The sequence below is a fragment of the Nostoc sp. genome (genome assembly GCF_036917375.1).
Lineage (GTDB): Bacteria > Cyanobacteriota > Cyanobacteriia > Cyanobacteriales > Nostocaceae > Nostoc.
Window position 1 is genome coordinate 1 of record NZ_JBALDN010000118.1, and the last position, 103,460, is coordinate 103,460.

Here is a 103,460-nt window from a genome sequence, read left to right on the forward strand (position 1 = left end):
TTGCAGTGTGCTATTGTCGAGGGATTTCATTTGCAATTCTTCCTCATCCTCTGGCACTTCTTGACGTTGCAGTGTGCTATTGTCGAGGGATTTCATTTGCAATTCTTCCTCATCCTCTGGCACTTCTTGACGTTGCAGTGTGCTATTGTCGAGGGATTTCAGGGATTTCATTTGCAATTCTTCCTCATCCTCTGGCACTTCTTGACGTTGCAGTGTGCTATTGTCGAGGGATTTCATCTGCAATTCTTCTTCATCCTCTGGCACTTCTTGACGTTGCAATGTGCTATTGTCGAGGGATTTCATCTGCAATTCTTCTTCATCCTCTGGCACTTCTTGACGTTGCACCAAAGGAGTGATGGAATTCGCTAGAGGTTTCATCTGCAATTCTTCTGAATCTGGCAATGCAACTCGATGGATGGACTGGTGATTTACAGGTTGCGCCATTCTTTGCATTACTTGCTGTGCAACGCTATCAGCTTCCTGTTCGTATTTGTCTCCAGGCTGGCTAATTGAGAGTTTTGCTTGGGTACGCAGAGGTATACGACTGATATCGTGAGTAACTGGTTTATGGAGTGGTTGTATTTCAGGAATTGCTTGGCGTGAAATTGCCGACGACTTCAAACCAAAGCCAGGTATCGGTTGTTTCAGGGATGGAATTGAGAAGCCTGTAGTAGTTTTTTTCTGCCGACTGACATGTTCTCTCATTTTCTTCTCCAGATGCCCAAGCAGTAGCTAGATCAATAATTTTACTGTTAATAATATCTAGAGTACTGCGATGGCACTCATAACACAATTTATCGAAAGTCTAAGTTTTTGGGAAGTTGATTCTATGGTATCGGGCGATGCCTGCGGTGGGCTACGCCTACGCGCTTCAAGAGGTGTAGGGTGAGCAAATTCTGATAATTTGACAATTTTATGTCCATTTACTCAATTTATTTAAAAGAGATGCGATCGCCCGCACGTTTTTGCACTCTACAAGATTGGCGATCGTATTTTATCAACAATTATACATGGGCGATGTCTACGACGGGCTTTGCCTACGCAATACTATTCAGACAGTCGCTATTACAATAAAGGCGATACCTGCGGTGGTCACTAAGCTTCTTGCCTTGAGCGAAGCCGAAAGGTGTCGAGGTGCGGGCTGCGCCTACGCCCTAAAATGTTAAGTAAATCAGAAAACGTTAACAATGCCAGCTAAAGATAAATTTCATGCTGTGGTTAGAATTGCTTTAGAAAAACAGCAGTGGAAGATAACCGATGATCCTCTGCGACTGGAAGTTGGCGGAACTAAGTTTGAAATAGATTTAGGAGCAGAGCAACTGTTAGCGGCAGAGCGAGGTGAAGAAAAAATTGCAGTTGAGATTAAAACGTTCCTGAGTGATTCACCATTGACAGATTATCATGCTGCTTTAGGACAGTTTTTAAATTATCGGCTTGCCTTAGAAATCAGCGATTCAAATCGCATTCTCTATTTGGCAGTTCCTATAAGTGTTTATGAAGCTTTTTTCAAACGGGAATTTGCCCAAATATCTGTAGAGAGATATCAGATTAAACAAATTATTTATGACCCAATTCAAGAGGTAATTGTACAATGGATACCCTAGAATCTTATCGCCATATAATTCAGTCTTTGTTGACGACTTATGCTGCTATCCCAATAGCGAATGGTCAGATTGATTGTTACACTGTTTTTGATACAAAACAAGACCATTACATGGTTATGAATGTGGGATGGGATGGTCATCGGCGAGTCTATGGTTGTGTTTTACATTTGGATATTAAACAGGGAAAAATTTCGATTGAGCAGAATATGACGGAAATGAGAGTGGCTCAAGAACTTGTAGAGCGAGGGATTCCAAAAGATGATATTGTTCTAGGATTTCAATCTCCTGAAATGCGGGAATATACGGGCTATGGAATTTTTTAACGACAATATCGCGATCGCATTCACCACACAATGCACCAAAGTCTAAATTGTCCGAAAATCTATCCTATGCGATCGCCTCTCGCTGAAATTGTCCAAGCGTTGGCTCGTGGCGATCGCACTTGTAACACAATTGATCGAAAGTATAAATTTTCAAGAACCCAATTCTATGGTATCGGGCGATCGCACTTGTAACACAATTGCTCAAAAATCTGAATCCAGGCAAAAACTAAGTTCGACTTTTGGCTACTTTTGATTCTGATGCACTACCTTTAGCCTGGATTTAGGGAGAGTTTTTTTATTTATGGACTCAAAACAGCAACCAAATTTTTTCACCTTCGATGGAGATGTTGGCGGGACTGCTGGCTACGCTGGGGTTTCGGCGGCATCTGATGCAAGCATGGCGGCTAAAACGGCAAGTAAATATCTCAACGATTCACGGCTGATGAACCAGCTTACAGAACACGTGTATAAACTTTTGCTAGAAGATTTGCGATCGCAGCGCGAAAGGCTAGGTAATTATAATTCCCAAAGGTGGTTGTGATGGCTACAGGCGCTAATAATGGCAACATTACTCATGAATTAAATTATGTCACTACTAATCGTTTCTATGTAGAAATAGACAGTTCTATTGCTGCATCTTTCGCTGAATGTTCAGGATTAAGTATTCAAATTAAAAAAAATATTTTTCAGGAAGGTGGCGTTAACGACCAACAAAGAATTTATTTAGGTCATACAGAATTTGCAGATATAACACTTAAACGTGGAGTTACCGATCATCCAGGTTTTTGGAACTGGATGAATGCAGTTTTTGATGAAAAAAAGAAAACAGCTCGACGCAATGTCAATATTCTAATTTTCAATCAAGCCGGTGAAACAATGATGAGTTGGACTTTGATTGGTGCTATTCCTATAACCTGGAAAACACCTGCACTCCAAGCAGATGGTAAGGCGGTTGCCATTGAAGAATTGACTTTAGCTTATGAAGGCTTACAAGTTGCAAGGTCTACAGGAGGAGGCACCTCTGTACAACGGAATCAAAAAAGTGGATATTTCGTTTCTAGCTAAGTGGCTATTTTTAAACGATAACTATGCAAATTATTCAATCTCCACTAGGAAACAATATTCATCCCCTTGGCGTAATATCATCTTTATCTCTTCCTGATAGAATGGTATTGAGAAAACAGTCTCATTCTCTGCATTCACAAAGTAATTTTCTTAGCCCCATACAAACTAAACTACCTTTAGTTACATCCTCTAAATTTTTATTATCTGGTGAACATGAACCATCGATACAACCATTAATAGGTTGGGATAGTTGGGATAATCAAGATATAAATAGTGATTTAGCATTACTTGAATCTGATTCTTTCGATTCAATAGTTATACCTGACAACAGCCATTTTAATAATAGTGAACTAGTAAAAGACACTATTCCAGTGATACTGCCAAATCGGATTGATAAAAAAACTAATGATGATACCTCGCAACGACTAAATACTAAAAGTAAATCTAAATCAAAAAAAATAAAGAAATCTCAAAAGCCACTTGAGAAGAAATCCAAACCCAAATCTAAAAAAGCAGTGAAATCATCTGTGGCTAAGAATATTGTTGAAAGCAATGCTACTATTAATGGTAATGAAGATAGCTTATTAGCATCAGATGAGCCTCTGTCTGTTGAGGCTAATTTGGAAATACCTACATTGCAGCTGGATAATGCTGTAGTTGATAATTCTCTAGCTTTGCCGTCAGCACTTACCTCACCCGATCTTGATGATGCACCTACTTTACTCCATCCTTTGGCAAATGATGAAAATACTATAGGGGCGAATATTGCTGTACCTAATTCTAAGTCTTCAGTTGCAAAAAGCCCTATTGCAATACAACAAGAATTTGATTCTAGTATTTCAAGTGAGCCTCTAGCAAGTATACCTGTTCAGTTGACATCTACCTCAGCCAATATTGAAGATACACCTAGTTTATTCAGAAATGATAAGAATGAACCGTTAGTAATTTCAGAGTCACAGTCTGGTATGGTGGTTAATCTCTCAGATGTCTCAGCCAATCTGACTTCACTGCAACGTGACAGCTATGTTGAGAGTACTAATAGCGAGTTTACAGAAAGTCAGCCCATTTTAGTACCACCTGAGATTGTTGAAACACCAACAATTATCGCCACACAACCTGAAATAGGTGAAACTGCGATCGCGCCACTTTTCGCCACATCGCCAGAGATTTCTGAAATACCGACAATTAGCGCCATATCGCCTGAAATAGGTGAAACTGCGATCGCACCACTTTTCGCCACATTACCTGAAATTTCTGAAACACCAATAATTACTCCTACATCGCCTGAGATAGGTGAAACTGCGATCGCACCACTTTTCGCCACATCGCCAGAGATTTCTAAAATACCGACAATTAGCGCCATATCGCCTGAAATAGGTGAAACTGCGATCGCACCACTTTTCGCCACATCGCCAGAGATTTCTAAAATACCGACAATTAGCGCCATATCGCCTGAAATAGGTGAAACTGCGATCGCACCACTTTTCGCTACATCGCCTGAGATTGCTGAAACACCAATAATTACCGCCACATCACCTGAGATTGCTGAAACTACGATCGCACCACTTCTCGCTACATCGCCTGAGATTGCTGAAACACCAATAATTACCGCTACATCATCTGAGATTGGTGAAACACCAACAATTACCGCTACATCATCTGAAATTGCTGAAACACCAATAATTACCGCCACATCATCAGAGATTGCTGAAACACCAACAATTACTGCTACATCATCAGAGATTGCTGAAACACCAACAATTACTGCTATATCACCTGAAATTGCTGAAACTGCGATCGCACCACTTACCGCCACATCACCTGAGATTTCTGAAACACCAATAATTACTCCTACATCGCTTGAGAATTTTGAAACTGCGATCGCACCACTTACCGCCACATCGCCTGAGATTGCTGAAACACCAACAACTACAGCTACATCACCTGAGATTTCTGAAACACCAATAATTACTGCTACATCGCTTGAGAATTTTGAAACTGCGATCGCACCACTTACCGCCACATCACCTGAAATTGCTGAAACACCAATAATTACTGCGACATCGCCTGAGATTGGTGAAACTGCGAGTATTTTCAGGAAAATTATTGACAATGAACCAACAGTAGAATCAGAATTTACCTCTGCGGTAACAAATCCTGAAATACCAACCTTTGTTGATACCTTAAATAATCCAACCTCTCTACAAAATGAGGTAAGTACACCACCTCATTTTGAGCAAGATGCGATCGCAGAAAATTTGCCAGCACCTAAAGGTTATGCTACTGGTGGTCATGTAACAGATTCCCCCGTTGAAAATCGTCAGCAGATTGCACCCTCGGATACTGTACCAGCAATGCTGACGCCTGGAGAGTTTGTGATTAATACCAGGGATGCACAGAAGAATTTACCTTTACTACATCACATTAACGCTGGTGGGACACCGCACGATATTATCCTTCCAAGTTTACAGACATCCAATGCTCAAGAACCAGAAGAAACAACCTCTCCAGAAACCCCGACTAAAGTCGATTCTTTTCCAGATACTTCATTACAACTAAAAACTACTGAGACTCACTCCCCTCATGTATCCAATTCCTTAATTCCTTCTTCCTTGGGGTTGGATATGGGAAAACAGAAGCTTTCTATTCTAAATTCTTCACAGCTTAATCCTCTTCAAAATGAAACAATTCATGTAGATGAAGCTTCACCTCAATACTCATCACCTCCCCTGATTTTCCGAAAAGCAAATTCCACCACTAATACATCTTCCCAATGGTCAAATACACCTTCTCAATGGTCAAGTGTGGAAGATTTACTAAATGGAAATGATGATGAATTCACTAGCTTTAATTTTAATGATGAAGAATCTAATAGCCCAAACTATGAATTTTCTCATGCTTCAGAATCACCACAAGTTTTTGCCAAACACCTTCCTTTAGCTAGAGGCTTTGCTGATAGTGGAGAAGTTACTCCAGCCGACATATCTAGAGAAATAGCACCAGTAACTGAGACTATAGAGAGCGCATCCTTATTTTCTCAAGAAGATGATAAAGATGATACAGCCGATCTTGAAGCTCTAGCTCGTGAAGTTTATAGCAGATTACGACAACGGATAGAAATTGAGCGAGAACGTCATGGTGGTTCCTCTGGTAGATTACCTTGGTAAATTTGTATTCAAGAATTAATTTTTGGAGAAATACTCAAATGGCAAGTCCGGCAATTATTGTTATTCAAAAACGTCAACCGCAACTTGAGAAAGCCAAACTTGTAGCTTATAACGGTGAAGCGCCAGATATTGAATTAATGTTTAATCCTACAGATATTAGTTTCTCTCGGACTGTTAAGTGGGAAAGTAAGGATGGTAATAGAGGAACTACTCTACTTCCAAAAGTCAACTTTTCTGGCGTTGAACCTTACAAATTCACACTCAAACAATTACTTTATGATACTTATGAAACAAAAGATTCGGTGATGACAAAATATATAGATAAAATTAAGAAAGGTGTAGAAACTATAAGCAAAGCAACTGATAAACGACCACCTGTTTATATATTTACATGGGGAAATGAATATTTTTATTGTGTAATCACGAGTTTAACTTACACTTTAAATATGTTTTTGAGTGATGGTACACCAGTCAGGGCACTGGTAGATATAGCCTTGCAAGAAGTAGATAAGAATAACCTTCCTGGAGGACGTGAATCTGCTTCTAAAGGCAATGCTCGTGCGGGAGATCAAAAAGGACAAACACTGAGTAAGACAAAATAAGTAATACCAATTTGAAAAAAGAATGCAACAAATAGACCATTTGTAGAGACGCGATTCATCGCGTCTTTAGCCAAGGATGTGTTGCAATCATTAATTAAATAAATAGGTATAAAGTGAAAAATTAGTATTTACTTTCTGATTAAAAGCTGCTCCGAACATTTCATAAGTTATAAAGTAAATAATTATGCCTGCAAAAAAAAGCCTTTATTTAAGCGAACCTAAAATACAGATAGATGGAAAACAGGCTTCTCCTGAATTAATGAAGGATTTGTTGCAAATCACAATTGAAGAAAGCCTTCATTTACCAGCAATGTTTACGCTAGTGATCCATAATAGCTATATTCCCGCATCTGATCGGCCAGAAAACAAAGCTTGGCGACATGAGCCTTTATTTAAAATTGGGAAAAAAGTGAAGTTAGGTTTTACTTCGAGTACGACTCTAGATAATAACTTTCAAGAGGAGGTAGGAGAATTCCTCATTGAAGGCGAAATTACAGCGATGGAAGTTAACTTCAATGAAAAATCTGAAGCTGATATCATTGTTCGTGGTTATGATATTTCTCATCGTTTGCACAGAGGCCGTTATAATCGTTCTTTTTTAAATAAAACTGATAGCGATATAGTCAAACAAATAGTTCAAGAAGTAGGCATAAAACTTGGCAATATAGAGGCAACTGGTGAAGTTCATAAGTATGTCTTCCAAGAAAATCAAACTAATATGGAATTTTTGCGAGAAAGGGCTGCTCGCATTGGTTTTGAGTTATTTATTACAGAGGAAAAACTTAATTTTTGCAAACCAAAAACTCAGGGAGCATTATCACTCAAATGGCTAGTTGATATTAATAAATTTAGTACCCGCGTTACCAGTGCTGAACAGATAAGTTCTGTAGAAGTACGCGCCTGGGACTATACCCAGAAACAATTGATTAGTGGAACAGCCAAGAAAGAAAAGCAAATAACCGAGACAGGTAATCAGCTAGGAAGTAGTACTAGTAATGCATTTTCTAATCTTAAGTCTCCCAAAATGATTGTTGTAGATAAACCTGTTGCCAGTAAAAAACAAGCAGATACAATGGCTCAGGCTTTGTGTGATGAACTAGGAGGAGAATTTGTTTACGCAGATGCCAAAGCAGAAGGGAATCCTGAGATTCGTCCGGGACGGGTTATTAGTCTTGAGGGTATGGGCGATCGCTATAGTGGTAAGTATTATGTTACAGAAACCCGCCATTTTTTCAGTCAGCGCGTTTATGAAACTTATTTCAGCGTGCGGGGACTACGTTCTGGTAGCTTATTCACAACTCTATCTCCAGAAAAACGTCTCCAGCCATCTGAGACTTTATTAGTAGGAATTGTCACTGATAACAAAGACCCAGAGGCATGGGGTAGGGTGAAAGTTAAGTTTCCCACGCTCACAGAAGAACATACAAGTGACTGGGCGAGAGTTGTAGCTGTGGGAGCAGGTCAAAATAGAGGTTTTGACTGTTTACCAGAGGTAAACGATGAAGTTTTAGTAGGTTTTGAACATGGCGATATCCACCGTCCTTACGTAATTGGCGGGGTATGGAATGGCAAGGATGCACCACCGGAAAAGGTAAGGGATTCAGTTACAAGTGGTGTAAGATTACGCACCATTAAAACCCGTGTAGGTCATACTCTACAGTTTGTTGAAGAAGATAAAGGAACTAGCAAAAAAGGTATTCGTGTAGAAACTGAATACGGTCACAAAATATATCTTAATGACAGTCAAAGGTGTATAGAGATTGAAACCAAAGGCGGTCATAGAATCAAAATGGACGATATGGCTAAATCTGTTTCAGTGGAGTCAAAAGGTAATCTGTCATTAGATGCTGTTGGAAATATAGACATTTCAGCCAACGGTACGATTACAGTTAAAGGTGCATTGATTCGACTTAATTAATTCGTAATACTTCGACTACGCTCAGTACAAGTTCGTAATTCGTAATTTTCGGGAAAACAGGTAATTAAAAACACAATAGGAGGTTGTGATGGGTAGACCAGCAGCAAGAATTACCGACAATGTGGCGCATCCCTTACCCCCAGTTTTAACAGGAGGGCCGGGGAGTCCCAATGTGTTGATTGGGTCTTTACCTGCGTGGCGGGGCGTACTTGCCGCCGCAGTACCAGGTTTGCAGTCTGCTAAAACAGCTTCTGATACAGCTATCCAAGTGGCTGAGGCTGCTACCCTAGCGGCGGCTGGTACACCAGGGGCACCTGCTGCCTTAGCTGCCGAACAAACTACAAAGGCAACATCATCTGCTACTATGGGTAGTGCGATCGCTGCTGCTGCTGCTGGTGCTGATATTCATAATTGCGCCACACCCTTGCCTGTCCCTCCCCACGGTCCTGGGGTTGTGATTGACGGTAGTCAGACAGTGCTGATTAACAATCTGCCAGCCTCTCGCATGGGCGACACCGTTTTAGAAGCATTGGGGCCACCGAATAAAATTATCAAAGGTAATCCCACTGTTTTGATTGGCGGTTGATTGAAGAGGCAGGGGGCAGGGGAATACTGCGCCTTACGAATATCAAAGACTCGTTCACGAATATCAAAGACTCGTCTGCGAGTATTAAAGACTCGTCCGCGAATATTAAAGACTCGTCCGCGAATATCAAAGACTCATTCACGAATATCAAAGACTCGTCCGCGAATATCAAAGACTCATTCACGAATATCAAAGACTCATTCACGAATATCAAAGGCTCGTCCGCGAGTATTAAAGACTCGTCCGCGAATATCAAAGACTCGTCCGCGAGTATTAAAGACTCGTTCACGAATATCAAAGACTCGTCCGCGAATATCAAAGACTTGTCCGCGAGTATTAAAGACTCGTTCACGAATATCAAAGACTCGTCTATGAATCTTAATTTATACCAAATTACAGTTACAAATCATTCTCCCTTCGCCCCCTGCCCCTCTGCCCCCCTGCCCTGCCCCTTCATCCTCGACCTTTGGCGAATAGGCTTAAACCTTCTGTGCCGATATCTTTGAAGATATCCATGTAACAGCTGTCTAAGTGCCAGATATGGTTTACGGTCGTCAACAAGCCTATTTGGGAACAGGTTGGGCTTATCCACTGCATTTAAGTGTGCAAGGTGGGATACAACTTAGCCGTGAAGATCAAAAAGTTAAAGAATCTATTTGGATTATCCTCCGCACGGGAGTAGGTGAACGGGTTTATCGACCTACCTTTGGTTCGCGCTTATCGGAACTGGCGTTTGCACCTTTAAATAGCGATACCTTACTGCGAATCCGCCTTTATGTCTTGGAAGCTTTAGAAGTTTGGGAACCACGCATTACTATCGATGAAGTTATCACCGATCCCGATCCAGTGCGTGGCAGAGTGGACATCATCATCAATTATCGACTTAAAGACGGGCCCGATATTTATAGTTTTGTTTATCCTTATTATTTGGTGTCAGCTGGGGAGGAAGCGTGATACGAATTAAAAATTAAAAATTGAAAATTAAGAAAGCTCAATTTCATCTGGGTTTCCAGGCTTGCATCTGTCACATTCTTTTTTAAAATTGGTATGAACTTTGATTTTTTACCGAAATTACCTTCTTCCAACTTAGACGATCGCGCCTTTGATGATTTGGTGCAAGAATGTATCATGCGTATTCCTCGCTACTGTCCAGAATGGACAGACCACAACCTCAGCGACCCAGGAATTACGCTCATTGAGTTATTTGCTTGGTTAACTGACCAGATGTTGCTCAGATTCAACCAAGTACCCCGAAAAAATTATGTTGCTTTTTTAGAATTACTAGGTATTCGTCTCCAGCCTCCCGCCCCAGCCCGCACGGAATTAACTTTTTATTTAAGCGCTGCACTACCTGAAGCCTACACGATTCCCGCAGGATTAGAAGCTTCAACTATTCGCACTGAGACAACAGAAGCAATTACCTTCAGCACAGATTCTCCTCTAATTATCGGCAAACCTCGCATCCAACATTTCTTAACTGCCCAAACTACCGAAGATATTCCCCAATCTCTGCGCGAAAGAGTTACAACTTCCTGGACTCGTCAATCTAACGGTTACTGGACAGGTAATGAACAACCGATATTTGAAGAGGAACCCCAGCCTGGTAACTGCTTTTATTTAGCAATTAATTCTGACGATCCTTTAGACGCTAATGTTTTAGAAATTATTTTCCAAGGGGCTGCGGCTACTCCTGCTGGGATTAACCCCAATCAACCACCCCGGAGATGGGAAGCTTGGGATGGGGAAAATTGGCAATCAGTTTTATTACAAGAATCAGATGATAAAACTCGCGGCTTCAGTTTTTACGAAATCGCCCAAGAAGGTGAAAACCCCTCTCAAGGTGCAGAGGTACGTCTGCATTTACCTCAAATTTGGCCTGTGGCCAATTTTACCTCTTACCGAGGTCGCTGGTTACGCTGTAGCTTTGTAAGCACAGAAGCCAATGAAACTGGTTACAATCGTCCACCACGAATTATTGGTTTAGCAGTGCGTTCAATTGGCGGTACTGTTAGGGCTAGTCATAGTACGCTGATTCAAGATGAGCGATTGGGAATTAGTGATGGTACACCCGGTCAAAGTTTCCAGTTACAAACAGCACCAATTTTAGAACGCCGAGAAAATGAGTATATTTTAGTTACTCCTGCTGGTGGTTTGCCGCAAAAGTGGACTGAGGTGAGAGATTTTGCTGATTCTGGGCCGCATAACTTTCATTACACCATCGATTCCATCACTGGTACAATCCAATTTGGGCCGCTGATTCGGGAACCGAGCCAACTTAAACAGCAAACACAGGTGCGATCGCGAATTCAGCAACCATCACTGGATGACACATCTGTACAAGTTCTAGAAAATAACCAGTCTGAACACCAATATGGGGCGATTCCTCCCCGTGGTGCAGAGATTAAAATGGTTACTTATCGTACAGGCGGTGGTAGAGAAGGCAATGTTCAAACTGGGGCAATCCAGTTTTTGAAGTCTGCATATCCATATATTACTAGTGTGGTCAATCGTGTACCAGCAATCAATGGAGCAGATGCCGAGTCACTGGAACAGGCGGTGATGAAGGCTCCCCGCATCCTCCGCACGCGCGATCGCGCCGTCACTGCTGAAGATTTTGAAGTTTTAACTCAACAGGCGGGTGCAGGTGCGATCGCCCGCGTCCGGTGTTTGCCAGCAAATTCTCGGAGACAAGCTGGTATAGTTAGTTTGCTGGTAGTTCCTTATGCAAATACAGATGCGATCGCCCAAGGCAATGGCATGACACCAGAAGATTTTGCTCTCAGTAATGCCCTGCAAGAGCAAATTTTGAGTTACTTAGATGAAAGACGCTTATTAGGGGTACAAGTAGAATTACAAGAGCCAAATTACGTAGGTGTTTCTGTACAGACAGAAATTGCTTTGGAGCCAGCATACAACAATCCTTTTGCCAGCGAAGAAATTCGCCGGAATTTAAGGCGATCGCTGTATAAATATTTAAATCCCTTAACTGGAGGAATCGACGGCAAAGGTTGGCCATTTGGGCGACCAGTTTATACATCAGATATTGTCGCATTACTGCAACAAACCCCAGGCGTGCGTCATTTAGGCCCGGTTTTGCTGTTTCCCATCCGCAAGCAAGGAGAAAATTGGCGACGACAACCATCACCAGAACAATTGATCGATCCGGGATCGGAAGGTTTGATATGTTCTTGGGCTGATACAAATCTGCGTTCCAATCACGACATCCAAATCATTAATCGCTGATTTGTCATTTGTCATTGGTCATTGATCATTAATTATCTATCCTCCTCTGCTCCTCTGCTCCCCTGCCCCCTGCCTCTTCTTACCCCCAATCTCCAATCAATACTATGGTTCAAAGTCGCTCTAGTCCAGCTGTAAGCATTCAATTAACGCCAATGCAAATTCCCGAAGCTTTACCTGTGGCAGGTTTAGCATTTGCAAATGCAGAAAACATCGATGTAGCTGGACGTAGTTTGCTTTTGCATCCTGGACATCCCAGCGAGATGATTGTGCAAGTACAAAACTTAGAACAACGTCCTTTGCGGGTAAGCTTAAGCGTTGAAGGAAATTTCCCGTCGCAGTGGTGTCAGATTGGCACAGAAGGCAGTGAAATACCGCCTCATGGACAAATGGATGCTGTTCTCTACTTCTCAATTCCCGACACATTTTTTGAAGACCAAGAAGCGATTTCCCCTGGAAAAAAAGACAAACTAACACTCAATTTTCGCAGTCTAATTACTTTACATATAGACCCAGGCACGGACAACGAACAAATCGAGAGAAGCGAGTATTTCGATTTATACATCCGTCCCTACACTGCCTACATGGAATTCTTGCCAATTTTGTATCGGGAAGTGGACTTTATTGGTCGCTTCATGAAAATATTTGAGCAAGCTTTTCAACCAATAGTTAATAGTTACAACGTCATGTGGGCAAACCTCGATCCCTTGACAGCACCGCAAGCATTACTACCTTTTATGGCTCATTGGGTTGCTTGGCAAGTAGATTCTGTTTGGGATCTCCAGCAACAACGGCGTTTAATTCGCCGAGCCGTAGAACTTTATCGCTGGCGAGGAACTCGTAAAGGATTGCGTCTTTACTTGCATCTTTATACTGGTTTACCGCTAGACGAACACTTACCGAATGAAGCTGATAAACATATTAGTATTACAGAACCTTTTGGCCCAAGTTTTATTATCGGAGATGCACAATTAGGAAATGCAGTTTTAGCAGGCGGACAACCATATCATTTTATAGTGCGTTTGCGTTCAAATATTTCTAGTGGCATCATCAACGAACAACTTATTGAAAGAATCATAGAACAAGAAAAACCTGCTTTTTGCACCTATGAATTATCTATCGAAAATCCCTCTAATTAAATAATTCTTAATGATGCTCCTGCATCGCTACCGCTACGCTAACGTAATTCGTAATTCGTAAGTTAAGTAAAATTAAACAGACTTTTAATCCAAAATCTAAAATCCAAAATCCAAAATCGCTATGTCCCATCCTTTCCCACCTCCACCAATTAAATCCTTGGAACGCCTGCAAGCCGCAGACGGGTTACTAATTAATGCAGAGCGTTGGCGCACAGCTCATGAATATCACCGTAATCGGCAAAATGCTCAATATCAAAGTTTAAATCAACCAGGAATTGTCTGCGGTTTAGGCGTGCGAGATGTGACCGCCCCAAGCCAAGTTGAAGCTAGATATCGAGATGGACGTTGGGTACAAATTCAACCTGGGATTGCAATTGATTTAGCAGGTAATCTAATTGTTGTACCAACTTCTTATGATTTTCCCATCGATTTAGAAGTAGTAAGTTCTGAACCCCTCATGATCTACTTAGTAGTTAGCTATGTAGACCCTGATGAATTGCGGCGCGGACAGCAAAGAGATATTGTTCAAGAAACTTATCGAATTGACCAAATAAACTCTACACCAGCTAGTTCAGAAATAGAAATATGTCGAATACTCCTACAACCAGGACATACTGACATTACCCAACCTGCGGATGCTTTTTTCCCTGGATATAATAATATTGATTTGCGTTATCGTCGTCAGGCACAAATGCGTCCTCAAGCACTTGTATGTATGGCGCAGGCGACTCATAGCGATCCTGAATGTGCGCGTAATTTTTTCAGCCTTTCATATTTATTACAAGCAGTAGAACCGCTATACCCAAGTTTGCGGGGGGCTGATGAACCAGGCCAGGTTTCTTTAGGAGAAAATATCCAAGACTATGACATTCTTTATCTCACAGGTGGACAAGCAATTTCTTTAAATAGTCTCGAATTTGAATCCCTGAGAAATTACTTAAATTTAGGTGGTGTGCTTTTTGTTGATGCACCAACAAATGCTAATGCTTTGATTGAGAGTACTCAAGCCTTAGCACAACAGTTAGAGAGTCCTTTAAGACCTTTAGAAGAATTGCAACGGAGTCATCCTTTAAGGACAAAACCTTTCTTATTTGCTGCCTTGCCAATGGTTAATCAACAGCAGATTAAACTGTTAATCGGTGGAGGAATTATTTTAGCAATTGGAGATTTAGCAACTGCTTGGGGGCTTGATAGAGATTTGAGTTTACCCAGATTGACCATTCGGACAGCTCAAGAATTAGGAATTAATATTCTTCACTATGCTTGGAAGCGGCGACAGTTAATTGGGTTGCAACAGGAAGATAATTCAGGGCAGTGGTGAAAGCCAAGTTAGTAAGTTGGATATTGCTGTTCAAACCCAAGACTCTAAAGCGAAAGGGCGAACCTGGTGAATACGTTGGAAATCATTGTCCGTTGAGACTACTGTGAGGTTGTAGTGAATTGCAGTAGCTGCTATCCAAAGGTCGTTATCCCCAAAGCCCAGAGTCTGTATGTTGAATTTTCGTCGCTCGGCTTTCTCTTTAGGGCCAAATGCGTTGACAAGTGTGCCTTTGAGATCGCCATAAATGTCTGAGATTGGTAGATTAATAGGGTAAAGGTCGATAGTGTTTAAAAAAGCCTTAATCCGTTCGAGGTTGGCGGCTTTTTGTTCAGATTTGGCTGCCATATAAAGTAGTTCCCCACAGACAATGACGCTGGTGCCAACGCCCGTTTCGCTATGGGCTTGTAGCTGTTGGATGAGATTGGGTTCACCGAAGATGATGCGACTACAGTGATTAGTGTCAAGCAGATACATCAGAATTCAGCCTGCGAGCGGGTGTCATAAACAGACTGGAGACATTTTTCAAAATTATCACCTTGCCAGGTACCAGCAAATTTCAGCAAATCTTTAGCTTTGGAGCCACGCAGTATTGGTTCCCCGTCTTGGATAATGGCACTTGCTGGTTTAATACCAGAGCTATTTTTTCTGGTTTTGAGATATTCGAGATAGTCGAGAGTTTCCTCTAGAATCGATTCTGGAGCCGTTTCGATCGCAGCAATGAGTTGTTCCTTAATAGTGGTCATGGGGGCACTGGAAGATTGATTGTGGATATCTTGATTCTGCATCATTTCTCACCATTATTTCTGAAACCAAAGATAGTGATACCTGCGGTGGTAATAAAGCTTGGGTTGCCCTAAGCTTTGTCGTACCCCTACTGCCAACATTTTTGAGCAATTTCCACACTACAATATCAAGTTGGAATTATTGAGTTTGGTTGTTTGCGATCGCACCATTATTTTTGTCGTGTTCGAGTTCTCTCATTAGAGAATCAAAACCACTAGTATTGTTTCCACTTTGGGCAAATAAAGACCGAATTTTATTGATTATCGCACTCATGCTATTGGAGAAAAACCGACCGAGATTATTAACAAAGTTTTTCAGCTTTTCAAATATCGAAACCTCTACAGTAGAGTATTTATTGACAATTGGATATACAATTTTTCCTTTTTCTGTTTGATAGTATTCTTGTTCAGGCATCAACATTGATGTGAGTGGTTGCACCTGTTTTGCCATATCAGCTTCGGTTCGTTTATTGCTGAGGAATAAAACATCATAAATTTTTCCATTCCAGCTAGCCCAATAATGGTTTTGGAAAAACCATCGTTTCCCGTCATCACAATTAGGCTTTTTACCTTGGTATGGGGTAGCCCCAGCTTCACTCAAAAAAGGTTTAGCGATACTTTCAATTGTGATTTTTTCAATGCCAAAATATTCTTCTGCAACTTTTTTAAAAGCACGGGCTAATGTCTGACAATCTCCTTCTGGAGAGCCTTTTAAGAGCGTTTCTGGACTCTTGCTCACCATTGTGTATTGAAATTGGATATTTCCAAAGTTTTTGAAAAGTTGTTCTAGTATTTTATCTTGTGGCAATGTGTCATCTATACCATTGACTAGTGTTTTGGCTAGTGAATATTCTTGTAAAAATTTTTGTTTTTTATCTGCTGAGTTATTTACTGCTAATATTTCTTCAGACTTTGCTTGTTCGTTCTTATTAGCTGGTATCGTCTGCTGTGCATCCTGGTTTTGCAGAGGAGATCGATTAATTTGGTTGACTACAGAAGTAGCGACACTATCCGCCTCTTGCTCATATCGATCTCCTGATTGACCAATAGTCAGTTTTGGCTGTATTTCTCCTATTGAAAGGCTATCAGCACGTTTTATCGCCATTTTGCTCAAGTTATGACCAAACTGCGAAGAATGTTCCTTTCCTTGCTGCAAAGATTCATTCATCTTTGTTTGTAATACAGTGAGTCGCTCTTGTCCCTCTGGCGTGATAGTGCCATGCTTGGCTTGTATTTGGAGTTTCGTTGCCTCAAACTGATATTGTTGAAATTTCTGATTTTCTACCTTTGCCTGTACTATAGGCTTGTTGGAGCCAAGTTGAGAGTGAGTAGTGAATAAATACGATTGCAACTGACTTTGCTCTGACGAATAAGCGGATGAGTCAGCTTTTTTGTGGATTTGTAGCCGTTCTTTCATCGCTAGTTTCAAAAGTCAATAGTGGGTAATCTATATATTATGTCACTGAAATATCCCCGACAACTTTTACGAAGGCGGGGATATCATTGTTTACGAATGAATTAGAATTACTTTTCTACCGAATTAAGAACGCCGTACATTTAAGCAACACCATTCTTTGCGTTTCCACAGGGTAGCGACAACCCAGCCATTTTCTTCTAAAGCGTCAGCAACAGCTTTAGATTGTTCTAGTAAAATCCCACTGAAAATTGCCCAAGTTTCAGGTTTAGCGATCGCACTCATTTCTGGAATCAATTCAATAATCACATGAGCCAAAATATTGCAGACAATACCATCCACTGGGCTTTCAATTAGTTTTTTCAAAACGTCTACACTTCCTTGTGCAGGTAGTAAACGTTCTGGGCTAATGTCATTCAGCGCACCATTACTGATGGTTGATTGCACCGCCAAAGGGTCAGTATCCACTGCATAGACTTTCTCAGCACCCAATAACAGCGCCCCAATGGAAAGGATACCAGAACCACAGCCAATATCCGCAATTACCAGATGTTCGTGTTTGCCACTATTACCTACAAAGGACTGCGGAACACCACTTAGACGCATTTCTAGAGATTCCAAACATAGCTGGGTAGTTGCATGGTTGCCCGTACCAAATGCTACACCAGGATCGAGGCGAATTACTAACCGTTCCGTTGTTTCTGGTAATGGTAGCCAAGCGGGGTTAATTAGGAAGCGATCGCCTATTTCTTGCGGATGCCAATATTGTTTCCAGCTAGTCGCCCAATCTTCCTCATCAATTAACTGCCATTGCAAGGAAGGAGATGAAACTCCTACACAGAGTGCATCTTGACGCAGCCACAATGACAGCGCTGCCAAATCTAAAAGCTGTGTTTGAATTGTCGGCAGATAAGCCCTGACTAAAGATGAATTTCCTTTGTTTTCACTAGCTGTACCACGACAGCCAAAATCTTCCAGTCGCCAAAAGATCGATTCTTCTAGGTCTGGCTCACATAAAATCTGTATTTCCCACCAGGTGTTTGCCATCTTTTAGTGCTGAGTGCTGAGTGCTGAGTGCTGAGTTTGAGGGAGTTAGAAGTGCTGAGTTAGGAGTTAGGAGTTGTCTTTCTGGTTTTTTACTTTTAACTCCTAACTTTTCTTGACTCAGCACTCGTTACTCAGCACTCAGCACTCATAGTGTTACTGTATATGCGTCCCGAATACCAGGGACTTTTGTAATCTCATCCAAAATGCCTTCTGGTAAAGGGTCATCTATACTCAGAGCCATGACGGCATCACCACGGACGATTTTACGACCTACTTGCATACTGGCAATATTCACATTAAAACTGCCGAGTAGGGAGCCAAGTTTGCCGATAATCCCCGGCATATCGCGGTGGAGGGTAAACAACATATATTTGCTGGGTGGAACGTTAATCGGGAAACCGTCAACGTCAGTAAGGTGGATTTCCCGCTCACCCAACAAAGCACCTGTGACAGAATGAGTACCTAAAGTACCCGTGGCTTCAAGATGCAATGTGCCGGCATAATCTCGAATCGAAGCATCGCGGGTTTCAATTACCCGAATTCCGCGTTCTTTGGCTTCTATGCTGGCATTTACGTAATTTACTCGTTCCCGCAAAGCTTGGTAAAGTAGTCCTTTGAGGGCAGCGACGATTAAAGGCTGACTTTTGTTGGTTGCGAGTTCCCCTTGGAGTCGAATATTGAGTACTTCTACCCTTCCACCAGCTAGTTGTCCCACTAGATTACCTAGAGTTTCTGCTAGTTGCATATAGGGTTTGAGTTCTTCCAACACATCGGGGCCGAGTCCGGGAATGTTGACGGCTGAACGTGCTGGTAGTCCTAAAAGGACATCACGAATTTGTTCGGCAACATCAATGGCCACGTTCACTTGAGCTTCCGTGGTAGAGGCTCCCAAGTGAGGAGTGAGGATGATTTCTTTACCTAGCGATCGCAACTCAGATTCACCCAAAGGTTCTGACTCGAACACATCCAAGGCTGCACCGCCGATTTTACCCGCTTTTAGAGCTGCTGCTAAAGCTACCTCATCAATGATCCCACCACGAGCGCAGTTGATAATCCGGGCTGTGGGTTTCATCTTTGCCAAAGTTGTGGCATTGATTAAATGGGTAGTTTCTGGGGTTTTTGGAATGTGTAGGGTGATATAGTCTGCTTGCTGGAAGAGTAAATCTAGCTCCACCAACTGACAGCCAAGTTGTTCGGCTCGTTCTGTAGAAATAAATGGGTCATAAGCTAGGAGTTTCATCCCCATTGTCTTAGCTACCGCAGCAACATGGGAGCCAATTTTACCCAAACCGACAACGCCGAGAGTTTTTTTGTAGACTTCCGCACCGACAAAGCTATTGCGATCCCACGCACCGCGTTTCACCGAAGCATTAGCATCGGGGATGTGACGAGATAAAGCCAAAATCATTGCTAGCGCGTGTTCGGCGGCGGCAATTGTGTTTCCCTCTGGAGAATTTACTACCACAATTCCCCGGCGTGTGGCAGCAGGAACATCCACATTATCCACACCCACACCAGCACGACCAATGATTTTTAGCTGGGTGCCGGCATCAATGATTTCTTGAGTGACACGCGTACCAGAACGAATCATCAGCGCGTCATACTCACCAATAATTGCGATCAGTTCTGCTGGTTTTAGACCTAGTTTGACATCAACGGTAGCAACCTGCGAAAGAATGTCAATTCCAGCTTGGTCAATCGAATCAGAGACAAGAACCTTAGACATGATTACTTCATTTAAAGCTACAGGTTTTGCTGCACAAGACTTTTTAGTTTAGTCTTTATCCGTCACAATTCAGCAAAAATTATTCGTTTGAATATCAACTTAACCTTTACATACACTACGTGCTGATAGTATCGAAGCGTGAATTGCTCCCGATGGGCACTGCCTCCTAAGTTTTTGAACATGAGTTAGCTGTTTGCACCACCCTGTCGCTAAATATAAAGCATGAATAGCACTAAGCACCGATATATTTATTAATAGTTAAGAGTTACCAAAATTTTATCGGCTGAAGCAACTTCCTTGGTGGAGTATAAACGCTTGTATGCTCGACTAGGATGCAACTTTAGCTAAGGCAATGCTATACACAACCAGGAAAAGAGCTAGTAACTAATATATCTGTCGAATTTCGTCTCTTTCTCAGTACCACAAGTGGTATCCCTTAGTTAAAGCAAAATATTGCAACTTTTATCCCAAACAGGCGTTTAAATTTACCAAGCGATCGGCTTTTGATTTGTTCGTATCGCATATTACCAGAGTTAGCTTTTTGGTCAAACGCCCATCTTACCATAAAATATTTTTTCAATAGTCTAAGAAAGTCGTGAAAGCTTTCTGGTAAGTTTGATGTTCTTTTGAAGATGAATAAAGCTCAATTAACTAAAATTATTTTTTAAGTCATTCAATCATATTGAAGTTAAAACTAAAAATATTTACTTGCAAAAGCTTGAAAGCAAAAAGTATCGTATCTATCTTTAGAAATAGTAAATCTGACTTTTTTATTCCTAAAGATTAAACTTAATCAAGACAGATGTAGATAAAAATATGTAAATAATCTTGTATAATTTTTTCAGTAAGGTTAGCCATAAACAAAAAAAACTAAATAAAATAACAAATGCCTAGACTAGTAGGACAACGCTCTAATACTGGAGCAAATATCACCAGCTTAATCATCCTGCTTGCCATATTTGGTGCACTTTCCGAATATTTTGGTGTGATTGATATAGTTCCCGGTTTTGGACGAGAGGGACGATATTTTCAGCTGAAGTTTCAGGCGACTAACGAACAAATGATTCCAAAACCAAATCAATAAAAATACCAGGGATATATATAATGCTTAAAGGTAGTGATATTATCGATAAAGTGGTCGTCACCTACGACACAGGTAAGAAAATTGTCCGAATTATAGATTTAATTTTTGACCGGGAACGCAATCAACTTTTGGGTTTTCTAGTTGCAGAGAAGGGATTGTTTCGAGACGCAAAAGTGATTCCCCTACAAGAGGTACAAGCCATCGGGTCAGATGCGATCGTAGTTAAGTCGAAAAAATCTGTTGTGAGGGCACATCGTGTCCCTGTAATTAAAGAGATTCTGCACCAGAATATCGTGTTGAAAAAAAAGAGAATTCTCACTACAGAAGGACTCGACCTCGGTGGATTAGTCGATTTGTTCTTTGATGAGCATAGTGGAATGGTGGAAGGATACGAAGTTTCTGGCGGTGTATTTGCTGATGCTTATTCGGGGCGATCGTTCGTTCCTGCTAGCGAAACACTGAAAATTGGTGATGATGTTGCCTTTGTACCTCCAGAAACTGCTCAACTGATGGAAGAACAGGTTGGTGGTATCCGAGGAGCCGTTCAGGCAACTGGAGATAGATTGCAGGACTCGGCCCAGACTACCAACCGCAGACTACAAACAGCAGCTCAAACTGTGAATGAGCAACTGCAAAGCTCGGTAGAGAAAGTGAACCGCGGGCTACAGTCAGCAAGCCAGAATGCAGGCGAGCAATTTCAAGCCGCAACTGATGCTACTAGCAGCAAACTACAAGATTTCAATCGAGATGCAACTGCCTCCCTAACAAACAATTTGGTCGATCCTGCCGAACAAAAGGTATATGTGATTGGCAAGTGCCTCGAGCGGGATGTGCTGACTCCAGATGGGAATGTACTACTACTAAAGGGTCAAGAAGTCACCCTAGTCAATGCAGAAGCGGCCGATCGCCTGGGTATCCTTGATGAACTCTATCGAGCCACGGGTGGCAGTCTGACTGCCAACATCAGCCGCAATTTACAAGCAGCAACAGAATCTGTTGGCAATCGAATTGGCAACGTAACTCAGAGCAGCGCCGCTAGTCTGCGTCACTCAGTTGATTCCTTCACAGCAAATGTAAATGTAGCGATCCAGCAGGCAAGAGGGCGCAGAGTCTTGCGAACAGTGCGCACTGACGATGGCTTAATTATTGCGGCATCTGGGCAGATTGTGACAGAATACCTTCTCGATCGCGCTCAGACTTACGCTAAAGAAATAGAATTGCTGAACGCTGTCGGTCTGAATCTGGCAACCGCAGTCCGTTCTACCGCAAGTGACAGATGGTTAGAAAACAAAGTTCAACTGGACGATCGAGTAAGCATCGCTCAAGAGAATCTCAACACTTTCTGGCAAGCCTTGAAAGCGAAGGCAGAAAAGTTACAAGGACGCAGCAGACGGGCAATGAAAAATCAACGGATTGAACAAGCATTGGGTCGTCCAGTTACCCGTGTTATTCTCGACCCAGAAGACAACGTGTTACTGAATGTAGGTGAATTGATTACACATCGCGCCGTTAGTCAAGCTGAAACAAGTGGAGTTCTGAATATCTTACTAAGTTCGGTCTATAGCAAGGAGCCGCAAATCTCTGACAAAGAGTTACGTGCTTCAGAACATGGAACGGCAGCCTTAGTACATCATGGTAATGGGCGATCGCAACTTGAATCCAAATCGATCTTGTGACTTTGCCCATAAAATAACCAAAAAGGTCAAGATGGTTATTTATCGTGTGCGAGCAAGTTAGGTAGAACAAAAATATGCGCTAACGACTGATTCCTGCGATCGCAATAAAATTTCTACCTTATTCAATGCCTCATAATCACATACATTTTCCTGTGATAGAGATTGCGATCGCAGAAATGGACATATTTTAGGGCAACTGCTCAAACTCAAATACATAAATAATTTTGGGCTTAATGTACGTTCCGGTTCCAATGCTATTCATGGGCGTTAATGTACATCATCGAACAGCCCATCGTAGACATTGCTAGCCCAGAAATCGCTATAATTCTGGTGAGCCAAATAGAGCCAAATATCCTTTGAGTTTTGGGGAAACCAGCCATGTTAGAGTACAACTTACCAAAGTACTTGCCCTCAGCCGAGGAACTACCAGACTCAGATGAAACGCCTGTGGATAATGAACTACAAGAATTGATACCAGGCTTGTTAAAGGCGATCTTGCTGATGCTTTGGTCAGAGCGCATGGACTGGTTATTTGCGATAGATATGGGTATTTATTATCACCCTGATAAACCGCCAATTGTGCCAGATGGGTTTTTGAGCTTAGGAGTAGAGCGGTTTTATGATGAGGAACTGCGTCCTAGTTATGTGCTGTGGGATGAAAACGTTGTACCGATTTTCGTCCTAGAAGTAGTTTCCCAAAATTATCGCAAGGAATACACTACTAAATTGGATGAATATGAGGCTTTAGGTGTACTTTATTACGTGATTTATTCCTCTCGCCGCCGCCGCAAACCGCATTTAGAAGTACATAAGTTAGTTAATGGTAAGTATGAATTGCAAGAGGGAAACCCCGTCTGGCTACCAGAAATTGGCTTGGGAATTGGTTGCGAAAGGGGAAATTATTGCGGTGTAACGCGAGAATGGATGTATTGGTATGATGAGCAAGGACAACGGTATCTCACGCCCGCAGAACAAGTAAAACAAGAAACACTGCGCGCTCAACAAGAAGCACAACGCGCTCAACAAGAAGCGCAACGCGCTCAACAAGAAGCACAACGCGCTCAACAAGAAGCACAACGCGCTCAACAAGAAGCACAACGCGCTCAAAAAGAAGCACAACGCGCTCAACAAGCAGAACTTCGGGTGCAACAATTGACGGAACAATTAAGAGCGCTGGGAATAGATCCAGATAATTTGGATTAACTGAAATATTTTGCAATATTTTCAACAAGACTGAAAATCAGGTTTTTCATTCAGATTTATGCATTTTCCATAAATCAAGATTTGCTATTAGAAGCTGTCAGTAAAAAACTATTGCTTTTTAGGAATAACGTTCCTGATTCCACTTTTAGAGCCAACAGTATCACCTTTGTAACGAGGGATAATATGAATACTGGCGTGCATAATATTTTGACCTGCGGCTCGATTGATATTCATTCCTACATTAAAGCCATCAGGTTCAAATTCTGCTTTGAGAATTTCTTGCACTTTGTTCGCCATAAACCAGCAAGCAGATTGCTCTTTAAATGGTAGATCAAAATAACTGCCAACATGACGTTTGGGAATAATCAAAATATGTCCTTTACTTATAGGATAGCCATCAAAAATAGCATAAGCAGTTGCTGATTCAGTTAATAGTTTGAGATTTTTATGGGGATTACAGAATATACAATAATTAGATGAATTTCGCTGATGATTATAGTGAACGTACTCATATAACTCACGATACTCATCTAAACAAACTGAAGTAAAGGGCAGTTTGACAATACATTGATAAGTAGGTTTTTTGTGAATATAATGTTCTCTAAATCCTGTTTTTTTGATATCCCTTCTTACAGCATAATAAGCTTTGCCTCCTGGTTTTAATAAATGCGATACTTCCATAAGAACGTTAGTTTGTTCTTCAGTAAACAAAACATTTAAAACATAAAAGCAAATTATTGTATCAAATTTAGTATCAGGATATTCTGGAAAATAATAAGGGTCATACCCTGTAATATCACAGCCTTTTTGGCGCAGTATTTTAACATCATTACCAAGACCACAACCAAAATCTAGTATTTTGCCTTGGAGAAGGTTTTGATTTAATAAAAACTGTCCCGGAAATGATAGATAATTTCTTTCGATCGCAGTAAGATGGCTAAATTGATTTTTTTGCTGTTTCATGGAATTTTTGGTGCTGATGTCCCAAAATTATTCTTCCCAGCATTTGTTTAGGTTATACGATGTCTACAATGGTCACTAAGCGTAAGCCGAAGGGAGTCGAACCATACCGTACCACTTCGTGGAAGCAAGCTACGCGCAGCGTCTGTCTGCGACACGCTGCGCGAACGTAGAGAAGTGCGGGGTACGCCTACGCATCAGGGTCAATACCTAGCTCACGTAATTTAGCTGCTAATATATCAGCACGCTGGCGTTCCTGTTCAGCACGTTGGCTTTCCTGTTCAGCACGTTGGCGTTCCTGTTCAGCACGCTGGCGTTCTTGTTGGGCTTGTTCGCTACTCCACAACAGTAAATTTCCTTCTGTATCCCACCACCGCAGCCAATTCATGGTTTGACATAATCTTTCACCTTGCCAAATTCCGAGAAATAACTTTAACTCAGGAATCCAAAAGCGTCCATTACTATCTGCTTGCTGCAAGGTATATTGTCCATTTTGCAAGCAGCGTATTTCTATGCTTGGTTCGTAAGGGTCGTAGGTTACGTAGGTTGGAACTTGGAGAATCTTTTCGTAATAATAGAGTTTACCGTAGGGTGGAGTTGAACGGACTGATAGTTCTCCACCTTCTGTATCTGAGAGAAATTCCATCACTACAGCCACAGCAGCGCCTTCTAAATTCGGGGTGTAGCTGCGACGAACTACATTTGTTCCCACAGACTGCACTTGAGGAACATAAAACCAGTCTGGTGCTTTAACGACAATTTTTTTGTTGACTGTGGCTACAAGTCCAAAGTTAGAGCCTATCAGCATTTGAGGTTGGATGCGTCCTGTGCTTCCCAAAGCATCGGTAAGCGCAGCAGCGATCGCAGGTTGTTGAATATTTTCCACTGGATCGTCGGGTAAAATGAAGTCGGCTGGAAGTGCTTCCCAAGTAACTATTGGTTCTTTTTGGATGGGGTTAACTTGTAGAACCATAAAATTACTCCTAATATCCATGCACAGTATATTAGTTATTTTTAACAAATCTTCAGCCAGCATCGCTTTTAAGCTAAAAACCCACAAATCTGGAAACATTTCTCTGACAGGTGTATATACTCGTAGTCAAGCACTTAGCAGGCGTGAGTATGATAGTTGAGTGGTTCACTCTCTGGATAGGTCAAAAAGCGGTTGGATTTCTCGTCAAAACTATTATCAGCGAAGAATTTTTCAAAGATTTAGTCAAGGACTACGCTAAAGATTTTTTCAAAAATATCTTTAATAATGCTGTAACCGTACCGTTTAAGCAAGAACCGCTTCAGAAAGCTGTAGTCATGGCGCTGACAGAATTTTTGCAAGCGATGCAGCAACAGTTAAAGGTTCGTTGCAGACTTTCGGAAGCTGAAATTCTAACTTACGCTGAAGATATCAATAAATTTATCCGTGATAAATCGGTTAAAGAAATTATTGGTCAAGCTTTTGACATTAAATGTGATTCTCTAGATTTTAAAATACTAGCAGATAGTTGGAAAAGACTTCAAATCGAACCTCTACCGCCTAAATTTAACTGGCAAACAATTACAGAGCAGTATCTCATACAAGTCCAAGATATTCTTTCGGATTCAGAAGAGTTACGCTATATTTTGGAACTTCAAAAATTATCTAGTATTGATAAAAGTTTAAAAGAAAACGCTGATATCCCCAAGGATTTTAATTTACCGCAATATTTAGAAACTATTCGTGAACGCTACGGCAATCTGAAGTTAGATAGTTTAGAAACTACATCCCGCGAACATCCGGTAAACTTATGGCAAATGTTTATCCCGCAAAATGTGCGGCAAGTTTATCAGGTTTTACCAGAACTGCCTAAAGAATATCTTCGCAGGCTACAAGAAAGTAACCAATTAGATACGGAATTTGCAATAGAAAAGTTTCAAGAAGAAACAGAACGTTATCAACGCAATTATTTTGAACAGCCAATCCGTTCAGTATTAGATGTTATCCGAGATAAACAACGTAAGAATTATTTAGTTATTTTAGGCGATCCTGGTTCTGGTAAGTCTACATTGTTGCAATATCTAGCGTTGGATTGGGTAGAAAAAACTCTCGAACAGAATGATTTTAATCTGCCAATTCCTTTACTGATTGAATTACGCAATTATATGCGCGATCGCGATGCGGGTAATTGTAATGATTTTCTCCAATTTTACCATAATAGTCCCAATTGTTTTTATCACCTCAATCAGCATAAATTGCATGAGCAGTTAAAGGCTGGTAACGCTTTAGTCATGTTTGATGGTTTAGATGAAATCTTTGAATCGGCGAAGCGGGAGGAAGTAATTACCTGTATTCATCGCTTCACTAATGAATATCCCGATGTGCAGGTAATTGTCACTTCTCGGATTATCGGCTATAAGCAGCAACAATTGCGAGATGCAGAGTTTCGCCACTTTATGTTGCAAGATTTAGAGCCAGGACAGATTCAAGATTTTATTGAGCGTTGGCATGATAAAACTTTTACTCAAGCTGAAGAAAGAGATAAAAATATCAAACGAGAGCGTCTACAAAGAGTAATTAATGAATCAAAAGCAATTGCTGAACTAGCACAAAATCCTCTGCTGTTAACCATGATGGCAATTCTCAATCTCAAGCGAGAATTACCTAGAGATAGAAGTGAACTGTATAAAGATGCTTCAGAGGTTCTGCTGCATAATTGGGACGACGGACGCAATTTAAAGCCAGATGAACGTCTGGACATTATTGATTATAAAGATAAACAGGCAATGTTGCGTCAAGTTGCTTATCAAATGCAAACCAGTGAAAAAGGTTTAGCTGGCAACATTATCTATGCGGATGATTTAGAAGCAATCTTCACTAAATATCTGCAAAGCATACCAGTGAGTGATGCCAGAGATAAAGCCAGACGGTTGATGAAACAACTGCGCGATCGCAACTTTATTTTATGTTTTTTGGGTGCAGATTACTATGCCTTTGTGCATCGGACTTTTTTAGAATATTTCTGTGCTTGGGAGTTTGTCTGGCAGTTTGAGAAGGAACGCAGTATTACAATTGAGTATCTCAAAGCTGAAGTTTTTGGCAAACACTGGCAAGATGAAACTTGGCATGAAGTATTGCTATTAATTGCGGGAATGATTGAGCCAAAATTTGTTGGTGAAATTCTTGATTACTTAATGGTGCAAGATGGCGAAGAGGAAAAGTTCATCAACCTGTTTTTAGCGGCTAAGTGTCTTGCAGAAGTGAGAAATCGCTCGGTAATTGCGTCAGTGGCTAATAAATTACTTAACAAGCTAAAAGACTTAACTAAATATGACCTCTGTTACTATTACTCTTTCTTTGATAATGAAGAAACTAAGCTAATTCAGGAAGTTCGCACTCAAGCAGTTGCAACAGTTGCTACAATTTGGAAAGATAACAGCGATACCTTACACTGGCTCAAAGACCGCGCCACTGCTGATAATGACGAATATGTGCGAGGTGCAATCATCCAAGCATTAGCCAACAATTTCAAAGATGATCCCGACACCCGCTCGATTATCAAAGATCGCGCCACTGCTGATAATCAAAGATATGTGCGACGTACAGCCATCCAAGTATTAGCCAGCAATTTCAAAGATGACCCAGACACCCGCTCGTTTCTTAAAGACCGTGCCACTGCTGATAGTCAATGGGATGTGCGACATGCAGCTATCCAAGGATTAGCCAGCAATTTCAAAGATGATCTCGACACTCACTCGTTTCTCAAAGACTGCGCTAGCGCTGATAATGAATGGGATGTAAGACGTGCAACTATCCAAGGATTAGCCAGCAATTTCAAAGATGACCCGAATACCCGCTCGATTATCAAAGACTTCGCTACTGCTGATGAATCTGAGTATGTACGAAGTGCAGCCATTCAAGCATTAGCCAGCAATTTCCCAGATGAGCCGGATACCCGCTCGATTATCAAAGGACGTGTCACTGCTGATGAATCTGGGTATGTGCGAGGTGCGGCCATCCAAGAATTAGCTAGCAATTTTAAAGATGATCCAGATACCTGCTCGATTCTTAAAGACCTCGCCACTGCTGATAAATCTGGGGATGTGCGAGGTGCAGCCATCCAAGGATTAGCTAGCAATTTCAAAGATGATCCAGACACCTACTCGATTCTTAAAGACCTCGCCACTGCTGATAATGAAGAAAATCTACGACGTGGAGCCATTCAAGCATTAGTTAGCAATTTTAAAGATGACCCAGACACCTGCTCGATTATCAAAGACCGTGCTACTGCTGATAATGATAGGGATGTGCGACGTGCAGCCATCCAAGCATTAGCCAGCAATTTCAAAGATGACCCAGACACCTGCTCGTTTCTCAAAGACCGTGCTACTGCTTATGAATCTGGGTATGTGCGAGGTGCAGCCATCCAAGCATTAGCCAGCAATTTCAAAGACGACCAAGATACCTGCTCGTTTCTCAAAGAACTCGCTACTGCTTATGAATCTGGGTATGTGCGAGTTGCAGCCATCAAAGCATTAGCCAAACACTTCAGATATCAGCCCGATTTGTTTGAAATTTACTACAACTGCGTTGTCAATGACCCCTTTGAGCGTAAGGACAACTATGAAACTAACCCTCAGAGTGTTGCACTGGAGATAATTATCAAGCAATTTCCTCAATATCCCCAGATTTTAGCACTGTTGCGCGACAAAGCAGAGAATGACCCAGATTGGCAAGTGAGAAACTTTGCTCAACAGAAGTTGGCAGAATTAGAGAAGTAAAAAAGTCTCAAAAATATGAACAACACAGAAATTCGTCAACAAATCAACCAATATTATGAAATATACAATCGTTATTCAGTGGTCTGATGAAGATGAGTGTTTTGTTGTGAGTCTTCCTGAATGGGGATTTTGTCATACTCACGGAGATACTTACGAAGAAGCTTTCAAAAATGCTCAAGAAGTTTTAGAAATGCTAATTGAATCATCTTTAGCTGACGGTCAACTTCTACCAGAGCCAAAAACACTAGAACAGTCGTTGAAATAATTCGTAATACTCGCCAAAGGCGAGAAGCAAGCTACGTAATTCGTAATTTGTCAAATTAGAGAAGCATACGGCGATGCCTTCACGATAGGCATCGCGGATTTTAGATTTAATCTAATCTAAAATCCCAAATCGAGTTACCGATTCACCGCCGCTGCTTCTCTTGCTGCTGCTGCTTGGTCTGGGTGGATACCCAAACGGGTGAGATTAATGCGACCTTTGTTATCAATTTCGCGCACTTTGATAATCACTTCGTCGCCCACCGCTACTTCATCCTCTACTTTGCCAACGCGGTAGTCAGCTAGTTGAGATATGTGAATCATGCCTTCTTTTCCTGGCAAAAATTCCACAAATGCACCTATCGGGATAATCCGAGTAATGCGTCCTGCATAGACATCCCCTTCGTGCAACTTGCGGGTCATGCCTTGGATGATGTTTCTGGCTCTCTTGGCCTTGTTCTCATCCACAGCGGAAATTGTCACGGTGCCATCATCTTCGATGTCAATTTTTGCACCAGTTTCCTCTGTGATACCCTTAATAGTCTTGCCTCCAGGCCCGATGACCAAACCAATCATGTCTGAATCAATCTTGATTGTTAACAGACGTGGAGCATAAGGTGAGGTTTCAGTCCGTGGTGTGTCAATGCAGGCGAGCATTTTCTCCAGAATGTGCAACCGGGCTGCTTTTGCTTGGTGGACGGCTTGGGCTATAACTTCCAAAGACAAACCGGAGATTTTCATATCCATTTGCAAGGCGGTAATCCCGGTATCCGTCCCGGCAACTTTGAAGTCCATGTCGCCCAAAAAGTCTTCAATACCTTGGATGTCGGTCAGGACTCGTACTTCGTCCCCTTCCTTAATCAGACCCATTGCCGCGCCACTAACGGGTTTGAGAATTGGTACACCAGCATCCATCAGGGCGAGGGTGGAACCGCAGACTGAACCCATTGAGGTGGAACCATTGGAAGAAAGTACTTCCGATACGATGCGAATCACGTAGGGAAATTGTTCTTTGGACGGTAACACAGGTATTATCGCTCGTTCTGCCAATGCTCCGTGACCAATTTCGCGCCTTCCTGGGGCCCGCATTGGCTTGGTTTCACCGACTGAGAAGGGGGGGAAGTTGTAATGATGCAGGTAACGCTTGTGCTGATCTAACTGCATGTCATCGTTGAGGTTTTGAGCATCCCCAGGTGTACCCAGAGTACAAGTTGATAATACCTGAGTTAGTTCCCGGTTAAATAAACCGCTGCCGTGGACTCGCTTTGGTAAGACATCAACTAAACAAGAAACCTGACGCACTTGATCGAGTTTACGACCATCAACGCGGACGTTATCTTCGATGATTTGTCGCCGCATGAAGTGTTTGGTAATATCTTTAAAAGTGTTACCAAGTGCCTTCTTATTTGCAGTTGCGGCAACTCGAATCGGGTCTTCTTCTGGCAGTTCGGTAATCGTCGCGGCAATTTCATCCTTGACGACATCTAAAGCGGCATCGCGTTCGGGTTTGGTGAAACTAAATTGAGACAGGATTTTCTTAATTTCGCCGCTAGCGCGATCGCGGATATAATTTTCTAGCGTTTGGTCTACTTCTGGTGGTGCTTCTTGCACTATTACTAGACCAAGTTCGGCAATTAAATCTTGCTGCGCTTTGATTAAATCCCTCACTGCTTCATAACCAAAGTCAATCGCCTCAAGAATATCTCGCTCTGGCAACTGATTGGCTCCCGCTTCCACCATGATTACGCCATGTGGTGAACCTGCTACTACCAGATCCAAGTCTCCAGCTTCGGTTTCTGCATAAGTGGGGTTAATAATGAAATCATCTCCCACTAAACCAACCCGCACTGCTGCCATTGGCCCATTAAAAGGAATCTGGGCAATTAGGGTAGCAATGGAAGCGCCTGTAACTGCTAACACATCGGGTGGAACTAACTCGTCCATCGACAGCGTTAAGGCAATAATTTGCAAGTCATCCCGCAACCATGAAGGGAACAAGGGACGCATGGGACGGTCTATTAGACGGCTGGTGAGAATTGTTTTTTCTGGTGGACGACCTTCGCGCCGCATGATCCCGCCGGGAATCCTACCAGCGGCATATAGCCTTTCTTCATAATCTACAGTAAGGGGAAGAAAATCAATGCCTTCTCTGGCTTGCGATCGCGTAGCCGTCACTAAAACGGATGTGTCCCCTGATTCTATCAAAACCGACCCACCAGCCTGGGGAGCTAATAGGCCTACTTTCAGTCGAATATCCCTGCCATCGAAGGATATTGACTTATCAACTTCTGCCATTCAGTTTTTTTTCCTTCTCTTTCGCTATTCTCTTTCTGTGGCAATCCTAACATTTATGCCCTATGGCTGACTTCTAGTACATACAAAGATAGACAAGTCGTTTAACGCAAAGTGTGATACAAGATTAGCGCGTCTACTACCTGCCCATTCTCTAGCTTTACCGCACCCGGAATTCGCCCAATAATCTCAAATCCTAATGACTGCCAAAGTGTAATTGAAGGTATATTAGTCTCAAAGACCAAATTAAACATCACTGCTTCGTAGCCCAGGTTTGCTGCTATCGAAAGCATAGCCTCTCCCATAAACCGTCCTAAACCCTGACTGCGTAACCCAGGTTGTACAATAAAACCAGCGTTGCAAATATGGCTACACCGACCGGGAAAGTTTGGCTTTAAATAAAACGCCCCTAATATTTCTTTTGGCTTGTGTGTAGGATCTACAATAGATGTCCTGACAACAAAGGCATCCTTGCTTAACCAGTAAGCTGAAAATTCTGTAGGAGATAGAGGTTGCTTTTGGGGATAAGTTTTACCTTCAAGAATTACAACATTGAGTAACGATCTGACAACCTCTTGTTCTTGAGGATGCATATAGTCCAGTTCCACTAACATCCCGTTTTTTAAGACTTTAATTAGGGGAAAATTCATTATTAACAATGTTTATATGGAATATTTACTTAAATATTTATTATATAAGAAGCTTGGGCAATAAATGTTTTTAAAAAGATGTAAAAAGTAGAAGAATTGCGATTTTAATTATTGAGTTTCAGAAAAATATAAGTAGTTAGCAAATGGCGATTTTACACTGTAATTGGTTACTAAAAAATCAAAATGGTTGTTTATTTATTTGGGGGGAAACTTGGCGATCGCCACGAGTAAATTTCGAGTCTAATGGATCTGGAAATATCCCTGTACATCCATTGGCAATGACATCAGTTGAGTTGAGTGAGTGGTTGCGTTCCCAGAACATGGCAATTACCAACTTCATTCAAAAACCCCAAGTTGCGATCGCTACTACTGGGCGAGCCTCCAAAGGAGGAGCTACGCTAACGCGCAAAGCCGCCAGTGCGCCTGAGATCAGTTTGCCAACGCACTCTCAAATCATTGCACTACCAACTTATATCCCAGAAGGTAGTAATAAAGAAACAACAGCGATTTTCCCCGTGCATTCTGCCAGCTTGGGGGAAAATACAGACTCCCCACAATATTTGCAACCGTGGCGAGTTGAAGGTTTTTGTCTCAACGCCAGCGAAGCTGTAAAATTTCTCGCCGCGATTCCCCTAAATGCTGCTAAAGGGGAAGATGCTTTTTTGGGTGGAGATTTACGCTTTTGGTCGCAGGTTGCCCGTTGGAGTTTAGATTTAATCTCCCGGTGTAAGTTTTTACCAACAATCGAGCGAGAATCAGATGGTGCATTTGCTGCTAAATGGCGAGTACTTCTAGACAGTGCAGTAGATGGAACCCGCCTAGAAAAATTTTCTGGGAATATACCGTTGGTTTGTCGCACTTATCAAGAAGAAGTAGGGACTAAGGAGGAGTTTTCCCAATCCCGACTTTATGTAGACTTTCCCACAGAACCTCAAGAATTACTTTTGGGATTTCTCAACAGTACGATAGATGCCCAAGTGCGAGAAATGATGGGTTCTCAACCTCCAATTGAAGCTAAGGCGATTGCATCTTTACCGTCTGGGGTGCGACAGTGGTTGCAAGCCTTAACTAGTGCATCTGGTATCAATGCAGATGCAATTGAAGTGGAACGATTGGAAGCGGCATTGAAGGCTTGGACTATGCCGCTACAATACCAATTAACTCTTAAAAGTCTATTTCGTACCTGTTTTCAACTGCGTTCTCCAGAGTCTGGCGAAACAGATTGGACATTGGCGTATTTTTTGCAAGCGGCTGATAATCCAGAGTTTTTAGTCGATGCAGCAACTATTTGGAACAATCCAGTTGAAAAATTGGTTTATGAAAATCGGACAATTGACCAACCACAGGAAACATTTTTGCGAGGTTTGGGGGTAGCTTCCCGATTATATCCAGCGATCGCACCCAGCTTTGAAACCGAATATCCCCAATCTTCTCGTATTACCCCCATTCAAGCTTATGAGTTTATCAAAGCTGTAGCCTGGAGGTTGGAAGACAGTGGTTTGGGAGTAATTTTGCCTCCCAGTTTAGCGAATCGTGAAGGATGGGCAAATCGTTTGGGTTTGAAAATTACTGCTGAAACTCCAAAGACAAAGCAAGGACGTTTAGGATTGCAGAGTCTACTAAATTTCCAATGGCAATTGGCAATTGGCGGACAGACTATTTCCAAAGCCGAGTTTGATAAACTTGTGGCTTTAAATAGTCCGCTAGTGGAAATTAACGGTGAGTGGGTGGAATTGCGGCCCCAGGACATCAAAACAGCCCAAACTTTTTTTACCACTCGCAAAGACCAAATGGCGCTTTCTTTGGAAGATGCCTTGCGTTTCAGTACAGGGGATACTCAAGTCATTGAAAAGTTACCAGTGGTCAGCTTTGACGCATCTGGGGCATTGCAAGAGTTGATTGGGGCGTTAACAAATAATCAAGCGATCGCACCTTTGCCCACACCAGCAGCCTTTAAAGGACAGTTGCGGCCTTATCAAGAACGTGGTGCTGCTTGGCTATCCTTCTTGGAACGTTGGGGCTTAGGCGCGTGTCTCGCCGACGACATGGGACTCGGTAAATGCGTAGCCAATGATACTCTAGTAAATGTAAATGGACTGTTACACACAGCCGAGACAATCTGGACAACTCATACTGGAGAAACAGAGTTTGATGGTGAAGGATTTTGGGCTAACCCCACAAAGCAATTACTAGTTAATTCCATAAATGAAAAAACTGGCAAAATTGTCCAGGCTAATGTCAGACGGTTGTATCGGCAGCAAGTCCGCGAGAAATTACGAAAAATTACCTTAGAAGACGGTAATAGTATCACTATCACTCATCGTCACAAGCTGCTAACAAGTAAAGGTTGGACAAATAACTTACAGGTGAGTGATTACGTTTGTGTCCCAGGTAAAATGCTCTGGAATGGAGAATCACAAGACCCTGATTTAGTCAAGTTTCTTGCTTGGCAGATTGCCGAAGGGCATGAACTACCCCATGTGGGAAGAGTCACAATATCTCAAAAAGATACTAGAGTATTAGAGGATTTACTCCAGATTTGCCAACGCATTCAAAACCGCTATAACCTCAAAATTAACAGCCCTAATATCTCTACCTTCCCTAACAGAGTTCCTTCTCTTCGAGTTAACAGCCAAGCCTATCGGCAATTCTTAGAAGCCAAGGGTTATGTTTGGGGCAAACTATCAGCAGAAAAATCTATTCCGTCCTTCATTATGCAGGCAGACTTGGATAGTGTGCGGATATTTTTACAAAACTATTTTGATGCTGAGTCTGCTGTTCTTTTTAATATGCGGAGTATTGAGATTTCTACAGCTTCAGCTTTACTAATTCAGCAGCTTTCTGCACTGTTGCGCCGTTTCGGCATTTGGTTGCGAATATCGCCCAAACTTAAGTGTGCCACTAATGGAACTCGCACTTTCCGCACCTACTATATTGGTGTAATTGGAGGGAATTCGGCTCGCAGATTTATCCAAGAAATTGGTTTTAATAACTCAGAAAAACAGAGCAAACTAGAACGAATTTGTCAACTGGTCAGCAACACAAATATTGAAGGAATTCCTGCTTCTGATATAGTTGCTCAAACACTAATAGCAACAGGACTCCCATTGCGGCATTTTGGGATGCACAACACTGTTTACATTAATGGTTCACAGCAATTTTCTAGAGATAGTTTACAGCGAGTAATAGCTGGGATGAGCCGCATGATTAGTGGAGAAGCCCAAGAAGAATATCAGCTACTAAAACCTTCCAAGTGGACAACTCAAACGTTGTCAGCATATAGCAAACTAGATGTAGAAAAGTTGAGATTAACAAGACAGTCTTTGCAATGTCTTATCGACCAAGAGGTATTTTATTGCCGAATAGAATCAATAGAAGAAGTAGATTATGATGGATGGGTTTATGACTTTGAAGTTAGCGAATATCATAATTTTGTAGCTAACAATATTATTTGCCATAACACTGTCCAATTCATTGCTTTCCTGCTACATCTCAAAGAACAAGATGTACTAGAAAATCCAACACTATTGGTTTGTCCAACTTCGGTTTTAGGTAACTGGGAAAGGGAAGTCAATAAATTTGCACCAAGCCTGAAAATTTTGCAATACCACGGTGACAAACGCCCAAAAGGAAAAGCATTTTTAGAAGCCGTAAAGAAACACGATTTAATCGTTACCAGCTACTCACTGCTCCATCGAGATATCAAGTCATTGCAAAGTGTCTCTTGGCAGATAATTGTTTTAGATGAAGCCCAGAATGTGAAAAATCCAGAGGCGAAGCAGTCAAAAGCAGTGCGGGAACTAGAAGCGACATTTCGGATTGCGTTGACGGGGACACCAGTAGAAAATAGGCTGCAAGAACTATGGTCTATTTTAGATTTTCTCAATCCTGGGTATTTAGGCAATAAGCAATTTTTCCAGAGGCGGTTTGCCATGCCAATAGAAAAGTATGGTGATACGGCTTCTTTGACTCAGTTACGTTCATTAGTGCAACCATTTATACTGCGGCGATTGAAAAGCGATCGCGACATCATTCAAGACTTGCCAGATAAGCAAGAAATGACCGTATTTTGCGGTTTAACTGGCGAACAAGCTGCACTTTATCAACAAATTGTCGAACAATCTTTAGTCGAGATTGAATCTGCTGAAGGATTGCAACGTCGGGGGATGATTTTAGCTTTATTAATCAAACTCAAACAAATCTGCAATCACCCAGCCCAATATTTGAAAGAAGCGACATTAGAACAACATAATTCAGCTAAACTTCTGCGGCTAGAAGAAATGTTAGAAGAAGTTTTAGCAGAAGGCGACAGAGCTTTAATCTTCACACAATTTGCTGAGTGGGGTAAATTACTTAAACCCTATTTAGAAAAACAGCTAGGGCGAGAAATATTCTTTTTATATGGCAGCACCAGTAAAAAACAACGTGAGGAAATGATCGACCGTTTCCAACACGATCCTCAAGGGCCACCGATTATGATTCTTTCTCTGAAAGCGGGTGGAGTAGGATTGAATTTAACACGAGCAAATCATGTATTCCACTTTGATAGATGGTGGAACCCAGCCGTGGAAAATCAAGCCACAGATAGAGTATTTCGGATTGGTCAAACCCGGAATGTGCAAGTACATAAATTTGTCTGCACAGGCACTTTAGAAGAAAAAATTCATGACATGATTGAAAGTAAGAAACAACTAGCTGAACAAGTTGTAGGTGCTGGTGAAGAATGGTTGACAGAACTGGATACAGACCAACTTCGTAATTTACTAATACTCGATCGCAGTGCAGTAATTGACGAAGATGCAGAATAATTTCGTAGTCAGGACCAAAGTCCTTAATTTGAGCGCTTTAGCGCTCACTACGAACCTCATAAAATTAATTAGACAGACTACTAATTTTTTCAATTGATTATGACTAATTACACATTACAAGCAAGTCGAGAATGGTGGTCACAACAATGGCTAGATTTGTTAGACTCTTATCGGTTTAAAAAGCGTTTAGAACGTGCGAGAAATTATGCTCGTCAAGGAAATGTTCTCAGCATCGAATTTAAAGGTGCAAAAGTATTAGCTAGGGTTCAAGGTAGCGAAGTAGAACCCTATAAAGTTTCCCTCTCCCTTGAACCATTTACCGATGAACAGTGGGGTTATGTAATTGAAACCATGTCCCAAAGGGCAATTTTTGCTGCCAAGCTACTAGCAGGAGAAATGCCACAAAATATAGAAGAAGTCTTCACGGCTAATGGTCTTTCGATATTTCCATTTACCCTTGGTGATGTCCATAGTAAATGCTCTTGTCCTGATAAAGCAAATCCCTGTAAACACATTGGTGCTATATACTATCAGTTAGGCGATCGCTTCAGTGAAGACCCCTTTGTACTATTTCAATTGCGCGGACGTACCAAAGAGCAAATTATCAGCGATTTGCGTAAACTACGTAGTGCCAAGATTGAACCCAATACTACAGAAATGCTTGATGTTCAACAGTCAATTACTAATAACAAATACTCTGTAAAAATTGACTCTTTCTGGCAATACAATGAGCCACTAGAGTCATCCTTGGTAGTTATTGTGCCCTCCAGCAGCGAGACGATATTAGATGTATTGGGAGCGATTCCACTAGCAAAGGAAGAGGAAAATACAGTAAATTCAACTTCGAGTGATGTGGTAATGAAATATTTGAATACCGTTTACAGAGATGTAAGTCAGAAGGCTGTTTTAGCAGCAATGAATGTAGGAGGAAATTGAGAATAATTCGTAATTCGTAATTCGTAATTATGAATTAAATTGACTGTAATATTCTTGCCTTAAAACTCTATTCTTATATGAGTAGAGTATTTAGCAATTCTGACTTCTGATTCATTGTCCAAACTCAAGCCTAGCCTGTTCTACCAAATCAGCAGTCACAACATCTTGGCCTGCTTCACGAGCCAGCTGTTCAATTCTGGATTTAGCTTGAGAGCGGACAAAAAAGGGAATATTTTGTAACTTTTCCTTAGCTTCAGATGTCCATCGCAAAGCATCAATAAAATTGGAATCGTTCATAGATTAGTTACCTTGGCAAGTCTGCTCACTTTAATTAATAGATTACTAATTTTCCTATAAAAAAAGCCCTTGCTTTTACGCAAGAGCCTTTAAATTAATAGTCAGTGATGAAATAAACTTTACAACCTAATCTAGGTCGTCCATGAACATCACTGGCTCAGTATCACGGTTAATTCCTTTCTCAAAACCACCAGCCGCAGCCCGTGCGCGACCAGCGTGCCACAAGTGACCAACTAGGAAGAAGAATGCTAGTACGAAGTGAGAAGTTGCCAACCAAGCGCGAGGAGATACGTAGTTGAAGGAGTTAATTTCGGTAGCCACACCACCTACGGAGTTCAAAGAACCCAAAGGAGCGTGGGTCATGTATTCAGCAGCGCGACGAGCTTGCCAAGGCTGAATATCATTCTTGATTTTTTCCAAATCAAGACCGTTGGGACCACGTAAAGGCTCCAACCAAGGGCCGCGGAAATCCCAGAAGCGCATGGTTTCACCACCAAAGATGATTTCACCAGTTGGAGAGCGCATCAGGTATTTACCTAGACCAGTAGGACCTTGGGCGGAACCGACGTTAGCACCCAAGCGTTGGTCACGAATCAAGAAGGTCAAAGCCTGAGCTTGAGAAGCTTCTGGACCAGTAGGGCCAAAAAATTCGCTTGGATAAACGGTGTTGTTGAACCAAACAAAGATTGAGGCAATAAAGCCCATCAGCGAAAGAGCGCCCAAGCTGTAAGAGAGGTAAGCCTCACCAGACCAGATGGATGCACGACGTGACCAAGCAAAAGGCTTGGTAAGAATGTGGAAAATACCACCAGAAATTAAGATAAAGGCGACCCAAATGTGACCACCAACCACATCTTCTAAGTTATTGACGCTGATAATCCAGCCTTCGCCACCAAAGGGAGACTTGATTACATAACCGAAAATAACTGCTGGGTTCAATGTCGGATTAGTAATAATCCGAACATCACCACCACCTGGTGCCCAGGTGTCATACAACCCACCAAAGAACATTGCCTTTAGCACTAACAGCAGTGCACCGATTCCCAAAATAATCAGGTGGAACCCGATGATGTTGGTCATCTTGTTCTTGTCTTTCCAGTCGTAACCAAAGAAAGCAGAGTATTCTTCTAAGGTTTCTGGACCACGAACGGCATGATAGATGCCGCCAAAGCCAAGGACGGCTGAGGAAATTAGGTGGAGTACACCGACAACAAAGTAAGGGAAGGTGTCGATGACTTCACCACCAGCACCAACACCCCAGCCCTGAGTGGCAAGGTGAGGTAACAGGATCAAGCCCTGTTCGTACATAGGCTTTTCAGGAATGAAGTGAGCGACTTCAAACAAAGTCATCGCTCCAGCCCAGAATACAATCAAACCAGCGTGGGCAACGTGAGCACCCAGCAGTTTACCAGATAGGTTGATTAAACGTGCGTTACCAGACCACCAGGCAAACCCAGTGGATTCTTGGTCGCGTCCAGCGCCGCCTAAGATATTTGGTCTATTAGAGAGCGTTACCACGTGGTAATACCTCCTCAGGGAATACAAATTGTTCGTGGGGTTGATCTTGAGGAGCCATCCAAGCGCGGATACCCTCGTTTAGCAAAATGTTTTTGGTATAGAAGGTTTCAAACTCAGGGTCTTCCGCCGCCCGTAATTCTTGGGAAACGAAATCATAAGCCCGCAGGTTGAGTGCTAAACCGACGATGCCGACGGCACTCATCCACAAGCCTGTGACTGGCACGAACAACATAAAGAAGTGCAACCAGCGTTTGTTTGAGAAAGCAATACCGAAAATCTGTGACCAGAAACGGTTTGCCGTCACCATTGAGTAGGTTTCTTCCGACTGGGTTGGGTTGAAGGCGCGGAAGGTGTTAGCACCATCACCATCTTCAAACAAGGTGTTTTCTACTGTCGCACCGTGAATGGCGCACAATAAAGCACCACCCAATACACCCGCAACACCCATCATGTGGAAGGGGTTGAGTGTCCAGTTGTGGAACCCTTGCAGGAATAGCAGGAATCGGAAAATTGCCGCAACGCCAAAGCTGGGTGCAAAGAACCAGCTTGATTGTCCCAAGGGGTACATCAGGAATACGCTGACGAATACTGCAATGGGAGCAGAGAAGGCGAGGGCGTTGTAAGGACGTATCCCTACTAGACGCGCAATTTCAAATTGCCGCAACATGAAGCCGATTAAACCGAAGGCTCCGTGTAGGGCAACAAATGGCCACAACCCACCCAGTTGGAACCAACGGGTGAGGTCGCCTTGGGCTTCTGGTCCCCACAACAGCAATAGGGAATGTCCCATGCTGTCGGCGGGGGTGGATACTGCCACTGTCAGGAAGTTACAGCCTTCTAGGTAAGAGGAGGCTAATCCGTGGGTGTACCAAGAGGTGACGAAGGTGGTGCCGGTCAGCCAACCGCCTAGTGCTAGGAAGGCGCAGGGGAATAATAATATCCCTGACCAACCTACGAATACGAAGCGATCGCGCTTGAGCCAGTCGTCTAGAACGTCAAACCACCCTCTACTAGGGGCGCGTCCAACTGCGATGGTCATCGGACTAAAATCCTCTTTTTTTACTAAAATTGCAACGTTTCTAAGGCATTACGGAAAGCCAATGTAACCGACTGCCGTGAGGAATTAACGTTTTTTTTGACAATCTCAACTGCTTTTAAGTAACTGAGATTCTGAGAGCTTACTGACTAGTTAAGTCATTATTTCTCAGGGTTATGACATTACACGTACCATCGGCTAGTAATCTAGCTTGTAGTAACTTAATGATTCTTAACTTATCACACTACTCAGGGTTTTTGCCTGATACGCAAAAGGAAATGAGCTATGAAACACGAACCTTATAAATAATATGAATATCAGAAATTTTACAATTTGACACAACTTTTCTCAGAAATCTAAAAAAATTTAATACAGATAGAGGTAGGTAGATAACTCCTTTCAAGAGGTCAAAAAGAGGCAGGGAGAGGGTAGCAGGGAATAAGGGGGGCTGAAGGACAGGGAGAAAGAATTTTAATCGGCCATTGAGTAAAAAAATAGTACAACATTCCCGAAAAAATTATATCGGTAGCAGGAACATGGAAGGGCGCAGTTGAGTTTTTGTCAACGATGTTTGGTAAAATGTGGATAATGACTTTGCCGCCACGTCGTTGATACACCTCTGGAAAACCTATGTGAAACGTTAGACAAGGAGAAGGGAAGTTGGCATATCTTGACTAAATACAAATAGCATAAGTGGTTTGTCCCTTAGTATAAGGAAGCCAGCATTATCCAAGACAGTAAATTTGTAGGGTACAAAGTGAAAAATTTATAGTCTGCGGCAGGGTTCCCGTGGACTTCAAACATAGCTCTCCGTGCCTCCTAAGCAATAGCCGGATTGGCACACGAACCCAGCACTCTATGCAAAAGCATTTAGTGTGCGAGTATGTGACAGCGAGTATCTCACGGGCAATAGTAGTTCAATGACGACATCAACAACGATTAACAAAGGCGATCGCCTCCTGCACCAAAATGTTCTCGGTTCTCGTCGGTTCAGTAACTACTGGTGGGCAACTATCGTTACCTTGGGAGCAAGCGGCTTTTTATTGTCTGGAATATCCAGTTATTTAAAAGTTAATTTACTCATAGTTTCCGATCCCACTCAACTGGTATTCGTCCCCCAAGGATTAGTGATGGGGTTATATGGTGCTGCTGGCTTGCTATTAGCCACATACCTTTGGCTAGTGATTTTATTGGATGTTGGAGGCGGTTACAACGAATTCGATCGCGAAACTGGCGCAATCAAAATCTTCCGTTGGGGGTTTCCTGGCAAAAACCGCCGAATTCAGATTGATAGCCGCATAGAAGATGTCCAATCTGTACTAATAGACGTAAAAGAAGGTCTTAACCCCCGTCGCGCCCTCTATCTACGCATTAAGGGACGGCGAGATATACCATTAACACGGGTTGGACAACCGTTATCTTTAACAGAGTTGGAAACAGAAGGCGCAAAGTTAGCCCGCTTTTTGGGAGTGTCGCTAGAAGGACTTTAAGAAAGTGGGGGAAGAAGCCGGGGAGCAGAGGGCAAGGGGGAAAATAAAAATTAAATTACCTCTTTCCCCTCTGCTCCCTTGCTCCCTGCCCCTCTGCCTCTTATCTCCAATGCCCCTCAAAACGATAAGATACTCTGGTTAAATCGGTAACAGGCAATGCGGTTAAAAATTTCACAATTTTTGCTTTCTCTTGTAATTATCAGTGCCTTGATGTTGGGAGGATGTTCAACACAGCAAGTCGCTTCTAATAGCTCTTCTCCAAACTCGACAGCTACCTCGGCCACAAGCGAGGCAAGCACCAAGGCAACTACTGAAGCAACTTCTGTATCTCAAACTATTAGTGAGAGTATTCCTGGAATAACAGATTTACCAAGACTAGAGGGCAAGGCTACTGTGGTAATCACGGTTAAAGGTTCGCCGATTACTATCGAAGTAGACGGCACTGATGCCCCCATTACAGCTGGCAACTTCGTAGATTTAGTGCAAAAGGGTGTGTACGATGGTTTAGCTTTCCATCGAGTTGTGCGCGATCCCCAACCGTTTGTAGTTCAAGGGGGCGATCCAAAAAGCAAAGACCCGAAAGTTCCAGCAGATCAACTAGGAACAGGTAGCTATATTGACCCAAAAACGGGAAATGCTCGTTATATACCTTTAGAAATTAAAGTTAAAGGTTCAGATACTCCGATTTACAATAAACCATTTGATGCTACTGCTCAAGCTGTCATATTGCCCCATAAACAAGGTGCAGTAGCGATGGCGCGATCGCAATCACCAGACTCTGCTTCTGCTCAGTTTTACTTTGCTTTAGCGGATCTAGCTTTTTTGGATGGTAACTACGCCGTGTTTGGCAATGTCACTCAAGGCTTTGATGTCGTAAACAAAATTCAGCAAGGCGATCGCATTGACTCTGCTAAAGTCACTCAAGGTGCTGAAAATCTGAAAGCGCCAGGACAGTAGGAGGAAGAGGGCAGGGGAGCAGGGGAGCAGGGGGGCGAGGGAAAAACTCTTAACTCCTCACTTTTAACTCCTAACTCCTAAATTGGTCAAAATTGTTGTTACTGGTATTGGTTTAGTTTCCGCTTTGGGTGGAAGCTTAGAGGATAGTTGGCAAAATTTAATCGTAGGTAAATCTGGAATACGGTTACATCAACCGTTTTCAGAACTTACACCACTTCCTCTAGGTTTGATTGGTAAACAACCATCTGAGTTGACAAGGTTAACTCAGATGGTTGTTGCTTCTGCTTTAGAAGATTCTGGGTTAGTTGCACCTTTAGCTGATTGTGCTGTAGTTATTGGATCGAGTCGCTCTTATCAAGCGTCTTGGGAAATGCTGGCGCGGCAAATGTATAGTGACGCGAAAAATTTTCCCGTGTCCTCTTTGGGAAATTGGCTAGATACATTACCTCATATAAATGCGATCGCAGCCGCGCGACAAATCGGTGCATCAGGTATAGTTTTAGCACCGATGGCAGCTTGTACTACTGGAATTTGGTCTATTGCCCAAGCAGCTATGCTTATACAAACTGGGCAATGTCAACAAGCGATCGCAGGTGCAGTGGAAGCACCGATTACACCCTTAACTTTAGCTGGATTTCAGCAGATGGGTGCTTTGGCGAAAACTGGCGCTTATCCCTTTGATTTACAGCGAGAAGGCTTAGTGTTGGGTGAAGGCGCAGCTGTGTTTGTCTTAGAATCAGCAGAGTTGGCAAAACAGCGTCAAGCAAAAGTGTATGGTGAAATTCTCGGTTTTGGCTTAACTAACGACGCATATCATAGTAATTCACCAGAACCTGAAGGGAAAAGTGCGATCGCTGCTATCAAACAATGTCTAGAACGTAGTTGTCTATTACCAGGCGATATTGATTACATTCATGCTCATGGTACAGCTACCCAGCTAAATGACCAGATGGAGAGCATGGTAATCCAGCGTTTGTTTCCCGAAGGCGTGGCAGTTAGTTCCACGAAAGGAAGCACAGGTCATACACTAGGGGCATCTGGAGCTTTAGGTGTGGCTTTTTCTCTCATGGCGCTAAAGCATCAAATATTACCGCCTTGTTTAGGTTTGCAGCAGCCAGAGTTTGATTTAGATATTGTTACAGCAGCACGTCTAAGCAAAATCCGGCAGGTATTATGTTTGAGTTTTGGCTTTGGGGGACAGAATGCCGCGATCGCACTAGCAAGGTAAAAATTTTGGGTTTAACTATCTGACCAAAAATATATAAATTTTCATTTAGGGGCGCACCGCATTGGTGTCAGCTTAACGTAAAACCGCTTGTCCGCCGGGAATTGAAATTCCCGTCTCATAGCTAAAGTCATCTGAAGATGACTAAATATCGCCAAAAATCTCCAGTCTACTTCAGTAGACTTAAGCCTAAAAGCCAAAGAAATTTATTTCCGGGCGGGCATGGAAGCCAACATTTAAGCTATTTCCAGCTTAAGTTGACACCAATGGGCGCATCACTGCCCCTACAAACGGTGATTTTTGAATAATTTCCGTATATCAGAATATAAAATATAAAACTGTAACAAAAACTACAAAATTCTTCCTTTTTCAAAAAAAAAGGATAAGCTTAGGTACAGATGAGATCCGGTTCGCAAAGATACCGTGATTAGGAGAAAACTTATGATTTCAAAATCTCTGTTGCTGTCAGAACCTGCTTCTCCAGCGCATATATGCCCATTTGACCAAGCCTGTAGCTACTTAGAAGCGGCAGCTAAAGAATTAAATTTAAATCAGGGTTTGCTGGAAATTCTCAGCCACCCGCGTAAAGTTGTTACGGTTTCCATTCCCGTAAAACTAGATGATGGGGAAATACAAGTTCTCGCTGGACACCGGGTACAGCATTCTGATGTCTTAGGCCCCTACAAGGGTGGAATTCGTTACCATCCGGCTGTGACATTGCGGGAAGTATCCGCTCTAGCAATGCTGATGACCTGGAAATGCGCCTTGTTAGGTATTCCTTACGGTGGTGGGAAGGGTGGCATTGCTATAGATCCCAAACGCTATAGTGTTGGCGAATTAGAGCGAATCAGCCGCCGTTATATCAGCGAGTTGATTAAAGATATTGGCCCTTCCGTAGATATTCCTGCGCCAGATATGGGTACTTCTGCCCGTGAGATGGCTTGGATGATGGACACCTACTCTGTAAATGTTGGTCATGCTGTACCAGGAGTTGTCACTGGGAAACCCCTTTCTATTGGTGGTTCACTGGGACGAGAAATGGCAACCGGACGTGGCACGATGATTATTGTCCGTGAGGCGTTAGCAGATCGAGGTAAATCTTTAGCAGGAGTGCGAGTAGCCATTCAAGGTTTCGGTAACGTTGGCTGTGCCGCAGCAGAATTACTACATGAAGCAGGCGCGAAAATTATCGCCGTTTCAACAGGTGCAGGGGGAATATTCTCTGAAGCTGGTCTTGATATTCCCAAGTTGAAAGTCTACGCTGCTGAAAATCGCAAGAGTATTGTTGGTTTCCCGCAATCTGTACCAATTAGCAATGCAGATTTATTAACTTTACCCTGTGATGTCTTAATACCAGCAGCTTTGGAGAACCAAATCACTGAAGAAAATGTGAATCAGGTGCAGGCGCAAATTGTCGCAGAAGCAGCTAACGGCCCGGTTACTCTTGAGGCTAACTTGGCATTAGAGGCGCGGGGTGTGACAGTGTTACCAGATATTTTGGCGAATGCTGGCGGTGTAGTGGTCAGTTATTTAGAGTGGGTGCAGGGTCTTTCTTACGTATTTTGGGATGAGGAGCGCGTCAACCGTGAAATGGAACATTTGATGGTGCAAGCCTACCGCAAGGTGATTCACCAGTCGGAGGTACGGCAAATTTCTTTAAGGTTAGCAGCTTACACACTGGGGGTAGGTAGAGTGGCTCAGGCGCTGATTGACAGAGGTCTTTATCCTTAATATTTGAGCATAGACAGCAGTTTTTAATTGAATAAATAACATCTAAGGGCACAATGTTATTTTGTGCCCTTATATTTTATGAATAGCCGATGTTTCTGTTAAGCGATCGCTACAACATAACTAGTGGTCTGATTAGAGGCTGCTGCCTGCAATCATAAATTGAGTCAGCAGCCTACATGAATGCATTCCCATTCTAAAACCAAACTTACGACTCGCCAGAAGGTGCAGCAGCATGAATCAAGTCTGGCTTCTCGTCATTCGGAGGACGCTCAATAGTTTGAGCCGATGTGGGACGTTGATGGCGATTGCGAGTTTGGATCTGTACGGGTTTACCCGTCTTAATTGACTCGTAAAGTGCTTGAATAATCGAAACATCAATCAACCCTTCCGTCCCAGATGGTTCTGGGTCTTTATCTTTGAGAATACAATCAGAGAAATAAGTAAATTCAGCCGCTAGTTGATCGCGATCCTCAAAAGTACGCTCTTGAGTTTCACCATTAATTGTCAGGTAATGCTTGATTTCTCCTTGCCAAGGATATGCAGGTTCTACTCGTAAATCGCCTTGAGTACCTACAATCTGATAGGTTGAAACACTTGCACCTCCAAAGCTACAGGTAAATGTTGCCAATCGCTCATTAGGGAAACGCAAGATGACGCTAGCCATTTCTTCCACTTCGCTGAAGCGTTGTTCTCCGTTATTGGCAGCTACAGCAAATACTTCAATTGGTTCATCTTGAAATAGATAACGTGCAGCATTAATGCAGTAGATGCCAATATCGTAGAGCGTGCCACCACCAGTAACATCTCGTAAACGAATATTGCCTTCTTCTACTTGCTGAGTAAAAACAGAATTGAAAATTCGTGGTTCACCAATTTGCTTTGAGCGCAAAATTTCAACTGCTTGTAAATTGGCTTCTTCTAAATGTAAGCGATAGGCAATCATCAGCTTCACATTGTTATCATTGGCAGCTTGAATCATTGTTTCACACTCTTTTTCTGTAACTGCCATTGGCTTTTCACATAACACATGAATTGCCTGATTAGCAGCCCGCACAGTGTAGTCACAATGCAAGTGATTGGGCAGCGCAATATAAACTGCATCAATCTCGCCGCTTGCCAAACAGTCCTCATACTCTTCGTAGGAGTAAGTATGCTCTATTCCATACTTTTTGCTCAATTCTTCGTTTTTAGTGGGGTCATCTGAAACTAGTGCCACTAATTCTGAGTTTTCGGCGTTGGCAAACGAAGGTAAGGCAGCTTCTTGGGCAAACCAACCTAAACCAACAACGGCGTAACGAATTTTGTTCTTACCATTTGTAGCAGTCATTTTTATCCTCTTTTAATGAAGGAATATTGGTTCTTCAGTACTTGTTATGCTAAACTAATAATCAAAGTGCCAATTTAATAAGCATCTTACTCTAAAATTATTAAAGTTTCTGAACCCATAAGCTGAACGCTTAATTAGCTTGAGTTTGTTATTGATGCCTTCAACAGCACCACTTGTTGTCCTATTATCAAAGTAAGCTACTATTTCATCAAACCATCGGATAAAAGTATTGTTACTATTTGGGAAATATTTTTTAGCTTTTGATAGCCATATACCCAATTTAAAAACTGCCGGATACCAATCATTTGTTTTATTAAAAACTCTTCTAAGTTTCTCTTTCAATTCATGCATTAATTTTAGACTAGGAGACACAGCTTTCACCTGAATAAGTTTATTTTTTTGCTCTTCGTTTAAATCTGACTCATTTTTAAGTAAAACATATTTACTTTTATTTAATCCTGATAATACTTGCTCCTGTTTGAATTTTTCTTTTGATGTCTTTGCTTTTTTTATTAACTCTTCTGTATTTCGCCTTTCTCTTTTTCTCTGTGTATCTAATTCCTTATTTATCTGAACCATAACGTGAAATCTATCTGCAACTACTTGAGCTTCAGGCATTAATTCTGCCACTAAGTTTTTATAACCTCTCCATAAATCTATACTGACTTCCTCTATTTTTTCTAAGACTTCAGTTCCCCATCCTATAAGAGTTTCCTTTATTATTTCTTGAGTCCGTCCACTTAAAATAGCAATCAGTTTGGATGTATCCAAATCTATTAGTACTGCACAATAATTTCCTTTTCCTTTAACTAGAGCTATCTCATCAATTCCAAGTCTTTTTAATTTTAAAGGTTTTGAATCTGATAATTCTAGCGTTGCGTCTTTTAACATACCTTCTATCTCTTCTGTTGTGACTATCCCTTTTGAAGCTACAGTGTGAATATCGTTTTCTAAAACTTCTTGTATCGTTTTCTTTGCAAGCCGCTTTGTATAAGTTCTTTTCTTTCTGACAAAATCTAAATTTTCACTAAACGGTTTTTTACATATTTCACATTTGAATTGCCGCCTATTAATTTCTAAAAATACTGGCTGTTCTCCAAAAGGTAAGTCTTTAACAATATATCGATGATTTTGATGTAATTTCTGACTTTTTGTGCCACATCTGGGACAAGTACTATATATTTTTTTTGATTCGGTTTGTAAAATAATTCCAATTCCATAGTGGAGGCGATGCGATACAACTTTTATATCTCCTAAATCAAGAAGTTCTGTTAGAATCTTAATATCTCTTTTGCTAGTCATGACTGTAAATTTATATAAAAATAGTCTGAATTATATTTACAGTTAACAATAAATACTCTTTATAAGTCAATCCCTATAATGCTTTAGCAGATTATTTATACTTGTTTTTGACATCATCTGATATCTATTGTTAATGATTTAGCATAACAAGTACTGAAGAACCGGAATATTTTGGTAATTTTAATGCCCTAATTGCGTGTAAATTATGGCTAACATATTTATGCAAACATCTAGAACAAAGCGCATTCTTACATTGCTAATGCAGCTTCTACATTTGATACCAACTTAGCTTTAGTTTCTTGAAACTCTTGTCCCAACTCAGTTAGCTCTTGCTCGCTCATACATTCGCGGACGGCATTAAAAATTTCGCTTTCTTCTTCTTTTACATGATGCTCAAGTGTTTCTTTCAATTCGCTCATTTTTTCTTTAAATTCAGGGTTATTAGGCTTAAGCGCCTTAATTTCTTCTAAAATCACTGAAACTTCTTCATGTTCTTATTCAGCTTCTTCAACATATTGTTCAGTTTCTTCGTATTCTCGCAAAGCTGGGTAGAAGACTAATTCTTCAGTTCTTGCATGGAAGATCACTTCTATATAGATTTGATTGAATTGCTCAACCAATTTTGCACATTTAGCTTTTTCTGCTTCTGCAAAAAGTTTCTCAACTTGCCGATGCTCTGCTTCAATTAATGAAAGAATGTCTGTTGCTTTAGTTTTAGCCATTTTTCCCTCAATAATAATCGATTTATAGGGCTGATAAATTGGAGGTTAATAAATGGGAACTCGTATATTCTCAATGACTTGGGAAATGAAAACCTCATTCTTTGAGTAAGCTTTAATTTAGACTTAAGGAATATTTTCGGTATTTCACCTTGACTGAAATTCATAACCTCAGCATGAGGGATGCTGAGTATGTAGCGTTAGCAGGTCAAAGCTACAACCCAAACCTCGAACACCTGTTGAAGATTCCCACAAATTTGGTACAGCCTCACAAATAAGTGGTGTAAGTCCTAAACATAACTAAGTTCTGTTTGTCTTTGATGTTACAACAGAAATGACAATAGCCACTTAGTATATATGACAACCGACTTTCAAAAACAGGGATTATTGCTTCTGCGTCAAGCGCTTGATAATTCCACAGCCGATTTTCGCCCTGGACAATGGGAAGCGATTGAAGAATTACTTCAGCAGCGATCGCGGTTACTTGTTGTTCAACGCACTGGTTGGGGTAAAAGTCTAGTTTATTTTTTAGCAACTCGCTTGCTACGCGATCGAGGCGCTGGTTCTACTCTTTTGATTTCGCCATTGCTAGCTTTGATGCGAAACAAAATTGCAGCAGCCCAACGCATTGGTGTAAAAGCCGAAACAATTAACTTTAATTGAGATAAATTAAAAAAATACTAAGGATTCGGCTAGTGTATGGTGAAACCAATAATCCCATCAGAAACTCAAACTTTATACGATGAAGATTATTACCTGTGGCTGAGGACAACTATTAATCAACTTCGTGCTGGGCAGTTTTCTGCTGTTGATTTGGAGAATTTGTTAGAAGAGTTAGAAACTATGGGTAGAAGGGAGAAGCGAACAATTGAAAGTTTATTAATTAAGCTTCTTGAACATCTACTAAAACTCAAGTGTTGGGATGAAGAACGAGAACGTAATCAAGGACATTCGAAAGGAGAAATCAGGTCTTTTCGTAGAGAGATTAAAAAAGCTTTAAAAGATAGTCCTAGCTTAAAACCTTACATCTTAGAAATATTTGATGAATGTTATCAAGATGCAAGGAAAGAAGCAAGCGATCGCTCTCAACTTACCATTGACATATTTCCTGCCATACCCATTGGTTCTTTAGAACAAATCTTAGATGAAAACTGGTTTCCTGAATATAACCATAATCATCACGGTAAACCCGATTAAAATGAATACGCAACTTGGGTTTCCATAGGAGTATGCAGACGTGCAGCCGGACTTAATAGGCTTGGAAATTAGTAAGGGTGAACTAAGACGTTTGACTGGGTTCGATCCAGAAGACGTTTTTCGCCCCTCGGTTTTGCGAGATAGCAAAAAGCGATTAGGGTTTTTTATCAGTGAAATGCTGGTGACGCTGGCGCTAACGCCAATAATTGTGGGCTTTGTTTACGCGTTTATTATTCTGCCAACTATTGGTTCTTCAATTCGACTAGGAATTCTTTTACTAATTTTAGTGCCAATGCCGATATTAGTGGGGCGATGGCTATGGCGACAATTAACCTGTCCTGAAGGACTGACAATACTTTTAGACGAAGTTGATAAATATCATGACCTGGTTGCTGCTATAGATATTAATGACCAATTAGCAGCATCAGGAAATGTAGAAAGCAGTATCCATGACCGAGAAAAAGTCACCGCCGCCTTACAACTAATTAGAGAAGATTTAGTCCGCGCTCTGAAAACGGAACGAATTTTGCGAGATAATAAAAAATTGCTTGCTAATAACCAAGAGTTATTTGTGAATAATTTAGCCAGTCTGCAAGCTTTACAAGTTAGTAGTCAAGCAGGCGAATATGCTCAACTGCTAAATCAATCATTGCAAATTGCGATCGATGTACAAGCAGAAATCAGAAAATTGCAGAAAGGCTGAGTAGAAATTACCTCTGTTGATGAATTTCCCAGAAAACAATCGCCCCGTTGACTTAAATGAGCAACAAACCCAAAATAATTGTCCTGGATGATGACCCTACAGGTTCTCAAACAGTCCACAGCTGCTTGCTGCTAATGCACTGGGATGTAGACACTCTACGCCGTGGGTTGCAGGATGATTCGCCGATTTTCTTTGTGCTGACTAATACTAGATCGCTAACGCCAGAGTCAGCTGCATCTGTCACCAAAGAAGTTTGCCAGAACCTGAAAACAGCTTTGAATGCTGAAGGAATTGAAGATTTTCTAGTTGTCAGCCGTTCTGATTCTACTTTGCGGGGACATTATCCGATTGAAACAGATGCGATCGCACAAGAACTTGGCCCCTTTGATGCTCATTTTCTCGTACCAGCATTTTTTGAAGGCGGACGCATCACCCGTGACAGCGTGCATTACTTGATGATTGACAGTGTAACCACCCCAGTCCATGAAACCGAATTTGCCCGTGATTCCGTCTTCAGCTACCATCACAGTTACTTACCCAAGTACGTCGAAGAAAAGACTCAAGGACGAATTAGTGCCGAAGCTGTAGAAAGATTTGTCCTAGCTGATATTCGCGCTGGTAGTTTGGAACGATTGTTACAACTTCATGGTAATCAGTGCGCTGTTGTCGATGGTGAAACTCAAACCGATCTCAACCGCTTTGCAGTGGATATATTAGCAGCAGCAAGTCAAGGGAAACGCTTTCTGTTTCGCAGTGCAGCAAGCATTTTAACGGCTTTAGCTGCTTTACCACCCCAACCCATTACTGCCGAAAACATGGGGCAGTACGTGCGCCAAGGTAAACCAGGTGCGGTGATTGTTGGTTCCCATGTGAAAAAGACTACCCAGCAATTAGAGGCGCTGTTGCAACTAGAAGGAACTGTAGGCATCGAAGTAAATGTAGAGCGATTACTTGATGATGCAAATCAATCTGCGACATTACTAACTGAAATCCAAGAAAGTACACGGGCGGCACACAAAGCTGGCAAAACACCAGTGGTTTATACTAGCCGTCAGGAACTGAATTTTCAAGATGTCAAGACACGATTGGAGTTTGGGGAAAAAGTTTCAGGTTTATTGATGGATATTGTGCGCGGTTTACCATCTGATATAGGATTCTTAATCAGCAAGGGTGGCATTACTTCAAACGATGTCTTGAGTACTGGACTAGCTTTAACTTCAGCCCGTTTACTCGGTCAAATTTTAGCTGGTTGTTCAATGGTGTTAACGTCATCCGATCATCCCCAGTTTCCTGATTTGCCTGTGGTGCTGTTTCCAGGTAATGTCGGCGATGCTGATGCCTTGGGGACAGTTTATCAGAGGTTGACCTTGCCAAGTTGAGATTTTAGACTTTCCTGCGAAACGCATAGCTTGCTTCCCCGGAGGGGTACGGCTACGCTCAGTCGAACGATTTGAGATTAAAGAGTCTTTTGGTTAATGTCGGACTAATATCCCGCTACGCCAACACCCCTTGTGAGTGACACAAATCCAAAATCCAAGTTGCGCTGTCAGCGCACCAAAGGTGCGACCCAAAATTGAAAATCTGTTGTCTTTTGGCTAGTAGTATATGACTTCTGATTCTGCGATTCCCAATCTAAAGTCAAATTCTGCACTTCCTAATGCAGAATCAAACTCTATCCTTTCTGAGGTAGAGGCAAATCCTACTATTTCTGATGTAGAGTCAGATTCTATCCTCCCGGATGCTGAGTTAAAATCTGTCCTCCTTTATTTAAAATCAAATACTGTCCTTGGAGATGTAGAGTCAAATTCTGCTGAACCAGATGTAGAGTCTAATACTGATGCCGGATCGGATTTTATCCTGACTGATTTAAATCCCAATGAGTTAGCATTACCAGGGCATCGCGTAAATGATAATACTCAAGTTCAGTTAAAAAGTAAGGAGGGACGATTGTTATTAATTTTGCCCTCAGAATCTCAAGTATCTGCTTCAGAACTTACTTGGTCTGATATTTGGCAACAAATCAGGCAACGTCTGAGTGCAGGCGATCGCTTCCGGGTATCTAATACACCTGTGCATCTAATGGCACAAGACCGTTTAGTGGATACCAGACAACTCCAAGAACTCGCCGAGGCTTTGAGTGAAGTCCAACTCCGACTGATATCTGTCTCGACGAGTCGGCGGCAAACTGCGATCGCTGCTGTAACTTCTGGGTATTCTGTAGAACAATTACAGCCCGTCACTTCCCTGAGTACCGAGCCAACAGCTACAGCGATCCCCCAAGAAGATGCCCTCTATTTAGAAATGACAGTCCGCTCTGGAGTAGAAATTCGTCATCCTGGGACAGTAATTCTCTTGGGAGATTTAAACCCAGGTGGTATTGTAATTGCAGATGGAGATATTATTATCTGGGGTCGTCTGCGTGGAATCGCTCATGCTGGGGCTGGAGGCAATAGTGAGTGTCTGATTATGGCCTTGCAAATGGAACCAACCCAACTGCGGATCGCAGATGCTGTAGCTAGAGCACCAGAGAAACCGCCAATGCAGTTTTATCCAGAGGTGGCACATATTACGCCCCAAGGAATTCGTATCGCTAGGGCGACTGATTTTTCCAGAAACCAATTCACCAAGAGCAATCAAGAACCATAAATATTTACTTAAAGAATGAAGTATATAAGTAAAGATGAAATAAAACAAATATTCATGCCTCACCCTCATCAGGGAGAACAGATATTTCTTCATACTTGATACGATACTTCATACTTTATACTGCAATTTACTGTTTTATATTTCCTGAACCCTCATTGACCGCATTTCTATCATGACTCGCATTATTGTGATTACCTCCGGTAAAGGAGGAGTGGGTAAAACCACAGTTTCAGCAAATTTGGGTATGGCTTTAGCCAAAATGGGGCGTCAAGTTGCTTTGGTTGATGCGGATTTTGGTCTGAGAAATTTGGATTTGCTCTTAGGGCTGGAAAACCGCATCGTTTATACTGCGGTAGAAGTCTTAGCCAGAGAGTGCCGATTAGAACAAGCCTTGGTGAAAGATAAGCGCCAACCCAATCTCGTACTTTTGCCGGCAGCCCAAAATCGCTCTAAAGATGCAGTCACACCCGAACAGATGAAGTTATTGGTGAATGCACTAGCGCAAAAATATCAGTATGTGATTATTGATAGCCCTGCCGGGATTGAAAATGGGTTTAAAAATGCGATCGGGCCGGCCAAAGAAGCGCTAGTTGTCAGCACACCAGAAATTTCCTCAGTTCGCGATGCCGATCGGGTAGTAGGGTTACTAGAAGCACAAGGTATCAAGCGTGTTCATTTAATAATTAACCGCATCAGACCCTCAATGGTGCAGGCAAATGATATGATGTCAGTGCAAGATGTTCAGGAACTTCTCGCCATTCCCCTGATCGGGGTAATCCCTGACGACGAGCGTGTTATTGTATCTACCAATCGCGGCGAACCCTTAGTGTTAGCGGAAAATCCATCTTTAGCTGCTACAGCCTTTGAGAACATTGCTCGTAGATTAGAAGGGGAAAGTGTCGAATTTCTGGAGATCGACTCGTCCCAAGACAGCATCTTCGCCCGTATACGAAGGTTGTTCAGGACAAAGATTGTTTAACTTACCTTTCCAGTCTCCGCGCCAGACCTATTCGTAATGATTGAACTTCTAGAAAAACTTTTTTTTCGCGGCCCTGATAGCAGTCGAACTCAAGTTAAACGTCGCCTGCAATTGGTGATTGCTCACGATCGCGCTGACTTAGATCCTCAAACGTTGGAAAAAATGCGGAAGGAGATCCTAGATGTAGTCTGTCGCTATGTAGAAATTGAGACAGAAGGCTTGGAGTTCTCCTTAGAAAGCAACCAACGAACCACAGCTTTAATTGCCAATTTGCCCATTCGCCGGGTGAAGGGTGCCATACCTGAATGGGAAAGAGGTGATAAGCCTCTCTAGCTTGAATTTGAAGTATTTATATTTATGATTTAGTCAAATTGTTCGTTCTTAGTCAGGACTTTAGTCCTGACTACAAACTACTTTTTATAGATGGTTTGGCAGATATTATATTGCTGATTGAAAATATGAATTTGTCTTACCAAAACAGTAAAAATTGAAGATATCCAACCTCTGTCATTCTCTGAAAACAGGGATAAAAAAATCCCGTTGTCAGCAGTGACGACAACGGGAGTATGTAGGGTTTTTTATAATCTATCGGTAGGCAACTTGTGGGCCTGCCCAAATTTCTGTCACCTTTTTACCAAAAGTAATCGCCCGATCGTTATCTGTTGTAGTGATAGTCTTACCATCATTAGCAACTTGCATTAATGGCCAGTTTTCCTCGCCCAATTCCCCTGCACGGAATAACACGCGATCTGGTTGGCTTTTACTCCACCCTAACAATACGGCAATTTTTTCATGTTCTTCCTCACTCACAGGAGCGACTGTGTTAACGTGATTTTTTTGCCGATCCCAAATCACAGCACTATCTGTAGAATCAGCTGTGTTAAATATACCATCAAACTTGCGTGCTAAGAAGCGATCGCCTTTTTCTGACCAGCTAACTGGAACTAATACCCCAATCTTACCGCTCGTATCAGTTTCTTCTGAAGATTCCCCCTTTACAGCCTTTACCTTTAATAAAGGATCGCTAACTGGAGTCGTTGAAGCCATCACCCACAATTTCTTAGTGTGCATATCTTGGACAAACATGACGCTAGTTACACGGCTGTTGTACATTTGAGGTTTTACCTCCAGTTGCACCCGGCTATAAACAGCATATTTACCATCTGGAGAAATCACGGGTACGCTGCGATAGTGACGCACTCCAGAACCACCATTAGCAGCAACAGCTTCTTGAGTGGCTGTAATCCATTTCCAAGGAATCGGATGAGGACTACCTATTGGGTCTATTTGTTCTGCTTGGGACTCATTAGCTGGTTCCACAACAGGTATTTCCGTCGTTGTGGTTGATTGAGATTCTCTAATGGCTGGTACTACTTGAGTTGCTGTCAATGATTCAGTAAAAGATTTTTCTCTAGAGAGATAATTTTCTTGTCCTCTCAAAGACTTGACATTAGCAGCTTTAAGTTTGCGTATTAAATTAAGTTGACTAACAGGAACATCTGTTGATGGTGCGAGTTCAACTGCTGCCAAAGAATCGGGAACAGTTACATCACTTACATCTAAATCACTGCTTGCGAGATAATTATCTACTTCAGTTGAAGACTCAATTTTATTTGCTGGTAATACTTGCGGTTCCTGAACAGCAGTACTTTGTGTTGGCACAGAGTCAAATTCTTCTGTTATCGATTCGATTTGATCTGTTTTTAATGTTTCAGCTATCTCAGGTTCCCCAACTACAGCTATTTCCTTTGATACAGAGTCAGATTCTCCAGTTATCGAAGTTAGTTTATGTACTTCGGATTTTACTGGGATCGAGTGAGCCGATGCTCCTAATAAGGGTGCAATCAGCATCACAACGACAACGTAATTGAGAAATGGTTGGGTGCGGAACCATCCTGACAGCAAAAGGGGTTTAAGCATTTGTAGACTCTCTAGAGGGGGCAATTGCTATGTGAGAAGCAATACATCAACAGCAATGGAGCAGGTGGTAGTTATATGTATAACAAGAAACTAAAACTAATGACGAAATAATATCTTCAAAGTTTGCAGAGGTTTACAAAAATTAAGTATCATTGTCTACACCTTTTCTTACTTAGGTACGGAATATTTTTTTGCAAAAATATGCGAGTATAGTAAATACGCTGATAGCTCAGTAATTACTACACGATATATAATGTTCCTATACCCAAACACACCAAAAATAAGTCTTGGTTAAGGAATATTTAGGATATAGTTTGAGGAATGAGGCTGGCAAACAAGAGTTAGATAACTCAGCTATCGGGGATCGTACTAGCGATCGCTAGTACACAGCAAATAAGCTAGGTTACACACTAAATATAACAGCGCAAACCCTCATGATAGTAAACGTGAGGCGTTAATTAAAAACCTGGGAAACCGGACGCATAATACATCATACTCAGAATATATTGCTATCAGCAACCCAAAGTTATAAATTGCTATCTAAACTACAGAAGTAGTTAGAAGACGCAATAGTTTTTCGGAAACTTAACTACTAAAGTTAATTTCGGGCAGACAATCGGGAACACAACAAAATTCACTCGGTAGATGCTCTAGCGACTCGCAAAGAAAAACCACTAAGTGATTAGTTTCACTAGAGGCAAATGCGGCTGATACTAGCTGTTACGCTTGTCAACTTAACTCGGCAAGTTAATCAAGCAGCCTTTGGTTTCATGAATACGAAAATATTGTACCACCAAACAGCCAATATTATTTACAGCCAACAACTGTATTTTGCAACTGCGTCCCGTATACAGAAACCTGCTAGTAGTCTGCCAACCCAAAAATGCTGGGTGAGAATTGGGTAAAGGTTAAAGGTTAAAGGGGAAAGGATAAAACACCTTTACCCATTGCCCTTTCCCCTTTCCCCCGCCAAGGAAACTTGGCGAACTGCTAGATGCTGGCTCAGTGAATTCTGTTTCAACATGCAACTTAAATGTTGTCAGTTATCAGGGGCGCACTTACGATTAACTAATGACTCACGACTAAAAACTACTAATTATTAATGAAAATTGTATTTTTTGGTACACCCCAGTTTGCTGTACCCACCTTGGAAAAATTATTGAATCATTCAGAATTTGAGGTGCTGGCGGTTGTCACCCAACCAGACAAACGCCGGGAACGCGGAAATAAACTGACCCCTTCACCAGTAAAAGCGATCGCCACTGCTCACAACTTACCAGTATGGCAACCCGAACGGGTGAAAAAAGACACCCAAACTTTAAGCAAACTCAAACAATTAGATGCAGATGTGTTTGTTGTTGTCGCTTATGGACAGATTTTATCGGCAAAAATCTTAAATATGCCAAAATTAGCTTGCATTAATGTGCATGGCTCGATTTTACCCAAATATCGCGGTGCAGCACCGATTCAGTGGTGTTTGTATAACGGAGAGAAGGAAACGGGGATCACCACTATGTTGATGGATGTGGGGATGGATACCGGCGCAATGTTGCAAATAGCCACTACACCGATTGGATTACTGGATAATGCCCAAGATTTAGCCGACAGACTAGCAGAGATCGGTGGGGATTTGTTAGTAGAAACTCTGTTGAAGTTGGAACGTAAAGAAATTCAACCAATTCCCCAAGATAATTTAGCAGCTACTTATGCACCTCTGATTCAAAAACAAGATTATGCCTTGGATTGGTCGAAAAGCGCGCTCCAATTACACAATCAAATTAGAGGCTTTTACCCTAACTGCACAGCTACCTTTCGTAACAACCTGTTGAAAATCACCGCTTCTGCTCCTCTTGGTTCTGTAAGCGATTGCGATCTCCCACCAGAATTAGAAGAATTGATCCATAAATTGCCTGATTTGTCAAACGTATCAGACAAACCGGGAGTTATAGTCAGCATTGCTAAAGGAATTGGTGCGATCGTTCAAACTGGGGAAGGTTTCTTGCTGTTACGAGAGGTTCAGCTAGCAGGTAAACGTCCCCAGTCGGGATGGGATTTTGTTAATGGTAGCCGCTTAACTGTGGGAGAAGTTTTTGGTGCGGGAAGCTGACGGGTTGGCAATTTTAGATTTTGAATTTTGGATTTTGGATTGAAGGAAAAAGTATTCGACTGATTTGTATTGAGCTTGCTTGCCCTTCTTCTTGCCGTTCGCGCAGCGTCTCTTAGAGAAGGGTCGAAGTAGCACTCACACCGAAATCCAAAATCTAAAATCTAAAATCCAAAATTAAATCGCTTCTAACTTTTCATAAAAGCGGCAAGATTCACAAGGGCCATCTGGGTTGACTGCACAACGAATGAGTTCTGAATGAGCATTGTAGCAGCAGGTGGCATCACCGATTACCCAACGTCCCGCTACCAAACTTTTCTCAGATGGTCGTTTAGCAGACTGTACATAAATGGCGATATTATGCAAGCGGTAGCGCCCACCTTTAAGTTGGTATCGATGGCGGCGTTCTAAAACCGCGTAGGTTTTACCTTCAAAATCGAGATAGTTTCCGGGTTGGGGTGTCCAATCAAGTTGCACTTTACCGAGGGACTCACGCGGATGCGTCAGAATCACCTCGGTTTGTAAAGAGTCTGGCTCCATAAGCTGATGTGATTTGATTTACATTATAAGGATAGTATCGCGATCGCTTTCTTTAGCTTACCGAATTTAAATTACAATTATTGATTAACTCTTCGCGTCCCTACGGATTAAGGCAACCAAAAATCAGGTAGGATAGATTTGGTCAAGGCACGCAAAGTTTGGTTGAGCGATCGCGCCACTTGGATATGCACTTCATCCTCTTCTACAGCTAAAATCTCAGATGGCTGACCTGCTCCCAAATAAGACACAACTAAATTCGCCGCCTCCAAACCAGTAACATAAGCCTTTTCCTGCGACCAGGAACCATGACGGTTCACAATCCAATCCCCACTCATAAATACATTCTCAAAACTTGTCTTCGCGGGCAACATATAACGATAGCTACCAGGTGCAAAGTGAGTTACCGCCTGATGTAGCCGAATTACACTGCTATCAATTATCTTTGCCTCCCGAAACGCTGGCACACAAGTTGCTAAATAACCCTGAACTATTGATAAAATCTCCTCATCACTCAAACCCAGAAACTGATTTGCGTGATAGAAATCAGCTTCAATCACTGTTCCCGGTTCATCTCTATATTCATCATGTAGAGCATTCAAATCAAAAAACGTCCAACCTGTACTTGCGTCGAATCCAAAGCAAGCATTAGAAGGACGAGGAATATCAATTTTCCGGTCAAACCATAGTCGCGTTGCTAAAACATCAATTGCTCCTAAATTGCTCAAATTACGAAATTCTTCATGACTTTGTAAACTAGGGCTAGTTGAGACAATTTTCTTCATCCCCGTGATTCCAACCGCAAAAATCACGGCATCTGCATCAAAAACCTCATCACCGCAAACCACACCTTTGACTTGATTACTATCAACAATTAAGTCTGTAACTCGACGCTGTGGCAACACTCGCGCCCCAGCTTTTTCAATACGTTCCACCCAAGGACGAAATATCTTTTCTCCAACAGTTCCCCGACACCATACCACATCAAAATCTGGTTGATGAGCCAGAATAAAAAAGTAAAGCATCCCTAAAGTTGCGGCGGCTGAACACTGTTCGCCAGGGGCAAATAAGCCCACTAATAACATTGGTTCAAAAGCCTCACGGTAAAGTCGCGCAGAAACGTTAAAGTCTTTGAACAATTCACGGGCAGTTACAAAGTCATAGCGCCGCCAAGCTGCATCAGAATTGTCAAAATCAACCACAGCATAAAGTAAAGGCAGGGCACTGAGACGGTCAATTAGTGGCAGCCGCTTAAACTGAGTGTAGAGAAAAGTTCCCAGTGGCGAGGGGAGTCGCGGTAAATCTTGAAAAATTGGTGATTCAACTTCCAAACCTGCTGGCGAATATTGCGAAGAACGAGTCCAAGTAGTAAAAGGATTAATTTCTAATTCATTGATTAGGGAAAAAATATTTTTGTAAGGATACCAGAACCCATGAATGCCAGCTTCAACAGATTTTCCGGCTGCCGTTTGCCAACCTGCCACCAATCCACCAGGATAGGGGCCTGCTTCGAGAAGTGTCACATCATAACCTTGTTTTGCTAAATGGTAGGTTGCTCCTAAACCAGCCCAACCAGCACCTACAACTACCACCCGTTTTTGTTGTAACCCTCCTACCATCGCAGCCTCCAATTGTTGCAGTCCATCAACTAATGTATACGAACTTGTGTTTTGATCGAGCAAGGGTTGTCATTATAGCGGTTTTCACTTGGATGCGATAGGCGCTTTGCTAGCACATTCCATCGAATTTAAAATAGTTATAGACTTTAAAAAAGGCTTAGGGAAAGCCGTTCAGTAAAAATCACTTGCGGTTAATGCTGAGTTAAGAGTATAACAGAAAACAGACTTGACTATTGATGAGGATAATCATACATGTCTCAATTAGCAAATGTAAAATCCAGTCTCAATGACTTTGAATTACGAGATGGAATTTATTTTCCTAGCGACTATGAACAATTAACAAATACTCAACATAAAAAAACATGGGATGCAATTGGTAAAACATACTATGGTTCCCAAAAAATTGAAAAAATTGCAGCAACATCGCCGATTAAACAAGATTACACTCTGCTAACTGGTACGCCTGGAGGTACTTGGAACAAATTTCCATTAAATAAATCTGTTGGTTCTATTCTAGAAATTGGTTCTGGTTATGGTCGCGCACCTTTACATCTCTCGAAAGCGAAAAATCTAAAATGCGAGAAATATTACGGCATTGATATTTCTGAACCTTTATTGCGGCGGCTAATCAAAGTTAAACAAGAATACAATTTTTTTCCAGAAGCTGAATTTAACTTGATTTGCACTTCTGCTGAAACATTGCCTTTAGAAGATAATTCTATAGATTTGGTAATTTCTAATTGCGTTTTTATGCATATTCCAGATGCCCAATTAAGAAATTTATTGGCTGATATCTCTCGTGTGCTAAAACCTGGTGGAATTTTTGTTTTTAATCATTCCTTTCACAATAAGTCTTGTCCTTCTCATATCATCCATAATTTTATTAGAAGGCTGAATCCATTTGTGAGAAATCCAGTTTATCTCAAACAATATTCATCTGCTGAAATAGAAGAAATGTTAGCTACTGCTGGGATGAAAGCCAAGTGTCCAGAATACATTGTCGAACCAACAGCAGAGTATGCAATTTTGCCGGAAACCATCAAAGGGATTCCCGTACCTTTTGCTAATGCTATCAACAGAAGTCTTAAGCCATCAGATAATTTAAAAGAAACTTTGGCTTACGGTTTTAGTGCCTACAGTACTCAACTGGACTGATTAAAAAACTATCTGCTTGTCACAATGAACTGAATACAAATAATCTACAAAAGCACAACATTGTTTGTGCTTTTATTTTTACAATAAATGCCTATGAACTTTGGCTTTTTATTTTTTGCTTTGAGTTTGATTATTTAGTCTAAACTCTAATCATCACAAAGACGCAATGAATCGCCGTCTCTACAATAATCAGTCTTTTGTTTTGACGGCGATTCATCGCGTCTCTTGCCTTAACCGAACAGTATTGATATGACTTATAATTATGGGAGGATTAAGGTTGCCCAATGTAGATAACATTCGCCAAAACTTGTACTTTGCTTAACTCGCGCACGAGACGTTGAGCTTGATGTTTATAAAGTGGTATTGGCAACATTCTAGGCAAATTATTCATCCATTGTCTAGCATCAGTAGAACTACATCCCGTAATTAAAACTATCTCTTCAGCACCATACATAATGGCATTTGTAGTCAGAGCTTTTTCTATCTGCACCTGCCAAAGACGAGGCAGCATTTCACCCCATTCAATTCGCTGCAAACTACTGCTTGTGGCTAAAACAATCAAGCGATCGCCAGCATCAAGTTTAACATCATACCAGGGCATTAAAGAGTAATTATCTCGCTGATATTTCTGGTAGAGAATCGGTACAACGCTGTAGCCAGATGCTATTTCAGATAAAAGCAACCCATTCAGGGTATCGCCATCTTCAATCTTATATTCCGTCACCATAACTATTTGCTCATTCAAGTGAAACAAGCTGAGAACATTTTCTCCAAAAGCAGCACAAGCAAAAACTTCTGCTGACAAAGCCGCACCACATATAACTTGAGCATAAGGAAACAGAGGGGCGACATTATCACTAAATTGGCGGTCTTGAGAGCGGATAATCAAGGTAGTGGCGGGATTCATTGCATGAGCCATCAAACCAATTTCCAGATTTTCCATATTGTCGTCCCCAACTAAAATGATGCTTTTAGCATGGGAGAGATTCGCTTTAGTGAGTGCTTCGCTTGCATTACCAACGATAAGGGGCATATCGGGTAAAGTTTCTTGGTCGAGAGTGGTAGGATGAATTCCTACTAACGGCTGGTTGAGTTCTTGCAAAAGAGCAGCTACTTTCTGTCCCAAGCGATTTAAGCCAATAATTATTAGATGGTTGCGTTGTGGTATGGGAGGACGGGAATTAAAAAAATGAAATCTTGAAGTGACAAGAGCATCAGTCAGCAGTGCATATAATACTCCTACGAAAGCTTGACCTGTCAAAGTTAGTCCCAGGCTAAACAACCGCAACCACCAAGGGATAGCATCTGAGGGCTTTGATTGCGATGCAAATTCAACACCGCCAAATAAATCCCCGTATCCTCCCAAGAGCAAAATTGCTGTCGCATAAAAAGCTTCTTGGATGGTGATGTCAGGATAATATAAGCGATAAAGAATTATTCCAACAAGCCACAGGATGAGTACAGTAATCGCATAGATTGTCGCAATTCGCCGGATTTGATTTTGGCTTTGGTAGTAAGATTGCCAAAATTGCGCTATTTTTTCCTTGAGATTTTTCGCTGTGATGCCTTGGATAAACTGTTGCCACTGCCACTTTTGGCTATAAGATTGTCGGCGTTGTTCAGAGAAAGCTAAATCGTATGCCACATCTATGTAAACTAGCGTGTCTCCTACCTGCACTTCTGCCTCTGGGTTCCAGCCAAACAATTCTTTGGTTGGGTTAAATGAAACAGGTCTATGACTTAAGATGCGGCGAGTTGTCAGATTGAGTCTATGTACTGGCTTGCCATTACACCAGCTATCTTTTGCTTGTACCTGGTGCTTTATCACTTGCAACAGTTGCCCTTCTAAGGTGAAATATCCAATAGCTTCAGAACCAAGGGCTGTCAGAGCGAAGGCATGAGCGGAAAGATGAGTAGGTTCAAAAGCAACAAAATTACCGAGATTTTCCCACAAGAGTTTGTTGAAATTTTGTTTGTCAGAACGTACAATCAAGCGAACGTGAGGATTAAGACGCCGTGCTGCAAAGGCAGCTTCTATATTTATCCGCTCATTTCTGGTTACTAAAAGTATTGAACGACACTGCCTTATACCTGCCTGCTCTAAAACACTTGGCTGGCGACAATCTCCTACGATTAACTTTTCTAGTAAGTTAGGTACTTCTGGGACTTCCCAATGTTCAGGCTGCACATCCTCAATGGCACTGACTTTAACATCGTATTCCTTGAGGATTGCCACGCAATGTTGCCCTAAACTTTTGAGTCCGCATACTAAGAAAAGGTCTTGGGGTTTTTTTTGATTGCTGGTAGGAGGAGGATGCACTTTCTGTTGACGGTAGTATTAGATACTGCGAACAGGGTGTGTTTAGTAGGGTTTTTACACTTCGGTAATTTCCAACAATTTTACCAGTTGGTTTCAAGATGAGTATCAAATGATAACAAACCGTAGCGAATTCTGATATTTGATACCTAACTGAACGCGAATTTTGTTTACAGTTTGGATAGTTTTTGGGATTACCTCCATTGATTGTGATGTAATTTACCAACTTTTTCCAACATATTCAAGCCAAAGTTGGTAAATTAGGGATTAGTTGAGCTAATTCTTCCCTACGCAACTATGCCATTGGATTTATCGCCTCTTTGGATATCACTCAAAACTTCATTACTTGCCACATTTATCACCTTCTTTTTGGGTATCGCTGCTGCCTACTGGATGCTGGGATATCGTGGCAAAGGTAAATCATTGATTGAGGGTATCTTTATTGCGCCCTTGATTTTACCGCCCACAGTTGTCGGGTTCTTGTTGCTGCTATTTTTTGGCAAAAATGGCCCTGTAGGGAAATTCATGGGGACTTTTGACTTCAGCATCGTTTTTACTTGGTATGGTGCAGCGATCGCAGCCACGGTAGTTTCTTTCCCTTTAATGTATAAAACTGCACTGGGAGCCTTTGAACAAATAGACGGTAATCTGCTGCGAGTAGCTAGAACTCTTGGTGCAACTGAAACTACAATCTTTTGGCGCATCAGTTTACCTCTAGCACTACCCGGTATTGTCGCCGCCACCATGTTAGCTTTTGCCCGTGCTTTGGGAGAATTCGGCGCAACGTTGATGTTGGCTGGTAACATTCCCGGACAAACGCAGACAATCCCAATGGCGATTTATTTTGCTGTGGAAGCGGGAGCAATGAACGAGGCTTGGTTCTGGGCGATCGCAATTATGGTGATTTCTCTATCTGGAATAATTGGGGTTAACTTCTGGCAAGAATTAAGGGAAAAGAGGAGGGGAGCGGGGAGCAGGCTTGCCGTGAGCGTAGCCGAACGGGAGCGGGGAGCGGGGGAAGAAATTCTTTATACTCCGCAATCTCGTTTTCAATCTGGGGGATTGTTAGTCAACATTGAAAAAATCCTGACTAGCTTTGATTTAAAAGTTGCTTTCACTTCTGATGAGCAACCCTTGGGATTGTTAGGAGGTTCTGGAGCAGGTAAGAGCATGATTTTGCGCTGCCTTGCGGGGATAGAAACGCCTACAACCGGACGTATAGTTTTAAATGACAGAGTTCTGTTTGATTCCGAGCAAGGAATTAATTTACCCAGCCGCGATCGCCGCATCGGTTTTTTAGTACAGAATTACGCCCTGTTTCCGCACATGAATGTAGCGCAAAATATCGCTTTTGGTTTGCCCAAAAAACTATCTGCTGGGAGTATTCGGGTGCAAGTTGAGGAGCAACTTATAGCGATGCAGTTGCAGGGATTAGGCGATCGCTATCCACACCAACTCTCTGGGGGTCAACAACAACGGGTAGCCTTGGCAAGAGCATTGGCAAGTCAACCGGAAGCATTACTTTTAGATGAACCGTTTTCGGCACTTGATACCCATCTGCGTAGTCAATTAGAGCAGCAAATGACAGAAACTTTAGCTGACTACCAAGGTGTGACTTTATTTGTTACCCATAATATGGAAGAAGCTTATCGGATTTGCCCGAATCTATTGGTGTTGGAGCATGGCAGAGCCGTTCATTATGGTAGCAAACATGAGATTTTCCAGCATCCTGCTACCGTTAGTGTCGCCCAACTTACCGGATGTAAAAACTTCTCCCGTGCTGTTCTCCAGTCATCTCAACAGGTGGAAGCGATTGATTGGGGTTGTACTCTGCAAGTAATTGAACCTGTTAAAAGCGAATTATCTCACATCGGCATTCGTGCCCATCAGTTCATTTTTACCAACGACTCATCACAGGAAAATACCTTTCCCTGCTGGTTAGTACGAACAAGTGAAACACCTCACCGGATGACGTTATTTCTCAAACTACATTCGGCTGGCAAGAATTCTCAAGATTACCATCTGCAAGCTGAAGTCTTCAAAGAAAAATGGGCGACGATGAAAGACCAACCTTTTCCTTGGTATGTGCGTTTAGATCCTCTGCGGTTGATTTTGATGGAGTGAACGCAGAGATGTGCGGGGCGCGGGAAATTCTTTAAAATAACTTTACTTCAAGCGCCCAGACCCAAAGAGTCTGAGCGCTTGAATATTAGGTTGCAGAGAAACTTCTGCTGGATTATTGTGGAATTATGCGGGCATCATGTGCATACTTCTGCAAGACTCTGCACACTTACGACAAGTGGCAGCACATTCCATCATTTTCGCGTCGTCGCTCATCATCTCACACGCCATTGCAGTGCGATCGCACATTTCCGCGCAAAGCATAGAAGTGCGTTCCATGAACTCAGAACCGCTCATCATCATGTTCATGCACATCATGCACATTTCAGAGCAATCGCGCATCATACTCATCATACTCATCATGTTCTTATCCATGTGCTGACCACCTTTGCTCATGCAATGAGTCATGGTTTCCATGCACATTTTATGACAGTCCATACAAACATCCATGCAAGTCTGCATTTCTGGAGTCATGGTTTCAGTCATCATCATCATCATCATCATCGGAAATACCTCCTGATTTTTTGATGGATAAAATAGTGCCCCTGAAAGGACTACTCATCACATTAGTCTTATCCTTTTAAAGAGTCAATGGGGTTTTTAATGCAGAATTTTTAAGCCTACTATCCCGATATAATTACCGGAAAATTGAAGTAATTCTACACTAGTTTGGTGTTGTTTTTCTGGGAAATACTATACATTAAGGTTTAGAAACCCTCATTTACAAGTGTGGTTTACTTTGGCAAGTCAATTTTATATCGGTGATCAAAAGTTATAGTTAAATTTAACTCGAAAATAATGTTATTGTTTTTAACAAATGAATGTCTAAACTAAGCATTTGTAAATTTAATTTAACTGTATTTTATTAACTTATATTAACTAGTCCTATATATGTCCTGAAAAATTCGTAATTCATAATATAATTTCAACTGCACTTCAAACAAAATTTCCTCAAAAAAAAGTAATTTTCACAACTTAACATAAGATATGATGTAGGTTATAGATTTGATTGCAAGTTGAGTAAGCGATCGCTCGCTGCTTTTAATGTCTCAGGTCTTTTGCTGAAGCAAAATCTGATTAACGAATGTCCTTTTTCTGGTTGGCTGAAAAAGCTGGAACCGGGAACTACAGCGACACCGATATCTTTAATCAGATGGTAAGTGAATTCAACATCTGTTTTATAGCCAAATTTGGAAATATCTGCAAGAACATAATAGGCTCCTTTGGGAACGAAATAGGGAATGCCAACTCGGTCTAGAATTTGTAAAATGCTGTCTCGCTTTTGGTGATAAAGTTTGGCTAGTTCTTCATAATAGGATGGTGGTAGTTGCATAGCGGCAACTCCGGCTCGTTGCAAAGGTGCAGGTGCGCCAACGGTGAGAAAATCATGGACTTTGCGAATCGCCCCTGTCAATTCGGGGTTTGCCAAAATGTAACCGACTCGCCATCCAGTAACGCTATAAGTTTTGGATAAACCGTTAATAGTAACGGTGCGTTCTTCCATACCGGGAAGAGTCGCTAGGGCAATGTGTTGAGTCCCGTCATAGAGAATATGTTCATAGATTTCGTCTGTGAACGCTAACACATCCCATTTTTGACAAAGTTCAGCAATTAGCGTGAGTTCTTCACGGGTGAAGACTTTACCTGTGGGGTTGTGGGGTGTGTTGATAATAATAGCTTTGGTATTGGCATTGAAAGCTTGACGCAACTGTGCTTCATCAAATGTCCAATGGGGAGGATGCAGTGTCACGTAACGGGGTATAGCACCAGCTAAAATCGCATCGGGGCCGTAGTTTTCGTAATATGGCTCAAATACAATTACTTCGTCACCGGGATCGACTGTTGCTAGCATCACAGATGCCATTGCTTCTGTGGAACCACAGGTAACGGTGATTTGGGTTTCGGGATTGATATCTAAACCGAGATACCAACGGACTTTGTTAGCGATCGCATGACGAAATGGGCGATCGCCCCAAGTAATGGCATACTGATTAACATCTGCGTCTATTGCCTGATATGCTGCCTGTTTCAACTCCAAAGGACAAGGAAAATCAGGAAACCCCTGTGCCAAATTTACTGCATCGTGTTGCAGCGCCACCCTGGTCATTTCTCGAATCACTGACTCTGTAAACTGTTCTGCCTTCGCTGATATCTTTTGCCGCCCAATCTTACTCATCCCTATACCTCCGTATTGCCGTTAACCGAGAATTTCTGCAAACCCGACAAAATCCATAATGCTGATAGATTTATCGTAGTATACTCAAATTTCCGACCTAGAGGGAATGCGACCTTATAATCTATATACTTAATTATTGAGATTAATAGTCAATTATTGAAGTACCGATCCAGAATCATCATGAAATCTTTGCACCGTCCCGATCTGTATAGCTGGTCTAATTTCAATCCGGCAAGAAATATTGATTTCAATGGGATTGCCTGGATTCGCCCAGATGGCAACATCTTGATTGACCCAGTAGCCCTATCAAACCATGATTGGAATCATCTAAAATCCCTCGGCGGTGTGGTTTGGATTGTGCTGACGAATTCTGAGCATGTCAGGGCAAGCAAGGAAATTGCCGATCAAACCTATGCTAAGATTGCTGGGCCGATTGCAGAAAAAGATACTTTTCCTATACCTTGCGATCGCTGGCTATCTGATGGTGAAGAATTTGTGCCAGGACTGAAAGTGATTGAACTCCAAGGTTCTAAAACTCCTGGTGAGTTGGCTTTGTTACTGGAAGAGACAACTTTAATTACAGGGGATTTAGTCCGGGCACGTAAAGCAGGTAGCTTGACAATTTTACCAGATGACAAGCTGCTGAATCGAGAGGAGGCTGTTGCTTCTGTTCGCAGGTTGGCTCAACTGAGTCGGGTAGAAGCAGTGTTGGTGGGGGATGGTTGGCCAGTCTTTCGGGATGGACGCGATCGCTTAAAGGAACTTGTAGCAACGCTGTAAATAATTAGGGTAGCACAGCTAGCTATGCTACCCTACAGGCGATTGTGGTTCAAATAGATTGAAAAGGCTCTCAGAAGAAAATCAAACAACACCGTATCATGGTAGTTAGTAACATTTCTGTTTGATACTTTCTTTTTTGCCTTAAAAGAATATCAGGTAAGCCATCTCCTGATTCCCTGACGGCAGAATGTGGAAATTTTCACTGATAAACCTAGTTGGAGAACACTGATGTCTAAGGAAAGAAAAAGTAATAAAGAAGCTAAAAAACCTAAAAAAGATCCTAAAGACAAAAAGGAGAAAAAAGAGCCAAACAAATAGGACTATTTAGGTAAATAGCTTTAGCGAAGACCAAGAGTTGCACTTTCCTAAATTGACAATATTTCGTCCAGAATCATTGAGTAGGAGAAGTTATTGTCAAAAATTTGTTCACCCTTGGTCAAGCCTCAAAATCTGATGATTTAGGTTATATATGCGATGTCACGACGGTCTACGCCTACCCAACTTAATTAAGCAGGCTCAAATTTCAGCGAAACACCGTTCATGCAGTAGCGCTTGCCAGTGGGTGCAGGGCCATCATCAAAAACATGACCCAGATGACCACCACAGCGACTACAATGCACTTCAGTTCTGGTCATAAACAACGACTTGTCTACAGTAGTGGCGATCGCACCCTCAATTGGATTAAAAAAGCTAGGCCAGCCAGTACCACTGTTGAATTTGGTATCAGATGTAAATAGTGGCTGTTCACACGCAGCACAATAATAAGTACCCTTGTCGTATTCCTTATCTAATGGGCTAGTATAAGGGCGTTCAGTCCCATGTTTACGCAATACATTAAACTGTTCTGGCGTTAAAATCGTGCGCCACTCTGACTCTGGTTTGGTAACTTCAAATCCACTCTTAGAAGTTGTCATCGCTTCTGGCCCCCATTTGATATACCTTGATAACAATGCTGTGCCGACTATGACTGCACTAGCCTGTAAAAAATAGCGTTTGTCCATATATCTATTATTTTCTATTTTCCGGTTCACTGGCCAATCAATTCCAGTACGGGATTCCCTACATGAATGACTATAATCAACGACCGCTCTGAATTAGCCCTGATAAACTGATTAAAATTGGCTTAAAAACAACAAATTATTTTTCAATAAAATATTAGGCGGCAATACGATCGATTTGACTTAATTTTGGACAATAGCAAGGATAGTTTTCAATTGGAGCATAAAGTACGGTCAATCATCATCCTCATCAGAGGTGATTGTCAGATCCTGAGTAGTCCCGTGTTTACCCTGACTCGTCATAAATACAAATGCGCGATTGAGCCGCTTTACTCCACTTAGGGTAATTAGAGTCAGTAAACCTCCCAATAATCCCATTTGCCACAAACCACAACCAATCGCAGCCCCCAAGCCGGCCGCAGTCCAGACACAGGCGGCTGTAGTTAAACCTTTTACTTTTGGCGTTGTAGATTTTCGAGGAGATTCTTGTAAAATCAATCCTGCTCCGAGAAATCCTATGCCAGTAGCTACACCTTGAATTGTGCGACTCAGTGCATTAGTAGCAGCATAGGGACTCTCGCCCTCAACCTGCAAAGGAATCATCACAAATAGTGCTGCTCCCATACTCACGAGCATAAATGTTCTCATCCCTGCTGGTCTACCTCCTTGCTGACGGTTAAATCCAATCAAGCAACCAACCAGGAGCGCCAAAGACAATCTAAACGCTATATGTGGCCAATCGTTGGCAGCAATAAACATCGGCCCCATTGCCTTATTTCTCCTAGAGACAGAACGGAATTTTGCACCTATTGGCAGTAGGCTGGATGGCTACCCACTTTTATAGCTGAAAACTTAAGCACAGCAAATCAATAGGCTTTCAGTACATTAAGGTTAATTTAACAAAAGGTTAGAAATAAGTAAACTAATATACCCAAAGCTGCCATTGATGTATTCTTCCTAGAGACAAAAGAAAGGGAGCGGGGGAAACAGGGGAGGCAGGGGAAGCAGGGGAGGCAGGGGAAGAAAGAAGGGAACTCTTAGCAGGGAGCAAGGGAGGAGAGTTTATTCCCTTTGCCCCCCGCACCCTGCCCCATGCCCAATCCCCAATCCCCAATTTTTACGATCGCTAGCTTATTGAACACCGCCTAATATACATTGGTCTGATAGAGATACCGGAGTTTTATGAAAAACTTCTTGCTTGATTAAGTAGGATATGTGATACTCTAAAAATCATAAATAAAACACGGTATTTCTATCGAATTACCGTAGTTTCAAAGGACAGAACTCATGCAGCTACTATGGTTCATCCCAACCCACGGCGACGGACGTTACCTTGCAACTGCTACAGGCGGACGGGCAGTAAGCTTTCCTTATCTGCGGCAGATAGCCCAAGCGGTGGATGACCTTGGTTATACAGGGGCATTGCTGCCCACTGGTCGCTCTTGCGAAGATGCTTGGATTGTCGCATCAACGTTGGTATCACTAACCCGACAAATGCGTTTTTTGGTGGCGATTCGTCCCGGCTTGGTATCACCTGGGGTAGCAGCGCGGATGGCGGCGACTTTCGATCGCCTCTCTGGGGGACGCTTGCTGATTAATGTCGTGACCGGTGGCGATCCCGTGGAATTAGCGGGAGATGGCTTGCATTTGGATCACGATCGGCGATATGAATTAACAGATGAATTTTTGACAGTATGGCGAGCGATCGCTAGTGGTGAACAAGCTAATCTCCAGGGTGACTATCTTAATATCCAAGATGGTAAGCTGCTGTTTCCACCCGTCCAGAAGCCATATCCGCCCTTATGGTTTGGCGGTTCCTCTCCTGTTGCTCAAAAAATTGCTGCCAAGCACGTAGATGTCTATCTAACTTGGGGCGAACCACCGGCACAAGTAGCCGAGAAGATTGCAGCAGTTCGCAGACTTGCTTTATCGGAAGGCCGGACTTTGCGATTTGGGATTCGCCTACATGTGATTGTGCGCGAAACCGAGAGTGCAGCTTGGGATGCAGCGAATGATTTGATTAAGTATGTAGATGACGAAGCGATCGCTAAAGCCCAAAAAGCTTACGCCCGGATGGATTCAGTTGGACAACAGCGAATGACTCAATTACACCACGGTAATCGTGAGGCATTAGAGATTAGCCCGAACCTGTGGGCAGGAGTCGGTTTGGTGCGGGGTGGTGCGGGAACAGCCTTAGTCGGCGATCCCCAAACTGTAGCTGCCAGGATATTCGAATATGCAGATTTAGGTATTGAGTCCTTTATCCTCTCTGGCTATCCCCATCTAGAGGAAGCTTATCGAGTCGCAGAACTTTTATTTCCCCATTTGCCATTAGATAATTTACCCGCAGTGGAGAAGCAACACGTCTTAAGCCCATTTGGCGAGATTGTGGCAAATGAAGATTTCCCTAAGCAAAAGCCTCAAGAAAGAGCAACGTCCATATCCTAGTAGTTATGAACTAGGAGATTAATAGCTATGCTGCACCAACAAATCGACCAAAAAATCTCAGAAAAAGAAGCGTGGGCATTGCGTCGTCAGTTGGGAATACCTAACAATAAACGCTTGTGGGTGCTAGCTTGCATGGATGAACGTTTACCAGTAGAGAAAGCATTAGGAATTGGTGAAGGAGATGCTCATATTTTCCGTAATGCTGGGGGGTTAGTTACAGATGATGCAATTCGGTCAGCGATGTTAACTACACAGTTTTTTGGCACAAAAGAAATCATCGTTATTAATCATACCGAATGTGGCATGATGACAGCATCAGCGATGAAGACCAAAACTGCAAAACATAATGAACCCGTTTTAGAAATTAGGAGTTTAATTGAATGACAAATATTTTAGCGATCGCAGGTAGTCCAACCCATCCATCTAGAACCTATGGTGTTGTCGAATACACTGCCCAGCTTTTACAACAAGAAGGCTTGCACGTGGACATCATTTCAGTTCGAGATTTGCCTGCTGAAGATTTAGTTTTTGGACGTTACGATAGCCCTGCTTTAGAACAGCCAAAAGAATTATTAGCAAAGGCAGATGGTGTGATTATTGCCACTCCAATTTACAAAGCTGCTTATACAGGAGTGCTAAAAACATTTCTAGATTTGCTGCCACAAAAATCATTGACAGGTAAACCCGTGTTACCAATTGCTTTAGGTGGAACGATCGCTCATTTATTGGCAATTGAATATGCCCTGAAACCTGTGTTATCTGAATTAGGAGCGCGGCATATCCTAGCTACAGTTTATGCGGTAGACAAACAAATTCAACGACAACCCGATAACAGCGTCCTGTTAGATGAGGAAATTGAGCAAAGGCTCAAAGACGTTCTCAAAGAATTTGTGAAAGCTGTAGAATATGATGCCGCCGCACCTCAAGAATTGGTTCACGCCAATTAAATAATCAAGTTTATACCTCCGTTTGCTCGTAGCGGATGGGTAATTTCTACCCTTCTGCTACCTTTCTCTAAAATTAATCAAAGCAACATAAAATTATTCTCATAAATTCTACTTCTATAGCGATATTTAAATGAATAGACAACACCTAACCTTCTCTATAAACCTATCTAATATATTTAATTAGCACCACTGTAATTTATAGTTATTTCTATAAAATATGTGTAAATATGTCAATTGTCTCCTAACTCTACCTGTAGTAGATGAGTAAAATTTCCTCATCTACTATTTTTTACCTGAAGTTGAAAACCTTATAAACAAATTCATCACATTATAGGTTGGATAAGGCGAATACCTTACCCAACCGAAGCGCGATCGCTCTTAATATAAAAGCATCAACGTGAGTTCGATAAACCTCTCCTTGGCTTTACTACGCAAAACCAGGGAGAGGTCTTTTTATTACAGTTAGTTTATTGTAAAAGAGTAGCGATCGTTTGAAGAACAAACCTACTTTTATTTGGCGCTGATTACAAGCTCCCCATATTGAAGCCACCCTATATTAATGGCGATGTGCTTTTTTGGCCAGTTTAGCCAGTAAATTAGATGTAGGGCGTAAAAAAATAAACTCAATGAAAGCAATGTCTAACGACAGGCCGCAAGCCGTCTGCGCTTCTGATTTTGCATCTATCGTCGGCGAAGAAAATGCTGTTTGTCTTTGGGAAAATATCGAACTCGGCCAGCAAAAACGTATTCAACAGGCTATAGCTTCTGGAAAATCACCCACTTGTATTGTCTATCCCCGCACTCAAAAACAGCTAGCCGCAGTCATTGCCACAGCTCATACAAATAACTGGCGCGTCCTCCCCTGTGGTAGTGGCAGTAAACTCAACTGGGGTGGTTTAGCCAAAGGTATTGATGTTGTAGTCAGTACAGAACGCATGAGCCAACTGATTGAACACGCTGTTGGTGATTTGACTGTCACGGTAGAAGCTGGGATGAAATTCTTCGATTTGCAAACACTTTTGGCAAAGTCGCGGCAATTTCTTGCCCTTGACCCCACAGCACCAGAATCTGCAACTATTGGCGGTATTGTTGCCGCAGGTGATACAGGTTCTCTACGGCAACGTTATGGTAGTGTGCGCGACCAGTTACTAGGTATTACCTTTGTACGTGCTGATGGAGAAATCGCTAAAGCTGGGGGAAGAGTAGTTAAAAATGTTGCTGGATATGACTTGATGAAGTTGCTTACAGGTTCTTACGGCACATTAAGCTTTATTAGTCAATTAACTTTTCGCCTGTATCCGCTAGCAGAGGCATCAGGGACGGTAGTACTAACAGGTAATGCAGAGGCTGTATCTCAAGCGGCTGATATCCTTCGAGGTTCGACGTTAACACCAGTCCAGGCTGATTTGCTATCAGCTAACTTGGTGTCCAGCTTAGGTTTGGGTGAAGGACTAGGATTAATTGCTCGCTTTCAAAGTATTAGTGAAAGTGTTAAGGAACAGTCAAATCGAGTTTTGGAAGTAGGGCAAAAGTTGGGTTTAGATGGGGCAATTTTTGCCGATGGTGACGAAGCTAATCTATGGCAGAGATTGCAAGAACGAATGCATACTGCTGCTACAGAATCAGTAATTACCTGCAAAATAGGAGTGTTACCTAATACTGCTGTGGAGATTTTAACTCAGGTGGAGTTAGGTTTGATTCATATTAGTAGTGGTTTAGGTTTGTTACAATTAGAGAGTAAAAATAAAGTTTTGAAAATCCGCGATGAGCTACGCTCTGCTGGAACCGTTAGCACTCAAGCTAATAGAGGTTTTTTAACAATTTTGTCAGCACCAAGGGCTGTTAAAGAACAAATAGATGTTTGGGGTTACACGGGCAATGCTTTGCCGTTGATGCGCCGTATTAAGGAACAGTTTGATAGTAAGAATATTTTAAGTCCTGGTCGCTTTGTGGGTGGAATTTAGTTTTAAGAAAACGTACCGCACAAACACAGAAGACGCCGAGATAGAGAGGGGAAAAAGAGAAATATGCAAGTTTCAAAAAATTCTGTTAATAATACGGCTAGTTTAAAGAATTTGAAGGGCTTTGATGAGAGTCATCCGCCCGATCCGAAGTTAATTGATAGTTGTGTGCATTGTGGATTTTGTCTCTCGACTTGTCCCAGCTATCGAGTACTTGGCAAGGAGATGGATTCTCCTAGAGGACGCATCTATTTAATGGATGCAATTAATGAGGGTGAAATTGCTCTCAATACGGCAACAGTAGAACATTTTGATTCTTGTTTGGGGTGTCTTGCTTGTGTGAGTACTTGTCCTTCTGGTGTGCAGTATGACAAGTTAATTTCTGCAACTCGTCATCAAGTTGAACGAAATTATCCCCGCAGTTTACCAGATCAATTTTTTCGTCAATTGATATTTTCTCTGTTTCCTTATCCTAATCTTTTACGAGTTTTATTAGTTCCGTTATTGGTTTATCAAAAGTTGGGGTTTGCTAAGTTATTTCGGGCTACGGGTTTACTGAATAAAATATCGCCCCGTTTGGCAGCAATGGAATCAATTCTGCCAGAAATTACTCTTAAATCTTTTCAAGATAATTTGCCTAGTGTGATTCCTGCTAAAGGTGAGAAACGGTATCGCGTTGGGGTGATTTTGGGTTGCGTCCAAAGGCTGTTTTTCTCACCTGTGAATGAAGCGACAGTGAGGGTTTTAACAGCGAATGGTTGTGAAGTTGTGATTCCCAAATCTCAAGGTTGTTGTGCGGCGCTTCCCGAACACCAAGGACAAACAGAACAGGCGAAAGCTTTAGCAAGGCAGATGATTGATAGTTTTGCCAAGACAGATGTCGATTTTGTAATTATTAATGCTGCTGGTTGCGGTCATACTTTGAAAGAATACGGTCACATTTTAGAAGATGATCCAGAATATCGGGAAAAAGCGAAGGATTTTGCAGCTAAGGTGAAAGATGCTCAAGAATTTTTGGCAACTGTTGGCTTAACAGCAAAACTTTCACCACTGACTGATAAACCCTTGAATTTAGTTTATCAAGATGCTTGTCATTTATTACATGGGCAAAAGATTAGCGTCCAACCGCGTCAGGTGTTACGACAAATTCCAGGGGTGAAGTTGAGAGAACCAATAGATGCAGCTTTATGTTGTGGCAGTGCCGGGGTTTATAATATGCTGCAACCAGAAGTTGCTGAAGAATTGGGTCGGCAAAAAGTGCAGAATTTGTTGAATACTGATGCCGAGTTAATTGCTTCTGGTAATCCTGGGTGTACTTTGCAAATTACTAAGCATTTGCAGTTACAAGGTAAGAAGATTTCAGTTATTCACCCGATGGAGTTGTTAGATTATTCGATTCGCGGTGAAAAGTTGAAATTGTAGAGGTTTGCTAGCTGCGTTGTGCATTTACTTTTGTCCTCTCTTGGTAAAGGCAGAATGTCTTAGATATGCTTTACCCCACCCTAACCCTCCCCTTATAAAGGGGAGGGAACTGGCAACAATTGTATGGGACGGTATAGAAAGATTAGTTCCAGTTTTAGCTGCTATTGAATATTGAGCATTAATTATTCCTCCCCTGCTCCTCTGCTCCCCTGCTCCCCAGCCTCCTCTCCCTGCCTCTTGCCGATCCTCAAAACAGATGCAACAGCCGCCCCACACAGTATTAGGGCTGCGAAGTGAAAAGTTCCTTGGAACCCTGCAACGATCGCATCAGGAGGAGCAACAGAGACATCTGCACCCGCAGACATGCTAGCGATTAAGGCTCCAAATACTGCCCCAATTAGAGAAACTCCTACGGTGTTACCTGATGTACGTGACAAAGACAAAAGCCCAGAAGCAATCCCTAGCCGTTCTCTCGGTACCGATCCCATAACAGTGCTGTTATTGGGCGATTGGAATAAACCCAGACCAATGCCGTAAATAAAATAGCGCGATACATAACCAAACTCAGTAATTTGAGCGTCAAAGGTGCTAATCCCCAGACAGCCGCCAATCATCAACCCCAGCCCAATTGAACTGATTAGTCGAGCGCCAAAGCGGTCTGAAAGTATTCCAGCTATTGGGGCAATTAACCCACTCAGTACAGGCGATACGGCTAGTAATAGCCCTACTTTTACCGTCGGATAATGCTTGACGCTCTCTAGAAAGAAAGGGACGATCAGTAGCGAACCGCCAATAACAATGAATGCTAACCAGCCACTTAGCAAACCCATACTCAACTGAAGATTGCGAAACAGCTTTAGCTCTAGTAGTGGCTGCTCTAAAATCGCTTCAACTACCAAAAAAGTCGTGAAACTTACGGCGGCGATCGCTAATAATACCAGTGCATTAGTACTGCCAAAGCCTTGGCTCTGTCCTAGTGTCATACCTAGCCCAAAAGTACCCAGAGTCAATAAAGCCAATATGGCTCCCAAAAAGTCAAATTTCTGTTTGCCCTCAATGCGTGCAGAAGGTGGCACTACACGAGCTATTAAGAAACTAGCGATAATCCCCAAGGGTACATTGATGAAGAATATACTATGCCAACCTGACCAGCTTAAAAGCAATCCGCCAGCAGAGGGGCCAAAAGCAATTCCCAGTGACACTACACTACCGATGACGCCAACAGCCCGACCTCGCTCGGAAGAGGGAAAAACTTCTGTGATAATTGCCAAACCAAGCCCAGAAATGAACACAGCACCTAATCCTTGAAGCGCCCGAAAGGCGATCAACCACTCGATACTAGGTGCAAAACCACACAACAGCGAACTGAAAGTGAACAGAACCAGTCCCCCTTGGTATAAGGACTTCTTACCCCACATATCCCCCAAGCGGGTTGCTCCCAAAACTAAACCAGAACTGACCAACTGGTAACTCAATACAGCCCATTGGGTGGTAGGAAAACTAGTGCCAAAGGCTTGCACTAATGTGGGCAAAGCAACATTAATAATGCCCACATCCAGAGTAGACATGAATACCCCAAGTCCGACACCGAGTAAGACCCAATTTTTTTGAGAGCCTGATAAAGCTAGAGGTTCTGCTTGGAATTGTGCCAACGTTTAACCTCCGTCTTTAACTTTACGCTTGTGAATAGTTTGCATACGTATATTCATTGTAGGGTGCTATCCTCGCTACCGAGTTCAGGAAACTAAGTTTAACGTGAGTTCTTGCAGAAGTAGGGAAAAGGTTAAGGGGTAAAGGTCTAAAATTTTCCCTTACCCTTCAACCTTTCCCCAACACAGGTATCTACTTCCCAATCGGCAAGATTGGCTTTTCCACTTGTCATATATTTGGTAAAGTACTTAAGTACTCTTAACTCTGCACTCCTTCGGCTATATCAACGATAGTATTCAACAAAGTACGGTAATTTGATGGAGTTACTGTATTTTGACTAGTTAGCAAACTATCATAGACAACTCTCAGAAGCAAGCTCTAGAGAAAATGGAGAATAGGGAATGGGAAATGTCAATTATTAAAGTTACATCTGCAACTGCAAACAAGTACCTTTTTATATAAGCAATGACTCAAAAAGCTGCCTTATCTCGATTTGCTTTAGGATTTATTGCAGGCTTTGTGTCTGTTTTGCTATTTCATCAAGGTATGTTGGCGCTGCTATATGTAGTAAATTTTACATCTCGCGCCCCTTATTCAACTGCACCGACACAACCATTAGGAATCCCGCAAATTTGGTCAAATGCTTTCTGGGGAGGCATTTGGGGACTGATTTTGGTATTAATTGCACCTCGTTTTCGACACGATAAAAACTATTGGTTAGCAGCTTTAGTCTTTGGTGCAATTGCTCCGACGTTAGTAGCTTGGTTTGTGGTTGCACCACTCAAGGGTCAACCCATCGCTGGCGGCTGGAAATTTGTAGGAATAGTGACAGGTTTATTGGTTAATGGTGCTTGGGGTGTGGGAACCGCCGGGTTGCTGAGATTATTCTCTAGGAGGCAATTGTTTAACAGCTAGAGTTTTAAACCCTTCTAAGTAGATGGGTAATGTTTAGTATCACCCGTAACCAAAATAGCTTCTTGTTTATTTCAGCATCAAGTTGAAAATGTGTATATTATTATTTGAGAATAATCGGTCAAAAAATAGCGATCGGATTATTCGCGTTAGACCAATTCTGTATAAAGATGTGTAGAAATAACCCTACTACCTGCGGTGCTTCCCGCGGGTTCGGGAGGGTTGAAAGGGGTCTAAATGATGTGCAGCTTCACAGAGAATTGGCATTATTCAGTAAATCAAAAATCAAAAGAATTTATTACAATGACAATGGATAATTTTGGGATTTACACACTGGCTAATGACGTGGTATTTGACCAACTAGTAGCTTTGCTAAATAGCATTGAGGTAAACGTTAGTCCAGATATTCCTATTTGTATTATTCCCTATGATGACCGCTTAAAACGAGTTAAACAGGAGATACATTCTCGGCCGAATGTCACCTTGTTTGACAATAAAAGCTCGATCAAAAAATGGGAGGATTTTGCCGTTCAAGTTTGGAACGCTTATCCAAGAAATAGCCGAAAAAATAAACCTTCTATCGAATGGAATAAAAAAAATAACTTAATCCGAAAAATGTGTGCTTTTGATGGTGAGTTTGAAAGATTTGTATTTTATGATGCTGATAGTTTGGCAATGAATAAGTTGGATAAGGTTTTAGAAAAACTAGACCAATACGACTTTGTGTTTGATGACTGGGAACACACAAAACAAACTTCAGTTGCAGCTTTCGACTTGCCGAAGTTAGAACAAAAAATGTCTTTGCCTGAATCTGAAATCAGACGAGAAATCCACTGTTCTAGTTTTTTTGGTTCAAAAAAAGGTATTTTAGGCGCTGAAGAATTAAAAATACTCAAAAAGCGATTGATAGAAGATAAAGAAGTCGAATTGATTAACGAAATCGCTTGGTGGTGTGACGCAGATTTATTTAGTTACATGACTTTTAGAATTGCTCGACCACTATTTAACTTTACACTCAGTCCCAATGGTGAAGATAGAACTGGTAACTGTGCTAATGCAAATCCATTTGTAAACATTGATAATGTTCTTTACAACCAACAGGGATTAAAACCAATTCATCGTCTTCACTATATGGGCTATTCTGCTATTGGATTTGCCCGCTTGTGTAAAGGTGAAGATGTTGATATTCGTTACAAAAATGAATTTTTACACTATCGCTTTCTGAAGCAACCAGAGAAAAAACCGAAGCAATTAAAGCCACCCACCCTAGCGGCTAGAAGCAATCGATTTATCAAAAAAGTTTGGAATAAAATTAATCAAACTATTTCTTACACTTAGCTTTTGCCCAGCCTTGCTCATTAAGCGTTTAGTTAGTGAGCAATGTCCACTCTCATCTTGCAAAAATGCCTAAAGTTAGTGTTTCCATTCCCACCTTTAATCGAGTTAATTTACTACCTTTTGCAATTGACAGCGTGCTCAACCAGTCTGAGCAAGACTTTGAGCTAATTGTTTGTGATGACGGTTCTAGCGATCGCACACCCGAATTGATGTCACAATACACAGACGATCGGATAAAATATATCCGTCATCAGCAAAATATTGGTAAAAGTAATAATATGCGCTCTGGCTTTGATGCTGCCAGTGGTGAATATTTTATCAAATTTGATGATGACGACCGACTAACACCCGATTTTCTCGCAAATACATCAGCTATTCTTGCTGAAGACTCTAGCATTGATTTTGTTGGTACAGACCATTGGATAATTGATATTAACAATGTGCGGGATGAGGCAAAAACTCAAGAAAATTCTCATCGTTGGGGTAGGAAGAATTTATCCGCAGGTGTTGTAAATAATTTGTTGGAAGTCGTATTTATTCAGCAAAGTTTTCAAGTTGGGGCGACATTATTTCGCCGTAAAACCTTGCAAGAATTAGGATATATGCAGCCAAATCTGCAAAATTGTGAGGATAATGATTTATTTGTACGTCTGGCTTTGGCTGGAAAAAAGGGCTATTACTTACCAGAATTATTGATGGAATATCGCTACCATACAGAGCAGCAAGGTATTAATCGAGCTATTCCTTATTTATTTGATAAAATTCAGTATTTAGAAAATTATCAGTTTGAGTCTGAAAAATTAGAAAAGGTCAGGAAAAATCGTTTAACTGAAACACAATTATTATTAGGTTTGCGTTTAATTGAAAAGGGCGAAACGCAAAAAGGCAGAGAGCTAGTTTTAGCGGGACAGTCTTTTTCGACTGCTAAAGCTTGGACTGGTTTAGGTTTATCGTTGTTACCAGTTGGGTTGCGAGGTAAGGCGTTTAATGCACTGCGGCAAATGCAGGGTTAGGCTATGGGAATAATGATATGATCCAGTTAGTCTCCATGACTTTTATCAGCTTTTTCAAGAGCATTAAGAATCTCAGCTTTTGTCATCCGTGTTGTTATTTTAATCCCTTGTTTTCTTGCAATTTCTTGTAGTTGGTCTTTTTTCATGTTATACGATGGCTTGCTTGGAACTTCTTCAATAATCTTTTTAACAGCTTCTGTAAATTGCTGAACTAACTGAGTGTCAATATTTGTTTGCTTATTTGGACTCTCCTCCAATTTTTTAACCGATGTAGTAAGTTGCTCAATCTTTTTGTTAAGCGTTTCTACTTCAAGAAATAATTTATTAAGCTGCTTAAATATTTTTTTAGTTGATTCTGTGTCTTCAGAAACTGATGGTAATACTACAGCGATAGAATCCGAGGAATCTGAAAAACCCAGCAATTGCTGCATTTCTTCTTTAGCAGCAGCAGCTTGCTCATCGGTCATATCAAATACCCAAACCCAGAGTTTCTCAATGTCAAGTTCTTTAGCAACTAGACACCAATCAGCACCATAAACAACTTCGTACTCTTCTTCCTCACTGTATGCCTCAGTACGACGCACAATTAGAGGAATTAAGTTAGTACCTTGTTGAGTAAGACTATTCCTTAAGGATTCGCGTTTTTCAAAAGGAACTTCTACAGTTTCAGACTTTGGTACAGCAATTTGAAAAGTGTAAACTTGTCCGTGAGAGATTGATTTGATACGTAAATATTCAACAATCCGATTGCGACGTTCTGCGCTATTCATTTTCCTACTCCTTTTTCTTGGTAACAGAAATCAATTGTTTAGCTAGTTTTATATAGCAGCTAAAAGCATCCTGTGCAGCTTCTTTATCTTTAGAATTTAATTCTTTATCGAATTCTGCGAAGCAAATTGGATACCCTTTATTAGGTGTAGTTGAAACTATGCTCAGGCTTGGAATCCATGTTTCTTGGGGAAATAATTCTATATTTTTACTTTCTGGATTCTTTGATAGAATATCAAAAATCTGCTGAGTCATAGCTAAAGCAACCTTATTTGCAGCTCTATTGTACATACTTACTGCTATACCTAAAATTGGCAGTGGTTCATCTTTGGATTCATCAAGTGCAATGGCTCTTGAAATCACGTACTCTAGTGCCCGAATAGGATAAGGAGCTAACTGGGTAGGAATTAATACTCCAGAGGAAGCCATGAGTGAAATAGTATTAGCTTTACCAAATGATGGTGGTGGGTCAATTAAAATATAATCATATTGATTACGATATTTGTTAAGCTTCTTGGCTAGTACGCGATCAATATCCGGTGTATTAATTAGTGTAGCTTCCATATAACTCAAACGAATGTGAGATGGAACAATATCTAGTTCAACATCATCCCAGTTCTTATGAATAATCGTTTCTTCTAAGCTAGTTCTTGGCTCAGTTAATAGATGAGTAATATCTTTTTTACCTAGCTTTTCAACATCATCTAAAGGATCTATTCCTAATCCCATTGTTAGGTTGGCTTGAGCGTCAATATCAACCAGCAGAACTTTTTTACCTAGCTTGTTGAGAGCAGCAGCAAGGTTGATAGTTGTTGTAGTTTTACCTACCCCTCCTTTGTTATTAAATACAGTAATAATCATTGATTTACGTTCCTCCTTAGTTTCTGAAACCAAAATTTTTTCTTCACTGGTTTGCTGTGTTGGAATGGAAGAAGTTTTACCTTTGTTAAATAAACCCAACATATCTTCTTGTTGCACCTCTTTTGAAATTAAATTTAAAAATTGTAATCGAATATTTTGTTGATTTTTATACAAAGTAGAAGTAAAGTTTAAATAAGTTTTTTTAGATAAAATTTTGTAAAATGACCTATATTTATGAATAAGTGTGGCTTGGGAATATTCTACAATAGTTGTAATTTTTTTATCATGGTTATAAAGTATACGAAAGTCATAGCCATTGGTTAACAGACCGAGAACAGATCCAGTGTGGCGCATGTAATTATTAATTTGCCAAACGTTGTGGGCAATGTTTTTATTGGGTGCTTTAACTTCAATAATTAAATAGGCTGGTTTTATTAAAGCGGAATCTGGTTGACCCACTAGGAAATCAAGCTTAGATTGTAGAATTACCACTTGAGACTGCCAATCGGCATTGCTGTAACCAAGAATGTGCAAGAGGGGAACTACTACCTTTTGCTCTACATCGGATTCGTTACTATTTGGAGCGATCGCTTGAAAAATGTTTTGCAGTGTCGAGCCATAGTCAGCAATCATACTAGCACCGAGAGGCATCCAACTTTACAATTCTATCCACTAATTTCTCCCTTGTAAAATTTTTGCCACTGTTGCTCGTAAAATCTAAGAATGGCTAGAATCAAAGTGTTTACCTATTTGCGCTAAAGGTTTTGGCTACTGTATCTTGTCCCCACTGCCACCAACTTGTTGATAGTCAAGCTATTAGTTGTCCCTATTGCCGGACTACACTCAAAGCTTACGGTCATCCCGGTATTCCATTGCACCGCGCCGCTGGGGATGGGTATCTGTGCGACACTTGCACTTATCACGCTGATGATACTTGCAATTTTCCTAAACGTCCCTACGCCAAAGACTGTACCCTCTACCAAAATATTGAAGAGACAAAATTAGAGTTGGAACAGCAGCGTTACACTAACAGTTTTGCTGTAACGGTGAAAAGTTGGGTAAAACGCAATCAGGCTTTGCTGTTACTTTTGGGTTTATTATTGGTCTGTTTATTGTTCGTGATATTAAGGTCTTGATTTGGGTTCTCTGGGGAGTTTAAAATATAACGCTTCTGTGTTGAGTCTAATACAGAACTAAAGAGGGGAACATCTCACTTTGGCAAAAGTAAGATGCTCCCCTTTTACACGACGTGCCTTTAACAGTTGACCATCATCAGCACCAAATACAGTGTCACTATCGCTTTGGCCCACTAACCAGAAATCATCAGTCACCTGCCAAAGCATACTTTGATGCTTTTGGAAAAGAAAGTAGCGTTTTTCAGCAGCAATACCAAATAATAACTTGAGTGTACAAAAATTCCGGTCTGCCAGTCAAACATCCTCTTCTTCAACAGTAGGTAAATCATACTATGCGCTCCAGAATTACTAGAGAAAGTTGAAGGGAATGTTAAGCTGAAAATTATAGTGCGAACATTTATTCCTGTCTTAAAGGTGGTGAATTTAAGAAACCACTACTAACGAAATATGATAAGTATTTATCAAAGAGTTTAACATCCATTGGTGGACAAACAATTGCAGAATCTGACAATCCATTCAGGGTATTCTGATAGTCATAATCAACTGTATTTTGATACAACTCCATGATTGTCAAAGAATTTTGATAGACTTTTTCAGACATCATCGGTAAAAGCGGATGCAAAACATTTTCCTGAGAGTGCCTGAAATTTGCAATTAGCTCATCTTTCCACTGAGTATATGGTAACTTCTTGAGTTGATAACCATAAGAACAAATAAACTCAAAAAGCTCAATGAGTCCAATATTTTGGTCTGGTGGGGGTACTATATGGAAAGCTTTTCCTAGAGATTCTTGCTTTTGGGATAAATGGACAATTGCTCTGCTGGCGTAATCTACAGGAATCAATTCTTCTTTTTGATCTATGAGTTCCGGATAACTACCAAGTTGTATGCATCCTTTAATAACTCTAGGCACAAAAGAATCTTTTGTATGAGCAATACCTGTTTTGCTATGTCCCATGAGAAATCCTGTTCTGAAGACGCTAACAGGTATTCCCCTAGACTTGGCAACCCATACAAGATTTTCGGCTACCCATTTGGTTTGAGCATAGCCAAGATCCAGAGCAACATAGTCTTTAGAAGACTCGATGTTGTCATCTTCGTAAACTACTTTTTGTCCTGTAAAATGGCTGATTGCACCAAAAACAGCAATGGTAGAAATGTAATGCATTGGTTTAATTTTGCCCATACAAGCTAATCTGAGAACTTCTTGAGTTCCGAGAACATTGGATTCCTTGATTACAGAGTATGGTTTAGCAAAATTGACTTGGGCAGCACTGTGATAAATAACATCAATTTGCAGAGCCAGTTTTTCAAACTGTTCTCTAGTAAGACCCAAGTATGGCTGTTCTAAGTCTCCCGGAACCGCAATCACATGAGAGCTAAAATTTGGGTGATGAAGAGAATATTTTTCTAGGTTTTGTTGAATCTTTTTTAACCCTTCATGCTCGTTTGTAGAACGCACTAGGCAGTATATTTTTGCTTGAGTTTGATGTAGCAGTTCATCAACTAAAAAAGCCCCCAAAAAGCCTGTAGCTCCTGTGAGAAAAACATGACGCAATTCATCGACATGAGCAACAGACCTTCCTTGAGCATCAATGGTGGGATCGAGTACTACCTCAGATTTGAGATCGATCGCACTGGTTAAAGTAGAAACGCCATCTCGACGCACTGTCTCTATTACCTGAGCCAGCGCTTCTATAGTGGATTTTTCAAATAAGCTTTTTAGAGGTAAATCTACTTGAAAGGTTTCTTTCACATAAAAAATCAACTGAGATGCTAGTAGGGAATTACCACCAAGCTCAAAGAAATTATCGCGAATCCCAACTTCTGCGATCGCTAGAACTCGGCTCCAAATTTCAGCCATTTGCTCCTCAATCGGAGTACGAGGTGCGACAAATGCTGCTTCCAAATCGCTTCTACCCATTTCCGGCTCTGGTAGACTGCGAATATCTATATTGCCGTTGTATATCTGCTTAGTTTGCCGATCGCCAGGGAATGTTAACAGGGGTAAGTTGGAAATTGTCTGGTCTGGGTTAGAGACAATAGTCTGTAATAGAGTAGAAAAATTTTCCACCATTAGAGCGATCGTCTCAGCTTTAAATAGGTCAGTACTATATTCCAAGTTGCCCGATAGCCCTGCTGCTGTCTCGCGCAGTTCCAGGTATAGATCGAACTTGGATGTCCCATTATCAATTTCCAGACGGTTCATTGCCAATCCGGGAACAGTCAGCTTAGGCGTTGGGGTATTCTGAAGATTAAACATCACTGAAATCAGTGGATTTTGGTTCAAGCCCCGCTCGATTTGTAGAGCATCAACTAGCTTCTCAAACGGTAAGTCTTGGTGAGTATAACCCGATAAAGCTACTTCCCGGACTCGACCTAACAACTGCCGGAAACTTGGGGAGCCGGACAAGTTAGTTCGCAATACCAAAGTATTGAGCAAAAACCCAATTAGTCCTTCTAATTCAGAACGGTGGCGATCGCTAATCGGAGCACCTACTAAAATGTCTTCTTGCCCTGTGTAGCGAAATAGGAGTGTCTGGAATGCTGCCAACAAGGTCATAAACAAGGTAGTACCCTCTTGGCGCGAGAGAACATTAAGGGCATCGGTTAGAGATTTGGGGATAACGACCGATTGACGCGCCCCCTGATATGTTGGCTCCAATGGTCGAGGATAATCGGCGGGCAATTCTAATATAGGTAGACTGCCACTCAAATGTTGCTGCCAATAAGCAAGCTTATTATCTAAAATTTCACCTTGTAGCGACTGCCGTTGCCAAGCTGCAAAGTCTGCATACTGAATAGCTAAGTCAGGAAGGGGCGAAGGGTTGCCAGTGGAGAAAGCTTGATAGAGGACTGACAGTTCCTCGAACAAAAGATTTAAAGACCAATCATCACAAAGAATATGGTGCAGGTTGAGGAGGAATATATGTTCCTCTGAACTCAATTGCAGTAATGTTGTTCGCAGCAATGGCCCTTGAACTAAATTGAAAGGACGTTGGGCTTCTTCAAGGATGATCTGGCGGACTTGAGATTCGCGATCGTCTGGAGACAGCCCTTGGAGATTCACAACTAAGAGTTTGATGGGAAAAGTTGAGTGGATGACCTGTATGGGTTGTCCGTTCAAGCTCGAATATGTAGTTCGTAGGATTTCATGACGGTTGATAATTTCATTCAAACTCTGTTCTAATATTGTGGCGTTGAGTATACCTCTGAGGCGAATGGCTTCGGGAACATTGTAAAAAGCATGATTGGGTACTAACTGGTCAAGAAACCACAACCTTTCTTGCCCAAAGGAAAGCGGTAAATCGCCATCGCGCCCAATAGATTGTATTGGCACAACAGAATATCCTATGTCTTCCTGTTGTGCTTGTTTAATGCTGTCAGCTATTTCAGAGATGGTGGGCGCTTCAAAGAAATGCCGCATTGGTAACTCAACTTGAAAAATATCGCGGATACGACAGAGGATCTGAAAGGCTAGTAAGGAATGGCCTCCCAACGCTAAGAAATTGTCATGAACGCCAATGTTTTTTAGACCCAATACATTAGACCAAATTTCTGCTACTCGTTCCTCAATCGGGGTGCGAGGAGCAACAAACTTCTCATTTGTATTCAAAGTTTGAACGGGTGCTGGGAGCGCTTTACGATCGACTTTTCCGTTAGCTGTTAAGGGTAAAGCACTCAATTGCACAAAGCGAGAAGGGATCATGTAGTCAGGCAATTTCTGTTTGAGAAAACGGCGTAAATTACCAACATTCGTGTCTGGTGATTCGGGTTTGGGAACTACGTAAGCTATTAGGCGTTGGTCGCCAGGGGAAAACTCTTTAGCAATCACTACAACTTCTTGCACATCAGGATGTTGCCACAGTGCAGTTTCAATTTCTCCTAGCTCAATACGGAAGCCGCGAATCTTTACTTGTTGGTCAATGCGCCCAATATACTCAATGTTGCCGTCTGGTAAGTAGCGAGCTAAGTCGCCTGTTTTATATAATTTACTCCCTCCTGCCTCCTCAAAAGGGTTGGGGATGAATCGTTGCTCTGTCAGTTCTGGACGGTTGAGATAGCCTCTAGCTAGTCCCTCGCCGCCAATGTATAGTTCTCCAGAAACACCTGTAGGTACTATCTGCATTTGTTCGTCCAACAGAAGACAGTATGTGTTGGCGATCGCACGACCAATGGTCACGATGCTGTCACCTTTCTTCACCAAGGCAAATGTGGAATAGGTCGTATCCTCTGTAGGGCCGTATAGATTAAAGACTTTTTGGATATTGTCCAACGCATATATCTGCTGCACCAAACGATTTTGCAGAGGTTCACCTGCTAAGTTAACGATGCGAACAGAAGCAGGTATACCTTGAATTCTCAGTAACTCTGCGATCGCAGATGGCACTGTATTGATTAGAGTGACTTCTTGAGCGGCAAGTAAGGTAGGTAAATACAAGGCATTTTCTGCCAAAATCACCTTACCACCCCAACTGAGGGGAACAAATATTTCAAAAACTGAGAGATCGAAGCAAATAGATGTTGCAGCCAGCACTCCAGCTAGATCCTCTGTTGTAAAAACTTCTTTTGTCCAATGCAACAGAGCGACTGTGCTGTGATGTTCAATAGCTACCCCTTTCGGTTTACCAGTCGAACCGGAGGTGTAAATTACATAAGACAGGTTTTTATCTGTCACTAGACAGGTTAAATTCTCCTGACTTTGTTGTGTAATTGCCTCTCGATCGCTATCTAGACAAACTATATGGGCCTGATGCTCTGGAAGTTTTGAAAGCAAATTTTGTTGTGTCAGCAGTATCGATAACTGTGAGTCCTCTAACATTAAAGCTAGGCGCTCTGAGGGATAGGCTGGATCTAAGGGGACATAAGCTCCGCCTGCTTTGAGGATAGCTAATAGTCCAACAATCATTTCTAGCGATCGCTCCAGGAAAATGCCAACTAGAACCTCAGGTTGGACATTCAGGGTTTGTAGATAGTGTGCTAGTTGATTAGCTCGTTGGTTAAGTTCTTGATAAGAAACTTGTTTATCTTCAAAAATGACTGCAATTTGCTCAGGTGTTTTTTCTACTTGATATTCAAACAACTGATGGATGCATATATCATTTACGTAAACTGCTGGATTTTCTTGCCATTCTAGAAGCAGCTGGTCTACTTCTATCTTGGGTAAACTGAGGTCTTGTTGAGAACTTTCAGTAGAATTTTTCATTATAGATCAGTATTTTTTGATACTATAATTTTATTTGCAAATACTTAAATTGGCTAGTCACAATGAAAAGTTTTTACTTGGCATAAGTTTAAGAAAATGAAAGCAGAGTAGGAATTTCGTAAAAATTACAGCAGATTGCAACAGGCGTGAGGTACAGATGATCTGAAGGGCACAGCATTGCTGTGCCCCTACGTGTGTACTTCATTTACCTGAAAAACCCTGTAATTGTTCAAGAGACTTCTTGGGATTGTAGGGAAAAGAGTAAGGGGTAAAGGGTAAAGGTATGGAATTTTCTCTTACCCTTTAACCTTTAACCTTTCCCCTTTTCCCAACATCTTGGCATTTGTTACTTTTGCAAGATGTCTAATAGATAGGGAGAACAATCTCAAATTCAGTTCCCTCAGTGGGCTGAGAACGCACAGTTAAAGTACCGCGATGTTGTTGGATAATGGAATAGCAGACAAATAACCCTAAACCTTGACCACGACCAACGGGTTTTGTGGTGAAAAATGGTTCAAAAATCCGCTCTTGCAAACTCACAGGAATCGTACTATCTGTATTGGCGATCGCAATTCGTAACCATTCACGATCTATCACTCCAGTACAAATCCGAATTTCTGGATGTTCGCTACTTTGGGGATTATCTCGAATCGCATCAATGGCATTGTTAATAATATTCAAGAAGACTTGATTCAACTGGCTAGGATAGCAAGTAACTAAAGGTAGATCGCCATACTCCTTAATGACGCGCACTTCGGGTTGATTTTCAGAAGCTTGTAAGCGATGTTGCAAAATTAACAGCGTGCTTTCAATACCACTGTGTAAATCTACAGCTTTGATTTCCGCTTCATCTAAGCGAACAAAGTTGCGTAAACTCTGAACAATTTTGCTGATGCGATCGCTACCAATCTTCATAGATTCTAAGGTTTGATTGGCATCTGCAAACAGAAAATCAAGCTCAATCTCTTCCTTCATCGCTTGAATAGCTGGATTAGGTTGGGGATATTCCTGCTGATAAAGTATCAGCAAACGCATCATATCTTGAATGTAATTTTCCGTATGGATAAGATTACCCTTGATAAAATTAACTGGATTGTTAATTTCGTGAGCAATACCAGCTACCAATTGACCGAGAGATGACATTTTTTCGCTATGAATTAATTGTCCTTGAGTTTGCTGTAATTTTTTCAAGGTCTGCTCTAAATCTTGGGCTTTTTGGTTGAGAGCTTGGGTTTTGTGTTCTACCTCTGCTTCTAGGGTGCAAGAATAGTTTTCGGTTTGTTGATACAGACGGGCATTTTCTACAGAGATAGCGGCTTGACTAGTTAGGAGTTGGAGAATCTCGATGCGATCGCTGGTAAAAGCGCCTAAAGTTAAGTTGTTCTCTAGGTACAAAATACCGCTGAGTTTTCCTTGGCGACTAATGGGAGTACATAAAACAGATTTGGGCTGGTGAGTGATAATGTAGCGATCGTTGGCAAATTGCACTGCTGTACTCAAGTCTTCAAATACAGCCGTCTCTTGAGTTCTTGCTACTGCATAAATCAAACTTTGGGGAATTTCTGAGTATTGCTCTAGGGGAATTTCTAAAGTTTTCACCAGTTCTCGATCGGCTTGAGCTACAACTAACCATTGTTCCTCTTGGCAAAGAACTAAATGACCGATTTGGGCGCCAGCATTGGCGATCGCGATCTGCATCAAGGTTGCCAACAGTTTCTCTAATTCAATTTCTTGAGAGATGGCTTGTGCGGCTTTCATCACCGCTTGCAAATCTAAGTATAAATTTTGGTTGCTAGAGCTTTTAGTTACACTTCTCATCAAAGTTAAGGGGATGGTTGCCGTAGATGTGATGGCAAGATTAGGCGATTGGAGAATGGCTGCTAGTAGTTGCGGATATTGTTCTTCTAAATGGGCGACTTTCGCCTTTGCACCCCAATGAGCGTAGCAATAGTAGGCTTGTTGCATATAGTCTGCGGCCAGTTTCTCTTTGCCCCAAGCTAGGTAGAATTTGGCAGCCAGCTCATTGCTGAGTGCTTCTTCTTGGATATAGCCGTTTTCTTTTGCCCCCTGAATGGCTTTTTCATAGTAGGTTATTGCGTCTAAATGACCCAAAACTTTTGCCCGCTCTGCTTCAACTAAATCGTATTTGTGCTGATGATTGGCGGGAGCGTGAAACGCCCACTGACTCATCAATTTCTGGTTTTCTGCAACTTTTTCTAGTGCCCATTGTTGCTCTGCCTGATTGCCATTTGAACAAGCAGCCAGGAGAGCGAGGGAGTAATAGAAATTATGTTCGGCAAACTGCAAGAAACCAACCATGTTTCCCAGGTATTTTTCGGCTTCTTGAGCATGGATCGCTGCCTGCTGATAGCCCTCAAAGATGAACAGAAGAATGGTCTTTGCCAGATGGAGCAGGAACAAGAGAGTTCCGTTTTGAGTTTCGATTAAAATCGGCAGTATTTTCCGTTCGTCAAAACTCTCCCCAACTAGTATTAGAGGATCTTCTGCTGCTCCCATCAAATTCAACACAAGCTGACGACAAATCTGCCCGAAGTAAATTTGATACTCTTGTTTGAATTTCAACAACAGATCGATGTATTTTTCCTGTTGCTGATTCACCTGCTCCAGTGTTTCGCCGACGAAGAAAAGATAGTTACAGTAGGAGGAGGCGTTGTAGCAGGCATACTCTATATCACCCGCTTCTAATCCAACCTGAATAGCTTCACGTAAGGGAGCGATCGTTTTGCGAGCGGGTTCTTGCCAGTGCCGCACAAACACATCAAAAATGTTAATCACTTTTGCATACAATTTCTTGTCGTTGAAGCGCTCTAGTAATTTTAATCCTAACTGTCCCAACCGATAGCCTCTTTCAATTCCGGTTGGGCTACCACATAAAACCAGACCATAAAAGGTGTAGCCAAATGCCGAAAATGTCGAGTTGCCAAATTGAATCGATAGGTTCACTAGTGTGTAAGCAATCAGTGGTAACATATCTGGTTTAGCGTTCAGGCTGGGAGTAACCATTGCGATCGCAATTCGCATAGCTGCCAACTTGTGCGGATCGAGCATCTCTGGCAGGTTCATTAAATCCTCGATCGCTAACTCCTGTGGGGGTTCTTTAAACAGGGGTTCGCCCAAAAACTCCAGCACTTGTAGACAGATGTCGATCGCTGCCAGCATTTGATTTTGAGCAATGTAGAAATAGATCCTGATTTCATACATCTTCACCTTTTGCAGCAAATCCTGGGCGTGCTGAAGAACAATTTCTGAAAGCTGTTCTGCCTGCTCGAAATGGGCAGTCAGGTACTCAATTTCAGCCGCTTCTGTATAAAGAGCAAGGGTCAGGTCGTAATCATGTTCCCAACCGGTTTCTGGGAGCGCTACCAGTCCTGCTGTGAAGTATTTACTTGCCGTTTCATAGGCGGTTGCTGCTTTGGCTTTTTGTCCTGCTTGCAGGTTTAGTTGAGCCAGTTCATGGCGTTGAACTCGATCCAGCTCTTGCAGCCTGGAGATTTCGTCACCATTTTGTACATTCAATAATCCGGGAGAAGTTTTGTGAGCCGTCAATCTCAGACCGTGATTTAATTGATTGACAATTTCAAAAATTTTGCCTTCTCGCTCTGCTTCAGGCGTATTTGCCCACAGTTGTTGCCCAATTTTAAAGTGGGTAGACTGTTTTTGAGCTTCTGAAATCAGACCGTAGGCAGCTTGTTGAACGCGATCGTGCAAGAATTTATAAGGAACGGTAATCTCAGCACCGCGACCGATGTTGTCTGAGTTATTTGATTGGAAGAACTTGTAGGTTTCACTAATGGGGAGAATCAGCCCTTCTTGTAACGCCGTCCATAAATTGGCCGCCATATCAACAAGTGATATTTCAGAGACCATTGCCAAGGTTCTCAAATCAAATTGGTTGCCAATACAAGCCGCCAGTTTCAAAACCTCCTGTGTATCCACCGGAAGTTTCTGTAACTGCAATGCCATGAACTCTACCACTCCATCGGTCAATGCCAATTGCCGCACCGAAGCCAAGTCACATTGCCAGTAACCCAGTTCTGGCTGGAACTGAATCCAACCCTCCTCGTGCAGTGCTTTGAGAAACTGGGTTGTAAAAAAGGGATTCCCTTGGGTTTTCTGATATACCAATTGTGTTAGGGGTTGAGCCAGTTTATTGGGACAACTTAAGGTGTCTGCCACCAATTGATTCACCGTTATTTCCACCAAGGGTTCCAGGGTAATCGTATTGACGGTAACTTCGGCTTGCTGAATCTGCTCTAGCGTCAGCATCAAGGGATGAGCCGGAAACACTTCATTATCTCGATAGGCACCCAGAATGAGTAAATATCCAGAACTGGCTTCACTCATCAATAATTGCAGTAAGTTCAAAGAAGCCGAATCTGCCCATTGTAAGTCATCTAAAAACATCACTAGCGGATGCTCAGGGGTGGTGAAAACCTGGATAAATTTCTGAAAGAGCAAATTGAAACGATTTTGGGCAGCATTACCAGATAATTCTGGGACTGGCGGCTGTTGACCGATAATTCGCTCTAGTTCAGGAATTACATCAATAATCGCTTGTCCGTTTTCACCCACAGCCGCCAAAATTTTCGCTTTCCATGCCGCCAATTGGACATTACTTTCACTCAGCAATTGTCCCATTAAATCACGAAAGGCTTGCGTAAAGGCACTGAACGGAATATTACGCTGCAACTGATCGTATTTGCCTTTGATGAAGTAACCGCGTTGTCTGACAATCGGTTTATGGACTTCATTGATCGCCGCAGTTTTACCAATCCCGGAAAATCCTGCTACTAGCATCATTTCTGAACTGCCATTAGCGACGCGCTCAAAAGCTTTCAGCAAGGTTGCAACTTCTGTCTCTCGCCCATAGAGTTTTTCGGGGATAATGAAGCGATCGCACACATCCCGTTGTCTCAGGACAAAAGTTTCTATTCTACCCGTTGCTTTCCATTGATTGAGACAGCATTCTAAGTCATACTTCAAACCCAAGGCGCTCTGATACCGATCTTCGGCATTTTTCGCCATCAACTTCAATACTATCTCTGAGACGATCGCGGGAATTTCTGGATTAATCCTGTGTGGGGCGAGTGGGAGCTTGGCTAAATGACAGTGTACTAACTCCATCAGATCGTTGGATTGAAAAGGTAATTGTCCAGTCAAAAGTTCGTACAATGTCACCCCTAAAGCATAGAAATCACTGCGGTAATCAATGCCGCGATTCATTCGTCCGGTTTGCTCTGGGGAAAGATAGGCAAGGGTTCCTTCCAAAACATTAGGATTTTGGATTTCCTGGGTTTCGCGGGGGAGGAGGGAAGCGATGCTGAAGTCAATCAGCTTGACTTGTTGCGATTCTGGATGAATCAGAATGTTGGCGGGTTTGATATCTTTGTGGATAACTTGATGCTGGCAGACATCATGGAGAATATCAGCAATTTGTTGGGCTATTTCTAAAATTTCCCGTAAAGATAGGGAATAATTTTGGGTATAATCTCGTAGGGAAATACCGCCAAAGTCTTCCATCACTAAAGCATAGCTATTACCGTATGCTTCTAGGCTTAATGGATGGATTATGCCAGGAATGTTGAGATTTTTGGTAATTGTATACTCGTTACGAAACTGTAATAATTCGTTAAAAGTGGGGTAGTCTTGCCGTAATAGTTTAATTACCACTGGACGCTGACTTGACTCTTGCACAGCTCGATAAACTATTGTCTGAGAACCTGCATAGAGCTTCTCAACAATGGCATAACCAGGGATATACGGCAATAGATTCGAATCGGGGATTGCTGCCAGTGTTGTCATAGCGTCAAGTTAAATTCTTGAGAAGAAGTTTACAGTTTTAATATTTCCCAAGAATTGGGCAGAATAAACATTCCGTAACTTGTATACATAATTAATTGAGCCACAACTAGTAGTCTGCCAACCCAAAATTGTTAGGTGAGGGCTGGGGAAAGGGTAAAGGGGACTGGGTAAGGGATTTAAAACCTTACCCCTTACCCTTTACCCCGCCAAGTTACGAAAGCGAACTACTAGGCAGAATTCAATGCTGCTTGCACGAAGATTGTCGATGATATCATGTCCGCCTAGCGTTAACCTTTTTGCTGTGGAAGCACTGGAAGTTCAACCACCCACATGACAACAACCGATTCATTGGCGGTTACTGCCACTCGCGTTGTTGTTTGCTTGGAACAAGCGCTGCGAATGATTCAGTGGTATGGATGGCGATGGAAGATCGAACAACTTTTCGCGACTCTTAAAAAAGCGGGATTGAATTTAGAAGCGACTCAACTAGGTCTGCGATCGCTATTCAACGCCTGACAATCCTGGCTTTGTCCGTAGCCGTGCGAATCTTATACCATTTTGGATTTTAGATTTTAGATTTTGGATTGTGAAACATCCATTGGATAAGTGTTTCAGTTTCCCATCTGTCGCAATCATTTTTCAAATTGGTATTACAAATGGTTGAAGGACGCAATCGTACTCAACTTTCTGCCGATTTGACCTTTTGTCAACAGCAGCAATGCTTATCTCAAATTCAAACTTCTGTTGAAGGTGATACCAAAAAACTGCAAAATCCTTATCCAAAGGGTTGTTTACCCTGGGCTACTTGGATCGATCGTGCAAGGGCTTGGTGGTTGGTCTGGTTATACTTCTGGTAGACCTTCGAGAATGGCTACCCTTGCTCGTGATTTACGACAATTTGAATTTATCTTTCTTGGCTGGAAACTTGCTCTAGGCAAACTTGTGTATACACCGTAGCGCAAGCGAGGAGAGGGTTAGGGGGTTAGGTTTTTCGTGGGCTTTTTCACCACCACTCCCCACTCCCATTTATTTGTTAACTACTCGTTGTTGGTATTCCTGCTCAGTAATCATATCGAGAGTGTTCTCCAGGCGATCGACAAATACGATACCGTCGAGATGATCGTATTCGTGTTGAAAAATCCGAGCGATAAAATCGGTTAATTCTTGCTTTTGTAAGTTGCCTTGAGAGTCAGTGTATTCCACTTCAATAGATTTATAGCGAGGAACTAACCCTCGAATTCCTGGAACACTTAAACAACCTTCCCAATCTTTGACAACTTCAGTTGAATGAGCAATGATTTTGGGATTAATCATGGCAGTAGGTTCCATTTCTGGGGCGTTGGGATACCTGGCATTAGGACGGGAAGCCACAATAAATAAACGATAGGATTGTGCTACTTGAGGCGCAGCGATTCCCACGCCGTTAGCCTTGGCAACAGTGGCGATTAAATCTTCAATTAATTTTTGGATCTGCTCATCTTGAATATTTTCAACCCAAGCAGCTTTTTGGCGCAATGTTGGATTGCCTAATTGAATTATTGGCGCTAATTCAGTCATGATAAAACTCCTTTAAGTAATGGGGAATGGGGAATGGGGAATGGGGAATGGGGAATGGGGAATGGGAAATGGGAAATGGGGAATGGGGAATGGGGAATGGGGAATGGGAAATGGGGAATGGGGAATGGGAAATGGGGAATTTTTATGACTCCTGCCTTCTGCCTTCTGCCTTCTGCCTTCTGCCTTCTGCCTCCTGCCTCCTTCTAGATCATCCTTCACGTCTAACAGGTAAAGGAGCAGGTTGAACTCCTACTTGGACAATTTGCCCATTGCGTTCCACTTCTATGGGTAATTTAGTACCGATTTTGCTCTTTTCTACTAGCTTTTGTACTTCTTCAATTTTAGTAACAGGCTGGCTGTTAATGCTTTTAATCACATCACCGACTCGCAGTCCAGCTTCAGATGCAGGCGATCGCGGTACAATCTCAACCAGCAAAACGCCTTCATTTGCTGTAAGATTTAAGCGATCGCCTGCAACATTTTTGATTCTTTCTTTATTTTCTGGTGTCAATGTCACCATCTGCACACCCAAATAAGGATGATCCACTTTACCTTTAGCGATTAATTCTTGGGCAATCCTTTGCACGGTGTTAATGGGTATAGCAAATCCCAAACCTTGAGCGCCTCGGATAATCGCTGTATTCATTGCAATCACTTGGCCACGAGCATTGAGCAATGGGCCGCCAGAATTACCAGGGTTAATTGCAGCATCTGTTTGGATGTAATCAACCCGTTTGTCACTTGCACCGATATCGCTACTAGAACGCCCTGTAGCACTAATAATTCCAGATGTGACGGTATTATTCAAGCCTAATGGATTACCAATGGCAATTACAGCCTCTCCTGGTTGCAAAGCATCGGAGTTACCCACAGCTAGAGTTGGCAGATTATTCGCATTAATTTTAATCGTTGCCACATCTGTTACTGGGTCTTCACCCAAAACTTTCCCATCAAAAGTCCGGCCATCTTTGAGTATAACAGTCACTCTATCAGCACCATCTACCACATGGGCGTTGGTAACAATTTGACCGGAAGAATTAATAATAAATCCAGAGCCACTACCCCGTTCTACACGTTGTCTAGGCTGTGGCGCTCCCTCTCCAAAAAACCGCCGGAAAAATGGATCGTTGTTAAATTCGTCTGGTACGCGAGAAGTGATTGTTCGGGAAGAATCAATACGAACTACCGCAGGCCCCACCTGTTGCACTACTTTCACGACAAAATTAGGATCTCCAGACGAAGAGAAAATCTGCGAGGGGACTACCGGATTAGGTACTGTTGTGTTTTGGGCTTGAGTATCCCTTGGCTGATTATCAACAGTCTTAGCAGGTAAAAGAGAGCAGCTCCCCAGGAACACCACTGCTACCCCGTATGAGAGCATCCACAACCTCTGGGGTAAACCCCTGGTTTCAATCTTTTTGGGTGCTGAGTGATGGTTTGTTATCTTCATGTGTCGTTGCTTCTCCCTTGTCAGTCAGTGGGTGTTAGGATCTTGCCTACTGGGTATGTCCCAAAATGGTTACAACTTAAAAGCTTATTTTAGGTCTAGCGTGTCTCAATGCTAAATTAGTGCTTTCTCTTCTATTGTGACGATTAGCAGCAAAGGTGGTGGATAATGGAAATTCCCATAGAAAGTCTGTGGAGTCAGGTACTAGAGCGCCTAAAGCTTGAACTATCCCGACCTACCTTTGAAACTTGGATCAAAACTGCTAGTGCAGAGCGATTAGAAAATAATTGTTTGGTTATCCGCACTCCTAACCCATTTGCTCGGAATTGGTTACAGAAGTATTACATCAATACTATTGCTCATGTAGTCCAAGATATTCTCGGTCATCCGGTAGGAATTTACATTACGGTTGCTCAAGGTGATGAAGTTTCTCATTTTAGCGAACGAGAGATTGCTTGGGAATCACCAAATTCCAGCAGTATTTCTGAACCTGTTGCCGATCGCAATCATAAAACTACTGACTTAAACTCTAAATATGTCTTTTCGCGGTTTGTAGTTGGTGCTAACAATCGCATGGCTCATGCTGCTTCTTTGGCAGTTGCGGAATCTCCAGGTAAAGAGTTTAATCCTTTGTTTTTATGCGGTGGTGTCGGCTTGGGTAAAACTCATCTGATGCAAGCTATTGGTCATTATCGCTATGCAATTTTTCCTAATTGTAAAATATTTTATGTTTCTACTGAACAGTTTACTAATGATTTAATTACAGCCATCCGTAAGGATAGTATGCAAAGTTTTCGAGAGCATTACCGAGCGGCTGATGTTTTATTAGTGGATGATATTCAGTTTCTTGAAGGGAAGGAATATACTCAAGAGGAATTTTTTTATACTTTTAATACTTTACATGAAGCTGGTAAGCAAGTTGTCATTGCTTCTGACCGTCCCCCTAACCAAATTCCTAGCTTGCAAGAACGTCTTTGTTCTCGGTTTTCTATGGGGTTAATTGCAGATATCCAAAAGCCCGATTTAGAAACGAGAATGGCAATTTTGCAAAAAAAGGCTGAGGATGAGAATATTAGTCTTCCCCGCGATGTGATTGAGTATATTGCTTCTAACTACACTTCTAATATTCGAGAATTAGAAGGAGCTTTAATTCGGGCGGTGGCTTATATTTCTATTTGGGGTTTACCGATGACGGTGGAAAATATCACACCAGTTTTAGAACCGCCTAACGAAAAAATGGCAGCTACCCCAGAAGCAATTTTAAAGATTGTGGCGGATAATTTTGATGTTTCAATAGATGACCTCAAAGGTAACTCGCGACGAAGAGAGATTAGCTGGGCGCGTCAATTAGGAATGTATCTCATGCGCCAACACACAGCTTTGAGTTTGCCGAGAATTGGTGAGGAGTTTGGTGGTAAAGACCATACAACGGTAATCTATAGTTGCGATAAAATTACCCAACTTCAGGAGAGCGATCGCACTTTAGCACAAACCATCCGCCAACTGAGCGATCGCATCAATATGACTAGCCGTTCTCAAAAACCATCCTGAAGATTTATTTTAAGTTTTCCACAAGCAGCAGCCTCAATTATGAGCTTTGACAGTTGAAGAATTAGTCAAGAATATTAAGTAACGTCTAAAAATTGATTAAATTTAACTTAGATTGTGCAAAAAACTGCGGAAAACTAGATATTCTACAGTAAAAATTTAATTGAGTATAATTACCTTGTGGAAAAACTCAAGTACTTTTCCACAAGTTTTCCACAAGGTAAACTTGCCTAACCATATATGATTTCAACAACAATTGTGGCAAGTTTTCCGCAATTTACTGGCATCGTTTTCGCTGCTCATTTCCTTCCCGTCGAGTCCGTGAAACCCATTCCTGAGCATCTTCACCGAATAGCGGATAGTGCCATAACCTTCAAATCGCTCCAGTTGCGTTTTGGTTGTGCTTGAGTGATATGTTTCTTCATACGCTCTACCAAATGCCCCATTACCGTCAATTGCTCCTCTGGAGTTAATTGCTCAATCTCGCTTAAAATTTTTTCAAGTGACGGACTCATCAACTTAACTTTTCTCAACTGCTGAAAATTTTAGCGTCTTTTGGATATATCTCATTTCAATACCAACACCATTATCCAACTGCATGGGACTAGATGATTTTAAATTGGTTCTACTATTTATTAACCACAACTCGAAAAGCCATGTTGTAACTTAAATTATATGAGACAGCAAATTGATTCTTAGTTAAGCTGCAACCACAACCCGAAAACCCACGTTGTAGAAGATATCCGCACACGCGTGTACCGAGTTTTTTTAAATCAAATAGGAATCCCATAGCATATAACTAGACTAGTAAAAGGTTCGCCATAACCCCACAACTCGAAGCTGCGATCGCTGCTATCCAACTGCTCTCATCTACAGAGCGCTTACAAGTACTACAAATCCTCACCGAAATCGATTTCGCCTCAAATTCCCAAACCGATCTCAAAACCCTCAGTACCGAGTTTTGGCATGGCTCTAGGCTCAAGCAGCTACTAGCCACCCGAACCCCTACGACCGTTCATAATCTCAAGGATCTCGCCGCTAACTTTTGGCCCGAAGAAGACTTAATTGAGGATTTCCTCACCTTCCTGCGACAGCAGCGCCAAGAGGTAAGGCGATCTTTCGCCTCGTTCCCAGCCTCTAGGCTGGGAATGTATTCCGAGAGGTTCTACCTCTCGTCAAGCCTACTGGAGGCGGAGCCTCCCAGAATGGGTTCCCAGCCTAGAGGCTGGGAACCAGTTATTTAGTACCGTTCCCTATTGGATTTTAGCTAGCTAACGATCGCACCCAAAGCCCCATTCATAGATCCATTTACTGAAGAAGGCTGAACAGAATCGGCTGCTAACGGATTGGTGACTTTGGAATTGCCTAGTACGCCTCGCTTCTTCTTGGTATTACCCCGTCTAGCACCACCCGCCATCTCGTATTCCTGGCTGATTTTACCGTAACGGCTGGCAACTCCTAGTAACATTTTTTCTGACATGGCTATCACAGCCTGTTCTGCGTTTTTCACATCATCAGTCAGTTTGTCAATGGTAGATAAAGCAGTATTGTAAGCAGCAAGCTTAGACCGGAGATCGTTAATTGTCGTATTATAAGCTTGTATAGTCAGTCCTTCGCCAAAGTCAAGTTCAACGCTGATAGATTGTAAACTTTCAATTCGGCGATCGGCTCGTTCTAAAACGCTGGAATTTCTTTTACGGCGTGCCATAATGCATCTCTGCTACTAGGTTTATAGTACTGTTTTATACAAAAATGCATTTGATGTCATGGGGAAATACTACAAAAAAGTTGCGTAGGCGTAGCTCATAGCAGACATCCTATCTCCCAAAGCTTAGTTAATTTCACCTAAATTATTTGTAGATTTCAGGTAGTAAATCAATTCATAAGTTCATTACAACAAATGCTGCAATGATTTAATCCTTTCTTATACATGGAAGAACATGTGTTGCAAAGTATTAAGCCTTTGCAGCAATTGCTTATATAATTTTTGGAAATACTTAAGCCTTTCTTATA

General features: G+C 41.9%; 80 protein-coding genes and 1 pseudogene. 47 read left to right on the top strand and 34 right to left on the bottom strand.

The features are described 5' to 3' along the window. The coding region (locus V7K45_RS32195; RefSeq protein WP_335009959.1) for a hypothetical protein at window positions 1–705 on the bottom strand (705 nt) is incomplete at its 3' end. A gap of 482 nt (window positions 706–1,187) precedes the next feature. Between V7K45_RS32195 and V7K45_RS32200 the strand changes: the two genes are divergently transcribed. The 13 genes from V7K45_RS32200 to V7K45_RS32260 all read left to right on the top strand — a co-directional run bounded on the left by V7K45_RS32200 (window position 1,188) and on the right by V7K45_RS32260 (window position 14,965). Beyond that, window positions 1,188–1,604, top strand: coding sequence for a XisH family protein (locus V7K45_RS32200; RefSeq protein WP_335009961.1), 417 nt, complete (start codon window positions 1,188–1,190; stop codon window positions 1,602–1,604). Next, entirely contained in the window at window positions 1,592–1,927 is a 336-nt protein-coding gene (locus V7K45_RS32205; protein WP_335009963.1) for a XisI protein, read from the top strand. The genes V7K45_RS32200 and V7K45_RS32205 overlap by 13 nt, the downstream gene beginning before the upstream one ends. Window positions 1,928–1,957: 30 nt before the next feature. Continuing rightward, entirely contained in the window at window positions 1,958–2,119 is a 162-nt protein-coding gene (locus tag V7K45_RS32210; RefSeq protein WP_335009965.1) for a hypothetical protein, read from the top strand. A 109-nt stretch (window positions 2,120–2,228) separates the two neighbouring features. Next, complete coding sequence (locus V7K45_RS32215) at window positions 2,229–2,468, top strand: hypothetical protein (protein ID WP_335009967.1); 240 nt, start codon at window positions 2,229–2,231, stop codon at window positions 2,466–2,468. Further along, window positions 2,468–2,992, top strand: a complete 525-nt coding sequence (locus V7K45_RS32220) for a phage tail protein (protein WP_335009969.1) — start codon at window positions 2,468–2,470, stop codon at window positions 2,990–2,992. Before V7K45_RS32215 ends, V7K45_RS32220 begins: the two co-directional genes overlap by 1 nt. A gap of 23 nt (window positions 2,993–3,015) precedes the next feature. After that, window positions 3,016–6,159, top strand: coding sequence for a hypothetical protein (locus V7K45_RS32225; protein WP_335009971.1), 3,144 nt, complete (start codon window positions 3,016–3,018; stop codon window positions 6,157–6,159). Window positions 6,160–6,197: 38 nt separating this feature from the next. Next, window positions 6,198–6,761, top strand: coding sequence for a CIS tube protein (locus V7K45_RS32230; protein WP_335009972.1), 564 nt, complete (start codon window positions 6,198–6,200; stop codon window positions 6,759–6,761). Between the two features lie 184 nt (window positions 6,762–6,945). Continuing rightward, window positions 6,946–8,679: a VgrG-related protein gene (locus V7K45_RS32235; RefSeq protein WP_335009974.1), complete on the top strand. Its 1,734-nt coding sequence runs from the start codon at window positions 6,946–6,948 to the stop codon at window positions 8,677–8,679. Between the two features lie 88 nt (window positions 8,680–8,767). Then, entirely contained in the window at window positions 8,768–9,265 is a 498-nt protein-coding gene (locus V7K45_RS32240) for a PAAR domain-containing protein (protein ID WP_335009976.1), read from the top strand. Window positions 9,266–9,805: 540 nt separating this feature from the next. Next, window positions 9,806–10,219, top strand: a complete 414-nt coding sequence (locus V7K45_RS32245; protein WP_335010097.1) for a GPW/gp25 family protein — start codon at window positions 9,806–9,808, stop codon at window positions 10,217–10,219. A gap of 93 nt (window positions 10,220–10,312) precedes the next feature. After that, window positions 10,313–12,508 carry a putative baseplate assembly protein gene (locus V7K45_RS32250; protein WP_335009978.1) on the top strand — a complete coding sequence of 732 codons (2,196 nt, stop codon included), beginning with the start codon at window positions 10,313–10,315 and terminating at the stop codon, window positions 12,506–12,508. 104 nt (window positions 12,509–12,612) lie between these two features. Beyond that, a complete protein-coding gene (locus V7K45_RS32255) occupies window positions 12,613–13,644 on the top strand; it encodes a phage tail protein (RefSeq protein WP_335009980.1) in 1,032 nt (343 codons plus the stop codon). A 121-nt stretch (window positions 13,645–13,765) separates the two neighbouring features. After that, entirely contained in the window at window positions 13,766–14,965 is a 1,200-nt protein-coding gene (locus V7K45_RS32260; RefSeq protein WP_335009982.1) for a DUF4159 domain-containing protein, read from the top strand. A gap of 30 nt (window positions 14,966–14,995) precedes the next feature. Here V7K45_RS32260 and V7K45_RS32265 read toward each other — a convergent pair whose 3' ends face one another. The 5 genes from V7K45_RS32265 to serA form a co-directional block, all read right to left on the bottom strand. Continuing rightward, on the bottom strand, window positions 14,996–15,439 hold the full coding sequence (locus tag V7K45_RS32265) for a type II toxin-antitoxin system VapC family toxin (RefSeq protein ID WP_335009984.1): 444 nt from the start codon (window positions 15,437–15,439) through the stop codon (window positions 14,996–14,998). Then, complete coding sequence (locus V7K45_RS32270; RefSeq protein WP_335010099.1) at window positions 15,439–15,708, bottom strand: hypothetical protein; 270 nt, start codon at window positions 15,706–15,708, stop codon at window positions 15,439–15,441. The genes V7K45_RS32265 and V7K45_RS32270 overlap by 1 nt, the downstream gene beginning before the upstream one ends. 178 nt (window positions 15,709–15,886) lie before the next feature. Continuing rightward, window positions 15,887–17,164 carry a hypothetical protein gene (locus tag V7K45_RS32275; protein WP_335009986.1) on the bottom strand — a complete coding sequence of 426 codons (1,278 nt, stop codon included), beginning with the start codon at window positions 17,162–17,164 and terminating at the stop codon, window positions 15,887–15,889. A 123-nt stretch (window positions 17,165–17,287) separates the two neighbouring features. After that, a complete protein-coding gene (prmA, locus tag V7K45_RS32280; protein ID WP_335009988.1) occupies window positions 17,288–18,208 on the bottom strand; it encodes a 50S ribosomal protein L11 methyltransferase in 921 nt (306 codons plus the stop codon). A 145-nt stretch (window positions 18,209–18,353) separates the two neighbouring features. Further along, entirely contained in the window at window positions 18,354–19,934 is a 1,581-nt protein-coding gene (gene serA, locus V7K45_RS32285; RefSeq protein ID WP_335009990.1) for a phosphoglycerate dehydrogenase, read from the bottom strand. An 886-nt stretch (window positions 19,935–20,820) separates the two neighbouring features. Between serA and V7K45_RS32290 the strand changes: the two genes are divergently transcribed. The 3 genes from V7K45_RS32290 to V7K45_RS32300 all read left to right on the top strand — a co-directional run bounded on the left by V7K45_RS32290 (window position 20,821) and on the right by V7K45_RS32300 (window position 23,897). Continuing rightward, window positions 20,821–21,018 carry a hypothetical protein gene (locus tag V7K45_RS32290; protein ID WP_335009992.1) on the top strand — a complete coding sequence of 66 codons (198 nt, stop codon included), beginning with the start codon at window positions 20,821–20,823 and terminating at the stop codon, window positions 21,016–21,018. A gap of 20 nt (window positions 21,019–21,038) precedes the next feature. After that, the gene (locus tag V7K45_RS32295) at window positions 21,039–22,694 is read left to right on the top strand and encodes a PRC-barrel domain-containing protein (protein ID WP_335009994.1); all 1,656 of its coding nucleotides are present in this window, start codon (window positions 21,039–21,041) and stop codon (window positions 22,692–22,694) included. A gap of 378 nt (window positions 22,695–23,072) precedes the next feature. Then, window positions 23,073–23,897 carry a Uma2 family endonuclease gene (locus tag V7K45_RS32300; RefSeq protein WP_335009996.1) on the top strand — a complete coding sequence of 275 codons (825 nt, stop codon included), beginning with the start codon at window positions 23,073–23,075 and terminating at the stop codon, window positions 23,895–23,897. A 108-nt stretch (window positions 23,898–24,005) separates the two neighbouring features. On the opposite strand, the gene V7K45_RS32305 is transcribed toward V7K45_RS32300, so the two are convergent. Both V7K45_RS32305 and V7K45_RS32310 read right to left on the bottom strand, forming a co-directional pair. Beyond that, complete coding sequence (locus V7K45_RS32305; RefSeq protein WP_335009998.1) at window positions 24,006–24,860, bottom strand: HIT family protein; 855 nt, start codon at window positions 24,858–24,860, stop codon at window positions 24,006–24,008. Between the two features lie 187 nt (window positions 24,861–25,047). Further along, window positions 25,048–25,830: a Uma2 family endonuclease gene (locus V7K45_RS32310; RefSeq protein WP_335010000.1), complete on the bottom strand. Its 783-nt coding sequence runs from the start codon at window positions 25,828–25,830 to the stop codon at window positions 25,048–25,050. Window positions 25,831–25,979: 149 nt separating this feature from the next. On the opposite strand from V7K45_RS32310, the gene V7K45_RS32315 reads away from it, so the two are divergent. Continuing rightward, window positions 25,980–29,609: a HEAT repeat domain-containing protein gene (locus tag V7K45_RS32315; RefSeq protein WP_335010002.1), complete on the top strand. Its 3,630-nt coding sequence runs from the start codon at window positions 25,980–25,982 to the stop codon at window positions 29,607–29,609. Window positions 29,610–29,664: 55 nt separating this feature from the next. Further along, window positions 29,665–29,874 carry a type II toxin-antitoxin system HicB family antitoxin gene (locus V7K45_RS32320; protein WP_335010004.1) on the top strand — a complete coding sequence of 70 codons (210 nt, stop codon included), beginning with the start codon at window positions 29,665–29,667 and terminating at the stop codon, window positions 29,872–29,874. Window positions 29,875–30,008: 134 nt separating this feature from the next. On the opposite strand, the gene V7K45_RS32325 is transcribed toward V7K45_RS32320, so the two are convergent. Together V7K45_RS32325 and V7K45_RS32330 are read right to left on the bottom strand one after the other, a co-directional pair. Then, window positions 30,009–32,165, bottom strand: a complete 2,157-nt coding sequence (locus tag V7K45_RS32325) for a polyribonucleotide nucleotidyltransferase (protein WP_335010006.1) — start codon at window positions 32,163–32,165, stop codon at window positions 30,009–30,011. A gap of 101 nt (window positions 32,166–32,266) precedes the next feature. Next, window positions 32,267–32,812 carry a GNAT family N-acetyltransferase gene (locus V7K45_RS32330; protein WP_335010007.1) on the bottom strand — a complete coding sequence of 182 codons (546 nt, stop codon included), beginning with the start codon at window positions 32,810–32,812 and terminating at the stop codon, window positions 32,267–32,269. 143 nt (window positions 32,813–32,955) lie between these two features. Between V7K45_RS32330 and V7K45_RS32335 the strand changes: the two genes are divergently transcribed. Continuing rightward, a complete protein-coding gene (locus tag V7K45_RS32335; protein WP_335010009.1) occupies window positions 32,956–37,620 on the top strand; it encodes an SNF2-related protein in 4,665 nt (1,554 codons plus the stop codon). Between the two features lie 99 nt (window positions 37,621–37,719). Next, the gene (locus tag V7K45_RS32340) at window positions 37,720–38,556 is read left to right on the top strand and encodes an SWIM zinc finger family protein (protein ID WP_335010011.1); all 837 of its coding nucleotides are present in this window, start codon (window positions 37,720–37,722) and stop codon (window positions 38,554–38,556) included. A gap of 111 nt (window positions 38,557–38,667) precedes the next feature. Here V7K45_RS32340 and V7K45_RS32345 read toward each other — a convergent pair whose 3' ends face one another. The 3 genes from V7K45_RS32345 to psbD form a co-directional block, all read right to left on the bottom strand. Beyond that, window positions 38,668–38,853, bottom strand: a complete 186-nt coding sequence (locus tag V7K45_RS32345) for a PCP reductase family protein (protein ID WP_335010013.1) — start codon at window positions 38,851–38,853, stop codon at window positions 38,668–38,670. Window positions 38,854–38,979: 126 nt separating this feature from the next. Further along, window positions 38,980–40,371 carry a photosystem II reaction center protein CP43 gene (gene psbC / locus V7K45_RS32350; protein ID WP_335010015.1) on the bottom strand — a complete coding sequence of 464 codons (1,392 nt, stop codon included), beginning with the start codon at window positions 40,369–40,371 and terminating at the stop codon, window positions 38,980–38,982. After that, a complete protein-coding gene (psbD, locus tag V7K45_RS32355; protein WP_322694081.1) occupies window positions 40,355–41,410 on the bottom strand; it encodes a photosystem II D2 protein (photosystem q(a) protein) in 1,056 nt (351 codons plus the stop codon). Before psbD ends, psbC begins: the two co-directional genes overlap by 17 nt. A gap of 917 nt (window positions 41,411–42,327) precedes the next feature. Here psbD and V7K45_RS32360 point away from each other — a divergent pair. From V7K45_RS32360 to V7K45_RS32375, 4 genes are all read left to right on the top strand, one after another. Further along, window positions 42,328–42,897, top strand: a complete 570-nt coding sequence (locus tag V7K45_RS32360) for a photosystem I assembly protein Ycf4 (RefSeq protein WP_335010017.1) — start codon at window positions 42,328–42,330, stop codon at window positions 42,895–42,897. A 156-nt stretch (window positions 42,898–43,053) separates the two neighbouring features. Beyond that, window positions 43,054–43,854 (top strand): peptidylprolyl isomerase, encoded by an 801-nt coding sequence (locus tag V7K45_RS32365; protein WP_335010019.1) that lies wholly within the window; start codon window positions 43,054–43,056, stop codon window positions 43,852–43,854. An 82-nt stretch (window positions 43,855–43,936) separates the two neighbouring features. Further along, window positions 43,937–45,082: a beta-ketoacyl-ACP synthase gene (locus V7K45_RS32370; RefSeq protein ID WP_335010021.1), complete on the top strand. Its 1,146-nt coding sequence runs from the start codon at window positions 43,937–43,939 to the stop codon at window positions 45,080–45,082. A gap of 438 nt (window positions 45,083–45,520) precedes the next feature. Beyond that, a complete protein-coding gene (locus tag V7K45_RS32375; RefSeq protein ID WP_335010023.1) occupies window positions 45,521–46,810 on the top strand; it encodes a Glu/Leu/Phe/Val family dehydrogenase in 1,290 nt (429 codons plus the stop codon). Window positions 46,811–47,015: 205 nt separating this feature from the next. Here V7K45_RS32375 and V7K45_RS32380 read toward each other — a convergent pair whose 3' ends face one another. From V7K45_RS32380 to V7K45_RS32395, 4 genes are all read right to left on the bottom strand, one after another. Beyond that, entirely contained in the window at window positions 47,016–48,137 is a 1,122-nt protein-coding gene (locus V7K45_RS32380) for a Gfo/Idh/MocA family oxidoreductase (protein ID WP_335010025.1), read from the bottom strand. Window positions 48,138–48,191: 54 nt separating this feature from the next. Beyond that, on the bottom strand, window positions 48,192–49,439 hold the full coding sequence (locus V7K45_RS32385) for an ISL3 family transposase (protein WP_442942092.1): 1,248 nt from the start codon (window positions 49,437–49,439) through the stop codon (window positions 48,192–48,194). Window positions 49,440–49,687: 248 nt separating this feature from the next. Then, window positions 49,688–49,915 carry a hypothetical protein gene (locus V7K45_RS32390; RefSeq protein ID WP_335010027.1) on the bottom strand — a complete coding sequence of 76 codons (228 nt, stop codon included), beginning with the start codon at window positions 49,913–49,915 and terminating at the stop codon, window positions 49,688–49,690. Between the two features lie 18 nt (window positions 49,916–49,933). Next, window positions 49,934–50,161, bottom strand: a complete 228-nt coding sequence (locus tag V7K45_RS32395; RefSeq protein ID WP_335010030.1) for a hemerythrin domain-containing protein — start codon at window positions 50,159–50,161, stop codon at window positions 49,934–49,936. A 354-nt stretch (window positions 50,162–50,515) separates the two neighbouring features. On the opposite strand from V7K45_RS32395, the gene V7K45_RS32400 reads away from it, so the two are divergent. The 7 genes from V7K45_RS32400 to minE all read left to right on the top strand — a co-directional run bounded on the left by V7K45_RS32400 (window position 50,516) and on the right by minE (window position 56,016). Continuing rightward, window positions 50,516–50,821, top strand: coding sequence for a DEAD/DEAH box helicase (locus V7K45_RS32400; RefSeq protein ID WP_335010032.1), 306 nt, complete (start codon window positions 50,516–50,518; stop codon window positions 50,819–50,821). Window positions 50,822–50,857: 36 nt separating this feature from the next. Continuing rightward, a complete protein-coding gene (locus V7K45_RS32405; RefSeq protein ID WP_335010034.1) occupies window positions 50,858–51,355 on the top strand; it encodes a DUF29 domain-containing protein in 498 nt (165 codons plus the stop codon). A gap of 40 nt (window positions 51,356–51,395) precedes the next feature. Further along, the gene (locus tag V7K45_RS32410) at window positions 51,396–52,058 is read left to right on the top strand and encodes a hypothetical protein (RefSeq protein ID WP_335010036.1); all 663 of its coding nucleotides are present in this window, start codon (window positions 51,396–51,398) and stop codon (window positions 52,056–52,058) included. A 56-nt stretch (window positions 52,059–52,114) separates the two neighbouring features. After that, window positions 52,115–53,437, top strand: coding sequence for a four-carbon acid sugar kinase family protein (locus tag V7K45_RS32415; protein WP_335010038.1), 1,323 nt, complete (start codon window positions 52,115–52,117; stop codon window positions 53,435–53,437). A gap of 226 nt (window positions 53,438–53,663) precedes the next feature. Then, a complete protein-coding gene (minC, locus tag V7K45_RS32420) occupies window positions 53,664–54,704 on the top strand; it encodes a septum site-determining protein MinC (RefSeq protein ID WP_335010040.1) in 1,041 nt (346 codons plus the stop codon). Between the two features lie 172 nt (window positions 54,705–54,876). After that, a complete protein-coding gene (gene minD / locus V7K45_RS32425; protein ID WP_104908781.1) occupies window positions 54,877–55,683 on the top strand; it encodes a septum site-determining protein MinD in 807 nt (268 codons plus the stop codon). A 36-nt stretch (window positions 55,684–55,719) separates the two neighbouring features. Next, entirely contained in the window at window positions 55,720–56,016 is a 297-nt protein-coding gene (gene minE / locus V7K45_RS32430) for a cell division topological specificity factor MinE (RefSeq protein ID WP_094350996.1), read from the top strand. 252 nt (window positions 56,017–56,268) lie between these two features. On the opposite strand, the gene V7K45_RS32435 is transcribed toward minE, so the two are convergent. Continuing rightward, window positions 56,269–57,603 carry a hypothetical protein gene (locus V7K45_RS32435; protein WP_335010042.1) on the bottom strand — a complete coding sequence of 445 codons (1,335 nt, stop codon included), beginning with the start codon at window positions 57,601–57,603 and terminating at the stop codon, window positions 56,269–56,271. A gap of 1,102 nt (window positions 57,604–58,705) precedes the next feature. On the opposite strand from V7K45_RS32435, the gene fmt reads away from it, so the two are divergent. After that, a complete protein-coding gene (gene fmt / locus V7K45_RS32440; protein WP_335010044.1) occupies window positions 58,706–59,710 on the top strand; it encodes a methionyl-tRNA formyltransferase in 1,005 nt (334 codons plus the stop codon). Window positions 59,711–59,884: 174 nt separating this feature from the next. Here fmt and V7K45_RS32445 read toward each other — a convergent pair whose 3' ends face one another. Together V7K45_RS32445 and V7K45_RS32450 are read right to left on the bottom strand one after the other, a co-directional pair. Then, a complete protein-coding gene (locus V7K45_RS32445) occupies window positions 59,885–60,247 on the bottom strand; it encodes a DUF6464 family protein (RefSeq protein WP_322651162.1) in 363 nt (120 codons plus the stop codon). Window positions 60,248–60,354: 107 nt separating this feature from the next. After that, window positions 60,355–61,863: a hydroxysqualene dehydroxylase gene (locus tag V7K45_RS32450; protein WP_335010048.1), complete on the bottom strand. Its 1,509-nt coding sequence runs from the start codon at window positions 61,861–61,863 to the stop codon at window positions 60,355–60,357. A 252-nt stretch (window positions 61,864–62,115) separates the two neighbouring features. On the opposite strand from V7K45_RS32450, the gene V7K45_RS32455 reads away from it, so the two are divergent. Then, window positions 62,116–63,018, top strand: a complete 903-nt coding sequence (locus V7K45_RS32455; RefSeq protein WP_335010050.1) for a class I SAM-dependent methyltransferase — start codon at window positions 62,116–62,118, stop codon at window positions 63,016–63,018. A 271-nt stretch (window positions 63,019–63,289) separates the two neighbouring features. Here V7K45_RS32455 and V7K45_RS32460 read toward each other — a convergent pair whose 3' ends face one another. Further along, window positions 63,290–65,338 carry a potassium channel family protein gene (locus V7K45_RS32460; protein WP_335010052.1) on the bottom strand — a complete coding sequence of 683 codons (2,049 nt, stop codon included), beginning with the start codon at window positions 65,336–65,338 and terminating at the stop codon, window positions 63,290–63,292. 294 nt (window positions 65,339–65,632) lie between these two features. Between V7K45_RS32460 and modB the strand changes: the two genes are divergently transcribed. Beyond that, complete coding sequence (modB, locus tag V7K45_RS32465) at window positions 65,633–67,459, top strand: molybdate ABC transporter permease subunit (RefSeq protein WP_335010054.1); 1,827 nt, start codon at window positions 65,633–65,635, stop codon at window positions 67,457–67,459. A 123-nt stretch (window positions 67,460–67,582) separates the two neighbouring features. Here the strand turns inward: modB and V7K45_RS32470 are convergent, their stop codons facing one another. Both V7K45_RS32470 and V7K45_RS32475 read right to left on the bottom strand, forming a co-directional pair. After that, a complete protein-coding gene (locus V7K45_RS32470; protein ID WP_335010103.1) occupies window positions 67,583–67,954 on the bottom strand; it encodes a four-helix bundle copper-binding protein in 372 nt (123 codons plus the stop codon). Window positions 67,955–68,453: 499 nt separating this feature from the next. Beyond that, the gene (locus V7K45_RS32475; RefSeq protein WP_335010056.1) at window positions 68,454–69,632 is read right to left on the bottom strand and encodes a pyridoxal phosphate-dependent aminotransferase; all 1,179 of its coding nucleotides are present in this window, start codon (window positions 69,630–69,632) and stop codon (window positions 68,454–68,456) included. Between the two features lie 180 nt (window positions 69,633–69,812). Here V7K45_RS32475 and V7K45_RS32480 point away from each other — a divergent pair, with 180 nt between their 5' ends. Next, window positions 69,813–70,412, top strand: a complete 600-nt coding sequence (locus tag V7K45_RS32480) for an MBL fold metallo-hydrolase (protein ID WP_335010058.1) — start codon at window positions 69,813–69,815, stop codon at window positions 70,410–70,412. Between the two features lie 506 nt (window positions 70,413–70,918). Here V7K45_RS32480 and msrB read toward each other — a convergent pair. Further along, window positions 70,919–71,413, bottom strand: coding sequence for a peptide-methionine (R)-S-oxide reductase MsrB (msrB, locus tag V7K45_RS32485; RefSeq protein ID WP_335010059.1), 495 nt, complete (start codon window positions 71,411–71,413; stop codon window positions 70,919–70,921). Between the two features lie 231 nt (window positions 71,414–71,644). Next, window positions 71,645–72,178, bottom strand: coding sequence for an MgtC/SapB family protein (locus tag V7K45_RS32490; protein WP_335010061.1), 534 nt, complete (start codon window positions 72,176–72,178; stop codon window positions 71,645–71,647). A 519-nt stretch (window positions 72,179–72,697) separates the two neighbouring features. Between V7K45_RS32490 and ssuD the strand changes: the two genes are divergently transcribed. From ssuD to V7K45_RS32515, 5 genes are all read left to right on the top strand, one after another. Further along, window positions 72,698–73,858 (top strand): FMNH2-dependent alkanesulfonate monooxygenase, encoded by a 1,161-nt coding sequence (ssuD, locus tag V7K45_RS32495; RefSeq protein ID WP_335010063.1) that lies wholly within the window; start codon window positions 72,698–72,700, stop codon window positions 73,856–73,858. Window positions 73,859–73,885: 27 nt separating this feature from the next. Continuing rightward, window positions 73,886–74,242 (top strand): beta-class carbonic anhydrase, encoded by a 357-nt coding sequence (locus tag V7K45_RS32500; protein ID WP_335010065.1) that lies wholly within the window; start codon window positions 73,886–73,888, stop codon window positions 74,240–74,242. Then, on the top strand, window positions 74,239–74,805 hold the full coding sequence (ssuE, locus tag V7K45_RS32505; protein WP_335010067.1) for an NADPH-dependent FMN reductase: 567 nt from the start codon (window positions 74,239–74,241) through the stop codon (window positions 74,803–74,805). Before V7K45_RS32500 ends, ssuE begins: the two co-directional genes overlap by 4 nt. 626 nt (window positions 74,806–75,431) lie before the next feature. Next, window positions 75,432–76,769, top strand: a complete 1,338-nt coding sequence (locus V7K45_RS32510) for an FAD-binding oxidoreductase (protein WP_335010069.1) — start codon at window positions 75,432–75,434, stop codon at window positions 76,767–76,769. 63 nt (window positions 76,770–76,832) lie between these two features. After that, on the top strand, window positions 76,833–78,188 hold the full coding sequence (locus tag V7K45_RS32515; RefSeq protein WP_335010071.1) for a (Fe-S)-binding protein: 1,356 nt from the start codon (window positions 76,833–76,835) through the stop codon (window positions 78,186–78,188). 182 nt (window positions 78,189–78,370) lie between these two features. Here V7K45_RS32515 and V7K45_RS32520 read toward each other — a convergent pair whose 3' ends face one another. Further along, window positions 78,371–79,840 carry a DHA2 family efflux MFS transporter permease subunit gene (locus V7K45_RS32520; protein ID WP_335010073.1) on the bottom strand — a complete coding sequence of 490 codons (1,470 nt, stop codon included), beginning with the start codon at window positions 79,838–79,840 and terminating at the stop codon, window positions 78,371–78,373. A gap of 463 nt (window positions 79,841–80,303) precedes the next feature. On the opposite strand from V7K45_RS32520, the gene V7K45_RS32525 reads away from it, so the two are divergent. The 3 genes from V7K45_RS32525 to V7K45_RS32535 all read left to right on the top strand — a co-directional run bounded on the left by V7K45_RS32525 (window position 80,304) and on the right by V7K45_RS32535 (window position 83,101). Continuing rightward, window positions 80,304–80,753, top strand: a complete 450-nt coding sequence (locus tag V7K45_RS32525) for a hypothetical protein (protein ID WP_335010075.1) — start codon at window positions 80,304–80,306, stop codon at window positions 80,751–80,753. A gap of 300 nt (window positions 80,754–81,053) precedes the next feature. Continuing rightward, window positions 81,054–82,088: an Npun_R2821/Npun_R2822 family protein gene (locus tag V7K45_RS32530; protein WP_442942094.1), complete on the top strand. Its 1,035-nt coding sequence runs from the start codon at window positions 81,054–81,056 to the stop codon at window positions 82,086–82,088. 65 nt (window positions 82,089–82,153) lie between these two features. Then, window positions 82,154–83,101 (top strand): glycosyltransferase family 2 protein, encoded by a 948-nt coding sequence (locus tag V7K45_RS32535; RefSeq protein ID WP_335010077.1) that lies wholly within the window; start codon window positions 82,154–82,156, stop codon window positions 83,099–83,101. A 26-nt stretch (window positions 83,102–83,127) separates the two neighbouring features. Here the strand turns inward: V7K45_RS32535 and V7K45_RS32540 are convergent, their stop codons facing one another. After that, complete coding sequence (locus tag V7K45_RS32540) at window positions 83,128–83,871, bottom strand: Rho termination factor N-terminal domain-containing protein (protein ID WP_335010079.1); 744 nt, start codon at window positions 83,869–83,871, stop codon at window positions 83,128–83,130. A gap of 4 nt (window positions 83,872–83,875) precedes the next feature. Continuing rightward, window positions 83,876–85,381 carry an AAA family ATPase gene (locus V7K45_RS32545; RefSeq protein ID WP_335010081.1) on the bottom strand — a complete coding sequence of 502 codons (1,506 nt, stop codon included), beginning with the start codon at window positions 85,379–85,381 and terminating at the stop codon, window positions 83,876–83,878. Between the two features lie 113 nt (window positions 85,382–85,494). On the opposite strand from V7K45_RS32545, the gene V7K45_RS32550 reads away from it, so the two are divergent. Next, the gene (locus V7K45_RS32550) at window positions 85,495–85,866 is read left to right on the top strand and encodes a zinc ribbon domain-containing protein (RefSeq protein ID WP_322678886.1); all 372 of its coding nucleotides are present in this window, start codon (window positions 85,495–85,497) and stop codon (window positions 85,864–85,866) included. Between the two features lie 397 nt (window positions 85,867–86,263). Here the strand turns inward: V7K45_RS32550 and V7K45_RS32555 are convergent, their stop codons facing one another. After that, window positions 86,264–91,072, bottom strand: a complete 4,809-nt coding sequence (locus tag V7K45_RS32555) for a non-ribosomal peptide synthetase (protein ID WP_335010083.1) — start codon at window positions 91,070–91,072, stop codon at window positions 86,264–86,266. A gap of 363 nt (window positions 91,073–91,435) precedes the next feature. Beyond that, window positions 91,436–96,895: a trifunctional serine/threonine-protein kinase/ATP-binding protein/sensor histidine kinase gene (locus tag V7K45_RS32560; RefSeq protein ID WP_335010085.1), complete on the bottom strand. Its 5,460-nt coding sequence runs from the start codon at window positions 96,893–96,895 to the stop codon at window positions 91,436–91,438. Window positions 96,896–97,172: 277 nt separating this feature from the next. Between V7K45_RS32560 and V7K45_RS32565 the strand changes: the two are divergent. Continuing rightward, a pseudogene (locus V7K45_RS32565) lies at window positions 97,173–97,440 on the top strand (IS4-like element ISSysp3 family transposase); the annotation flags it as partial. 111 nt (window positions 97,441–97,551) lie between these two features. After that, window positions 97,552–97,752, top strand: coding sequence for a hypothetical protein (locus V7K45_RS32570; RefSeq protein WP_335010087.1), 201 nt, complete (start codon window positions 97,552–97,554; stop codon window positions 97,750–97,752). A 169-nt stretch (window positions 97,753–97,921) separates the two neighbouring features. On the opposite strand, the gene def is transcribed toward V7K45_RS32570, so the two are convergent. After that, a complete protein-coding gene (gene def, locus V7K45_RS32575; RefSeq protein WP_179068956.1) occupies window positions 97,922–98,452 on the bottom strand; it encodes a peptide deformylase in 531 nt (176 codons plus the stop codon). A 208-nt stretch (window positions 98,453–98,660) separates the two neighbouring features. Beyond that, window positions 98,661–99,902 (bottom strand): HhoA/HhoB/HtrA family serine endopeptidase, encoded by a 1,242-nt coding sequence (locus tag V7K45_RS32580; protein ID WP_335010089.1) that lies wholly within the window; start codon window positions 99,900–99,902, stop codon window positions 98,661–98,663. Window positions 99,903–100,067: 165 nt separating this feature from the next. Between V7K45_RS32580 and dnaA the strand changes: the two genes are divergently transcribed. Then, entirely contained in the window at window positions 100,068–101,450 is a 1,383-nt protein-coding gene (dnaA, locus tag V7K45_RS32585) for a chromosomal replication initiator protein DnaA (protein WP_335010091.1), read from the top strand. Window positions 101,451–101,791: 341 nt separating this feature from the next. Here dnaA and V7K45_RS32590 read toward each other — a convergent pair whose 3' ends face one another. Next, window positions 101,792–101,962, bottom strand: coding sequence for a hypothetical protein (locus tag V7K45_RS32590; protein ID WP_335010093.1), 171 nt, complete (start codon window positions 101,960–101,962; stop codon window positions 101,792–101,794). A 752-nt stretch (window positions 101,963–102,714) separates the two neighbouring features. After that, window positions 102,715–103,155, bottom strand: coding sequence for a hypothetical protein (locus V7K45_RS32595; protein WP_335010095.1), 441 nt, complete (start codon window positions 103,153–103,155; stop codon window positions 102,715–102,717). Between the last annotated feature and the right edge of the window lie 305 nt (window positions 103,156–103,460).

Bases quoted from the DNA above. Each gene is read 5' to 3' on its own strand.
- V7K45_RS32320 (WP_335010004.1), top strand. From the start codon at position 29,665: ATGAAATATACAATCGTTATTCAGTGGTCTGATGAAGATGAGTGTTTT.
- V7K45_RS32490 (WP_335010061.1), bottom strand. From the start codon at position 72,178: ATGGGGCCGATGTTTATTGCTGCCAACGATTGGCCACATATAGCGTTT.
- V7K45_RS32375 (WP_335010023.1), top strand. From the start codon at position 45,521: ATGATTTCAAAATCTCTGTTGCTGTCAGAACCTGCTTCTCCAGCGCAT.
- V7K45_RS32535 (WP_335010077.1), top strand. From the start codon at position 82,154: ATGCCTAAAGTTAGTGTTTCCATTCCCACCTTTAATCGAGTTAATTTA.
- V7K45_RS32330 (WP_335010007.1), bottom strand. From the start codon at position 32,812: ATGAATTTTCCCCTAATTAAAGTCTTAAAAAACGGGATGTTAGTGGAA.
- V7K45_RS32335 (WP_335010009.1), top strand. From the start codon at position 32,956: ATGGCGATTTTACACTGTAATTGGTTACTAAAAAATCAAAATGGTTGT.
- V7K45_RS32295 (WP_335009994.1), top strand. From the start codon at position 21,039: ATGCTTAAAGGTAGTGATATTATCGATAAAGTGGTCGTCACCTACGAC.
- V7K45_RS32555 (WP_335010083.1), bottom strand. From the start codon at position 91,072: ATGAAAAATTCTACTGAAAGTTCTCAACAAGACCTCAGTTTACCCAAG.
- V7K45_RS32580 (WP_335010089.1), bottom strand. From the start codon at position 99,902: ATGAAGATAACAAACCATCACTCAGCACCCAAAAAGATTGAAACCAGG.
- V7K45_RS32230 (WP_335009972.1), top strand. From the start codon at position 6,198: ATGGCAAGTCCGGCAATTATTGTTATTCAAAAACGTCAACCGCAACTT.
- modB (WP_335010054.1), top strand. From the start codon at position 65,633: ATGCCATTGGATTTATCGCCTCTTTGGATATCACTCAAAACTTCATTA.
- dnaA (WP_335010091.1), top strand. From the start codon at position 100,068: ATGGAAATTCCCATAGAAAGTCTGTGGAGTCAGGTACTAGAGCGCCTA.
- V7K45_RS32310 (WP_335010000.1), bottom strand. From the start codon at position 25,830: ATGGTTCTACAAGTTAACCCCATCCAAAAAGAACCAATAGTTACTTGG.
- serA (WP_335009990.1), bottom strand. From the start codon at position 19,934: ATGTCTAAGGTTCTTGTCTCTGATTCGATTGACCAAGCTGGAATTGAC.
- V7K45_RS32215 (WP_335009967.1), top strand. From the start codon at position 2,229: ATGGACTCAAAACAGCAACCAAATTTTTTCACCTTCGATGGAGATGTT.
- V7K45_RS32235 (WP_335009974.1), top strand. From the start codon at position 6,946: ATGCCTGCAAAAAAAAGCCTTTATTTAAGCGAACCTAAAATACAGATA.
- V7K45_RS32260 (WP_335009982.1), top strand. From the start codon at position 13,766: ATGTCCCATCCTTTCCCACCTCCACCAATTAAATCCTTGGAACGCCTG.
- V7K45_RS32400 (WP_335010032.1), top strand. From the start codon at position 50,516: ATGACAACCGACTTTCAAAAACAGGGATTATTGCTTCTGCGTCAAGCG.
- V7K45_RS32210 (WP_335009965.1), top strand. From the start codon at position 1,958: ATGCACCAAAGTCTAAATTGTCCGAAAATCTATCCTATGCGATCGCCT.
- msrB (WP_335010059.1), bottom strand. From the start codon at position 71,413: ATGGACAAACGCTATTTTTTACAGGCTAGTGCAGTCATAGTCGGCACA.
- minD (WP_104908781.1), top strand. From the start codon at position 54,877: ATGACTCGCATTATTGTGATTACCTCCGGTAAAGGAGGAGTGGGTAAA.
- V7K45_RS32290 (WP_335009992.1), top strand. From the start codon at position 20,821: ATGCCTAGACTAGTAGGACAACGCTCTAATACTGGAGCAAATATCACC.
- V7K45_RS32595 (WP_335010095.1), bottom strand. From the start codon at position 103,155: ATGGCACGCCGTAAAAGAAATTCCAGCGTTTTAGAACGAGCCGATCGC.
- V7K45_RS32240 (WP_335009976.1), top strand. From the start codon at position 8,768: ATGGGTAGACCAGCAGCAAGAATTACCGACAATGTGGCGCATCCCTTA.
- V7K45_RS32255 (WP_335009980.1), top strand. From the start codon at position 12,613: ATGGTTCAAAGTCGCTCTAGTCCAGCTGTAAGCATTCAATTAACGCCA.
- V7K45_RS32205 (WP_335009963.1), top strand. From the start codon at position 1,592: ATGGATACCCTAGAATCTTATCGCCATATAATTCAGTCTTTGTTGACG.
- V7K45_RS32545 (WP_335010081.1), bottom strand. From the start codon at position 85,381: ATGCCTCTCGGTGCTAGTATGATTGCTGACTATGGCTCGACACTGCAA.
- V7K45_RS32475 (WP_335010056.1), bottom strand. From the start codon at position 69,632: ATGAGTAAGATTGGGCGGCAAAAGATATCAGCGAAGGCAGAACAGTTT.
- V7K45_RS32385 (WP_442942092.1), bottom strand. From the start codon at position 49,439: ATGACTAGCAAAAGAGATATTAAGATTCTAACAGAACTTCTTGATTTA.
- V7K45_RS32530 (WP_442942094.1), top strand. From the start codon at position 81,054: ATGACAATGGATAATTTTGGGATTTACACACTGGCTAATGACGTGGTA.
- V7K45_RS32365 (WP_335010019.1), top strand. From the start codon at position 43,054: ATGCGGTTAAAAATTTCACAATTTTTGCTTTCTCTTGTAATTATCAGT.
- V7K45_RS32345 (WP_335010013.1), bottom strand. From the start codon at position 38,853: ATGAACGATTCCAATTTTATTGATGCTTTGCGATGGACATCTGAAGCT.
- V7K45_RS32325 (WP_335010006.1), bottom strand. From the start codon at position 32,165: ATGGCAGAAGTTGATAAGTCAATATCCTTCGATGGCAGGGATATTCGA.
- V7K45_RS32245 (WP_335010097.1), top strand. From the start codon at position 9,806: ATGGTTTACGGTCGTCAACAAGCCTATTTGGGAACAGGTTGGGCTTAT.
- V7K45_RS32340 (WP_335010011.1), top strand. From the start codon at position 37,720: ATGACTAATTACACATTACAAGCAAGTCGAGAATGGTGGTCACAACAA.
- V7K45_RS32435 (WP_335010042.1), bottom strand. From the start codon at position 57,603: ATGCTTAAACCCCTTTTGCTGTCAGGATGGTTCCGCACCCAACCATTT.
- V7K45_RS32525 (WP_335010075.1), top strand. From the start codon at position 80,304: ATGACTCAAAAAGCTGCCTTATCTCGATTTGCTTTAGGATTTATTGCA.
- V7K45_RS32315 (WP_335010002.1), top strand. From the start codon at position 25,980: ATGATAGTTGAGTGGTTCACTCTCTGGATAGGTCAAAAAGCGGTTGGA.
- psbD (WP_322694081.1), bottom strand. From the start codon at position 41,410: ATGACCATCGCAGTTGGACGCGCCCCTAGTAGAGGGTGGTTTGACGTT.
- ssuE (WP_335010067.1), top strand. From the start codon at position 74,239: ATGACAAATATTTTAGCGATCGCAGGTAGTCCAACCCATCCATCTAGA.
- V7K45_RS32395 (WP_335010030.1), bottom strand. From the start codon at position 50,161: ATGGCTAAAACTAAAGCAACAGACATTCTTTCATTAATTGAAGCAGAG.
- V7K45_RS32470 (WP_335010103.1), bottom strand. From the start codon at position 67,954: ATGATGATGATGATGACTGAAACCATGACTCCAGAAATGCAGACTTGC.
- V7K45_RS32500 (WP_335010065.1), top strand. From the start codon at position 73,886: ATGCTGCACCAACAAATCGACCAAAAAATCTCAGAAAAAGAAGCGTGG.
- fmt (WP_335010044.1), top strand. From the start codon at position 58,706: ATGAAAATTGTATTTTTTGGTACACCCCAGTTTGCTGTACCCACCTTG.
- V7K45_RS32515 (WP_335010071.1), top strand. From the start codon at position 76,833: ATGCAAGTTTCAAAAAATTCTGTTAATAATACGGCTAGTTTAAAGAAT.
- V7K45_RS32250 (WP_335009978.1), top strand. From the start codon at position 10,313: ATGAACTTTGATTTTTTACCGAAATTACCTTCTTCCAACTTAGACGAT.
- V7K45_RS32455 (WP_335010050.1), top strand. From the start codon at position 62,116: ATGTCTCAATTAGCAAATGTAAAATCCAGTCTCAATGACTTTGAATTA.
- V7K45_RS32445 (WP_322651162.1), bottom strand. From the start codon at position 60,247: ATGGAGCCAGACTCTTTACAAACCGAGGTGATTCTGACGCATCCGCGT.
- V7K45_RS32405 (WP_335010034.1), top strand. From the start codon at position 50,858: ATGGTGAAACCAATAATCCCATCAGAAACTCAAACTTTATACGATGAA.
- V7K45_RS32275 (WP_335009986.1), bottom strand. From the start codon at position 17,164: ATGAAAGAACGGCTACAAATCCACAAAAAAGCTGACTCATCCGCTTAT.
- minE (WP_094350996.1), top strand. From the start codon at position 55,720: ATGATTGAACTTCTAGAAAAACTTTTTTTTCGCGGCCCTGATAGCAGT.
- V7K45_RS32225 (WP_335009971.1), top strand. From the start codon at position 3,016: ATGCAAATTATTCAATCTCCACTAGGAAACAATATTCATCCCCTTGGC.
- V7K45_RS32450 (WP_335010048.1), bottom strand. From the start codon at position 61,863: ATGGTAGGAGGGTTACAACAAAAACGGGTGGTAGTTGTAGGTGCTGGT.
- V7K45_RS32415 (WP_335010038.1), top strand. From the start codon at position 52,115: ATGAGCAACAAACCCAAAATAATTGTCCTGGATGATGACCCTACAGGT.
- V7K45_RS32270 (WP_335010099.1), bottom strand. From the start codon at position 15,708: ATGACCACTATTAAGGAACAACTCATTGCTGCGATCGAAACGGCTCCA.
- V7K45_RS32380 (WP_335010025.1), bottom strand. From the start codon at position 48,137: ATGACTGCTACAAATGGTAAGAACAAAATTCGTTACGCCGTTGTTGGT.
- V7K45_RS32300 (WP_335009996.1), top strand. From the start codon at position 23,073: ATGTTAGAGTACAACTTACCAAAGTACTTGCCCTCAGCCGAGGAACTA.
- V7K45_RS32560 (WP_335010085.1), bottom strand. From the start codon at position 96,895: ATGACAACACTGGCAGCAATCCCCGATTCGAATCTATTGCCGTATATC.
- V7K45_RS32510 (WP_335010069.1), top strand. From the start codon at position 75,432: ATGAAAGCAATGTCTAACGACAGGCCGCAAGCCGTCTGCGCTTCTGAT.
- V7K45_RS32590 (WP_335010093.1), bottom strand. From the start codon at position 101,962: ATGAGTCCGTCACTTGAAAAAATTTTAAGCGAGATTGAGCAATTAACT.
- prmA (WP_335009988.1), bottom strand. From the start codon at position 18,208: ATGGCAAACACCTGGTGGGAAATACAGATTTTATGTGAGCCAGACCTA.
- V7K45_RS32220 (WP_335009969.1), top strand. From the start codon at position 2,468: ATGGCTACAGGCGCTAATAATGGCAACATTACTCATGAATTAAATTAT.
- V7K45_RS32480 (WP_335010058.1), top strand. From the start codon at position 69,813: ATGAAATCTTTGCACCGTCCCGATCTGTATAGCTGGTCTAATTTCAAT.
- def (WP_179068956.1), bottom strand. From the start codon at position 98,452: ATGACTGAATTAGCGCCAATAATTCAATTAGGCAATCCAACATTGCGC.
- V7K45_RS32570 (WP_335010087.1), top strand. From the start codon at position 97,552: ATGGTTGAAGGACGCAATCGTACTCAACTTTCTGCCGATTTGACCTTT.
- V7K45_RS32305 (WP_335009998.1), bottom strand. From the start codon at position 24,860: ATGAAACAGCAAAAAAATCAATTTAGCCATCTTACTGCGATCGAAAGA.
- V7K45_RS32360 (WP_335010017.1), top strand. From the start codon at position 42,328: ATGACGACATCAACAACGATTAACAAAGGCGATCGCCTCCTGCACCAA.
- V7K45_RS32265 (WP_335009984.1), bottom strand. From the start codon at position 15,439: ATGTATCTGCTTGACACTAATCACTGTAGTCGCATCATCTTCGGTGAA.
- V7K45_RS32540 (WP_335010079.1), bottom strand. From the start codon at position 83,871: ATGAATAGCGCAGAACGTCGCAATCGGATTGTTGAATATTTACGTATC.
- minC (WP_335010040.1), top strand. From the start codon at position 53,664: ATGACTTCTGATTCTGCGATTCCCAATCTAAAGTCAAATTCTGCACTT.
- ssuD (WP_335010063.1), top strand. From the start codon at position 72,698: ATGCAGCTACTATGGTTCATCCCAACCCACGGCGACGGACGTTACCTT.
- V7K45_RS32200 (WP_335009961.1), top strand. From the start codon at position 1,188: ATGCCAGCTAAAGATAAATTTCATGCTGTGGTTAGAATTGCTTTAGAA.